Genomic DNA, 111,763 nt, shown 5'->3' with positions numbered 1-111,763 from the left:
GTGGCCATCCGCGCGGCAAGATAGGGTCCGGCAAGACCCTTCATCTGGGGCGCCGGCTGTTCCTGCGCGGGCCGCGGGTCCGGGCGATCCTCCTGCTGCGCCAGCGCCGGCATGGGGGCCAGCAGCGCCGCGACAAGCGCAAGGCGCGACAGCGTCCGGCAGGTCTGGTTCTGGGTCTGGGTCAAGGGCGGCCTGTCCGAAATCACGTTTGCGTTCCGGACAGCCTAACGGCGGGACCGGAGCGCCGCAACGCCCCCGGTCCCGGCCGGCGCATCACATGTTCGGGTAATTCGGCCCGTCGCCCCCCTGCGGCGTGGTCCAGACGATGTTCTGGCTGGGATCCTTGATGTCGCAGGTCTTGCAGTGGACGCAGTTCTGGAAGTTGATGACGAAGCGCGGACCACCCTCGTCCTCGACCACCTCGTAGACGCCGGCGGGACAATAGCGCTGCGCAGGCTCGGCATATTCCGGCAGGTTCACGCGGATCGGCACCGAGGGGTCGCGCAGCTTCAGGTGGCAGGGCTGGCTTTCTTCGTGATTGGTAAAGGAAAAGGCCACGTTGGTCAGCCGGTCGAAGGACAGCACGCCGTCGGGCCGGGGATAGTCGATCTTCTTGTGATCCTTGGCCTTGCCGGTCGCAGCCGCGTCGGATTTGCCGTGCTTCCACGTGCCCATCGGGTTCCAGCCGGTCAGGTTCGCCACCCACATGTCGGCCGCGCCCAGCATCATGCTGGCCGTCAGGCCCATGCGCGACCAGATCGGCTTGACGTTCCTGACACGCTTGAGATCCTGGCCGATCGCGCCGCCGCGCACGGCGTCGTCATAGGCGGTCAGCCGGTCGCCCTCGCGGCCCGCCATGATGGCGGCGGCGGCGGCATCGGCGGCCTCGATCCCCGAGATCATGGCGTTGTGGTTGCCCTTGATGCGCGGCACGTTGACCATGCCGGCCGAGCAGCCCAGCAGGACGCCCCCATCGAAGGACAGCTGCGGCAGCGACTGCCAGCCGCCCTCGCTGATGGCGCGGGCGCCATAGGCGACGCGCTTGCCGCCCTCCAGCAGCTCGGCGACCATCGGGTGGTGCTTGAAGCGCTGAAACTCCATATAGGGATACAGATATGGGTTCTCGTAGTTCAGGTGGACGACGAAGCCGACCAGAACCTGATTGTTCTCCAGGTGATAGATGAAGCTGCCGCCGCCAGCGTTCTTGCCCAGAGGCCAGCCCATCGTGTGCACGACGCGGCCCTGCTGGAACTTCTCGGGGGCGACCTCCCAGATCTCTTTCATGCCGAGGCCGAACTTCTGCGCATCGGTCGCGGAGGTCAGGTTCAGGCGCTCGTTGATCTGCTTGGCAAGGCTGCCGCGCACGCCCTCGGCGATGAACACGTACTTGCCGTGCAGCTCCATCCCCGGCTCATAGCCGTCGCCGATGCTGCCGTCGGGGTTCCGCCCGAATTCGCCGGCGACCACGCCCTTGACCCGGTCGCCGTCCCAGACGACCTGGCTGGCGGCCATGCCGGGGAAGATCTCGACTCCCAGCTCCTCGGCCTGCTCGGCCATCCAGCGGCAGACATTGCCCATGCTGACGATGTAATTGCCGTGGTTCGACATCAGCGGCGGCATCGGCCAGTTCGGCATGCGCATCTGGCCGTTTTCGCCCAGCACATAGAAGTTGTCGTCGGTCACGGGCGTGTTCAGCGGCGCGCCCTTGTCCTTCCAGTCCGGGATCAGGCGGGTCAGGCCGCAGGGGTCCAGCACCGCACCCGACAGGATGTGCGCGCCGACCTCGGACCCCTTCTCCAGCACCACCACCGAAAGCTCGGGATCGATCTGCTTCAGCCGGATCGCCGCCGACAGGCCCGCAGGCCCCGCCCCCACGATCACGACGTCGTATTCCATGGATTCGCGTTCGATCCCCGCCGCCTCTGTCATGTGCTGGCATCCTCCCTTGGCGTTCTGGCTGGACAGGATTTAGCGCGGTGCGCGCACAGGGGCAATGACAACGCGGCAATGCGCCACGCTTAAACTTGCCGCCCTCGGCAAGCGGTCTTGCAAACGGCGAGAAATTCGGGTCACGATGACCCGGACACACGTCAAACGCCCCTGCCATCCTTGCATGGCAGGGGCGTTGACTTAGCATCCGCAGGACAACCGCATCCCACGAAGGACAGGGCAGCGATGGAAAAGATACCGATGACCCCGACCGGCTTTCAGTCGCTCGAGCGCGAACTGGGCGAGCTGAAATCCAAGGAACGTCCCGCCATCATCCGCGCCATCGCCGAGGCGCGCGAGCATGGCGACCTGTCCGAGAACGCCGAATACCACGCCGCCCGCGAAAAGCAGGGCTTCATCGAGGGCCGCATCAAGGAGCTTGAGGGACTATTGTCGCGCGCCGAGGTGATCGACCCCGCCAGGCTGTCGGGCAGCATCAAGTTCGGCGCCACCGTCAAGCTGATCGACGAGGACACCGAGGAAGAGCGCACCTATCAGATCGTGGGCGAGGCCGAGGCCGACATCGAGCACGGGCTTCTGAACATCCGCTCGCCGCTGGCCCGTGCGCTGATCGGCAAGGACGAAGGCGACAGCGTCGACGTCACCACCCCCGGCGGTCTTCGCAGCTACGAGATCGTCGAGATCCGCTACGGTTGAGGATATGTCGTTGATCGCCCGCATCGCCAGCCTGTCGCATCGCGACCGTATCACGACGGTCGGCCTGACCATCACCGGCATCTGGCTGTTCCTTGTCGCGCTGTTCTGGCTGCTGTCTCCGGGTGATCCCGACAGCGGCGGCGGCGTCGGCTTCCTCGTGTCGGTGGCGGGCATCGTGCTGCCCATCGCGCTGGTCTGGCTGGGCGTCGCGCAGGCGCGCGAACTGGCCGTCCTGCGGGCCGAGACCGACGACCTGCGCCACCACCTGTCGCAGATGCGCACGCCCTGCCCGGACGAGGACATATCCGAGAGTGTGCGGATGGATATGCCCGAAGGGGTGCGCATGTCCGCCCCCGAACCGCAGCCCGCCCGCCCCGCGCCAGTCGCGCGGCCGCGGCCACCGGCCCCGACGCGGGCCGCTGCCCCGGCGCCGGCACAGCCAGACCCTGCCGAACAGGCCGAGGTCGATCCCGCGACCCTGATCCGCGCGCTGAACTTCCCCGACGGCCCCGACGACGCCGAGGCCATCGAGGCCCTGCGCCAGGCGCTGCGCGACAAGGCCAATTCCAAGGTGCTGCGGGCGGCGCAGGACGTGGTGACGCTGCTGGCCGGGCGCGACGTCTATATGGACGACCTGCCGCCCGAACCCACGCGGCCCGAGACCTGGCGCCGCTATGCCGAGGGCGGGCGCGGCAGCGCTGTCGCGGCGCTTGGCGGCATCCGCCAGCCCGATGCGCTGGAGATCGCCGCCGCGATGATGCGCGACGACGAGATCTTCCGCGATACCGCCCACCATTTCCTGCGCCATGTCGATGGCCTTCTGGCCCGTCTGGTGCCAAAGCTGGACGACCTGCAGATCGCGGTCTTGGCCGACAGCCGCACCGCCCGCGCCTTCATGCTGCTGGGCCGCGTGTCGGGCGTCTTCGGCTAGGCCGCCAGCCGCAGCACATGGACCTGCCCCCACCAGGGCAGGCCATAGCGGCCGCGGGCTTCCTCGGCGAAACCCAGCCTGTCATAGAAGGCCAGCGCCCCACGGTTGCGCGCCCGGACCTCGGCCCGCAGGCCGGGGTGACGCCGCAGGCGCGCCCGCCGCAGCGCCTCGGCCACCAGCGCCCGTCCCGTCCCCTGCCCCGGATCGGACACCGCAAGCCCGTCGATGACCAGATCGCCGGTCGGCGGCGCCGGGCGGAAGAGCCAGGGCGGCGCAGGCAATGCCGCTGCCGGCGCCCCGCCGGACGCGTCGCGCAACCCCATGACGCCCAGAACCTGCCCCGACGGCCCCACCGCCACGATCCCGTGCAACGGCCGCAGATGCCGGGGCCAGGCCATAAGCCCGAAATGCGCCCGCCACAGGGCGGTCGCCCGTGGCAGCGCCTCGTCCGGGATCGGGTGCAGGATCTGCATGGGACGGCCTTGTCATGGTTTGCGTGTCGTGCAAGCAAGGTGGCGCGAACCGCGAACGGACGAAAGCACCATGTCATCCCCGCCCCCGTCACAGGCCGCCGCCCGGCAGTCAGCCGCCGACGACGCCTCGACCCGCGCATTGGCGCGCAGCCCGCGCGCGGCCTTCCGTCACGGCGTGGTCCAGTCGCTGCCCTTCATGGTCGTGATCGTGCCATTCGCGCTGCTGTTCGGGGTCGTTGCGACCGAGGCCGGGTTGGACATTGCCCAGGTCATGGGATTTTCGGTGCTGGTCCTGGCCGGCGCGTCGCAGTTCACGGCTGTCCAGCTGCTCAGCGACAATGCGCCGGTGATCATCGTGATCCTGTCGGCGCTGGCGGTGAACCTGCGGATGGCGATGTATTCGGCCTCGTTGCTGCCATGGCTGCGGCATGCGACGCCGGGACAGAAGGCCTGGGTCGCCTATGCCCTGGTCGATCAGAGCTATGCGTTGTCCATCCAGCATTACGAACGCCACCCGAAGCTGTCGGTCACGCAGCGGCTGGCCTATTTCGCGGGAGCGGCGGCGGTGGTCTGCGTGCCCTGGATGATCTCCACCTGGGCGGGCGCAACGGTCGGACAGGCGATCCCGGACGACATAGCGCTGGATTTCGCAATGCCGATCACCTTCCTGGCGATGATCGCGCCCATGCTGCGGACGCCTGCGCATCTGGTCGCCTGCTTTGTGGCCATCGTGGCGGCGCTGCTTCTGGCGAGGTTGCCATCGGGGCTGGGACTGCTGATCGCGGCGCCCCTGGGCATGGGCGCGGGCGCCTTGGTCGAGGTCAGGGCCGAGCAGAGGGCAAGCTGAGCATGCAGATATCGGATGCGACGATCTGGGTCATCATCCTGGTGCTGGGCGCGGGAACGTATCTGATCCGCTGGTCGTTCCTTGGCGCGCTCGGCGACCGTCAGATGCCCGGCTGGTTCATGCGGATGCTGCGCTATACGCCGGTGGCCGTGCTGCCTGCGCTGGTCGCGCCGCTGGTCGTCTGGCCCGCCGCGACCGGGGGCGCGCCCGATCCGGCGCGCATGGCCGCCGCCGCCGTCACCGTGGCCATGGGCGTGCTGACCCGCAACGTGACGCTGGCCATCCTGGCCGGGGGCGTCACGCTGGCGGGCCTGCTTTACATGTTGTAGCCGACGATCTGCCCGTTCTTCTGGCGCAGAAGCACGTCGTGGTTGTTGGCCGGGTCGCCGTCCTGATGACGCTTCGAGATCACGTTCGGCTGCGCCAGGAACCAGCGGCGCAGGCGCAGCGGCGAAAAGCCGCGCGGCACGGTCTCGAACCCCGGAACCCCCGACAGGACCTTGCTGGATTCGACGGCGCAGAAGCTTTTTCCTCCGGGGCCGTTCTGTTCCGCCCGGCGGATCGCCAGGTCTGCGATCTCCAGCGGCACGGGGATCGTGTCCTCGGCCACCCAATAGGTCTTGCGGGCGTGGTAGTCGATGTAGAAGTTCTTGAAGTTGTCGGTGATCCCGTAAAGCACGTCGTTGCGTTCTGGGATGTTCGGGTGCTGCCAGCTGCCTGCCGGGTCATAGATGACCCGCTGGCTGCCGTTGATCATCAGCCCGGAATGTCCGCCCTCGCCGCGCGGGATGCCGATCACCGTGAACAGCGTGATCGATGGCGGCTCGTCAGACACGAAGCGGGCGGCGCGCAGCCGTTCGTCGCTGGCCCAGATCTTCTGGCCGCCGCAGGCCCCCAAGACAGCCGGCGCGGCCGCAGCAAGGAAAACGCGTCTCTTCATGACCGGCCGATCAGGCGTTCGTCAAGGCAAGGAAGATCAGCACGACCAGCGACAGGATGATCACCCACTGGGTCATGCGCAGGAAGCCCGCGAAGGTCTTGCGATGCTCGGTCAGGTCCATCGTCCCCGGAGTGGCTTCGGTTTTCTCGTGCTGGTTGGCCATGGCTGCCCTCTTGGAATGGTTTGCCTGTGCGATAGCCGAAAGCGCCGCGCCTGTCACGCCCCCCACAGCACCGCGCCATCCGTTTCGCCCACGGGCCGGATCACGCCAGCGCGATGCAGATGGTTCACATGGGCCACGGCCTCGACCATGGCCAGCCCGAATTCGCTGTCGCCGATGCGGCGCTTGAAGAGGACATCGAAGCAGCCGACCGCGGTGCGCGGTCCCGCCGTCAGCGCGTCCGTCAGGCGCGACAGCGCGGTCAGGTGGTTCTGGATCAGCTGAGACAGGCGGAAGGGCAGCCCGGTGAAGGGCAGCTTGTGCCCCGGCAGGACCAGTTGGTCGTCCCGCGCCTGCCCCAGAAGGCGGGTGCAGCTTTCCAGCCACTCGCCCACCGGATCGGCCAGGGGCTCGGTCGGATAGACGCCGAGATTCGGCGAGATCGAGGGCAGAAGCTGGTCGCCGCCGATCACCAGGTTGTCGTCCAGCGACCAGAAGGTCGCGTGGCAGGGCGCGTGCCCGTGACCCATCGCCACGCGCCAGCGGCGGCGACCGAAGGCCACGGTATCTCCCTCGCTCAGCCGGGTGAAGCCGGGCGGCAGCGGGTGGACGACGTCGTTGAAGTTGAACGGACGTTCGGCCTGGCGGCGGGCCAGCAGGTCGGCGGGCATCCCGGCACGGCGCCAGAAGTCCAGCGCCTGAGGGGTGGCGGCGTCCTGCACGTCCAGGACCAGCATCCGCGCCATCAGCCAGGCGGTGCGGCTGATCATCAGCTCGGCCCCGTCGCGGTCCATGAACCAGCCGGCCAGGCCGATATGGTCGGGGTGGTGATGCGTGCCGATCACGCGCCGGATGGGACGGCCCTGAAGCGGTCCGTCCCGCAGCCCGTCCCAGATCGCGCGCCCGCGCCGGCTGTCGAAACCGGTGTCGACGACGGTCCAGCCGTCGTCATCCTCCAGCGCATAGACGTTGACGTGGTCCAGCGCCATGGGCAGCGGCAGCCGCATCCACAGCACGCCTGGTGCGATGGTCATCGCCTCGCCCTCGGCGGGCGGCGCGGGATGCGGGGTGCGGATCATGCCGCCTGATCGCCCGCCAGCGCCGCATCGTCAAGCGCCAGAAGGTCGGCCACGCCGGCCTGAACCTCGGCCAGATCACCGGCATAGCGGGGCAGGACGCGGGCCATGAAGGTGCGCGCCAGCGCCTGATGCGCCTTGCCGCCCGCCAGCGCCGCCCGCAGGTGGTAGTGCCCGCCCAGCACCCGCGCAAAGGCGTTGAGGAAGGGCACCGCGCCGGCGAAGCGATCAGGCATGTCCCGGTCCAGCAGGGCCTGCGTCGCCTCGCGCAGCGTCTCGGCCGCCTGCCACAGCTGGTGCGCCAGGTCCGGATGCGCCGACTGCGCAGCCTTGGCCCCGTCGGTCACTTCGTCCACCAGGCGCATGGCGGCGTCGCCGCCGTCGGCCAGCTTGCGCCCGACCAGATCCATCGCCTGGATGCCGTTGGTGCCTTCATAGATCGAGGTGATGCGCACATCCCGCAGGTACTGCGCGGCGCCCGTCTCCTCGACATAGCCCATGCCGCCGTGCACCTGCACGCCCATGTCGGCCACGCGGATGCCGACATCGGTGCCATAGGCCTTGGCGATGGGCGTGAGGAACGCGGCGCGGGCGGCATGGTCGGACTCGCTGGTCGCGCGGGCCATGTCGATGGCTGTCGCGCATGCCAGCCCGATGGCACGGGCCGCAAAGACCTCGGCACGGCCGGTGGCCAGCATGCGGCGCACGTCGGGATGACCGATAATTGCGCCGCCCTGGTCGCGGTCGATGGCATAGGCCACGGCCTTCTGCAGCGCCGCCTCGGCCACGCCCACGCCCTGCATGCCGACGCCAAGGCGGGCGACGTTCATCATCGTGAACATCGCGGCCATGCCCTTGTGCTCTTCTCCGACCAGCCAGCCGGTGGCGCCTTCGTAAGACATCACGCAGGTCGGGCTGCCGTGGATGCCCAGCTTCTCCTCCAGGCTGACGACCTTGAGGCTGTTGAAGACGCCCGGTTCGCCCCGGTCGTCGGGGATCAGCTTTGGCACCATGAACAGGCTGATGCCGCGCGTGCCCTTCGCAGCCCCAGGCAGCCGCGCCAGCACCAGGTGGCAGGTATTGGCAGTCACGTCGCTGTCGCCCCAGGTGATATAGATCTTCTGCCCCGTGATCCGGTAGGTGCCGTCTCCTGCCGGTTCCGCCCGCGTCGTCAGCGCACCCACATCGCTGCCCGCACCCGGTTCGGTCAGGTTCATGGTCCCCGACCATTCGCCGCCGATCAGCTTGGGCAGATAGAGCGACTTCAGCTCGTCGCTGGCGTGATGCTCCAGCGCCTCGATCTGCCCCTGCGTCAGCAGCGGGTTCAGCTGCAACGACAGGCAGGCGCCCGACATCATCTCGGCCACGGCCATGTTCAGCGCCTGCGGCAGGCCCATGCCGCCGTATTCGGGATCGGCCGACACGCCGACCCAGCCGCCCTCGGCGATCGCCCTGAATCCATCGGCGAAGCCCGGAGAGGCCCGCACCACGCCGTTCTCCAGCCGCGCCGGATGTTCGTCGCCGGCCCGGTTTAGCGGCGCCAGCATGTTCTGGGCCAGCTTGCCGGCCTCAGACAGGATGGCGGTTGCCGTCTCTGCCGTGGCTTCGGCAAAGCGCTCCGTGCGGGCAAGCTCGCCAAAGGGCACGACGTGGGACAGGATGAAGTCGATCTGCTCGACCGGGGCCTTGTAGCTCATCGGGTTCTCCTCCTGGCGCCTTGGCATCGGGCGCCTGCGCAACTATGAACGACGGTCAGGCGGCATCTTGGGCCGCGACCCATTCAGGCTCAACCGGAACCCCGCGTCACGATGCAGACCCTGCGACTGTCAGCCGATGCCACTGGCCTGGCCCGCGCCGCTGACCTGCTGGCGCAGGGCCAATGCGTCGCAATTCCGACCGAGACGGTCTATGGCCTTGCCGCCGATGCCCGCAACGCAGAGGCGGTGGCCCGCATTTATCAGGCCAAGGGGCGGCCCAGCTTTAACCCGCTGATCGTGCATGTCGCCGACATTGCCGCGGCCGAGGCGCTGGCCGATCTTGATCCGCAGGCGCGGCTACTGGCCGAACGCTTCTGGCCGGGGGCGCTGACGCTGGTCCTGCCGCTGCGGGCGGACAGCCGCATTGCGTCGCTGGTGACGGCGGGGCTGCCCACCATCGGCCTGCGCGTTCCCGCCCATCCGGCGGCTCAGGCGCTGCTGCGGGCCAGCGGTGCGCCGCTTGCGGCGCCCTCGGCCAATGCGTCGGGTCGGATCAGCCCGACCAGCGCCGATCACGTCCTCGACCCGCAGGGCGGGCTCGACGGTCGCATCGCCGCGGTGCTGGACGCGGGTCCCTGCCCGGTCGGCGTCGAATCGACCATCATCGGCTGGCCAGACGGCCGCGCGACGCTGCTCCGCCCCGGAGGCATCGCCGCCGAAGAAATCGAGGCCGCCCTCGGCCAGCCCCTCGCCGCGCATCACGGCGATCCCTCGGCGCCAAGCGCGCCGGGGCAGCTGACCAGCCATTACGCGCCGAACGCACCGCTGCGGCTGAACGCGTCGCCCCGGCCGGGAGAGACGCATCTGGGTTTCGGCCAGCCCGGACCGTTCAGCCTGTCAGACAGCGGCGACCTGACGCAGGCGGCGGCGCGGCTTTTCGACCTTCTGCGCCGCGCCGATGAGTTCGGGCGCCCGATCTCGGTCGCGCCGATCCCCGACCACGGCCTCGGCGCGGCGATCAACGACCGCCTGCGCCGCGCCGCCGCGCCGCGGGACTGACGCCCCGCCGCGCGTCCCGCAGGTCCTTACAGCCCCAGCGAGTGATAGACGTTCGAGATCCGCCGGATCGCCACGACATAGGCGGCGGTGCGCATGTCCCCGACCTTCGGATTGCTCATCCACACCTCCTTCATCTTCTTGAAGGATTCGCGCATCGTGTCGTCCAGGCCCGACCGGACCAGGTCCAGCTCGTCGGCGCCGTGCAGGAACGCCTCCTTGAAGCCGTGGGCCAGTTCAAAGTTCGTGCCGGTATCGGCCGAAATCCTCTCCAGCTCCTCGACCAGCATCCGCGCGCGGGCCTCCTCGTGGCGACGCTCCAGCCGGCCCAGGCTGATCTGCGACAGGTTCTTGACCCATTCGAAGTAGGACACGGTCACGCCGCCGGCGTTGGCATACATGTCGGGGATGATGACGATGCCCTTGCGGCGCAGGATCTCGTCGGCGTCGGCGGTGACAGGACCGTTCGCAGCCTCGATGATCAGCTTGCAGTTGATCCGCTCGGCGTTGCCGGCATGGATCACGCTTTCAACCGCGGCGGGAACCAGGATGTCGCACTCATCCTCCAGCGCCGCCAGACCGTTTTCGCGATAGTCGCCGCCGACAAAGCCCTTGATGCCGCCCGTGGCGCGGATATGGCCGCGCAACGCGTCGATGTTGATGCCCTGCGGGTTCACGATGGCGCCGTCACGCTCGATCACGCAGGTGACCAGCGCCTTGTCCTCGACCGACAGGAACTGGGCGGCGTGGTAGCCCACGTTCCCCAGGCCCTGCACGATGACCCGCTTGCCGGCCAGCGTGCCGGCCAGGCCCGCCTTCTTCATCACGTCGTCGTGGCGGAAGAACTCCCGCAGGGCATATTGTACGCCCCGTCCGGTCGCCTCGACCCGTCCGTCGATGCCGCCGGCATGGCGGGGCTTGCCGGTCACGCAGGCCTTGGCGTTGATGTCGTCGGGATGCAGCCGCTTGTAGGCGTCGGCCATCCAAGCCATCTCGCGCTCGCCCGTACCCATGTCGGGGGCGGGCACGTTCTGGCTGGGCGAGATCAGGTTCCGGCGCGACAGCTCGTAGGTGAAACGGCGGGTGATCCGCTCCAGCTCGTCCTCGTTCCAGGCGCGGGGGTCGATCCGCAGCCCGCCCTTCGACCCGCCGAACGGCACCTCGACCAGCGCGCATTTATAGGTCATCAGCGCGGCCAGCGCCTCGACCTCGTCTTGGTTCACGTCCAGCGAATATCGGATGCCGCCCTTCACGGGCTCCATATGTTCGGAATGAACGGAACGATAGCCGGTGAAGGTGTGGATCTGCCCGCGCAGGCGGACGCCGAAGCGGACGGTATAGGTCGAGTTGCAGACCCGGATCTTCTCCTCCAGCCCCGGCGCAAGCTCCATCAGCCCGGCGGCGTGGGTGAACATGCGCTCGACTGATTCGCGGAACGAGGTGGTATTGACTGACATGGCTGCTACTCCTCCTGATGTCATCGCAGGCCGTTGCTAGGCCGAGGCTAGGGCAAAGCGGAACCCGCCGCCACCACCGATGACGCCGGGCAGGCACTGTGGCATTCCTGCGATGATCGAAACGTGATGCGGGCGGCGACTTCTCAAGGCGGGTGGCTGCTTCTATGGTGAGGCAAGAACAAGGTCCGGGACAGGACCGGCAGAGGTGACGGGCAATGGGCTGCAAGGCATTGATTTCACGCGCCGCCATGGTGGCGGTTATCGGCGCGGTCGCGGGCTGCGCCTCATCCGGCTATCGCATGCCTCCGCCGGGCGCGGCGCCCTATGCGGCACCTGCTGCCCCCTATGCTCCGGCCCCCTACCCCGCGCCGGCCTATGCCCCCGCTCCGGCGCTGCCCGCTGCAGTTGCGACCATTCCCGTCGCCGCCCCGGCGCCCGCCCCGGTTGACGGAATCAGCGGCCTGACCGAGCGTGAGCCCGACCTCTGCGGCGCGCGCACGCATTCGGCGGCGGTGGGCCAACCCTCCAGCGCCATCGCCGGACTGGGCCTGACCAAGACTTATCGCGTCGTCGAATACCGCGGCATCGAGCCGCAGGACTACGACCCTAACCGGATCGTCTTCCGCCTCGACGCGGCGGGCATCATCACCAAGGTGGATTGCGGATGAAACATATGCGCCAGACAGCCCTTCTTCTGACCCTTTCAGCCGGCCTCCTTGCCGCCTGCGAACCCGTTCCGGTCCAGCCCGAACCCCCGGTCGAGGCCCCCGACCAGTGCGGCGCCGAAGGCTATCAGGGGCTGATCGGCCAGCCCCGCGACGTGCTGGAGCGGATGAACTTCCCGCTGAACACCCGCGTCATCGGCCCCGAGGACATGGTCACTGCCGATTTCCGGCCCGAGCGGCTGAACATCGAATATGCGCCGAACGGCCGCATCTCGAAGGTCAGCTGCTACTGATCCGTTCGGCATTGATTTGCGGCGGGCGGGGTGTCACCATCCCATCATGATGAATGCAAGCCCGCCGCTCCAGGCCGATCCCGACCGCGTCGTCTTCGACCGAAAAGAGCTTGGGCTGATCCTGTCGACCTATGGCCGTTTCGTCGCCGCCGGCGAATGGCGCGATTATGGCATGTCGTTCCTGCGCGACGTGGCGATCTTCAGCGTCTTCCGCCGCGCCGCCGAACATCCGCTCTACCGGATCGAAAAGCGCCCGCGCCTACGTGCCGCCCAGGGCGCCTATGCCGTGATCGGCATGGACGGCCGCGTCCTCAAGCGCGGCCACGACCTTGCGCAGGTGCTGCGGGTGCTGGACAGGAAGCTGATCCGCGCCATCGACTAGGCGCTGTCAGAGCTGCCTTCGGTCGGCTCCGCTTCTTGCAGAGGTGCCACGCGACAGGTTCCTGCAGCCTGCAGAAGACGCCGGCGACAAGGCGGCGCGACTGACGGATGCCCGGATTGATGTTCAGCTTGGGGCGCCTGAACCGCTTCGAGACGAGGTTCCGGCCGATCCACCTCGGCCATGAGCGCACCGCGCTGAGGCCGATGCCGCCAGTCTGCATGGCCACATCGACGCCGCTCCTCCGGCATCAGGTGCGCCGCTGCCTGCGGATCGCAAGACCTCAGGTACCGCGCGGCTTGGCGCGCAGCGTCGGATCGGCGGCCGTGGGATCCTCGGGCCAGGGATGGCGGGGGTACCGCCCGCGCATGTCCTTCCTGACATCGGCATAAGAACTTGCCCAGAAGCCGGGAAGATCCATCGTCACCTGCACGGGGCGCTGCCCCGGCGACAGCAGCGTGATGCGCAGCGGCCTGCCACCCACGACCGGATGCCGCGTCACACCGAACAGTTCCTGCAGGCGCAGCTCGATCGACGGCTCGTCGCCGTCATAGTCGATGGCCACCCGCCGCCCCAGCGGGGTCTCGAAATGGGCCGGCACCTCCCGATCCAGCCGCTGCTGGCCGTCCCAGCCAAGCCGCGCCTTCAACGGCTCTGACAGGTCCAGCGCCCGCAGGTCCTGCAACGTCCTTGCGCGGACCAGCCATGGCAGCAGCCAATCGCCATCCGCCAGCAGGCTGGCATCGTCCACCGGCGCCACCTCAGCGCCCGTGGCGTGCAGCAACGCGATCCGCGCCCGCAGCCTTGCCGCAGCAGCGCTCCAACGCAGCCCGTCCTGCCGCAACCCCTGCAGCGCGGCCTCGGCAATCGCCGTCGGCGGAACGTCGGACCAGGGCCGCTCCGACAGGACCAGCGCCCCGAGCCTCTCCTGCACGCGCGCCAGCACGCGACCCTCTCGGCGGGACCACTCGCAAAGCTCGACTAACGCGATGCGGTCGCCATGCATCGCCCGCAAGTCCGCCTCGTCCAGGGGCGCGGCCAGCCTGATCCTGGCCTCACGCTGATCGCCGTCCAGGTCCAGCGCGACGATCAGCCGTTGGCCGGCCAGCGCATCGTCATTGTCGATGACGGCACCCTTGCCACCGGACAGGACGAACCGCGCATCACTGCCAGGGCGCCGCAGCCCGATGCGGTCCGGATAGGCCAGTGAGGCCATCGCTCCAGCCGACAGCCGCGCCTCGGCCGCGGGCTCGGGGCGCCGCAGGGGGGGTGCGGGGGGGACCTCGTCCCCCCCGCCGTCGCGGGACGCAATCACCCGGCCAAGGCGCTTGACCTCGCTGCGGATGCGCTCCACCGCCGCCCGGTTCGGCTCCTGGCCGATCCGGGCGAAGGCCCCGCGCGGATCGCGGATCGCCTCCAGCCTCGGGTGAAGATCCACGCCGATGCCGCGCAACGGGTCACGCTCCGACAGTAGCGCCGCCAGTTCGGCCGCCTGCGGCCCTGCACGAACAAGCATGTGCGCCAGCCGCGGATGCAGCGGCAGGCGCGCCATCGCCCGACCGTGGTCGGTGATCCGGCCGTCGCGGTCCAACGCCTCGAGCGATGCCAGCAAGGCCCGCGCCTCGGCCATCCCCGCTTCGGGCGGCGGCGTCAGGAAGGCCAGATCGTCCGGCGCCGCCCCCCAGGCCGCCAGCTCCAGTGCAAGGCCCGAGAGGTCGGCCACGGCGATTTCCGGCGGAGCGAAGTCCGGCAGCGCCCCCTCCTCGGCCCGCGCCCACATGCGATAGCAGATCCCCGGCGCGACCCGCCCGGCGCGGCCACGGCGCTGGTCAGCCTCGGCGCGGCTGACGCGCTCGGTCACCAGTCGCGACATGCCGCTGCCCGCATCGAAACGTGCCCGGCGCGCCCGGCCCGCATCGACCACGACCCGCACCTTGGGGATGGTCAGCGAGGTCTCGGCGATGGCCGTCGCCAGGACGATCCGCCGCACCTGTCCCGGCGGGGCCAGCGCCGCCCTCTGGGCCGCCGCCGGCAGCGCGCCGAACAGCGGCAGCGCCTCGCAGCCGGATGCGCCCAAGGCAGCCGCCATCCGGCGAATCTCTCCCTCGCCCGGCAGGAACGCCAGGATCGTGCCGCCCAGGCCGCGCGTTTCCCCCTCGGCCCGCAGGATCAGCCGCGTGGCCTCCTCGGCCAGCCGTAGACCCGGGGGCATCGGACGCTCCAGCCATCGCGTCTCGACCGGAAAAGCCCGCCCTTCCGACACTACTACGGGCGCATCGTCCAGAAGGGCTGCCACCGGCCCCGCATCCAGCGTCGCCGACATCACCACGACGGCCAGATCCTCGCGCAGCGCCCCACGCGCCTCCCAGACCAGCGCAAGGCCCAGGTCGGCGTTCAGGCTGCGCTCGTGGAACTCGTCGAAGATCACGCAGCCGACGCCCGCCAGCGCGGGATCGGACTGGATCATCCGCGTGAGGATGCCCTCGGTCACCACCTCGATTCGCGATCCGCGCACCGACTCGCCCCGCATCCGATAGCCGACGCGCCCGCCCACGGCTTCGCCCAGGCTCTCGGCCAACCGCTCGGCGGCGGCGCGCGCGGCCAGGCGCCGCGGCTCGAGCATAACGATCCGGCCGTCGATCTGCTCCATCAGCGCCAGCGGCACCCGCGTCGTCTTGCCCGCGCCCGGCGGCGCGACCAGCACCGCCCGCCCGTGACGGGCGACGGCGTCGCGAAGGGCAGGCAGGACATCGTCGATCGGCAGCGCATGTGACATGCGACCGCTGATACCGCCTGGCGGACTGACAGCACAATCGGCAATGGCGCCATTGCCACCCGGCCCCACCGGGATTAGCCAATCGGCAGGGGATATCGTCCGAACCATCCGCGCCACCGGGCGTTGGGTGGTGCGGCAGAAACGACAGGGGCGGCGATTGGGCATCCGAAGCGACGTGTTGGAGGGGCTTGGCCTCTCGGATTCGGTGGTCCGGATCGGCGTGACCGGCCTGTCGCGGGCGGGCAAGACGGTGTTCATCACCTCGCTGGTCGCCAACCTGCTGGAACGTGGGCGCATGCAGTCGCTGCGGGCGGCCGCCGACGGTCGGCTCAAGGCGGTCTGGCTTCAGCCGCAGCCCGACGACACGATCCCGCGCTTCGACTTCGAGCGTTACCTGGCCGCGCTGACCGGCCCCGCCCCGCACTGGCCGGACGGGACCCGCCATGTCAGCCAGCTGCGCCTGTCGCTGCGGTTGGAAAGCGGCGGCCTCTTCGGGGGCCTGCGCGGGACGCGGACGCTGCATCTCGACATCGTCGACTATCCCGGCGAATGGCTCTTGGACCTGCGCCTGATGGAGCGTGACTTCGCCCAGTGGTCGGCCGAGGTTCTGGACCGGATCGCCGGCCGACCCGGCGCGGACCGCTTCACCGCCGCGCTGGCGGCCCTGCCGCGAAGCGACGCCTTCACCGAACCCCAGGCGCAGGAACTGGCCGACATCTATACTGTCCATCTGAACGCCGCCCGAGAGGCCGGCTGGTCAGACTGCACCCCCGGCCGCTTCCTCATCCCCGGAGAGCTTGCCGGCTCTCCGGCGCTGACCTTTGCGCCGCTGCCGCCAGACCTGATGGACAGCAAGCTGGGCCGAGAGTTTCGCCGCCGCTTCGACGCCTACAAGTCCCGCGTGGTGCGGCCGTTCTTCCGCGACCATTTCGCCCGGATCGACCGGCAGGTGGTGCTGGTCGACGTGCTGGGCGCCATCCATCAGGGCCCCCAGGCGGTCGAGGACATGCGCCGCGCCATGGCCGACATCCTGTCGGCCTTTCGTCCGGGCCGGGCTGGCTGGCTGGGCCAGCTTCTGGGCAGCCGCAGGGTCGAACGCATCCTGTTCGCCGCGACCAAGGCCGACCACCTGCACCACGTCCAGCACAACCGGCTGACCGCAATCCTGTCATCCATGCTGAGAGAGGCGCGCGACCGCGCCGACTTCCAGGGCGCCCGGACCGAGGCGATGGCCATCGCCGCCCTGCGCGCCACGACCGAGGAGACGATTGCCCAGGGCGACGAGGAACTGCCCGCCGTACGCGGCCGGCTGCTCGATGGGCGGCAGGCGGCCTTCTTCGCGGGGGAACTGCCCGCAGATCCCTCGATGCTGCTGCATCCGGCGCGGCAGGGAGCCGTGGCCTGGCTGGACCAGGACTATGCCGTGATGAACTTCGCCCCCGCCCCCCTGACGACCCGTCCGGGCGACGGCCCGCCCCACATCCGGCTGGACCGCGCGGCCGAGTTCCTGATCGGAGACCGGCTATGAACCAGGATCCGAAGCGCCCCCGCCGTCCGGTGATCCTGGATCTGGACGCCGCCGCAAAGGCCCCGGCCCGCGGCCCCCAGCTTCGCACACCGACAGACGAGGCCCCCAGCCCCGCCGATGCGCCGCCCATCGACACCAGCGACGCCCCCCTGCCCCGCCCGCGCACCATGGAGATGGTGACCAGGCTGGTCGGGCGCGGCCCGTCCCGGCTGACGCGGTTCTTCATCAACAGCGGGATCGCGCTCTTCACCTTTCTGCTGGGGGTGGCGGCGCTCGATTTCATCAACCGGCTGCTGACCAGCTATCCCCTGCTGGGCTGGATCGCTGTGGCGCTGTTTGCCCTCTTCACGCTGTCCTGTCTTGGCCTGGCGCTGCGAGAGTGGTGGGCATGGCGGCGTCTGGGGCGGATCGACCACCTGCAGCGTCAGGCGGGCGCGGCCCTGGCCGATGGCAGCCTGGATCAGGCGCGGGCCGTCACCGACGGGCTGATGGTGCTGTTCGCGCGCCGGGCTGATCTGAAATGGCAGCGCGACCGACTGGCCGAGAGGCGCGCCGAGCCGCTGGACGCGCACTCCCTGCTGACGATGGCCGAATCCGAGTTGCTGTCCGGCCTGGACCAGCAGGCCCGGCGCGAGATCGAGGCCGCGGCCCGCACCGTCGCCGCGACAACAGCGCTGGTGCCGCTGGCCTTCGCCGACGTGGCGGCGGCGCTGGCAGCGAACCTGCGGATGATCCGCCGCATGGCCGAGATCTATGGCGGCCGCGCCGGGGCCGTGGGCGGCTGGCGGCTGGCCCGAACGGTGATGACCCACCTGATCGCCACCGGCGCGGTCGCGGCGGGCGACGACCTGGTCCACACGATGGCCGGCGGCGGCATCCTGTCCAAATTGTCGCGCCGCTTCGGCGAAGGCCTGGTCAACGGCGCCCTGACGGCCCGCGTCGGCATCGCCGCGATGGAGGTTTGCCGCCCGCTGCCCTTCCTGTCCCAGCCCCGCCCCAAGGTCGGCAACCTGATCGGCCGCGCGGTGACAGGTCTTTTCGACGACGACGAACGGCGGAGTTCCTGAATGGAGACCATCGGTTCAGCCGCGCTGGCGGTCGTGCTGGTGTCGATGCCCGTATAGCAGGTGCTTGTCATCCTGCTGTTCGATACGTTCGGGGCCCTGCCCAGCAATCCAGAACCCCAGAACTTGTCGCCATTGTTCCGGGGCCGCTGTGGACGGCTGTTGGCGTGGTCTGCCGAAAATATCGCGGTCATCTGATCGTGCTGTCCGTCCATGCTCTGGCGGCGGCGGACTGAAGCCGGTCCGGACACTGCCGCCGGACAGGCGTGAGACGTGGCGGCAATCCGTGCCATGCCCGCGCCGCCCGCCGTTCCGACTATCAAGGCGCGCCTACACCGAATGCGACGCAGGGTGATGGTCAAACCTGCAGAACCACGGAAACCGGCTGCCGGTGCTTGTTGTTGGATCTTAGTCCAAAGGCAGCTTGTACCCCAGGTGCGACGCCTTGAAGCCCAGGCTGTCGTAGAACCGGTGGGCGTCGGTGCGGGAGCGGTCGGTGGTCAGCTGGACTAGCGCGCAGCCCTCGGCCCGGCAGCGGTCGATGGCCCAGAGGATCATCTGCCGCCCCAGGCCCCCGCCGCGATGGTCGCGATGGACGCGGACGCCCTCGATCTGGCCACGACGTGCGCCGCGCCGCGACAGGCCCGCGATGAAGGTCAGCTGCATCGTGCCGATGACCCGACCCTCCTCCTCCAGAACGCAGAGAAACTGGTTGGGATCGGCGTCGATCGCGGCGAAGGCCTGGCGATAAGGCGCAATATCATTGGTTTCTCGCGCGGCTCCCAGGGCATCGTCCGCCAGCATGGCGACGATGCCGGGCAGGTCGTCGGCAGTGGCGCGGCGGAAGGTGGGCATCAGGGGGTCGCCCCGCTTTCGCCGGGCAGGTCAGGCGCCTCGGCGGGCTGCGCATCCGCGGGAGCCTCGTCAGCATCGACAAGGCGGTTGTCCTCCCACTCGCCAGAGGCGACCTGGCCGGTGGCATATTGCATGACGCCCTGTCCCTGGCGTTTGCCGGCGGTGAAGTTCCCCTCATAGCGGTCGCCGTTGGCATAGGTCGCGACGCCTGCGCCGTCGATCTCTCCGCCCTTCCAGCCGCCTTCATAGACGAAGCCGTCCGGCGTGGTCAGCCGCCCCTGGCCCTCGCGCAACCCGTTCACGAAGCTGCCGGTATAGACCGTGCCGTCGGGATAGGTCGCCTGCCCCTCGCCGTGGCGCTGTCCATCCTTCCAGGCGCCGGAATAGACATAGCCGTCGGGATAGGACATCCGCCCCTGGCCTTCGTTGCGCGCGTTCCGGAAGCTGCCTTCATAGACCATGCCATTGGCATAGGTGGCGCGGCCATCGCCCTCGATCACCCCCTCGGACCACTGGCCGTCATAGGTCGAGCCGTCGGCATAGGTGATCTTCCCGGTCCCGTGCGGGCGGTCGGCGCGCATCTGGCCCAGATAGACCGCCCCGTCGGGGTAGGTAATCTGGCCACGCCCCTGCATCCGCCCCTCGGCCCATTCGCCGACATAGACATAGCCGTCGGCACCGGTGAAGGTGCCCTGCCCGTGGCGGCGGTCGTCGGCGAATTCGCCGTCATACACATCGCCGTTGGCATAGGTGGCGACGCCCTTGCCCTGACGCCGGCCGCCTTCCATCTCGCCCTCGTAGCGGTCGCCGGTGGGCTGGACCAGAACACCGCTGCCCGACATCTGGCCGGCGGCCCAGATCCCGTCATAGGTCAGCCCGTCGGCCATCACCAGCTTGCCCTGCCCGGCCCGCTGGCCGGCCAGCATCCCGCCTTCGTAGGTCGCGCCGTCGGGATAGGTGATCCGGCCCTGCCCCTCCTTGACGCCGGCCTTCCAGTCGCCTTCGTAGCGATAGCCGTTCGACTGGGTCAGAACGCCCGTGCCGTCATGCAGGCCCTTGACGAACTGGCCTTCGTAAACGGACCCGTTGGCATAGCGCGCGATGCCCTGACCGGTGATCTCGCCCTCGACCCACTCGCCCTCGTAGGTGCCGCCATCGGCATAGGTGATCTTGCCAAGCCCGTCCGGCTTGCCGCGGACGAACTGGCCTTCGTAGACGGATCCGTTCGGGAACTCGGCCCGGCCCTGGCCCATGATCTGGCCCTCGACCCAGTCGCCCTCATAGCGATAGCCGCTTGGCAGTTCATAGCTGCCGCGCCCGTGCTGCACGCCGTTGCGGAACGTGCCCTCATAGACGCCGCCGTCATCGTACTGCTTCGTGACGACCTGGCCCGCCGCAGCGCCTGCCAGAACCGCCAGAACCATCGCCGTGCCGAGTGCCGCTTTCATCCGCCTGTGCCCTTGCCCGTGTTTGCGGCAGCTTTAGCCCAGCAGGCGCCCGCGCGCAAAGCCTGACTTTTCCTCTGGGTCACGATCCTCTATCCGGTCGGACGATCGAAAGGGGACCGACATGACAGACCGCTTCCGCCTGACCATCGGCCAGTTGAACGCGACCGTGGGCGACCTGGCGGGCAACGCCGCAAAAGCGCGGGACGCTTGGGAACAGGCGCGCGATGCGGGCGCCGACATGCTGGCTCTGCCAGAGATGTTCATCACCGGATACCAGACGCAGGACCTTGTGCTGAAGCCCGCCTTCACCGACCAGGCCATGGCGGCCCTCATGCAACTGGGCGCGACGCTGGCCGACGGCCCCGCCATCGGCATCGGCGGGCCGTGGCGTGACGAGGGCGGCAAGCTCTACAATGCGTGGTGGGTCTTCAGCCGCGGCACCCTGGTCGCGCGGGTGCTAAAGCACCACCTGCCCTACCAGCAGCTGTTCGATGAGCTGCGCCTGTTTCATTCGGGTCCGATCAGCGGCCCCTATCCCGTCGCCGGCGCCCGCATCGGCAGCCCGATCTGCGAGGACGGCTGGTATCCCGACGTGGCGGAGACGCTGGCTGAAACCGGCGCCGAGATCCTGATCGTTCCCAACGGCAGCCCCTATCACCGCGAAAAGCTGGACCTGCGCATGGGCCACATGGTCGGGCGTGTCGTCGAAACCGGCCTGCCGCTGGTCTATGTGAACCTGGTGGGCGGGCAGGACGACCAGATCTATGACGGGGCCAGCTTCGTCCTGAACCCCGGTGGCAGGAAGGTCGTGCAGCTTCCTGCCTTTCAGGAAGCCGTCGCACATGTCGACTTCACCCGCTCGGCGGACGGCTGGCTGGCCGAGCCAGGCCCGATGGCGCCCCAGCCCGATGCATGGGAACAGGATTACTTCGCCATGATGCTGGGCCTGCGCGACTATCTGCGCAAGTCGGGCTTCTCGAAGGTCGTCCTGGGCATGTCGGGCGGCATCGACAGCGCGCTGGTGGCGACCATCGCCGCAGACGCGGTCGGCCCGCAGAACGTCCGCTGCGTGATGCTGCCCTCCGAGTACACGTCGCAGGCCAGCCTCGATGACGCCGCCGACTGCGCCACCCGGCTGGGCGCGCGCCTCGACACCGTGCACATCGAAGGCGCCCGCGACGCGGTCGAGGACGCACTGGCGCATCTGATGGAGGGGACCAGCCCCGACATCACCGAGGAGAACATCCAGTCCCGTCTTCGCGGCGTGATGCTGATGGCGATCTCGAACAAGTTCAACGAGATGCTGCTGACCACCGGCAACAAGTCCGAGGTGGGCGTCGGCTACGCCACGATCTACGGTGACATGGCCGGCGGCTATAACCCGATCAAGGACCTCTACAAGACGCGGGTCTTCGAAACCTGCCGCTGGCGGAACGCGAACCACCGCGACTGGATGCTGGGGCGCGCCGGAGAGGTGATCCCGCCGCAGATCATCACCAAACCGCCCTCGGCCGAACTGCGCCCCGACCAGAAGGACGAGGATTCGCTGCCGCCCTACGAGGTGCTGGACGCGATTCTCGACGGCCTGGTCGAGAAGGATCTGTCGCTGGCCGAACTGGTGGCGCAGGGCTTCGACGCAGAGACGGTCCGGCAGGTCGAAAGGTTGCTCTACATCAGCGAATGGAAGCGGTATCAGGCCGCCCCCGGACCCCGGATATCGACGCGCGCATTCTGGCTGGACCGGCGCTACCCGCTGGTGAACCGCTGGCGAGACGAACCTTGAGCGGGCGGATGGGGGCTCTGCCCCCGTCCTGCGGACTCCCCCGGGATACTTGACGACCAAAGCAGGAAGAGAATACCCTGCCTGCCGGGGATCGCTCCAGCGTCAGACAGGGCGCCTGCTTCGGCCACGGTCATCGGCGTCCCCGCCTGTACCGTAGAATGCTTATACCCGAAGATGATTAATCGAAGGCTAAAGCTCCTGCTTTGGTCTTGAAGTATCCCCGGGGGTCCGGGGGCAGACAGCCCCCGGCGCCTCCGGACAAAAACTGCCGGTCCGGTCAGGGAATCTCGATCTTCCCGACCAGCGGCATGTCGTCCTGGGGGCCGACGTTGTGGCGCTCTATCATCCGGTGGACCAGCGGGTCGCCCTCGCCCTGGTGGAGATTGCGGAGAGCGACCGTCACCTCGGCGTCTGTTCGCGTCCGGCGCAGGTTGTGGCGGACATACTCGTCCCAAGTGGCGATATGATAACTCTCGCTCCACAGGTCCGGATGTTCCAAGTCGCGCAGAAGGGCCCAGTTGCGCGCGCCATCACGGCGTCGGATGATCCTGCGCCGGCGCATCAGGCGCAGGAATTCGGGGACGTCCTTCTGGTCGATGCGATAGTCGACCATCACCATGATCGGCCCCGACCGGCCCTTCAGGTCCAGACGCAGCGGAGGCTCGCGGAAGCGGTTCACCGGCTCCAGGTCAAGCGTGCCGAACTCGGGCGCGCGCAGCCAGAACCCAAGAACTGCACCCAAAATCAGCAGAAGACCCGCCGCAGTCAGCGCCATGTCAAGCCCCTGGGCCCCGGCGATGGCGCCCCAGGCCCAGGCGCCGGCGGCCATGCCGCCGAACGTCGCCGTCTGATAGAACGCCAGCGCCCGCGCCACGACCCAGCGGGGCGTGGACAGCTGCACCGTCACGTTGAACAGCGACAGCGCAAGCACCCAGGCCGCCCCGGCCGGCAGCATGGCCAGCGCGTGCAGCCAGACGGATTCGGTCTGTCCCAGCACCAGCGCCGCGACGGCGAAGCCGGCAAAGGCCATGCGGACAACATGTTCGTTGTCCATGCGCGCCCGGATGCGCGGATTCAGCAGCGCGCCCGCAATGGCGCCAATCCCATAGCAGCCCAGCAGGCCGCCGAACAGCAGGGACCCGCCCTCGGGGTGGCTCTTGGCGACCAGCGGCAGCAGCGCCAGCACCGAGATCGCCGCAAATCCGAACAGCGCCCCGCGCAGCATGACCCGCATCAGGTTCGGCGACAGCACCACATAGCGCAGTCCCGCGCCCATCGCGGCCAGGAACGGCTCGGGCGTGGTGACGCGGGGGGCCAGGTTCGGCTTCCACCGCAGCATGGCGCCGACCAGCGGCAGATAGGACACCGCGTTGACCGCGAATGCGGCCGCCGCCCCCAGGGTCGCCACGATCAGGCCGCCCGCGGCGGGACCGACACTGCGCATCAGGTTGAAGCCGACCGAGTTCAGGCTGACGGCCGCGGGAAGATCCTGTCGTGCGACCAGATCGCCCATGCTGGCCTGCCAGGGGGGGTTGTACACGGCCTGCCCCGCGCCCAGCAGGAAGGTAAAGGCCAGAAGCAGCCACGGTGTCAGCGCGCCCGACCAGGCGACCACAGCCAGAGCCACCGACACGACGCTCATGAAGATCAGTGCCGCGGTCAGCAGCGACTTGCGGTCGAAGATGTCCGCCAGCGCGCCCGAGGCGATCGCCAGCAGCATGACCGGCAGCGTGTTCGAGGCCTGCACCAGTGCGATCAGCGTCGCGCTGTCGGTCAGCTGCGTCATCAGCCAGGCCGCGCCCACCGCCTGCACAAGCCCGCCGAAGTTCGAGACCAGCGTCGCGCCCCACAGCAGGCGGAAGTCGCGATAGCGGAAGGGGGCAAGCGCGCCGCCGGTCCTGTCGGGGCTGGGCGTGCTGGGATCGGTCAAGCTCTTCACGTCGGGCCTTCTTGGGATCGCCGGGTGGTCCGGCATTGGACACAGGCTAGGCCGTGGACGTCCTGCGGGCAATCGCGCAGGGTTGCGCGGCTGCGCCGAATCGGCAACAGTTGCCGAAGATCGTGCCGGGGTGCACGACGCGGGGATGAAACCGGATCACACGCCAAGTTGTTCCCCTGATGCGCAAAGTTGAACAGGCTGACGCTGCAGCGCCACATGGGTCGTAAACAATTGCGCCAGGGATCACCCGAACCCTGGCGGCGGGGTTGACGCGGCTTGGCACTGGGCCTCATGGAACGATGTGCGAATCGCGACGCGGGTCCGGCCCGTCCGGCGATGGAATCAAACTGCTGCCTCGTGTCCGCCTCTGCCGGTGGATCCGACGATGAACAAGGAATGTGCAACGATGCGCCTCGCTTTTATCTTCGCGGCGCTGGCCCTTGGGCTGGCGGCCTGTGGTCCCAGCCAGGAAACCGCCGCCCCTGCACCGCAGGGGCCGGTGGAGGTTCCCGACATCTACAAGGCCCGCGTCGATAAGGGTCCGAATGGACAGCCGATCCCGATCCAGGCGGTGCGCCCGGCCTATCTGACCGATCGCAACACCCGCCAGCTGGTCCCCTACAACGGGTCCGAAGCGCCGGGCACGATCGTCGTCGATCCCTATGCGCGTGTTCTCTATCACGTCCAGCCGGGCGGGCAGGCAATGCGCTATGGCGTGGCGGTCGGGCGCGCCGGCAAGGGCTTCGAGGGGCGCGCGACCATCGCGCGCAAGGCCGCGTGGCCCAGCTGGCGCCCGACCGACAACATGCTGCAGACCGAGCCCGAGCTCTATGGCCAGTTTGCCGGTGGCCTCGAGGGTGGTCCGCAGAATCCGCTGGGGTCGCGGGCGCTCTATCTCTATCAGGGCGGCACGGACACCTATTACCGCATCCACGGCACGCTTGACCCCTCGTCGATCGGCAAGGCCACCTCGGCCGGTTGCATCCGCCTGTTCAACCAGGACATCATCGACCTGTTCGAGAACGTGCCGACCGGAACCGAGGTGCTGGTCCGGTCCGAGGCGCTGAGCCTGCAGATGGAAGGCCCGATGGTCGAAACGCCCGAGGGTTACGTCGTCCCGGCGTCGCAGGCCGCGCCGACCGCCGATGTCGTGGCTGTCAGCGGATCGCCCGTCGAATCCGCGGTTCCCGCCACTGCGCAGGTGCAGACGCAGCCGGTCATGGACCCCTATGCCGCGATGTCCGCCTCGCAGGTCGCCGCCCCGGTCGAGCCGGCGGTGGTGACCGATCCTTTCGCGACGGCCGACGCAGGCTGGGTCTCGCCTGTGGAAAGCGCGGTTCCCGCCCGCTGATTCCGGCGCCCCTGCGGAAAGAACACCCCGGCCCCGCGCATCGCGTCGGCGCCTTTCCAATTGCAATGCCGTGCCTTCGGCGGCAAAGTCGGCGCGCAACGCCATCTCTGCACCAAGGGACCCTTTCATGCCGAACTACGCCAAGCGCGAACAGGAACTGTTGAGCGACGATCAGAGCGAACTGATCGGGCGCAGCCGGCAACCGGCCCTTGCGCAGATGGCCGAGGCCGAGCTTCACGACCTTGCATCCCGCCTGCGCGGGTGGCGCGACGAGGCCGTCGCCGCCGACAAGGACGAGGAGGCAGGGATCATGCGCGCCGCCCTGCGCCGCCTGGATGCCGAACGTCACAAGCGCGGGCTTCCGGCGCAGCCCGCGGCAGCCGCGAAGGCTCCGGCCAAGCCGGCCTCGGCCAAGCGCAAGCCGGCGACGCAGACGCGCAAGCCCGCCGGACGCAAGCCCGCCGAAGCCCGCAAGACCGATCTGCGGACCGAACCCCATCGTGTCCCCAAGCGCCCCGCCCCGCCGGCCGAGGAGGCCACGGCCGAGGTCCTCGTGGCAGCGGCGCCCGCCCAGGTGCCCGCGAATGACAAGGCCGAAAAACAGGCGGCCCGCCGGGCCGAAAAGCAGGCCGCGAAAGCCGCCGAGAAGGAGGCCGCGAAGGCCGAACGCAAGGCCGCCCGCAAGGCCGAGAAGGACGCCCTGAAGGCTGCGGAGAAAGCGCGCAAGACCGCCGAGAAGGAGGCTGCCAAGGCCGAGCGCAAGGCCGCCCGCAAGGCCGAGAAGAACGCCCTGAAGCAGGCCGCCAAGTCCGCCGACGATGCAGCGCTCGAGGTGAAGTCCGCCAAGCCCAAGGCCGCGAAGTCCGGCAAGAAGTCCGGCAGTGGCAAGAAGAACAAGTAGGTTTACACTGGCACGGCAACGGACAGGACGGATGACCAGGGCATGGCGGGCCGCGACCCGCCTCGGCGCTGCTGTGGTGCTGTGCCTGGCCGGGCTGCAGCCGGCCTTGGCGCGTCCCGCCGTCGATGCCGTGCATGGCCGGCCCGCGCCTCGCGTCTCCGAGGATTACCGCTGCAGCGACGACGGCCGCGACTGCATCGCCAAGGCCACCTATGCCTCGGACGTCTGCAAGCTGATCGAGAGGAACGCCTCTGAACAAGGGCTCGACCCTGCGTTTCTTGCGCGGCTGCTGTGGAAGGAAAGCCGGTTCGAACCTTCGGCCATCAGCCCGGCTGGCGCCATCGGCATCGCCCAGTTCATGCCGGGCACGGCCGAGCTCTATTGGCTGGACGATCCGTTCAATCCGGCGCAGGCGATCCGCAAGGCGGCCTGGTATCTGGCGCAGTTGAGCGAGCGTTTCGGCAATATCGGCCTGGCCGCAGTTGCCTATAACGGTGGGGAAAACCGCGCGGCCCGCTTCGTCGCCCAGCAGACGACCCTGCCCTTCGAGACGGTCGATTACGTCGAGTCGATCACCGGCTTCAGCGCCCATCGCTGGCGCGACAACCCGCCGGCGCCCTCCGATCTGCGGCTGGCGCTGGCCGCCGACATGGCCTTCCGCCCTGCCTGCGAGAAGATGGCCGGCGACCGCAGCCTACGAGAGTTCCAGACCCAGCCGCCCGTCATGCCTTGGGGCGTGATCGTCGCCAGTCATCCCAGCCAGGCCGGTGCCGCCCAGCAGGTGGCGCGGCTGAACCGCACGCTCCGCCCGATCCTCGATGGCGGCGCGAGGGTCGGCTATGTCCGCAAGCGCATGAACGGCATGCCGAAGGCCGTCTATACGGCGCAGGTCGGGTACAGTTCGCGAAGCGAGGCGGCACGGTTCTGCACCCGGTTTAAGTCACTGGGCGGGCGCTGCATCGTGCTGAAGAACTGACGACCGCTTGCCTCGCGGTCAGAGGAAACTCTGCGGATCGATATCGACCGACAGGCGCATGTTCGTGGGCAACTTCACAGGTGCCAGCCAATCGGCGATGGCCGATTGCAGCGGCGCCTGACGGGGCGCGCGGATCAGCATCCGCATCCGGTGTCGCCCCCGGACCCGCGCGATGGGCGCGGGCGCTGGCCCCCACAGCTCGGCCCCGACCTCGGCCAGCGGCATTGCCTGCGCGGCCAGATGGCGTGCGAAATCGCTGACCGCGCCCAGATCCGGGTGCGACAGGATGATCCCGGCCAACCGGCCGAAGGGCGGCATCCCGGCGGCCTGCCGGCCTGCCGCCTCGGCGTCCCAGAACTGTTCGTCCTGACCTGACAGGATCGCCCGGATCACCGCATGGTCGGGCTGGTGCGTCTGCAACAGCGCCACCCCCGGCGCAGCGCCGGACTGCCGACCGGCACGCCCCGCCACCTGCCGCATCAGCTGAAAACTGCGTTCCGCCGCGCGCAGGTCGGCGCCCTGCAAGCCCAGGTCCGCGTCGACCACGCCTACCAATGTCAGGCGCGGGAAGTTGTGGCCCTTGGCGACGATCTGGGTGCCGATGATGATGTCGGTGTCGCCCTCGGCGATCTGGGCGATGGTCTCCTTCAGAGCGCGGGCCGAGTGGAATAGGTCCGATGACAGGACCGTCGCCTTGGCGTCTGGGAAGCGGGCCGCGACCTCCTCGGCGATGCGTTCCACGCCGGGGCCGATGGGGGCCAGCTTGCCTTCCACGCCGCAGGACGGGCAGGCCTGCGGGATGGGCCGCGTCTCGCCGCATTGGTGGCAGACCAGGCGGTTCTGGAAGCGGTGTTCGACCATCCGCGCGTCGCATTGGTGGCAGCCGATCTGTTCGCCGCAGGCGCGGCAGACCGTTACCGGCGCGAATCCGCGCCGGTTGAGGAAGATCAGCGACTGTTCCCCCTTCTGCAGCCGCGCCGTCACCGCCTGCGCCAGCGTGGGCGATATCCAGCGCCCTGCCTCCATCGCCTCGGCCCGCAGGTCGATGGCGGCCATCTGCGGCAGCTCCGCCTCTCCATAGCGCGACCGCAGGTCCAGCCGGGTGTATTTACCCGCCGCCGCGTTCACCCAGCTTTCCAAGGACGGCGTGGCCGAGGCCAGCACAACCTGTGCCTGGCCAATGGACGCGCGCAGCACCGCCATGTCGCGGGCACTGTAATAGACGACGTCTTCCTGCTTATAGCTGCTGTCATGCTCCTCATCGACGACGATCAGGCCAAGGTCGCGGAAGGGCAGGAACAGCGCCGACCGCGCGCCGACGACCAGGCCGACCTCTCCGCGGCCCGCCATGTGCCACAGGCGCCGACGCTCGGTGCGGGTGATGCCGCTGTGCCATTCACCGGGACGCGCGCCGAAGCGGGCCTCGACCCGGTCCAGGAACTCGGCCGACAGCGCGATCTCGGGCAGAAGGACCAGCGCCTGCCGCCCCTGCGCCAGGCATTCGGCCACGGCCTCCAGATAGACCTCGGTCTTGCCGGACCCGGTGACGCCGCGCAGCAGGGTCGTGCCATAGCTGCCGCCCCGGATCGCGCCGCGCAGCCTGTCGGCGGCCGCCTGCTGATCGGCGGCCAGCGGCTTGCCGGGCAGCGCCGGGTCAAGTCGCGGATAGGGCTGGTCGCGCGGCGCCTCGATCTCGGCCAGCGCACCCTGGGCCACGAGGCCCTTGACGACCGACGTCCCGACCCCCGCCAGCTGCGCCAGCTCGGACGCGGCGAAGCTGGCGCCGCCGTGTTCGGCCACGACCTGCAGGACGCGGGCGCGGGCCTCGGTCTGGCGGCTGACCTCGCCCGATCCGGGCACGACGATGCGGCGCGCGGCGGGCGGCTGGTCGATGTCGGGCGCCCGCGTCGCCATGCGCAGCATCAGGGGCAGCGGCGTCAGTGTGTAGTCGGCGGCGCGCGTGAGGAAATCCAGAAAGCCGGGGCTGAAGGGTTCGGCGTCCAGGATCCGCGCGACGGGGCGCAGCTTGGCCAGGTCGAAATCGCCGGTCCCTTCGCCCCAGACCAGCCCCAGCACCCGGCGCGGACCCAGTGGCACCAGCACCAGTTGGCCCTGCCTGACGCCGCCCTCGGGCGCCAGGTAATCCAGCACACCTACGGGTTCGCAGGTCAGCACCGCGATGCGGTCACGGGGGGCGAAAAAGGCGGGGACGCGGTTCATCGCCCACGATAAAGACGGCCCCGCCGCCGGTTGCAAGCCCCCTGCCCCTTCCCGCGCGAAGACGTCTGCAGTATGACGGGTCCGAACCGCACCAGAGGAGCCGGCCATGAAATTCTTCGTCGATACCGCCGATGTCGCCGCCATCAAGGAACTGAACGATCACGGGATGGTGGACGGCGTCACGACCAACCCGTCGCTGATCCTCAAGTCCGGCCGCGACATCGCCGAGGTCACGCGAGAGATCTGCGAACTGGTCGAAGGGCCCGTCTCGGCCGAGGTCGTGTCGCCAACCGCGGACGAGATGATCCGCGAGGGCCGCCACCTGGCCAAGATCGCCGACAACATCACCGTCAAGGTGCCGCTGACCTGGGACGGCCTCAAGGCCTGCCGGGTGCTGTCGGACGAAGGCCGCATGGTCAACGTGACGCTGTGCTTCAGCGCGGCGCAGGCGATCCTGGCCGCCAAGGCTGGCGCGACCTTCATCAGCCCCTTCATCGGCCGGCTGGACGACATCCACCTGGACGGCATGGACCTGATCGCCGACATCCGTGAGATTTATGACAACTACGGCTACAAGACCCAGATCCTGGCCGCATCGATCCGCAGCGTGAACCACATTGTCGAGGCCGCCAAGATCGGCGCCGACGTGATCACCTCGCCCCCCTCGGTCATCAAGTCGATGGTCAGCCACCCGCTGACCGACAAGGGCCTGGCCCAGTTCGACGCCGACTGGAAGGCGACCGGCCAGAAGATCGGCTGATGTCGGACACGGGTCTTGATCCGGTGATGCGGGAACGGCTGCTGGCCGATCCCGCCGCGATCCTTGGCGACCGCGACCTGATGCGCGCCCTGGTCAGCGCCCGAGAGGAGGAACTGGGCGCGAATGTCATCGACATCCGAGGCCGCGCGATGGAGGCGCTGGAACACCGCCTCGACCGGCTGGAGGCGACTCACGAAAGCGTCATCGCTGCCGCCTTCGACAACCAGTCGGGCGTGGCGATGGTGCATCGCGCGGTGCTGGGACTGCTGGAATCGGTCGACCTGGCCGAGTTCGTGGCCAGCCTGCAATCCGACATCGCACCCCTTCTGCGGATCGAGACGCTGCGTCTGATCGTCGAGGAGGCGCCGCCGCTGAGCCTGCCCGAAGACGTCATCGTCGCCCCCGAGGGTCTGATCGAACGCATCGTCGCCGCCGGGCGGCGGGCCCCGCGCGGCACAGACATCGTCCTGCGCCCCGCGATGGTCGTCACGCGCCCGCTGCATGGCCGGTCGGTCGGGTCGGAAGCGCTGCTGCCGCTGGACCTGGGCGGCGGGCGGCCCCGCGCCCTGCTGCTGATGGGCAGCGTCGAGGCGACGCGGTTCATGCCCGCCCACGGCACCGACCTGCTGCGGTTCTTCGCGCAGGTCTTCCGGCTTATCCTGCTAGAGCGGCTGCGGGGATGAGCCACCATCTGGCCCTCGCCCCGGCCACCAGCGATGCGCTGGCCCGCTGGCTGGAGACCGAGGCCGCCACCCGCGATCTGTCGGCGCATACCGTCACCGCCTATCGCGCGGACCTGATCGCCTTCCTGCACTTTCTGGGCGCCCATTGGGGTCAGCCCGTGGCGCCCAAGGCGCTGTCGGCGCTGACGCAGTCGGACATGCGCGCCTTTGCCGCCGTCGAACGCGGACGGGGTCTCGGCGCGCGCTCCCTGGCGCGGCGGCAGTCGGCAGTCAGGTCCTTTCTGCGCTGGATTTCGGATCGCGAGGAGTTCGACCTGTCGGCGGCGCTGTCGGCGCGCAGCCCGCGCTATGCCCGGTCGCTGCCCCGCCCGCTGACGCCCGCACAGGCGCAGGATGCGCTGGCGCAGGTGGCGCTGCACGACACGCCCTGGATAGCGGCGCGTGACATGGCGGTGCTGACGCTGCTTTGGGGGTGCGGGTTGCGCATCTCCGAGGCGCTTGGACTGGACGGCCGCGACTGGCCCTTCCCCGAGGCGCTGACCATCCGTGGCAAGGGCGGCCGCGAACGTCAGGTGCCGGTCCTGCCGGTAGCTCGCGCCGCGGTCGAGGATTACCTGCGCCAGTCGCCTTGGGGCATCGCCGCCGATGCGGCCCTGTTCCGCGGCGTCCGCGGCGGCCGGCTGGACCCTGGGGCAATTTCGGGTGCCATGCGCAAGGCGCGCGCCGCGCTTGGCCTGCCGGCCAGTGCCACGCCGCATGCCATGCGCCACAGCTTTGCCACGCATTTGCTGGCCGCGGGCGGCGATCTGCGCACCATCCAGGAGCTGCTGGGCCATGCCAGCCTGTCGACGACCCAGGTCTATACCGGGGTGGATGACGCGCGGCTGATGGCCGTCTATCGTGCCGCCCATCCGCGCGGGTGAACCACGCCCATTCCTGCCGCGTTCCAACGGCGACGCATTGAACGAGAGGGTCCGATGACCGATCACGCCATCTTCCACCGCCCCCTGGGTGCCAACCCGCCCGCCGGCTATGACCAGGCAATCTTCGGCATGGGCTGCTATTGGGGGGTCGAGCGGCTGTTCTGGCAGCAGAACGGCATCTGGCTCACCGAGGTCGGCTTTGCGGGGGGCGAGACGCAGAACCCCACCTATGATCAGGTCAAGCGCGGCGACACCGGCCATGCCGAGGTCGTGCGCGTCATCTATGACAGCTCGCTGATCAGCTATGACCACCTGCTGCAGCTGTTCTGGGAAAACCACGACCCGACGCAGGGCGACCGGCAGGGCAACGACGTGGGGTCGCAGTACCGCAGCCTGATCATGACCTTCACCGACATGCAGGAATCCGCGGCCGAGGCGTCGAAGATCGACTATGACAACCGTTTGGCCGTCCAGGGCTATGGTCACATCACAACGCAGATCCTGCCCGCCGGCCCCTTCTGGCCCGCGCACGAGGCGCACCAGCAGTACCTGGAAAAGAACCCCGACGGTTATTGCGGCCTCAAAGGCACCGGGGTAGAGGCCTCCATGCCCAATCCGGACCCGATCTGATGCCCACGTACACCGCCCTGACCCATGTCCAAGGCCGCGAGGCCGCCGAAGCCCTGTCAGAGGCCTGCGAGGATCTGACCCCCGAACCCGTCGGCACCGGCACCTTCGAGATCGAGGACGGGTCGGAACGGTGGGAGGTCGGCGTCTATTTCACCGAATCCCCCGACGAGATCGCGCTGGCGCTGCTGGCCGCCGCGCATGGGGCGCAGCCCTTCGTCGTCTCGGAACTGCCCGAGGTGGACTGGGTCGCGCATGTGCGGCGCGAACTGACGCCGGTCAGGGCCGGCCGCTTCTATGTCTATGGCAGCCATGACGCCGACACCGTCCCGGAGGGGGCCGAGGGGCTGTGCATCGACGCCGCGATGGCGTTCGGGACCGGCCATCACAACACGACCAAGGGCTGCCTCGAGGCGCTGGACCGGCTGGCGTCTGACGGCTTCCAGGCCGGCCGCATCGCCGATATCGGCTGCGGCACGGCCGTGCTTGCGATGGCGGCCGCGCGGCTGTGGCACGTCACGGTTCTGGCCAGCGACATCGACCGAATTGCGGTCGACACGGCCGCCGCGAATGTCATCGCCAACGGCCTGTCCGGCCGCGTCGAGTGCATCGAGGCGGCGGGCTTCGACCATCCCGTGCTGGAGGAAGCCGCGCCCTATGACCTCGTGGTGGCCAACATCCTCAAGCAACCGCTGATCGACCTGACGGGCGAGATGGTGCGCTATATGGCCAGCGGTGGCAAGATCATCCTGTCGGGCATCCTGACCACCCAGGCCGACGAGGTGGTCGGGGCCTATCGCGCGGCCGGCTTCGGGCTGGATCGCCGCGACGACCTGGGCGACTGGTCGACACTGGTGATGACGCGAGACTGACGCGCAGCCGGGCATGAAAAAACCCCCGCGAGCGCTTCGGCTTTCGGGGGTTCGTCCATAAGAGAGGCTGGCTTAGAGGCCGCGCGCAATCCGCTCGATGTCGCCGCGGCACAGACCGATATCGTCCAGCTCGCGGTCGGACAGGCGGCTCAGCTCGCGGCGCGTCACGCGGGTGTCTTTCCACGACGCAAACAGCGAGGAGAGGTGCGCGACGACGTGGCCCAGGCCTCCGTCAGCAATGCTGCGGTTCGTCTCGATCGTCGACATCATATCACCTGTTTTCAGATTGCCCCGTCCAGAGGCAGTTTTCGGATACCCAGCAGATAGTTTGCGCACCAGGCGAAGAGTAGCCGCGAAAGCGACAGACCCGCTATGCGCTTTGCGCAATGAAGAAAGGGCCTTAGCCGGTGCCGATGTCGTATTTGCGTCACACGATGCCGCATTGCAGCATCAAGCCGCTGCCTGATCTAGCGCCAGTCGCCCAAGGTGGCCTGCCACAGCGCCAGCGCCGCCACCGCCGCGGTATCGGCGCGCAGGATCCGCGGCCCCAGGCTGACGGGATGGACGAATCGCAGGCGCGACAGTTGCGCGCGTTCGGAGGGCGAGAAGCCACCCTCGGGGCCGATCAGGATCGCCCAGGGCCCCTGCGGCAGCCCCGACAGCGTCTCGGCCGGACCGACCCGCTCCTCGTCGGCCCAGAGGATGCGACGCGTGGGGTCCCAGCCATCCAGAAGCCGCGACAGGGGGAGGAGCTCGGCCACCGGAGGAACGAAGGTGCCGCCGCATTGCTCGGCCGCCTCGACGGCATGGGCCTGCAGGCGGTCCTGCCGGATGCGTTCGGAATTGGTGTGGTCGGTCTGGACCGGCTGGATGCGGGCGGCGCCCATCTCGGCCGCCTTCTCGACGATGAAGTCGGTGCGGGCCTTCTTGATCGGCGCGAAGATCAGCCACAGGTCCGGCGGGTCCTGCTGCGGTGCGGTCTGCCCGCCCACCATCAGGCTGCCGCCGCGCTTGCCGGCCTCGGCCAGGGTGGCCGCCCATTCGCCGTCGCGGCCGTTGAAGACGCGCAGGTCGTCGCCCGCCTTCAGGCGCATGACGCCCGACAGGTAATGCGCCTGCGGTCCGTCCAGGGGAACGGGTTGTCCCTCGGCCAGCGGGTGATCTATGAACAGTCTGATCCTGGACATGATGGACGCGACGCTATGCAAAGCCGGACCGAAAGGCCAGACACCGTTTTCGACGCGCCCAAGGGCAACTGGGTCGACCGCCTGGCGCCGCCCTCCACGCGGCCCTGGCTGCGTCTGTCCCGCGCTGACAGGCCGATCGGGACATGGCTCTTGCTTCTGCCGTGCTGGTGGGGGATCGGGCTGGCGATGATGGCCGACGGGCCGCGGGTGTTCGACTTGTGGATCGCGCTGGCCTGCACCATCGGCGCCTTCGTGATGCGCGGCGCGGGCTGCACCTGGAACGACATCACCGACCGCAAGATCGACGCGCAGGTCGCGCGGACCCGCTCGCGGCCCCTGCCCTCGGGTCAGGTCACGCTGCGGGGGGCCTATCTGTGGTTGGTGCTGCAGGGGCTGGCCGGGCTGGTGATCCTGCTGACGCTTGGCCGGGCAGCGATCTGGATGGGCGTCGCGTCGCTGGCGCTGGTGGCGATCTATCCCTTCGCCAAGCGCTTCACCTGGTGGCCGCAGATTTTCCTGGGGCTGGCCTTCAACTGGGGCGTCATGCTGGCCTATGCAGCGCATATGGGCCGCGTCGATCCCGCGCCCGTGATCGCCTGGCTGGGCGCGATCGCCTGGACGATCTTCTACGACACGATCTATGCCCACCAGGACGTCGAGGACGACGCGCTGATCGGCGTCAAGTCCACCGCCCGCCTGTTTGGCGCGCACAGCCCGCGCATCCTGGCAGGATTCGCGTTGGCGGCGGTGGCGGTGCTGGCGGTCGCGGTCGCCCTGCCCGGTCGCAACCTGTTGATCGCCTGGGCGGGCGTCTTGGCCTTTGGCGCCCACCTGGCCTGGCAGTTGCGGAATTTCCAGCCGGAACAGGGCGATGTCTGCCTGCGCCTGTTCCGGTCGAACCGCGACAGCGGCCTGATTCTTGCGCTTTTTCTTGCCGTAGCCGGGTTGGCATGATTGCGCAGGGGGGACCCCGCAGCTAGAGGTTGTGCGCTTTCATAGACCAGGGTCCGATTATGGCTTCGTCGCGTCGCATCACCACCTCTCTGGCCACCATCCTGGTGCTGGCAGGCGCCGGGGGGCTGGCCTGGGTCGGTGCCGAGGCGGCCGCCACCTTTGTCGAGGATCGCACCGCCGCCGCGGTCGGGCAAGCGCTGCAGACGGAAGGGCATGACTGGGTCCAGATCGAGACCGACGGGCTGCAGGTCCGCCTGACCGGCACCGCCCCGTCCGAGGTCGAGCGTTTCCGAGCCATGTCCCGCGCCGCCGCGGCCGCCGGCACGGCCCGGATCATCGACCAGATGACCGTCGCCTCGGTCGAGGAGATGGCGCCCCCCGATTTCCAGATCGAGTTCCTGCGCGGCGACATGGGCGTGTCGCTGATCGGCCTGATCCCGGCCGGGACCGACCGCGAGGCGATCCTGCAGCAGCTGCGGCCCACCGCCCCGGATCGCAAGCTGTCGGACCTGCTGGAGGCTGCCGACCATCCGGCGCCCGACGGCTGGGAGGATGCGTTGCGCTTCGGCCTGCAGGCCGTGGGGATGACGGGGCAATCCAAGATTTCGGTTGCGCCGGGCCATGTCCAGGTCGCGGCCCTGGCGCGCGATGCCGCCGACCAGGCGCGGCTCGAGACGGCGCTTCGTGCCGCCGCCCCGGCCGGCGTGACGCTTGACCTGCAGGTCACCGCGCCACGGCCGGTCATCTCTCCGTTTACGCTCAGCTTCGCGGTCAGCGGGACGGGGGCCGAGTTCGAAGCCTGCGTCGCCGATACCGAGGAGGCGCGCGACCAGATCCTCGCCGCCGCGGCCGAGGCGGGTCTCCGGGGAAGCCCCGACTGCCTGCTGGGCCTTGGCGCCCCTTCGGCCGACTGGGGCGATGCGGCGGCGGCGGCGATCCGCGCTGTGGGCACGATGGGCCGCGGCAGCGTCACGCTGTCGAACGCCCAGATCGCGCTAACTGCGCCGGAGGGTGTCGCGCGGGCGCGCTTCGAAAGCGCCGTGGCCGAGCTGCAGGCCGCCCTGCCCCAGGCCTACACCCTGGAAGCCCGGCTGCAGGAGCCCAAGCAGTCCCCGCGGCCGATCGAGTTCCACGCCAGCCTGTCGGACCGCGGCGCGCTGACGATGCAGGGCCGCATCGCCGATGCCGCCATGCGCGAGGCGGTCTCCAGTTTCGCTGCCGCCCGCTTCGACGTGGCGCAAAGCGGCCTGCGCGCAGACCCCCGCGTCCCCGAGGGCTGGACCGTGCGCGTGATCGCGGGCCTCGAGGCGATGGCTGCGCTGCAGTCCGGCACGGTGGATGTCACGCCCCAGCTGATCACGCTGCGCGGCATGTCAGGATCGCCCGCCGCCAGCGAACGCGCGGCCGCGCTGCTGACCGAGCGTCTGGGCGCGGGCGCGCGGTTCGAGCTGGCCATCGGCTATGACCGCCGCCTCGACCCGTCGCTGGACCTGCCCGACGGCGAGGAATGCGCCCGCCGCCTGAACGTCATCATGTCCGAAAGCGAGCTGGGCTTCGAACCCGGCGGCTCGTCCATCGCGGGCGATCCCAACCCCACGCTGGCGCTGCTGTCTGACACGATGGCGGAATGCAGCGAGTACCAGCTCGAGGCCGCCGGCCACACGGATTCCCAAGGGTCCGACCAGTTCAACGCCGAATTGTCGCGCAGCCGGGCGCAGGCGATCCTGATGGCGATGCAGTGGGCCGGGATCGAAGTGTCGAACATGACGGCGAGGGGCTATGGCGAAAGCCAGCCCATCGCGCCCAACAACACCGAGGCCGGGCGCGAGGCGAACCGGCGGATCGAGTTCCGCCTGCTGTCCCCCCACCCGGTCCGCGCGGAGGCGCCCCAGCCGCCCCAGCCTGTCACGGGCGTCACCGGCCAGCCGCTGCCTTCCCCCGAGTCCGAGCCAGAGCCGGCCTTGCCTGCACCGATGCCTGCCCAGATGCAGGGGCCGCGCCTGCCACCGGTCCAGGGACCCATGCAGGTGCCCGAGCCGCTGCCGCCGATCCAGGGACCGCAATTGCCGCCCGATCTTGCCTCAGCCGGGACGACGCCCCTGACCCTGGGGGTGCAGGAGGAAGCACCAAGCGCGGCCGAACGCGAGGAGAGCCTGCGCGTTCCGGTGCAGATCGCCGACGAGACCACCCCGCGCCCCGGACCCCGGCCGGGCGACCTGGCCGATCCTGATCCCGCACAAGACGGAAGCACTGACGAATGACCCGCACCGAATTCATCGCCGCGACCGCCCTGATTCTGTTCGGGGCCTTTGCTCTGGGGTGGCTGGCCAGCTGGCTGGTGCATCGCATCGCCCGCCCCCGCAAGTCGAACATGACGGATCTGGACCGCATGGCGCACCAGTTGCACGAGGCCGAGGATCAGCATACCCGCACCCTTGCGGCGCATGTCGAGCGTGAGGCGGCGCTGAGGAACGATCTGGCGCGGGTCGAGGCCGAGAACCGCGCCACGATGGAAGCGCTGCGGTCGTCGCGGAACGAGATCGAGGAGTTGCGGGACTATATCGAGCAGCGGCTCGCCCGTCGCTGACGAAGAAGGGGGCTTTCCGCCCCCCGTCCCCTGCGGGAACTCCCCCAAGGATATTTTCTGGCCGTCGCAGGGGCAGAGCCTTGCCCCCGCCTAGCAGCTGTATCTCTCAGGCTGTCGCGGCGGCCCATTTTCGACGGCTCTTGCACAGGGCGTTCGCGATGGTGACGCGCTTTCTGGCAACGGCGGTGATGATCACCTTGTGCGGGTTTCCGGCCTTGCGGAGGCGGTCTGCGAAGGAGTTCAGGCTTGGGCGGTGATGTGCCGCGACCAGTGCCGCCTGGAACATCACACGCCGCAGGGCCCGGCGACCTCCAGCGGTGGCCCGTTTTCGGCGGAGGGTTCCGCTGTCATGCGCGACCGGAGCCAATCCAGTGAGTGCCGCAGCCTCTTCGTCGATGATGGTGCCGATCTTGGGCATCTCGGCGATCAGCATCGCTGGCAACCGGACCGGTCCCATTTCGACCAGCTGCGCCCTTCTGGACATCAAGGCTCTGAGAAGGCGTATCTTCTTCGCAGGAAGACTGCGGCCTGCTTCGGGTCGGAACGCGAAGATGCGGGCGATGAGTTCCGCATCAATCCGGTCGGTCCTGGCGCGTGTGCCACGGCTTTGCGCAAACGCCTTCACCTGAGCAGGGGCACCTGGCGGGCCGCAACGCCTTCAATCTCCAGAAGCGTCCACAGCTGCCATTCCTGACCGCCAGCCGATTCACAACAGGCGACGGCAGCCCGGTCCTTGGCAAGACTTGCTACGGCAGCATGACCTGCCGGGGTGTCTGGCGCTCTGCAGCAGTGCCCAGCAGGGAGACAATGAACGTCATGCTTCCAAGACGATGAAGAGAGGCGGTGCCGATAGGCTGAGAGGCGTGGTCATGCCACAAGGGTCAGACGTCGCGCACCACCCCGCCATCGGCCCCGGCCGGGGCCGATGGCGGGACTAGTTTAGCAAAACTCGGATACAGAAGGGTCAAATGCCGGCGTCGATGATGGCGCGTGCCAGGACCGGGACGGTGTCGCGGTTGAGGCCGGCGATGTTCAGCCGCGAGTCGCCCACCATATAGATCGCGGCGTCGGTCTTCAGCTTCTGCACCTGTTCGGGCGTCGCCCCGAGGCGCGAGAACATGCCGCGGTGCCGGGCGATGAAATCGAAGCGGTCGCTGCCCGACAGGTCGCGCAGCTCGGACGCCAGTTGGTCGCGCAGGCCCAGCATGGTGTTGCGGACCTCCTCAAGCTCGGCCGCCCAATCGGCGCGCAGCGCGTCGTCGGTCAGGATGGTGCTGACGATCCGCGCGCCGTGGTCCGGCGGGAACGAGAAGTTCTGGCGGTTGAGATAGGCCATCGACCCCTGCGCCAAGTCGCGCGCGGAAGTATTTTCCGCCAGCGCCATCAGGATGCCGGTGCGCTCGCGGTAGATGCCGAAGTTCTTGGAGCATGAGGCCGCGATCAGCACCTCGGGGAGGCTGCGGGCGACCAGGCGAGTCGCCTCGGCATCGGCATCCAGACCGTCGCCGAAGCCCTGGTAGGCCAGGTCGATCAGCGGGATGGCGCCAGATTTCTCCAGGACGGCCACGACCTCGGACCACTGATCCAGGGTCAGGTTGGCCCCGGTCGGGTTGTGGCAGCAGCCGTGCAGCAGGACGATGTCGCCCTTGCCCGCCTTTGCGATGTCCGCCTTCATACCGTCAAAATCAACACCGCGGGTTTCGCTGTCAAAGTAACGGTACTCGGTGAACGGCAGGCCCATGAACTTCATGATCGACAGGTGGTTCGGCCAGGTCGGGTCGGAGACGAACACCCGGACCTCGGGGTTGGCCAGCCGCGCCAGTTCCAGCGCCTGCCGGATCGCGCCGGTGCCGCCGACCGATGCGACCGAGGCCAGACGGTCGGCCGGCACGTCCGCCAGCACCATCCGCGCCATCGCGTTGCGGTAATCCGCCTCGCCCGCAAGGCCGGTATAGGCCTTGGTCGTCTGCGTCTCCCAGATCCGCTGTTCGGCCGCCTTCACGGCGCGCATCACCGGCGTCACGCCCTGCGGGTCCTTGTAGACGCCCACGCCCAGGTCGATCTTGCCCTGGCGGGTGTCGGCCTTGAACTCCTCGATCAGCATCAGGATCTTGTCTGGGGCTTGCGGTTGCAGGTTGGACAGCATCAGGCGTCTCCGGTTGCGATATTCAGGTCGGGAAAGCTGCCCCATTCGGTCCAGCTTCCGTCATAGAGCGAATGGTTGCGGTGGCCGATCCGCTCCAGCGCGTGGAACAGGACAGCGGCTGTGACGCCGCTGCCGCAGGTGGTGATGGCGGGCTTCGACAGGTCCACCCCCGCATCCTCGAAGGCGACGCGGATCGCGTCCGGGTCGATCATTGTGCCGTCGTCGTTGAAGAGCCGCCCGAAGGGCAGATTCTTTGCGCCGGGGATGTGGCCGGCGCGCAGGCCGGGCCGGGGTTCGGGCGCATCGCCGCGGAAACGCTCGGGGGCGCGGGCATCGATGATCTCGTGATCGGCCAGCTTGCTGGCGGCGGCGACCTGGGTCACGTCGCGCACCAGCGCGGCCTGGCGCTGGACGGTGATGTGGCGGTCGCGCATGACGGGGGCCATGTCCTCGGTCTGGCGGCCCTCGGCCTGCCACTTGGGAAAACCGCCGTCTAGCACCGCCACGTCGGTCTTGCCCATCAGGCGGAACAGCCACCAGACGCGGAAGGCGCTGCGGACGTCCGAGTTGTCATAGATCACCACCTGGTGCCCGTCGCCCACGCCCATCGCGCGCATGCGGCTGATGAACATCTCGACCGGGGGGGCCATGTGCGGCAGCGCACTGCGCTTGTCGCTGATCGCGTCGATGTCGAAGAAGCGCGCGCCGAGGATATGGGCGGCATCGTATTCCGCGCGGGCGTCGCGGCCGGTGGCGGGCATGTGCCAGCTGGCATCCAGGATGCGCAGGTCGGGGTCGTCCAGATGCGCCGCCAGCCAGTCGGTCGAGACCAGAGTCCTTGGATCGTCCATAGCGTCCCCCTTGCCTGTGCCGCCCCGATCTACAGGGACGGACGCAAGGCTGCAATGGCGTGCGGGCGCTAACCCTGCTTCAACAGGCGCTGTTTCTGGCGGTTCCAGTCCCGCTTGGCGCTGGTTTCGCGCTTGTCGGCCAGCTTCTTGCCCTTGGCCACGCCGATCTTCAGCTTCACGATCCCGCGGTGGTTGAAATACATCACCAGGGGCACCAGCGTCATACCCTCGCGGGCGGTGGCCTGCCACAGGCGCGACAGCTCACGCTTGTTGACCAGCAGCTTGCGGCGGCGCCGTTCCTCGTGGCCAAAAACGCCGGCGCGGGCCAAGGCCGCGATATAGCCGTTGATCAGCCAAAGCTCTCCATCCTCGACCGAGGCATAGCTTTCGGCGATGTTGGACTGCCCGACGCGCAGCGACTTCACCTCGGACCCGGTCAGCATGATGCCGACCTCGAGATCGCTCTCGATGAAATAGTCGAACCTGGCACGCCGGTTCTCGGCGATCACCTTGTAGTTCTTGCTGTCGTCGTCCTTGGCCATGGCTGTGTCAGATAGGGTCGGGCGCCGTCCGTGTAAAGGTTCCGTCGCACCCTGCGCCGGGTCCTGCGGGCGGGATCGGACTGCACGGCCGTGGCAAATGCGATATTGAACTTTCCGCCGATGATGGCCTTCATGATCGGGGCGATGCGGCAGGTCCGCATGCGATGTTGAAAGCCATGAAAGGATGACAGATGCGGCACGGCGGGCAGATCCTGGTCGAGGCGCTGAGGGCGAACGGGGTCAAGCGGGTCTTCTCGATCCCCGGTGAAAGCTTTCTCGCGGCGCTGGACGGGCTTTACGACAGCGGCATCGCCAACATCGTCTGCCGCCACGAAGGCGGCGCCGCGATGATGGCCGAGGCCGAGGGCAAGCTGACCGGCCGTCCCGGCATCTGCTTCGCGACCCGCGGGCCGGGCGCCAGCAATGCCAGCGCGGGCGTGCATGTGGCGCTGCAGGATTCGACGCCGATGATCCTGTTCGTGGGCCAGATCGCCCGCGGCGACACCGACCGCGATGCCTTCCAGGAGGTCGACTATCGCGCGATGTTCGGCCCGCTGGCCAAGTGGGTGGCGCAGATCGACCAGACCGACCGCATTGCGGAATACGTCGCCCGCGCCTTCCATGTCGCCTGCTCGGGCCGCCCTGGTCCCGTCGTGCTGGCGCTGCCCGAGGACATGCTGTCGGGCCGCGCCGACATCCCCGACCAGCCCCCTGCCCGCAAGCCGCTGGCAGAGGTCGCGCCAGAGGCTGCTTCCGCCATCGCCCAGGCGCTGGCAGGCGCAAAGCGCCCCCTCGTGGTCGCTGGCGGCAGCCTCTGGTCCCAGCAGGCGGCGGACGACCTTGCGGCTTTCGCAAAGGGCTGGGATCTGCCCGTGGCAGTTCCCTTCCGGCGGCAGGACCGGATGGACAACACCCTGCCGCATTACGTGGGCGATCTGGGCATCGGCATGAACCCGGCCCTGGGCGAAGCCCTGCGCGAGGCCGACGTGATCCTGTCGCTGGGGTCCCGGCTGGGGGATACGCTGACCGGTGGCTATGCGCTGATGGATCCGGTGCGGCCGCATGCACGGGTGATCCAGGTCCATCCCGATCCTGACGAGCTGGGGCGCCTGTGGCGCGCCGATCCAGGATTGGCCGCAGATCCGCGCGCGGTGGTGGCCGCACTGGCACGCCTGCCGGCGCCACTGGCCGGGTGGTCGGACTGGCGCGCACGGCTGCGGGCGTCTTACGAGGCGTGGCAGACCCCGCGCGCCACGCCGGGCAACCTGCGGCTGGAGCAGGTGGTGACCTGGCTGACCAGCAACCTGCCGCCCGATGCCATCGTGACGAACGGGGCGGGCAACTATGCCTCGTTCCTGCACCGCTATTACCGCTGGCGGCAGTTCGGGACGCAGCTGGCGCCGACCTCGGGGTCGATGGGCTATGGCCTGCCGTCGGCCGTCGCGGCCAGCCTGGCGCATCCTGACAGGACCGTCGTCTGCCTGGCGGGCGACGGCTGCATCCAGATGACCCTGAACGAGCTGTCGACCGCCGCCCAATACGGTGCGTCGCCCATCGTCCTGGTCTGCAACAACGGCCGCTACGGCACCATCAGGATGCACCAGGAACGCCACTATCCGGGGCGGGTGTCGGGGACGGACCTCTATAACCCGGACTTCCCGGCCCTGGTCCGCGCCTATGGCGGCCATGGCGAACTGGTCGAGCGGGACGAGGATTTCGCCCCGGCCTTCGAACGCGCCCGTCTGTCGGGCCGGCTGTCGCTGATCGAGCTGCGCCTCGACCACGAGGCGCTGACCCCCGGCGCGACCCTGACCCAGACGCGGGAAGCTGCCGAGAAGGCGCTGGCATGAGGCAGGGCCCGCTGAACCTGATCACGGACGTGGCGGGGCTGCGGGTGGGCAATGCCGAGGACGCCGCGCTGCGGTCGGGGGTCACGGTGCTGACGGCGGACCGGCCCTTTGCGGCGGCCGTGCATGTCATGGGCGGCGCACCGGGAACCCGAGAGACGGACCTGCTGTCGCCTGACAAGCTGGTCACCGCCGTGGATGCGCTGGTGCTGTCGGGCGGGTCCGCCTTCGGGCTGGCCGCCTGCGACGGCGTCATGTCGGCACTGCGCGAACAGGGGCGCGGCTTTGCGGTCGGGCCGGCGCGGGTGCCGATCGTTCCCGGCGCCATCATCTTTGATCTTTTGAACGGCGGCGACAAGGACTGGCGGACGAACCCCTACCCGGCTCTCGGCCACGCGGCGGTATCTGCCGCGCAACAGTGCTTTGGCATCGGCAGCGCGGGGGCCGGAACAGGCGCGCTGACAGGGTCGCTGAAGGGTGGCCTGGGCTCGGCCTCGGCGGTGCTGGCGAACGGAACCACCGTCGGCGCGCTGGTGGTCGTCAATGCGCTCGGCAGGGCCACCGTCGGGGACGGCCAGCATTTCTGGGCCGCCCCGTGGGAGCTGGAGGCCGAGTTCGGCGGCCTTGGCCTGCCCGCATCATTCCCCGCATCGCAGGAGCCTTCCGCCTCGAAAAGGGTGGGAGAGGCCACGACAATCGCCATTGTCGCGACCGACGCGGCGCTGGACAAGCCGGCCCTGCAGCGCATGGCGACCGCGGCGCATGACGGGCTGGCGCGGTCCTTGGTGCCAAGCCACACGCCGCTGGACGGGGATCTGGTCTTCGCCGTCTCGACCGGCGCGCGCGCGTTGTCGGACCCTGTGGCCGACGCCTTCGGCCTTGGCCATGCCTCGGCCTGCGTCTTGGCACGGGCGGTGGCGCGGGGCGTTCATGCTGCCTCGCAGGCGCCGGGCGACCTGCAGCCCTGCTGGCGGGTGGCCTTCGGATAGAGAGAAGGGCGGTACGACAAGCGCACCGCCCCGAGAGATCGCCAAGAGGGACAGCCTAGCGATTGGACGGGAAACGCCCGGTCCGCCTCTCCGGTTGCATGACATCGAAAATAATCGCTTCACGATCCGGTTATCGGCGGATCCATTGCGTCGCAGGGGTGCTTTGACAAGCGCCGGGGCGCATGTTTGTCTGCCCTGACCCATGCCCGAGGACGCCATGACCAAGCATTCTACCGATCTCAGAACCCTGCTCCGCGACCCGTCGCTGATGGAAACCCGTGCCTTCGTCGCCGGCACTTGGGTTGACGCCGACGACGCCGCCACCTTCGAGGTCAGAAACCCGGCCCGCGGCGACGTGATCGCCCAGGTCGCGGATGTCGGCCGGCCCGAGGTCGCCCGCGCCATCGATGCCGCGCACGAGGCGATGAAGGATTGGGCCGCCCGCCCCGCCAAGGAACGCGCGCAGGTGATGCGCAGGTGGTACGACCTGATGATGCAGAACCAGGACGACTTGGCCACCATCATGACCGCTGAACAGGGCAAGCCTCTGCCCGAGGCCAAGGGAGAGATCGCCTATGGTGCCAGCTTCATCGAATGGTTCGGCGAAGAAGCCAAGCGCGTCTATGGCGAGACCATCCCCGGCCACGCCACCGACAAGCGCATCAGCGTGATCCGCCAGCCGATCGGCGTCGTGGGCTCCATCACGCCCTGGAACTTCCCGAACGCGATGATTGCCCGCAAGGCTGGCCCCGCGCTGGCGGTGGGCTGCGGCTTCGTCGCCCGCCCGGCGGCGGAAACGCCCTTGTCGGCGCTGGCGATGGCGGTCTTGGGCGAACGCGCGGGCCTGCCCAAGGGCATCCTGTCGGTGGTGCCGTCGTCGCGCTCCAGCGACATCGGAAAAGAGTTCTGCGAGAACCCCAAGGTCCGTAAGCTGACTTTCACCGGCTCGACCGAGGTGGGGCGCATCCTGCTGCGCCAGGCGGCCGACCAGGTGATGAAGTGCAGCATGGAGCTGGGCGGCAACGCGCCCTTCATCGTCTTCGACGACGCCGACCTTGATGCGGCGGTCGAGGGCGCGATGGCATCGAAGTTCCGCAACAACGGGCAGACCTGCGTCTGCGCCAACCGCATCTATGTGCAATCCGGCGTCTATGACGCCTTCGCCGAAAAGCTGGCCGCGGCGGTCGACAGGCTGAACGTGGGCGATGGGCTGCAGGACGGCACCACCACCGGACCGCTGATCAACGAAAGCGCCGTTGAGAAGGTCGAGGACCACATCCGCGACGTCCTCGACGGTGGCGGGCGGGTCGTCACCGGCGGCAAGCGGATGGACGGGCTGTTCTTCCAGCCGACCGTCGTGACCGGGGTCACCGACGCAATGAAGGTTTCGACCGAAGAAACGTTCGGCCCGCTGGCACCGCTGTTCCGCTTCGAAACCGAGGACGAGGTCGTCGCCAAGGCCAACGACACGATCTTCGGCCTCGCCTCGTATTTCTATGCCCGCGACATCGGCCGCATCACTCGCGTGCAAGAGGCGCTGGAATACGGCATCGTCGGGGTGAATACCGGGCTGATCTCGACCGAGGTGGCACCCTTTGGCGGCGTCAAGCAGTCGGGCTTGGGGCGCGAGGGCAGCCACCACGGCCTCGACGATTACCTGGAGATGAAATACATCTGCCTGTCCGTGTGACCTTTTTCCAACAACGGCAATACCCTAAGCGATGCGCGGGAACGCTTTGCCGGCAGCGCGCATTGTTCCCGCGAAAGATCGCCACAGGGGCGGTCGAGGTTTGAAAAGGACACGTCATGGAAGGTATCGGCTGGTTCCTTGCAATCATTCTCGGCGCTTTGGCCGGTTGGATTGCGGAAAAGATCATGAAGTCCGACATGGGCCTGCTGATGAACATCATCGTCGGCATCATCGGCGCGTTGATCGGTAACTTCCTGTTCGACCTGATCCTGGGCGGCAGCGCCGAGGGCAGCGTGATCGGTCAGCTGATCATCGCGGTGATCGGCGCCTGCATCCTGATCTGGCTGGTCCGGCTGGTGCGCGGCCGCACCTGACCGGGGTCACGACATCAAAAGGGCCGGTGCGGTTGATCCGCACCGGCCCTTTTTTCGTCTCCAGACGACCTCAGCGGCGGTCGTCCTCGTCATCGTCGTCGTCCCCGCCACCCGGTAGGTTGAAGAAGCTGTCGGCATCGCGCGACGGCTCTTCCTTCGGCTCCTCGCGGGTGAGGCTGAAGTTCTCTAGCCCTGCGATCGAGGTCGGCAGGCGCGGCTCCTCGGACATCGACAGCGACGTTTCAGTACTGACCAGCTTGCGACGTTCGTCGTCGGTCATCACCACGCCTTCCGCCGCGCGTTTCTTGGCAGCCTTCTGGACGGCGGCGTCCAGTTCCGTCTGCCGGCAAAGCCCCAGGGCGACCGGGTCGATCGGCTGGATGTTCTGGATGTTCCAGTGCGTCCGCTCCCGGATCGAGGCGATGGTCGGCTTGGTCGTGCCGACCAGCTTGGCGATCTGCGAGTCGGCCAGTTCAGGGTGGAACTTGACCAGCCACAGGATTGCGGCCGGGCGGTCCTGGCGCTTGGACAGGGGCGTATAGCGCGGGCCGCGGCGCTTTTCCTCGCCCTCGGACGCCGGGTTGTGCTTCAGGCGCAGCTTGTAGGCGGGGCTCGCCTCGGCGCGTTTGATTTCTTCGGCATCCAGCTGGTTCGAGGCGACGGGGTCGAACCCCTTGACGCCCGTCGCCACGTCGCCATCGGCGATGCCCTGGACCTCAAGCTCGTGCAGACCGCAGAAATCGCCGATCTGCTTGAAGCTGAGCGTGGTGTTGTCGACCAGCCAGACGGCGGTGGCCTTGGCCATCAGCGGCTTGCTCATGTCAGTCTCCTTCGCGTGTCTGTCCCGAACATAGGAAGCTTGGGCCGGAAAAACGGCTTTGGCGGGTGCCATTCCTCGTTTTCGGGGGGAATTGCCGGGTGATATAGCGTTTCGGACCGCCGGGGAAAAGAGGATTCGCACGATTGCCGGGTGCGAACGCCTGAAAACGGCGATAGGCTGGCGGCATGCGCATGCCGATCACCGCCCTCGCCCTGTTGCTGTCCCCCCTGCCCCTGGCGGCGCAGGACGTGGCCGGGCAGTTCGATTACTATGTCCTGTCCCTCAGTTGGCAGCCGGCTTGGTGCAGCCGCACCGGCGACGAACGCAACGCGCCCGAGTGCCGCGACGGCACGGGACGGGACTTCACGGTCCACGGGCTCTGGCCGCAATACGACCGCGGCTGGCCCCAGGATTGCGCCACGTCCGAAAGGGACCCGTCGCGCCGCGACAGCGTGGGAATGGCGGACATCATGGGGTCGGGCGGGCTGGCCTGGTACCAATGGCAGAAGCACGGCCGCTGCACGGGCCTGTCGGCCGAGGGCTATTTCGAGGCGACCCGCACTGCGCTTCGGACCGTGACGATCCCCGAGGTCTTCGACGACCTCGATCGCGACATCAGCCTGTCCCCAGGCATCGTCGAGGAAGCCTTCCTTGAGGCCAATCCCGGCCTCGGGCCGGACGGCGTCACGGTCACCTGCCGCGACGGCGCCCTGGCCGAGGTGCGGATCTGCCTGACCCGCGACCTGCAGCCGCGGGACTGTGCGCCTGACGCACTGCGCGATTGCAGCCAGCCGCGCATCCTGATGGAGGAGGTGCGCTGATCCGGACCCCCGGCCGGGACCAGCGCCTTCGTCAGCCGGCCACCTTCAGGACGATCTTGCCGATGTGGCCGCTGCTCTCCATCCGCCGATGGGCGTCGGCGGCCTCGGCCAGCACGAATTCGCTGTCGATGGTGACGCCGATCGAGCCTGCCGCGATCATCGGCCAAAGCTGCTTGCGGATCGCGTCGGCAATCTCGGCCTTGGCGACATCGGACTGCGGCCGCAGGGTCGATCCGGTGATCGTCAGCCGGTTCACCATCACCTGAGCGAAGTTCAGCTCGACCTTCGGGCCTTCCAGGAACGCGATCATCACCAGCCGCCCGTCAAGGGCCAGGGACTTGATGTTGCGCGGGATATAACTTCCGCCGACCATGTCCAGGATCAGGTTGGCGCCGCCCGCCTCGGTCAGGATCTTGACGAAGTCCTGGGTCTTGTAGTTGATCGCCGTCGCGCCAAACGCCTCGATGGCGGCGCATTTCTCGTCGCTGCCGGCCGTGGCGAAGACGCGGGCCCCCAGGGCGCGCGCGATCTGGACCGCCATCATGCCGATGCCGGACGTGCCGCCATGAACCAGGAACCGCTCGCCCCCCGTCAGACCGCCCCGCTGCACGACGTTCGACCAGACGGTGAAGGCCGTCTCTGGCAGGCAGGCGCCTTCGCGCAGCGTCATGCCCTTGGGGATGCGAAGGGCGTGGTCGGCATGGCAGACGGCATATTCCGCATAGCCGCCGCCGGGCAGCAGGGCGCAAACCTGTTCTCCCTTCCTCCACCGCGTGACGCCCGCGCCCATGCCGACGATCTCGCCCGAGGCCTCCAGCCCCGGCAGGTCCGAGGCGCCGGGCGGCGGGGCATAGCTGCCCGCGCGCTGCAGGACGTCGGGGCGGTTCACGCCGGCATAGGCGACCTTGATCAGGATCTGGTCGTGGCAGGGCACCGGTACGGGGCGGGTCGTCTGGCGCAGCTGGTCGGCCGCGCCGGGGGCGGCAATCTCGATCGCCGTCATCTGGTCGGGGAACATCGTCTCTCCTTAGCGGGTTTTGCCGGGAAGGGCACGCTCGCGCGGTGCGCGGATCCAGCCGAAGGCGGCACGGGCCAGCGCGTCGGCTCCGGGCAGCTTGCGCAGCCGCGACTTGGCGGATTCGAAGTTCATCACCCCGTCGATCCGGCGGTCGATGAAGGCGCGGGTGTCGGCCTTGCCTTCCGAATCGTCGCCCAGCCAGAACAGCACCGTGGCCGAGATCACCGCCGACAGGATCGCGCGCTTGGAATACCAGTTCACGTCCTGCGACCGGTCGCCAAGCGCGGTCCAGATGACATCGGCGCTCTCCCAGACCAGCCGGGACGCCAGTGCCGCGTTCTGCGGCAGCGCCAGCGTCGCGGCGCCCGCGCGGACCAGCTCGGGATCGACCAGTTCCAGCCGCCTCCAGACGGCCTCGGCCACGCGGTCGCGGAAGCGGCCCTGGGGCGGAGTTTCAGTCAGCCAGACGCGCAGCGCCTGGTCGGCATCGCGGTGATAGGCGGCGGCCAGGCTGGCGCCGCCCTGAGGGAAATGCACGCGCACCAGCGACGGCGACATGCCGATGTCGCGGGCGCCGGCGGCCAGGGCGTGGTCGTTCATCCCCTCGAACGGGACGTGGATCAGCGCGGCCTCCTGCAGCGCGTCGCGGTCGGTCTGGGTCATGGCACACCTCATCTGGACAAACGCGCCCGGCTTTGATAGGGGGACGCTTCCTGCAATCTTTGCAACTCTAACCTAGGAAGGTGGTGACAACCACATGCAGGTCAATGTTCGCGACAACAACGTCGAACAGGCGCTCCGCGCTCTGAAGAAGAAACTTCAGCGCGAAGGTGTCTTCCGCGAAATGAAGCTCAAGCAGCATTTCGAGAAGCCGTCGGTCAAGAAAGCCCGTGAAAAGGCCGAGGCCGTTCGCCGCGCCCGCAAGCTGGCCCGTAAAAAGGCACAGCGCGAAGGCGCGCTGTAAGACGACGCGATCTTGTGTCATCCGAAAACCCCCGCGGCCCCGTGTCGCGGGGGTTTTCAATTCTGGACCGGGATCGCCGTGGTCCGGAATACCGTCCGCAGGGCGAAGCTGGAATGCATCTGCGCGACGCCCGGCAGGCGTGACAGGTGCTGGCGGTGGATGCGGGCGAAGTCGTCGGTATCCTCGACCACGATCTTCAGCAGATAATCAGCCGTGCCCGCCATCAGGTGGCATTCGAGGACATCCGGGATGGTCCGCACACCGCGTTCGAAGGCGTCCAGCACCTCGTCCGCCTGGCCCGATAGCGTGATCTCCACGAAGACGGTGGTCTGGCGGCGCAACGCGCGCGCGTCCAGCAGCGCGACATAGCCCGAGATGACGCCCGCCTCTTCCAGCCGCTGCACACGCCTGTGGCAGGCCGAGGGCGACAGATGCACCCGCACCGCCAGCTCGGCATTGCTGATTCGCCCCTCGGTCTGTAGCAGGGCGAGGATCCGGCGATCTATTGCGTCAAGTTCGGCCATTCTCGCAGCTTCTTCGAAATCGCCGGGCTGCGCCAGAAGGAACTTCGCGGATCGGAGCGGATTTTGCCGCAGCTTCGCAACACCTTTCAACCCGCCGGTGGCAGGATGGTGCAAACGGCCAAAGGGAGAGAGCCATGAAGATCGGATGCCCCACTGAAGTCAAACCGCAGGAGTTCCGCGTGGGCCTGCCCCCCGCCGCCGCCGCCGAGGCCGTCGGTCGCGGACACGAGGTTCTGGTCCAGACGGGCGCGGGCGTCGGCGCGGGGTTCACTGACGATGACTATCAAGCCGCCGGCGCGAAAATCGCGCCCGACGCGGGGTCCGTCTTCGACGAAGCCGAACTGATCATCAAGGTCAAGGAACCGCAGGCGGCTGAACGCAAGATGCTGCGCAAGGGCCAGCTGCTGTTCACCTATCTGCATCTGGCGCCGGACCCCGACCAGACGCGCGACCTGATGGAGAGCGGCGTCACCGCCATCGCCTACGAGACCGTGACCGATGCGCGGGGCGGCCTGCCCCTGCTGGCGCCGATGTCAGAGGTCGCCGGCCGACTGGCGCCCCAGGTCGGGTCCTGGGCGCTGCAGAAGGCCAATGGCGGGCGCGGCGTCCTGATGGGCGGCGTTCCCGGCGTCAGGCCCGCGAACGTGGTCATCATCGGGGGCGGCGTCGTGGGCGCGGCAGCCGCGCGCGTCGCCGTGGGCATGGGAGCGAATGTCACAGTGATGGACCGCTCGGTCCCGCGGCTGTCCTATCTGGACGACATCTTCATGGGCAAGCTGACCACGCAATTTGCCAGCGCCGCCGCCACGGCCGAGCTGATCCAGGCCGCCGACATGGTGATCGGCGCAGTGCTGATCCCCGGCGCCGCCGCGCCCAAGCTGGTCAGCCGCGCGCAGCTGTCGACCATGCCGCAGGGGTCCGTGCTGGTGGACGTGGCCATCGACCAGGGTGGCTGCTTCGAGACGTCGAAGGCGACCACGCATCAGGACCCTATCTACGAAGTCGACGGTGTCGTGCATTACTGCGTGGCGAACATGCCGGGCGCGGTGGCCCGCACCTCGACCCAGGCCTTGGGCAACGCGACCATGCCGCACCTGATGGCGCTGGCCGACAAGGGCTGGCGGCAGGCGGTCACCGACGACCCGCACCTGCGCGCGGGACTTTCGGTACATGAAGGTCAGCTGACCTCGCCCCCGGTGGGCGAAGCACTTGGGATCGCGGCGGTCACGCCCGAAGCTCTGCTGTCGCGGTAGGCGTCAGACCGGGTTCGCCCGGTCGGCCAGCAGGTCGCGGATCTGCGCCAGCAGTTCCTCCTGACTGGGGCCGGTGGGGGCGACGGCCTCCTTGGCCTCTTCCTGCCGGATCGCGGCCCGCTGGATGCGGTTCACGACCTTGACCAGCAGGAAGACGGCCCAGGCCACGATCAGGAAGTTCAGGACCGCCATCAGGAACGACCCATAGGCGAAGATCGCCGCGCCCGAATCGCGCGCGGCGGCCAGGCTGGCCCCGTCGGGCACGTTGCCTGACAGTACGAAATACTTGTCGGTGAAGTCGATCCCGCCGGTCAGCAGCCCCAGCACCGGGTTGATCAGGTCCACCACCAGCGAATTGACGATAGCCGTGAAGGCCGCGCCGATGATGATGCCGACGGCAAGGTCGATCACATTGCCGCGGGCGATGAACGTCTTGAATTCCTGGATCATGGCATCCTGTCCCTGTTGCGCAATGTCCCGTCGCGCGCGGAGTCTGGGACCTGGATTAGAAAAAAGCAATCGCCTCGGGCGGGCGCCCGGCGGAGGCCGCCGGGCGCGACAGGTCATTCCGCCGGGACGGCGTCCGCCAGCTTGGTGTCGATGATGTCCTTCATGCTGTCCCAGGCCTGGTTCGGCACCTTCTCGTCGCCGATGATGAAGGTGGGCGTGGCCTCGACCTCGTCAGCGGTGGCGTTCTGCTGGAAGGTGGCGATCAGCTGTTCGACCTTGGCGGTGTCGTCCCAGCAGGCGGTCATCTGATCTTCGGTCATGCCGGCCTTGAGGCCGATCTTGCGCAGGTTCGCGGCAATCTCGTCGCCCGAGCCGCCGGCCAGCCATTCGCCCTGCTCCTCGAACAGCATGTCGCTCACGGCGTAATACTTGTCGTCGCCGCCGCAGCGCGCCAGGATCCCGGCCCAGAGGCCGACCTGGTCGAAATAGATGTCGCGCTGAATGAAGCGGACCTTGCCGGTGTCGATGTATTCGGCCTTCAGCTCGGGGAAGACGTCGTTGTGGAAGTTGGCGCAATGCCCGCAGGTGAAGCTGGCATATTCGATGATCGTCAGCGGCGCATCCTCGGCGCCCATGGCGATGTCGGGAAGCGGTTCGGGCGCAGCCTCCTGGGCCACGGCGGGAACGGCCAGGGTCATCGCAAGGGCAGTCGCGACAGAGCGGAGAAACATCGGTTGATCCTTTCAGCGGGTCTGGAACGGGTCAGCCTTGGCGGGGCCGGCGGCTGGCGACGTTCATCGCCAGCCGGGCCATCGCCTCGGCCAGGGTGGGGTCGGTGAATTGCCGCGCGACGCCGTCGGCCTGGGCGACCAGCGCCGGGTCGGGGGCCTTGGGCGCGCGAGGGGCGTGGCCGAAGCTGGCTTGCCCTTCGGCAAATCCGGTCGCGGCGGTCTGGGTCAGGGCGATCCGCTGCACGGCGTTGTAGCCATAGCAGGCGTTCACCCGTTCGCGCAGTCGCGGCAGCTGCATTTCGACCATCGGCGCCATCGGGCCGGTGGTCAGCAGCGTCAGCGTCGCACCAAAGCCGCCGCGGCTGTGACTGATCCTGACGGGCCGGGTGACGGCGGCAAGCTGCGGGCCCGCGATCTCGGGCCAGTTGGTCAGCAGGCGGGCGACGGCAAAGCCCCGACCCTCGGCCGCCTTCTGCACCCGGTCGGCCAGCAGTGACGCTGCCGCCTGAAAGCCGCGGCTGCGGCGGCGAGTCGCCTTTCGGCTGGCATCGGGTGTCTGGGCCATCTTCGCCTGTTCTGCTAATACGGGCCGACCTTAGCCAGCCATCCACCCGGATGAAAGCGCGCCAATCCGACAAAGGCCACATAATTGCGTGACAGCAAGGTGATCGCCCCCGACCTTCTGGCCTGGTATGACCGCCACGCCCGCAGCCTGCCCTGGCGCGTCCCGCCGGGCGGGCCGCCCGCCGATCCCTATCGCGTCTGGCTGTCAGAGGTGATGCTGCAGCAGACCACCGTCGCGGCGGTCAAGGCGTATTTCCTGCGCTTCACATCGCTCTGGCCGAAGGTTCAGGACTTGGCCGCGGCCGAGGATGCGCAGGTCATGGCCGAATGGGCGGGGCTGGGCTACTACGCCCGCGCCCGCAACCTCCTGGCCTGCGCGCGTGCCGTCACCGCCTTGGGTGGCTTTCCCGACACCCGGCAGGGGCTGGCGGCGCTGCCGGGCATCGGCCCCTACACCTCGGCCGCAATCGCGGCGATCGCCTTCAACCGGGCCGAGACAGTGGTTGACGGCAATGTCGAACGCGTGGTCTCGCGCCTGTTCGCGGTCGAAACGCCCCTGCCCCACAGCAAGCCGGAGCTGGTCGCCTTGGCCGACGGGCTCACGCCGACCGCGCGCCCCGGCGACTTCGCGCAGGCGATGATGGATCTGGGCGCGACCATCTGCACGCCGCGAAAGCCCGCCTGCGGCATCTGTCCGCTGATGGCCGTCTGCGACGCGCGGGCACAGGGGATCGCGGCCGACCTGCCGCGCAAGGCCCCCAAGCCTCCCAAGCCCGAACGTCAGGGCGTCGTCTGGCTGGGCCGCCAAGGGAACGCCCTGCTGCTGGAGCGTCGCCCCGACAAGGGCCTTCTGGGCGGCACGCGGGCCTTCCCCTCGGCCGGGTGGGACGGGCGGGATCTGCCGCCGCCAGGTCCCGCCGACTGGCGCCCGATCGGGCAGGTCCGCCACGTCTTTACTCATTTCGCGCTGGATCTGCAGGTGATGCTGGGCGATCTCACCGGCAACCCGACCCGGGGAGAGCTGGTTCCCCTGGACCGGATCGACCGCGACGGGCTGCCGGGGCTGATGCGCAAGGTCTGGGATATGGCGCAGGGCCCCTTGGCCGCGTAGCATCGCCGGCATGTCCGAGTCGTCCCCATCTGCCGTACCGGCCGCAGCGCCATTCTGGCTGTCGCTGGCGCTTCTGCCGCTGGTCGCGCTGGCTGCGTCGCGGGGCGGCGCGTGGTGGATGCTGATCCCTGCCTATGCGTGGTACCTGACCACCGCACTGGACAGTCTCTTGGGCGAAAATCCGGCCAATCCCGATCCCGGTACGGACCACAGCCTGTTCTGGCACCGCGCCATCACGATCATCTGGTTCCCGCTGCAGGCCGCGGCGATCTTCGGGACGATCTGGTATGTCCAGTCCACCGGCCACTTGACTGGGTGGGAGAAGCTGGGCCTCTTCTTCGGCATCGGGGTCCTCTCTGGCAGCATCGGCATGGTCTATGCGCACGAGCTGCTGCACCAGAAGCCGGCGCATGAACGCTGGCTGGGCGACCTGCTGCTGGCCAGCGTCCTCTATTCGCATTTCCGGACCGAACATCTGCTGGTTCACCATTCGTGGGTGTCGACACCGCGGGACGCGGTCTCGGCCCGCTATAACGAAGGGTTCTACCGCTTCTTCCTGCGCGTGCTGCGGGACGGGCCGCGCAGCGCGTGGCGGGCCGAGTCCTGGTTCCTGGCCCGTGCCGGGCGCCGCACCTGGGACCGCCGCAACCCCTTCTGGCGCTATGCGACGCTGCAAGGGGGAATGCTGGTCCTGGCCCTGGCTCTGGGCGGCTGGACGGGGCTGGGTCTGTTCCTCTTCCAGGCCTTCGTAGCGGTCTGGCAGCTTGAGCTGACGAACTATGTCGAACACTACGGCCTGTCGCGCAAGCATCTGGGCGGCGGCCGGTACGAGCCTGTCCGCCCCCGCCACAGCTGGAACGCCGCCCATACCGCGACCAACTGGCTGCTGATCAACCTGCAGCGCCATTCCGACCACCACTTCAAGCCCGACCGGCGGTTCCCCCTGCTGCAGACCTACACCCCGGAAGAGGCGCCGCAGCTTCCCTTCGGCTATCCGGCGATGACCTTCATGGCCATGATCCCGCCCTTGTGGCGGCGGCGCATGAACCCGCGCGTGCGCGCCTGGCGCCGCCAGTTCTATCCCGAGATCGCGGACTGGACGCCCTATAACAAGGGCACCCTGCCGATGCCCCGCAACGCGCCCTGACCGGGATCAGCGCGGGATCGTCTTGCCGGGGTTCAGGATCCCCTGCGGGTCCAGCGCGTCCTTGATTGCCCGCATCACCTCCAGCGCCACCGGGTCCTTGTGGCGCGACATCGAGCCAAGCTTCGACAGCCCCACCCCGTGTTCGGCCGAGAAGGTGCCGTTCATCGCCACCGCAAGCCTGTCGATCTCGGCCCGCAGCGCGTCCTTCAGCGCGGCATCGTCGCGCGACGGCCAGCAGGTGTAGTGGATATTCCCGTCGCCCAGATGCGCCACCGACAGGACCTGGCAGCCGGGGTCGATGGCCGTCAGCAGGGGTTCGACGTCGCGCAGGAAATCGGCCACGCAGTCGCGCGGCAGGGCGATGTCGGTGTCCAGCACCGGGCGGCGGGCAAAGGCGATCTCTGCCGCCGCCTCGCGCCGCGACCACATCTCTTGGCGCTGCGCCTCGCTGGCGGCGATGACGGCGTCGCTGACCGTGCCGTCCTCCAGCCGCGCGGCCAGGACCTCCTCCAGCACCTCTGCCAGGTTTCCCTGTCGCGCGGCGGCCAGTTCGACCAGCAGGTTCACAGGATGGGGCGCGTCGAATGGCTCTCGGGCGTCGGTGCGCAGGGCAAGGTGGCCGTCGATGAAGGCGCGCGGCATGAACTCGAACGCGACCACGGCGTTTCCGGACGCATCCTGCAGGGCGTTCAGCAGATCCGTGGCCCGGTCCAGCGCCGGCATCGCGACCATGGCGGTCACGCGCTGTGAAGGCCGGGGATGCAGTTTGACCACCGCCGCCGTGACGATGCCCAGCTGCCCCTCGGCTCCGATCACCAGGTCGCGCAGATCCAGGCCTGAATTGTTCTTGTGCAGCGCCTGCATCAGGTCCAGCACCCGCCCGTCGGCCAGCACAACCTCCAGCCCCAGGCACAAATCGCGCGTATTGCCATAGCGCAGCACATTCGCGCCGCCGGCATTCGTTGACAGCACGCCGCCGATCATGGCCTGCCCGCTGGCGCCGAAGGCCAGCGGAAAAGTCAGATCATGGGTCTCGGCAGCGGCGTCCAGCGCGGCGACGATCACGCCGGCCTCGACAACGGCAGTGCGGGCGCGGGGGTTGATCTCGCGGATGCGCCGCATGCGGTCCAGCGACAGCATGATCGCGCCCTGCCCCATCGCGCCGCCGTTCAACCCGCTATTTCCGGACACCGGCACGACCGGCAGACCCCGAGCGCCCGCCAGCCGCAGGATCGCCGCCACCTGGTCGCGATCGGCGGGGCGGGCGACGGCCAGGGGTTCGCCGTGATACTGACCCGTCCAGTCGCTGGCCCAAGGCGCGGCATCCGCGCCGGACGCCACGTTCGCCTGCCCCACGATCCCGGCCAGCGCCTGCACCAGATCATCCATCTTCGTCCCCGTTCCTTGGCTTCGTCACGGGCATACATGACCGCGCCGCCGACACCAATCGCCGGCACATATGAAAAAGCCTCGCCATGCTTGGGCACGGCGAGGCAAGGTGGTCCCGCCGCGCTGGCGCAGGCGGAACTTGGCGAACAGAATGACGATCAGTTGGGGCGGGTGACCTCGCCTTCCATCTCGGCGCGGATCTGCTGGCGCAGGATGTCCAGCGGGATCATCTTGCCTTCGCGCCGGAAATGCCAATAGGTCCAGCCGTTGCACGATGGCGCGCCTTCCAGCGCAGCGCCGACCTGATGGATGCTGCCTTTCACATCGTTGCCGATCAGGCTGCCATCGGCGCGGACCTTGGCCTTGTGGCGGTTGCCGATCGAGAACAGCTCCTCGCCCGGACGCAGCATGCCGCGCTCGATCACCTGGCCGAAGGGGATGCGCACCTCGGCCCGCTTGGCGCGGGTGGTGGCGATGGCTTCGGCGTCGAAGCGGCGCACACGGGCCAGGCGGCGGGCGGCGACCTCGCGGTACGCCTCCTCGCGCTCGATCCCGATATAGTCGCGACCCAGCATCTTGGCGACCGCGCCGGTGGTGCCGGTGCCGAAGAAAGGATCCAGCACCACGTCGCCCGGATTGGTGGTGCCGACGATCACCCGATGCAACAGGCTTTCGGGTTTCTGCGTCGGGTGCGCCTTCTCGCCCGCCGCGTCCTTCAGACGCTCTCCGCCGTTGCAGATGGGCAGGACCCAGTCGCTGCGCATCTGGATGCCTTCGTTCAGCGACTTCAGCGCCTCGTAGTTGAAGGTGTATTTCGAAGTCTCGGACTTGGCCGCCCAGATCAGCGTCTCGTGCGCGTTCGTCAGGCGCTTGCCGCGAAAGTTCGGCATCGGGTTCGACTTGCGCCAGATCACGTCGTTCATGATCCAGAAGCCCTGGTTCTGAAGCTCGGCCCCCACGCGGAAGATGTTGTGATAGCTGCCGATGACCCAGATCGCACCGTTGGGCTTCAGAAGCCGCCGCGCGGCCGCCAGCCAGTCGCGGGTGAAGGCGTCATAGATGGCAAAGCTGGAAAACTGGTCCCAATGGTCGTCCACCGCATCCACCCGGCTGTTGTCGGGGCGGTGCAGGTCGCCCTTCAGCTGCAGGTTATAGGGCGGGTCCGCAAAGATCAGGTCGACGCTGCCTTCCGGCAGGCCGTTCATGATCTCGATGCAGTCGCCGCCCAGGATCTGGCTCAGCGGTAACGGACGCATGGAATCCACGCGTTTGTCCTTGGTTTTCATCATGCTCTGCCTTTGGGGAATGCCGGCTTTTGCCGGTCTGATATGCCCCCAAAGATGATTCAGAGCCGATTCGGCGTCAATTTCTTTTTTGAATCAACCACTTGTCACTGGGGCTTTACACAAGATATTGTGGACCGGTGCGAAGGACCGCCTATGGTGTGGGGTCACACCCAAATCTAGCAGCGCAAGTTTATGCGCCGGCGTCGGGTATCCGGCATTCGCTTCCCAGCCATAGCCGGGGTGCTGTTGCGCCAAATCCACCATGATGCGGTCGCGCAACACCTTGGCGATGATCGACGCCGCCGCGATGGTCAGGCTGCGCGCATCGCCCTTGACGATCGCCTCGCCGGGGCTGGACAGGTCACGCGGCACGCGGTTGCCGTCGACCAGCACCAGGCACGGCCGCTGGCGCAGACCGGCGATGGCGCGGCACATGGCGGCGTGGCTGGCGTGATAGATGTTCAGGCGGTCGATCTCGTCCACGCCGACATGCGCTACCGACCAGTCGCAATGAGCCATCAGCCAATCAGCCAGCGCCTCGCGCCGCGGCGCGCTCAGCTGCTTGCTGTCGTTCAGGCCGTCGGGGATGTTCAACGGGTCGAGGATCACCGCCGCCGCCGTCACCGGTCCGGCCAGCGGTCCACGGCCGACTTCGTCCACGCCGGCGACCAGCCGCGCCCCCCGCGACAGCGCCTCGGCTTCGAAGGCATAGTCGGGCATCAGCCGGTGATCCTGACCGGATCGATGCGCACCTCCTCAAGGTTCACGCCCCCGCCCTCCCGGTCGACGACCAGGAAGTCGGCGGGACGGTCCAGCGGCGTCAGGACACCGTGCCAGATGCCGGCGTGCAGGTTCACGCCCGTCCCGCCGGGGACCAGGAAGGCCAGCGGCGTGCCGGGACGGCCGCCCTGATCCGGGGCCACGACCGACAGCCAGTCGTCAGGCCCCAATGGCATGAACGCCTGGCTGCCAAGGGGGTGGCGCTCCAGAAGATCGCAGTCATAGGGCAGGCTGACGGCTTCGCTACGGAAGATCGAGACGATGGCCTCGCCTCCGCCGCGCTGGACGGTGGCCAGGGCATGGTGGCGTTCGCAGCGCCCCGCATTGATCATGCGGTCGGGGGCTGGACGGGGCTGCAGCACGTTGCCGAAGGGGGCGAAGGCCGCGGCAGTCAGGGGCTGGATGCGGATCGTGGTCATGCCGGGGTTCTAGCGCGCCGCCCCCAGCCCGTCGAGGATCAGTCGCAGCAACCGCGCCCGCGCCTCGGGATCGCGCAGATGCGCGGCCTCGGCCCTGGCGGCGGCGGACATGGTCCTGCATTCGTCGGGATGCGCACGGGCCCAGGCCAGCTTGTCCTCGATGTCGGCGGCATGCCGGGCGACCGGGACATAGTGCTGCCACGGCCTGAAGCGGCCGGAATAAAAGACCTCCCAGCCGTCCTCCTCGGCCAGCAGGACAGAGTTGCTGTCGATCGCGGCGATGAAGTTCGACCCGTGGTCATAGCCGGTCAGGCAAAGTTGATAACGAAAGCGGCGGAACGTCCGGGGGCCAGACCTGGGCTTGCAATAGGGCGCCAGCAAGGGGTCATGGGCCATCTGCCGCCAGCCCCAGGCCATGACCACGCCCAGGTCGAAATCCGGGTGGTCGAAGAACCGCCGGACGAAGTCCAGCCGGTTGGTGCGGCAAAGCCCCCGCCAAGCCGCCTTGCGGTCGGCTGGGGTGGCGGCCTCGGCCAAGCGGGTCAGCCAGACATGGGCGGCGGGCCCGGGCTTGACCCCCGGCCGCATTTCCGAACCCGAGATCATCCCGCGCCAGATCAGCCGGTCCTCCTTCTCCTCGAAGGGGACGGGGTCGGGACCGGCATCGGGATCGAAGCCCGGCAGGCCTATGGCGTGCTGGTCCGGCAGCGGCCACAGGACCGCATTCACCGCGCCCGCCCTGCGGTTGTGGCACAGCACCGGCCGGTCGAGCGCCGCGCCCTGGGGGCTGCCGAACCAGCGCGAATCCTCCATGTCGATCCAGGCCGGGTCGCGCCGGCCAAGGCGCAGGATGTCGTTCACGACGCCCTCGGCCCGGATCAGCTTGAAGTGCCGCCCCTCGCGCGCCAATGCGACAGAGGCCAAGCCTGGCGGGGCGGTGACCGTGAACTGGCGGGGCTGGCCGTGGCGGTCGGTGACGCGGCTGCCGTCCCAGTGGCAGGCGAAAGGCGACATCCCCTCGGGGCCGCCCTTCGCCGCCGGATCGAGACCGCGCAGACAGAAGCGCGCCACATCCTCGGCCCAGCCTTCGGGGGCGGGCGGCGGGTCGGGGCAATCCAGAAGATCCATCACGCCGGGCGCCGCCGGGAAACCCGGCCAGCGTTCGAACGGCACCATCTCCATCGGCAGGATCGGGTCCAGCCGTGCCGCAAGGGCGGCCGGGTCGTCGTCAGGCCTGACGACGATCAGGCGCTCATCGTTGTTGAAGAGCGCCCGCGTAGTGTTCACATGTTCCGCCAGATGCAGCTGCCACAAGGCCGGCAGCGCCGCCGGGGGCAGGTCTTCGGCAAAGGCGTGGCAGCGCAGCGCCTCGGTGCCGCTGCGCCACAGCGACCACTTTTGGGGCGGTGGCAGCGACAGGATGAAATGCGCGCCCGGCACCCGGTCGCGCAGGAAGCCGACGCAGCGCCAGGCCTCGAGCGGGGGGCGCCAGTGTGGGCGAAACCGCCAGAGGCCGGCGAACAGCCGCACGTCCGGTCTGCCCCTCAGCGGAGGCTCCCCCCTGCCCATCGCATAGATGATGTCCTGCGCCAGACGCCCGTCCTCGTGGCAGGCGGTGGCGTGGCCGTTGGCGCGGAACAGCCGTTCCAGTGCGTGGTCCATCGGCCCGTCGGGGCCGATATGGAAGACGACGGGCGCCGCCACGGCGTTAGGCCGTCAGGCGGTCGCGGCGCGGCAGCAGGATCGTCAGCAACCCCAGCACCGGCAGCACCGAGCAGAGCCGGAACACTGTCTCGATCCCCTGTGCGTCGGCCAGCACCCCCAGTGCCGCCGCTGCGATTCCGCCCATGCCGAAGGAAAAGCCGAAGAACAGCCCGGCGATCATGCCCGTCCGGCCCGGCACCAGCTCCTGCGCAAAGACGACTATGGCCGGGAAGGCCGATGCCAGGATCAGCCCGATCACCATCGCCAGCACTCCCGTCGCCACCAGCCCCACATGCGGCAGGACCAGCGTGAAGGGCAGCACCCCGAGGATCGAGAACCAGATCACCGTCAGCGGACCGACGCGGTCGCCGATCACGCCGCCCATCATGACGCCGCCGGCCATGCCCAGCAGGAACAGGAACAGCATGATCTGTGCGCCCTGCGTGGACAGGCCGAAACGCTCGATGGTGAAGAAGGTGAAATAGCTGGTCATCGACGCGGTGTAGATGTTCTTGGTGAAGACCAGCACCGCCAGCACCGCGATCGCCCGCATCACGACGCCGCGGGGCAGCCGCAGGCGGCGGTCGTCAGACCCGGCGCTGGCGCGGCGCCGCACCTCGGCCCAGGCCCCCACGCGCCAGAGGATCGCCGAACCCAGGGCGGCGGCCACCGCGAACCAGGCCACGGCAGGGCGGCCAAGCGGCACCACGATGAAGGCCGCCAGCAGCGGCCCAAGCGCCTGACCGCCGTTGCCGCCCAGTTGGAACAGCGACTGCGCCGTCCCGAACCGCCCGCCCGACGCCAGCCGCGCCACGCGCGAACTTTCGGGATGGAACACGGCCGAGCCGATGCCGATCAGCATCGCCCCCAGCAGCAGCATCTCGTACCGGTGGGCGCCCGCCAGCAGCAGCACGCCTAAGAGGGTCGAGCACATGCCGAAGGGCAGCGAACGCGGCTGCGGGTGGCGGTCGGTGGCCATCCCGATCATCGGCTGCAGCAGCGAAGCGGTGACCTGGAAGGCGAAGGTCATCACCCCGATCTGGGCATAGCTGAGCGAGAATTCGGCCTGCAGCAGCGGATAGATCGCCGCCAGCATCGACTGCATCACATCGTTGATCATGTGGCACATGCTGATCGCCGCCAGCACACCCCAGGATGTCAGCTGCGCCGCCTGGGCCCGGCCCTGCACCGCCAGCGTCGTCTGATCCATGATCTGTCGCATGTCCCGCCCGTCCTGCACCCTGAAACTGCGCCGCCACCTGACCGCCAAACGCCCGTGATGGCAAGCCGTGGCCGGGGCGGTCATGTCGATTTGGACAACTGGCGGAATATCCGGGCATGCCCTTAAATTATGTCGTTCGGTAAAGAGTAGTTCAAATGGTAACCATGCCCGCAGGCCCTCCGCCTCTGGTCCGATTTCCGAGGCCTCATGTGCAGCGCAAGCGCTTGAATACGTGGCAGGCCATCCATGCCGAGGTGCTGCAGCGAATCCGCTCGGGCGAGTGGCCGCCGGGTGAACTGATTCCGACCGAACAGACGCTGGCTGTCGAACTGGGCTGCGCCCGCGCCACCGTGAACCGTGCGCTGCGCGAGCTGGCCGATAGCGGCATCATCGAGCGTCGCCGCAAGGTCGGTACGCGCGTGACCGCCAGCTCGGCCCGCCGCACCACGCTGCGCCTGCCGACGATCCGGGACGAGATCGAGGCCCTTGGCGCCACCCCCAGCTATGCGCTGACCAGCTGTGAACCCGCCATGCCGAGCCAGGCCGCGATGCGGGCGCTGCAGGTCACCGCGGACGAACCGCTGCTGCTTGTCCTGTCGCGCTTCTCGGCAGGCGACCGGCCGCATTGCTGCGAGGCGATCTGGCTGAACCCGCGCGTGGCCGACCTGCCAGCGGCCGATGTCTTCGCATCGGAGCCGCCGCAGGAATGGCTTTCGCGTAACCTTCCCGTCACGCAGAGCGACGTGTCGATCATCGCCGAGGCCGCCGACGATCACTCCGCCCGCAGCCTGGAGATCAATCCGGGCACCCCGGTCCTGACGATCGAGCGGGTGAACACGCTGCACGGCATCCCCGTGTCCTTCGCTCGGCACTTCTATCCGCCCAAACACCGCTTGATCTTCGACATCTAGCGAGCGGCCGTTACGAACGGGCCTTGTCCGCCAGAAGGGCGGCGAAATGGTCCAGCAGCAGGTGCTTGAGCACCTTTCCCGTCGCCGCCGCCGGCAGGGGTCCAGTCAGGAATATCTGCGTGGGCCGCTTGTAGGCCGACAGCCGTGCCGCAGCGTGTTCGGCCAGCGCCTCGGCCGTGACGCTGCCGGGGGCGACCAGCTGGCAGAAGGCCAGCACATCCTCGTCGCCGCCATCGCGCTTGCGTCCGATCACCGCCGCCTGCAGGACTGCCGGGTGGTCGTTCAGCGCGGCCTCGACCTCGGGCGGATAGACGTTGAAGCCGCCGCGGATGATCAACTCCTTGCTGCGCCCGACAATGTGCAAGCGGCCCAGATCGTCGATGCGGCCCAGATCGCCCGTATGCATCCAACCATCGGCATCAAGCACCTGAGCCGTCGCCTCGGGGTTGCGAAAATAGCCGCGCATGACATGCGGGCCGCGGGTCAGCACCTCTCCGGTGCCGGGTTCGCGGCCCACTGTTTCGTCCAGCGCGATCTGGACCCCCGGCAGCGGATGGCCGGCCGACGGGTCGGGATCGCCCTTGACATTGGTGGTGATCGTCACGCCAGCCGTAGTTTCCGTCATCCCGTAGCCGTTCTGCAGAGCGATGCCATAAAAGGCCTCTGCCCGGCGCTTCCAGTCGGGGTCCAGGGGCGCGGCTCCGCTGCTGACATAGCGCAGGCCGTCCAGCCGGTCCTGACCGCGGCTGCGGGCCTCGGCCATGATGGCGGCGTGCATCTGCGGCACCGCGGGCAGCACCGTCACCCCCGCCTGCAGCGCGTCCAGCGTGGCGGCGGCCGAAAAGCGCGGCACCAGCCGCACATGCGCCCCCGCCGACAGCCCGGCGCAGAGCATCGAGGTCAGGCCGAAGACATGCGTCAGCGGCAGCACACCGTAGATCACGTCGTCGGGCACGATGTCGCGCAGCCGGGCAGAGGAGCGCCCGCCGAAGATCAGGTTGCCATGCGTCAGCATCACCCCCTTGGGCATGCCCGTGGTGCCGGTCGTATAGAGGATCACCGCCGTCATGTCCGCATCCGGCTCGACACTTTCAGGAGCGCAGTCGAAGGGGCCCTCAACGTGCAGCGACGCGCCCGCCAAGGTCAGGGGGCGCGCCGCTGCGGCCTCGGCATGGGCGCGGGCGGCGGGGCTGACGTCCGACAGGTGAAGCACCAGGCGCGGATCGGTATGCGCCGTGATCCGCGCCAGTTCGTGACCGGTCATGCGGGCATTCACCGGAACCGCGACCGCATCCATGCGGCTGGCCGCCAACAGCAGGATGGCCACCGGCGCGGCGTTTTCCGACACCACCAGCAGCCGGTCGCCGGGGCGGAGGCCGCGGGCGCGAAGGTCGCCCACGGTCGCATTGACCAGCGCGTCCAGTGCAGCATAGGTCAGGGTGGCCCCCGTCCAGTCGGTCAGCGCGGGACGGTCCGGGTGGGCCGCGCAGGCCTGGTCGAACAGCTGGTGGATGCGGGTCACTTCAGTCATGTTGCCTCGCGCAGTCGTCTGAAATCGGGGGCGCGCTTGCCCAGGAAGGCGCTGATGCCCTCGGCCGCCTCGGGGGCGGCAAGCGCATCGGCCATGGCGTCGCGTTCGGCAGTCAGCTGCGTTTCCAGCAGCGTCGTCCGCGCGCTGGTCAGCAGGCGCTTGATCGCTGCCTGCGCTTCGGCCGGCCCTTGCGCCAGCCGGTCGGCCAGCGCCATCGCGGCCATGATCGCCTCGCCCGGTCCGGTCAGCTCAGTAATCAGGCCCAGGGCGTACAGCCGTTCGGCTGTGACGGACTGACCGGTCAGCGCCATCTGCGCGGCCATCTGCGGCGGCATGCCCGCTGCCAGCGCCGCCGTCAGCCCGCCATCAGGCACCAGGCCCGCATTGACATAGGCGGCCGTGAACTTTGACTCCTTGGCCGCGATCACCATGTCGCAGGCCAGCGCCAGCGACAGTCCCGCACCCGCCGCGCCGCCTTCGACCACGGCGATGACAGGGCGCGGGCAGCGGATGACGGCGCGGATCAGGTCGTTCAGCGCGTCGATCCGGTCGCGGCGGTCGTCAGCGCTCATCTGCTGGGCGGTGATCAGCATGTTCAGATCGCCACCGGCGCAGAAGAAATCTCCCTCGCCCATGACGATCACCGCACCGATGCGAGGCTCGTCCGCGGCCATGCGCAGCGCCTGGTGCAGGCCGTCATAGAATTCGGGCGTGAGGGCGTTGCGGCGGGCGGCGTTGCGGTTCTCGACCACAAGGCGGTCGCCGAGATCACTGATTTCGCAATGCGGATTGGTGAGGGCGGTCATGCGGGCTCCTGTCGGGACTTGCGGAAGACGCCGGTCGCGGTGGCGATCAGCGTGCCATCCTCATGGCGCAACTCGCCCTCGATGAACAGGGTCGCGCGGCCGCCGCCGGTGATGCGGCCCGTGGCCTCGACCGCGCCGGGGCGGCCGGACGCCAGATAGTTCACGGTCAGCGACAGCGTGGTGAAGGGGTGGCGGCCGCTTGCATCCACCGTCAGGCTGCCCGTCGCGCCCATTGCACTGTCCAGCAGCGTCGCGGCCAGACCGCCATGCAGAATGCCCTGGCGGTTCAGGTGCCGGTCGTCCAGCCGCAACCGGCAGCGCGCAATGCCGTCCCCCTGCCCCACGTCCAGATCATAGCCGATCAGCCGCTGCGTGCCGGTCTCATCCCGGATCACGCCCATGCGGGCTCACCCAGGGCAAACCGCTCCAGGTGCCAGTCGGCGTCGCCCATCGCGGCGTCGGCGGCCAGAAGCCGGCGCACCATCGCGGCCAGCGCGTATTCCTCGGTCATGCCGATGCCGCCGTGCAGCTGGATGGCTTCCTCGGCGACCAGGCGCGCGACACGGCCGACGGTGACTTTGCAAGCCTGCAGATGACGGTCGCGCAGGGGCGTGTCGTCAGTCAGGTGCCCCGCCAGGTTGACGACGGCGGATCGAGCCTGCTCGACCTCGACCGCCAGATCGGCGGCGCGGTGGGCCAGCGCCTGGAATGACATCAGCGGCTGGCCGAACTGCTTGCGCGTGCGCAAATAGTCCATCGTCAGGTCCACCGCCGCCGTGATCGTGCCAAGCGCCAGCGCCGCATGGGCCAACACGCCGCGCGACAGCACGACCCCGAAATCGGCCAGACCGCCAAGGCGCAGCGCGGGCGTCGCGTCAAGCTCCAGATCCGCGCCCCGCTGTCCGTCGATCAGCGGATAGCCCCGCATCGACAGGCCCTCGGCGCCCGGCTGGACCAGCCACAGGGCGTCGGCGGTGGTGACGACGATGGCGGTGGCATCCTCGGCCCCGGCGATCATGGTCTTGCGGCCGGTCAGCCTGTCGCCCTCGGCGCGGATCGCCACGCCGCGGTCATACCTGGTGCCCGGTTCGGCATCGGCGAAGGCGACGATGGCGCCGTCCTCGGCCGGCCGGCCCGCCTGCGCCATGGCGGCGGCGCCGATCATCGTTCCGGTCAGCGGCAGCGCCACACCGGCGCGGCCCATCTCCTCGAAGATCAGCGCGATCGCGGCCCCCGAGCCGTCGAAGCCGCCCTCGTCCTCGGTCAGCAGGGCAGCCGGGACGCCCGCCTCGACCAGCGCTGGCCAGAGGGCGTCGCCGGAATGGCGGGTCAGGATGCCGCGCAGGCTGTCCTGCAGCATGCGGTGGTCGTCGGAAAGCTGGAAATCCATCGGATCACCCTTTCGCCAAGGCGCCAGCGATGATGCTGCGCTGGATCTCGTTCGAGCCGCCATAGATCGACAGCTTGCGGTTGTTCAGCCAGGTGGCTGTGGCCGACAGAACCTCATCGGCCTCCTCGGGCTCGCCTTCGTTCCCGGACGCGGGCAGCGCCATCGCCCAGCCGCCATAGGCGCGGCGGGTCAGGGCATCCAGCCGCTGGCGGATCTGGGTGCCCTTGATCTTGAGCATGCTGCTCTCGATCCCGGGCGCCTGGCCCTGGGCGGCGGCGGACAGCATCCGCAGGTTGGTCGTCGACATGGCCATCAGGTCGATCTCGACCAAGGCAATCTCGGCCGCGAACAGCGGGTCCTGGGCCAGCGGTCGGCCCCGATGGACCTGTGCCTGCGCCACCCGCTTCAGGTTTTCCAGCGCGGCCGTCGCAAAGCCCACGCCCGCGATGTTGGTACGTTCATGCGTCAGCAGGTATTTCGCATAGGTCCAGCCCTGGTTTTCCTCGCCCACCAGGTTTTCCACCGGCACCTTCACGTCGTCGAAGAACACCTCGTTCACCTCGGCGGTGCCGTCCAGCAGGATGATGGGGCGGACGGTGACGCCGGGCGTCGTCATGTCGATCAGAAGGAAGCTGATCCCCTCCTGCTTCTTGCCCTCGGTCGAGGTGCGGACCAGGCAGAAGATCATGTTGGCGTGCTGGCCAAGGGTCGTCCAGGTTTTCTGACCGTTCACGACGTAATGGTCGCCTTGGCGTTCGGCCCGGCAGCGCAGGCCGGCAAGGTCCGACCCGGCCCCGGGTTCCGAATAGCCCTGGCACCACCAGTCGTCGCCATTGAGGATGCGCGGCAGCCAATGGTCCTGCTGTTCCTTTGACCCGAACTTCTGCAGGACCGGTCCCAGCATCGCGATGCCGAAGGGCACGACGCGGGGCGCATGGGCGCGGGCGGATTCCTCCTCGAAGATGTGGCGCTGGATGGCGGTCCAGCCGGCGCCGCCGAATTTGGTGGGCCAGTTGCCGGCCAGCCAGCCCTGCGCGTTCAGCTTGGCGTGCCAGCCCTCCATCTCGGCCTTGGTCAGGGGCTGGTGCAGGCGGACCTTGCGGGCCAGGTCGGGGTCCAGGTCGGCCTGCAGGAAGGCGCGGACCTTGTCGCGGAACGCCAGTTCGTCGGGGGTGAAACGCATGTCCATCAGAAGATCTCCAGAAGTCCGGCCGCGCCTTGGCCGCCGCCGACGCACATGGTGACGACACCCCATTTCGCACCGCGCCTGCGGCCTTCGCGCAGCAGGTGGCCGGCGGTGCGGGCGCCGGTCATGCCGAAGGGGTGGCCGATGGAGATCGCGCCGCCGTTGACGTTGTACTTCGCCGGATCGATGCCAAGCGTATCGCGGCAGTAAAGGCACTGGCTGGCGAAGGCTTCGTTCAGTTCCCACAGGTCGATGTCGTCGACACGAAGGCCGTGGCGCTCCAGCAGGCGCGGGACAGCCAGGACGGGGCCGATGCCCATCTCGTCTGGCGCGCAGCCCGCGACGGCAAAGCCGCGGAAGGCGCCAAGCGGCTCCAGCCCTTCGGCCGCGGCCAGGTCGGCATCCATGACCAGAAGCGCCGCCGCCCCGTCCGACAGTTGCGAGGCATTTCCGGCGGTGACGAAGTTGCCAGGGCCCCGCACCGGCTCCAGCCGCGACAGCGCATCCAGCGTGGTGCCGGGGCGGTTGCCCTCATCGGCGGCGATGGTCACCTCGCGTTCCGAGGTTTCGCCGGTGGCCTTGTCGGTGACAGACATGGTGACGGTCAGCGGAATGATCTCGTCGGCGAAGACGCCGGCCTCCTGCGCGGCGGCGGTGCGGGCCTGCGACTGGACGGCGTATTCGTCCTGCGCCTCGCGACTGATGCCGTAACGGGCCGCCACGTTGTCGGCGGTCTCGATCATGCTCATGTAGAGGTCCGGGCGGTTCGCCTCGATCCAGGCCTCGCGCGAATGGCGTACCGGCGGCTGGATCAGGGATATGCTCTCGACCCCGCCGGTCAGCACGGCGCGTGCGCCTTCATGCGCGACCATCTGCGCGGCCATCGCCAGAGCGTGCAGGCCCGATCCGCAGAAACGGTTGACCGTGGCGCCGGCGATGCTGTCGGGCAGGCCCGCGCGGATCACAGCCTGACGGCCGATATTCCCGCCGGTGACATATTCCGGATAGCCGCAGCCCCAGATGCTGTCCTCGATCAGCGCGGGGTCGATGCCGGCGCGGTCGACGACGGCGCGCGCGGTGGCGCCGGCCATGACCGCGCCGTGGGTCATGTTGAAGGCGCCGCGCTTGGCCTTGCCGATGCCGGTGCGGGCGGCCTGGACGATGACGGGTTGCTTCATGGCTTGGTTCCTTCGTTCAGATCGGCAAAGCTGCGACCGCCAGCGACAAGGTCGCAAAGCAGGTCGGCGGGCTGCCAGAAATGGTTGTCTTCGGCGGCAAAGCGGCGGATGTCGTCCAGGATCGCCCGCAGGCCCTGCCGGTCGGCCCAGTGCATCGGGCCGCCGCGCCAGCGCGGAAAGCCATAGCCGTTCAGCATCACCACATCGACGTCCAGCGGACGCAGCGCAGTGCCGTCGCCGACGACGCGCGCGGCCTCGTTCACCATGGCGGCCATGGTGCGGGCGACGATCTCCTTATCGGTGAAGCTGCGGGGGGTGATGCCCAGATCGGCGCGGACCCGGTCCAGCAGCGGGGCCAGTTCAGGGTCCTCCTGCGGGGCGGCGTCGCCATAGATGTAGTAGCCGCGCCCGGTCTTGCGCCCCAGGCGGCCCTGTTCATAAAGACGATCGGCAAACACCGGCACGCGGTCGCGCGGGTGGCGGTCGGCTGCCTTGCGCTGCCGGGTCATGTAGCCAATGTCCAGACCCGCTAGGTCGGACACCGCGTAGGGACCCATCGCGAACCCGAAATTCACCAGCGCCCGGTCGATCTGGTAGGGCGAGGCCCCGTCCAGCACCATCGCGTCCACCGCCGCGCGGTAATGCGACAGGATGCGGTTGCCGATGAAGCCGTCGCAGACCCCGGCGCGCACGGCAATCTTCTTCAGGCGCCTGGCCAGGGCGAAACCGGTCGCGACGACCTCGGGTGCGGTGCGGTCGGCGACCACCACCTCCAGCAGGCGCATGACATGGGCGGGCGAGAAGAAATGCAGGCCGATCACGTCCGCCGGACGGCCGGTCGCATCGGCGATCCGGTTCACGTCCAGATAAGAGGTGTTCGTCGCCAGCACCGCCCCCGGCTTCGCTACGCGGTCGAGCGCGCGGAACACCTGCTCCTTGACCTCCATCGCCTCGAAGACGGCCTCGACGATCAGGTCGGCCTGCGATAGGGCAGCATAGTCGGTATCGGTGCGGAAGCTGTCCGACAGGATCACGTCGCGGCGCGCGGCCTCCAGCTTGCCGCGCTTGACGGAACCGTCCAGCAGCTTGGCAACGGTCGCCTGCGCCTTGGCCGCAGCCTCGGCGTCGCGCTCGATCAGCGTCACGTCCAGCCCCGCCAGCAGGGCTGCGACGGCGATGCCCGCGCCCATCGTGCCGCCGCCGATGACGCCCATGCGGTCCAGCGGGCGCGGCTCGACGCCCTTGATCTGGGGCAGATGGCCGACGGCGCGTTCGGCGAAAAAGGCATGGATCAGGGCGGCGCGCTGCGGGCTGTCCATGAGGGCGCGGAAGGCCGCGCGTTCCATCGCCATCCCCTCGGCGAAGGGCAACGACAGCCCCTCGGTCACGGCATCGACGGCGGTGGCCTGAGCGATCTGCCCCCGCGCGGTTCGCGCAAGCTTCGCCTTCAGCGCTTCGGCCAGCGCCGGATCGGCGGCGGGTGCGGGCAGATCGCCCGTGCGGCGCGGCGCCTGCCCCGCCAGTTCCTCGGCCAGCGCGAGGGCGGCAGAGGTCAGATCGCCATCGGCGATGCGGTCGATCAGGCCAAGATCTGCCGCCTCGGGCGCGGGGATCTGGCGGGCCGAGGTAATCGTCTTCAGCGCAGGCTCCAGCCCCACCAGGCGCGGCAGGCGCTGCGTTCCACCAGCGCCAGGCAGCAGACCAAGCGTCACCTCGGGCAGGCCCATCCGTGCGTTCGAGACGGCGATACGGGCATGCGCGCCAAGCGCCAGTTCCAGGCCGCCGCCCAGGGCGGTGCCGTGCAGGGCCGCAACGACAGGCTTATCAAGTCCCTCGATGGCGGCAATCACGTCCGGCAGGAACGGCTCGGCCGGCGGCTTGCCGAATTCCGAAATGTCGGCCCCGGCGACCCAGGTCCGCCCGGCGCAGAGGATCACACCCGCCTGCGCCCGGTTGTCGGCGGCGAATTCCGCCGCCGCCTGCATCAGGCCGGCCCGCACCGCCTGCGACAGCGCGTTGACCGGGGGATTCTCGATGGTGATGACGCCGATGCGGCCGTCGCGGCGATAGGTGACGGACATGGGATCTCCTTCAGTCGTTCAGGGTGCTGGACCAGGCGTGGGTTCCGTGCTGCCCGATCAGGATCTGCAAACGGTGGACGGTGCGCTGCAGGGCGGGTCCAACCTCGGCATGGATGCGGGCATCGGGCAGCACGTCGTCCAGCGCGCCGCAGGAAAAGGCCACCGGCCCCGCCAGCCGCGAGGACCGGAACGGCACCGACACGGCGGAGATGTTGCGCGAATAGCGAAGCTCGTTCCTGACGACGGTGTAGCCGTGGCCGATCAGCTGAGCCCGGGCTTCCTGGCGCAGGTCTTCCAGCGTGCCGCCGTCCAGGGGCGCTTCCGGGTGATCGGCCAGAAGGCCTGCGAATTCGTCGCGGGTGGTCGACCCCAGCACCGCCATCCCTGAGGACGAGCCGCCGATGGGCAGGCGGTGCCCCACGTCCAGCCAGATCGAGGACGTGCGTTGCGGCCGCCAAGTCCGCATCAGCGCCACCTTGTCGCGGTCGCGCACGGCGAACAGGACCAGCGTCCCGGTCTGGTCGGCCAAGGCCTGCATCATGTCATGCGCCGGGTCGAGGAAGGACAGCGACGCTGCCGCGACATGTCCCATCGCCAGCAGCGTCGGGCCCGGGCGATAGCGGTCGTTGCGCTGCGGCTGCGTCAGATAACCAAGGCACCCCAACGTGAAGGTCAGCCGCGATACCGTGGATTTCGGCAGCCCCGTCCGCTCGGCGATCTGGGCGTTGGTCAGCCCGTCGTCGTCCGCCCGGAAGGCGCGCAGAACCGACAGCCCCCGCGCCAGGGTCGTGGCGAAGTTGCGGTCGTCCTCATAGTCTGGGCGCGCGTCCGACATCACATCGATCCGGGGATGATGATCGAGATCACCGGGAACAGGATCAGCAGCACCAGCACCAGCAGATCCACGAACAGGAACCGCGACACGCCGGCAAAGATCTTGTCGATGCCCACGCCCTTGGTCACGTTGCTGACGACAAAGACGTTCAGACCGACGGGCGGCGTGATCAGCCCGATCTCCAGCAGCTTGACCACGATGACGCCGAACCAGATCAGGTTCAGGCCATAGCCCTCGACCAGCGGCACCATGAAGGGCAGCGTCAGGACCATGATGCCGATGGGGTCCAAAAACATGCCCAGGACCAGATAGATCACCACGATCACCAGCATCAGGACCCCAAAGGACAACTGCGCATCCGCAACCCAGCCAACCACGCCCCCGGCGATGCCGGTCAGGGCGACGAAGCTGACGAAAATCTTGGCCGCGCCCGCGATCAGGAAGATCGACGCGGTCTGCACCAGGCTTTCTCGGACGGCGCGCCACAGCACCTCCAGCGACAGGCGGCGTTCGGCGAAGCCGATGGCGATGGTCAGGACCACGCAGACGGCCGCGGCCTCGGTCGCGGTGAAGAAGCCGCCATAGATGCCGCCGACGATCACCGCGAACAGCAGGACGGCCGGCCAGGCGGCCAGCGCCGCTTGCGAGCGGCTGGCGCCTTCGCCGCTGGCGCGCGGTGCGGCGGCGGGATCGCGCGCGACCCACCAGGCGATGACCAGGATCATGCCCGCCAGCGACAGCAGGCCCGGCAGGATGCCGGCCAGGAACAGCTGCGCGATCGAGGTCTCGGTAAAAATGCCATAGAGGATGAAGAGGACCGATGGCGGGATCAGCGATCCCAGTGTGCCGCCCACCGCCACCGAGGATGTCGCCAGCTTCGGGTCATAGCCCATGCGCAGCATCTCGGGGACGCAGATCCGCCCCATGGTCGAGGCGCAGGCGATGGACGACCCCGAAATTGCGGAAAACCCCCCGCAGCCCATGACAGAGGCCATCGCCACGCCGCCCGGCAACCCGCGCAGCCAGACGGCGGCGGCGTCATAGATGCGCGTCGTGATGCCCGCATAGAAGGCGATGTTGCCCAGTGCCACGAACAGCGGCACCATCGACAGGTCATAGGAATGCACCAGGTCGAAGAAGTTCGAGAACACGACCGAGGTGGTCGGGTTCAGCGCCCGTTCCGGCGTCCAGTCGCCCGTGCGGGTTGCATAGACCAGAAAGGTCCCGCCGCTGGCCACCGCCGCCAGCGCGAAGGCGATGGGCACGCGCAGCGCCAGCAGAAGCAGGACCAGCGCCATCGCCACCAGCCCGATCGTCATCGCGTCCATCAGCTTACCTCGTTTCCGTCGCCGTCAAGGATGGTGCCGGTGGCGCGCAGCTGGCGCAGGTCGCCCGCCAGCAGGGCCGCGATCCGCACCCACATCAGCACCAGACCCGCCAGGAACAGCGCCACCCCCGGCCAGCGCAGCAGGTTCAGGTCGCCATAGTAGAACTCGCCCGAGACATAGGTCTGCGCCGTGACCCGCCAGGCGGCGTAGATCAGCGGCAGCAACGCCAGCAGACCCACGACATGACCCAGCAGGATCAGCCGCCCGCGCACGGCCACGGGCATCCGGTCGCTGAGGAACGTGACGGCGACATGGCCCCGCGCCGCGGTGGCCGCGGCCATCGGCAGGATGATCGCCGCCACCATCAGTTCGCGAACGATGATGATGGCGTCGGGCACGCTGACGCCGATCGTGGCGCGCAGCGTGACGTTGGCGAAGATCACCACCCCCAGCGCCATCAGCGCCAGCACGGCGATGTCCAGCAACGTCCGCTCGATCAGGCGCATGGGATCACCCGCGTTCCCACGGATAGCCCTGCTCTTCCAGCTCGGTCGCGTATTGCTGGATCAGGCCGCGGTATTCATCCAGCAACGCTTGGCCGTCCAGACCCGCGCCGTCGGCGCGCGCGACCCATTCGTCCAGGTACTTCTGGCCAGCCTCGTCCAGCTTGGCGCGATCCTCGTCCGAAAAGCGCACGATCTCCTTGCCGGCGTCTTCCAAGACCTTGACCGATTCGGCATTCGCCTCGCCGATGATGCGGCCGAATTCGTCGGCCAGACCCTCGCCCGCGGTCATGATCGCCTCCTGATGTTCGGGCGACAGGCTGTCGAACATCGACTTGTTCATCAGGATGCCAAGCGCGCCGATCTGCCCCCAGTCGATGAAGGTGTAGCTGTCGAAGACCTCGTCGAACTTCAGCGCCTTGACCAGATAGGAATAGGTCTGCGTGCAGTCGATCAGCCCGCTTTCCAGACCCTGATAGGCCTCGTAGACGGTCATGTCGACCAGCGTCGCGCCCAAGTCGCGGAAGGTCTGGCCATAGGCGCCGACGCCGCGCACCTTCTTGCCCTGGATGTCGTCAATGGATGCGACCGCCGGCCCCTTGCAGCCCATCTGCACGGCCGAAGTCGTGTAGGTGCCGACATAGACCAGGTTCTGGGCGGCCAGATTTGCCTTGATCTGTTCGTTGTTCCGCATCAACGCGTCCGTGGCCTTCATGCCCACCCACGGGTCGGGGTTGTTGATCGGCAGGTCGGCGATGCCATAGGCGACCATTTCCTGCGGGAAATAGACGCCGATCACGCTGCCGAGGTCTGCGACCCCGTCGCGCAGGGACTGCACGGCCGCCTTTTCGGAAAACAATGCGCCGCCCCAGGTGATGTCCAGCTTGAGATCGCCGTCCGTCAGCTCGGACACTTCGTCGGCGAACCACTGGGTCGCCTCGGCGCGGGCGCCGCGGTTGGGGCCGGGCTCTCCATAAATCAGGGTCGTCTGCGAGAATCCGGGCAGCGCAAGCGCGGCCGTCAGCACAGCCGACGTTGCGGCCGTCTTCAGCGATAGGGTCATCGTGGAAACCTCCTCCGTTTCACCATGCAGGCTGTCATTCCGCAGGGCGGGACACAAGAGGGAATTGACCGAAACGTGACCGGTCGGATATCTGGCGGTTTTCCGCGCGATGCCGGAAGGTTGCCCGAAGCGATCGAGGTTCCTGATGCAATACCGGCTTATGCTGGCCTTCCTTTGCGGGCTTGTCCCGCCCCTGCCCGCCCTGGCGCAGGACGACCTGCCCTTCACCGCCGCCGACATCGAGGCCGCGCAATACGGCCTGGGCGATCTGCCCCCCGGCCGGTCCGCCCTGACGGCCAAGGTGCAGATCCTGCTGGACCGCTCGGGCACCTCGCCCGGCGTCATCGACGGCTACAAGGGGGGCATGAGCCAGAGCGCGATCATGGCGTTCGAGCGTCGCGCCGCGCTGCCGGTGGACGGCATCATGGACCCGCATGTCTGGAACCTGCTGCAGGCCTATGCCGTGCGCCCGGTCACGCAGGCCTATACGATCACTCAGGCCGATGCCGAGGGGCTGGTCGATCACATCCCTACGGACTACGCCGAGAAGGCGCAGATGGAGGCGATGGCCTATACCAGCGTCGCCGAGCGTCTGGGCGAGCGCTTCCACATGGACGAGAAGTTCATCCAGTTCCTGAACCCCGGCATCGACCTGGTGCCTGGCGCGACGATCCAGGTGATGGCCCCGAACCCACCGCTGAAAGGCCAGGTGGCGCGGATCATCATCGACAAGGAAAACCGGCGCGTCGCGGGCTACAACGCGCGGGGTGACATGGTCGTGGACTATCCCGCGACCATCGGATCGGCCGCGACCCCTTCACCCGAGGGGACCCACAACGTCCGCACGGTCGCGCTGAACCCGAACTATACCTACAACCCCGACGTCAACTTCCGCCAGGAGGGTAACGACACGAAGCTGGTCGTCCCGCCCGGCCCCAACGGCCCCGTCGGGACCGTCTGGATCGGGTTGACCAAGCCTACCTACGGCATCCACGGCACGCCCACGCCGTCGCAGCTGTTCCGCAACCAGTCGAACGGGTGCGTGCGCCTGACCAACTGGGACGCCGAGGAACTGGCCGGCATGGTGGCCATTGGCGGCACTACGGTCGAGTTCCTGCCCACCGGCATGACCATCGCCGAGGCGACGGGCGCGCCAAGCCCCACCGTGCCGACACCCCAGATCGCCCTGCCCGAGGGCACCCAGACCCCCGAGGTGCCGGTCACCGAAACGCCCTTGAGCCTGCCGGACGAAACCGCCGCGACGACCCTGCCCCAGACAGCGCCGCTGGAGGCGGAACCCGAGGCACCGCTTGACGCCGAACCCGAGGTGCCGCCGGCGGACCCGCTCAGCAACGCGCTGAGCGATGCCCTGCCCGAGGGGTTCGTCGTTCCACCGGTCGAGGATACGCAGCCATGACGATCCGGGCGCGATGGACCGCCGCCTGCGCCCTGCTTCTGGCGGTCCACGCGCCCGCATACGCCCAGGACCGCCCGCCCGAACCGCCGGAGTCCGCGACGGCGCCCGATCGCCCGGCCGCGCCGCCGGTTCGGGAAGACCGGCGCCCTCCCGAGAGACCATCGGACGAGCCCCCGGATGCGGTGCCGCCAGACGCGCCCGCGCCCCGGCCGGAGAGTTCCCGGCCCCCCGAACAGCCGGAGCCCGATGCGGCGCAAGGACCTGCGCCGGTGGATGCCAAGCCTGAAGAAGCCGCCTCCACCGATCAGCCAAAGCAGCCGTTCGGCCCGCCGCCGCCGCCTGTCTGGTTCACACTGGCCGAGGACGATGCAGGCTTCGCCGCCTGCCGCCTTGCCCTGTCGCTGCTGGGGACGCGCTATACCTTGGAAGCTTCGCTGACGGATGATGAAAACCGCGACTGCGGCATCGCCCGGCCGCTCCGCGTGACCGAGATCGTGCCGGGCGTCCGGCTGACCGGCGATCCGGTGATGCGCTGCGATACCGCGCGCGCCCTGGGGTTCTGGACCCGCGACTTCCTGAGGCCCGCGGCAGCCCTGCTGCCGGGCGCGCCGCGCCTCGAGGCGCTGCAGACCGGCCCGGCCTATACCTGCCGCGACCGCGTCGGGACAGGGGCCGCCGATCCCAAGCCCTCGGAACACGGCTATGGCAACGCCATCGACATCATGGGATTCCAGCTGGCCGGGGCCGATGCGCTGACCGTCACGCCGCGTGCCGGTGACGGCGACACCGCCGAGGCGTTCCTGCGCGCGGCCCGCGGCACGGCCTGCCTGCTCTTCACGACGGTCCTGGGGCCGGGATCGAACGCGGCCCATGACGACCACCTGCACCTGGACCTGGCGGCCCGGAACGGCGGCTGGCGGCTTTGCGAATGACTCAGCGGCTGAGACGCTCGATGTCCAGATAAGAGGGATCGAACCGCGCCAAAGTCGTTAGGCCCTTCCAGTCGATGATGGTGATGTCCGCACCGGACCACCTGATCAACCCGCGGTCGCGCAGATCTCGCACCGCCCGGTTCACGTGGATGGGCGAATAGCCAAGGATGTCCGCAAGCTCTCGCTGCAGAAGCGGCAGCGAGAACTGCAAGTCACCCGCCGCGCCGACCGCGTTCAACCGTGTGTAGATCTCGCACAGAAGATGCGCCAGATGCGCGCTGGACCGCAGCGACGCCGCCGCGACAAGCCATTGCCTGTGGACCGAGGCGTCGATCAGTGTCGCCATCCACAGAAGGCGGGTCAGGTGGGGAAAATTTTCGGTAATGTCGGTCAGTTCGGCATGTTCGATGAATTCGACCTCGGCCGTGCCGACCGCGACCACGGAATGCTCCAGCCCGGCCAGCACGAAGCCGTGCAGGTCGACGAAATCGCCGGGCACGTGCAGCGCCGTGATCACGCGTTCCTCGGGGCGTCCGACCAGTTGGTGCGACCGCGCCGCCATGCCGCGCAGCATCATCGCGCTGCGCCTCGCAAGACGGTCGGCCTGCACGATCACTTCTCCGGGCGCGAACGAGACATGCTGCGTCCTGATCGCGCGCAAGCGTGCTAGGTCCTTGTCGGACAGGCTGTCACGCCGTTGAAGAAAGCGAACAAAATAGTCGGTTATCGCCAATTCATGCCCTTCCTTCACCGGCTGCCGGACACTTGCAAATCAGCATTTGCCGCGCAATGGCCGCAGATGGACAAATAACATTGATTAATCAGGCAAACGCCTGTCCGGGGCGAAGGTTTCCTGGCTTCAGGCGCGACCCCTGACTGGCGACCTCAGCGCCGCTTCGAGCGCGGCGAAGCTGTCTGAGGTCGAGGCTGACCGCCGCGCCGCGAAATCATCCAGCTGTGGGAAAAGCCGCACCGCCTCGTCCAGCTTGGGGTCCGAGCCGGGCGCATAGAGTCCCGCCCGGATCATCAGCTCCGATTCGGCATAGGCACCCAAGGCGGCGCGGGCGCGGGCGATCAGCTGGTTCTCGGCCGCGGTTGCCGCATCGGGCAGGCTGCGCGACACCGACCTAACCACATCGACGGCCGGAAAGCGCCCCCGCTCGGCGATGGCGCGTTCCAGCACCGTATGGCCGTCCAGCGTGCCGCGCAGGATGTCGGCCACCGGCTCTTCCATATCGGACCCCGCGACAAGGACGCTGAAGATGCCGGTGATGTCGCCAGTTCCTTCAGGGCCCGGTCCTGCGCGTTCGGCCAAGGCCATGATCAGGTTCGACACCGAGGGTGGAAAGCCGCGATAGCTGGGAGGTTCGCCCGCGGCCAGGGCGATCTCGCGGTGCGCCTCGGCGAAGCGGGTGATCGAATCGGCCAGGAACAGGACATGCTTGCCTTGGTCGCGGAAATGCTCGGCCACGCTCATCGCCGCCCAGGCCGCGCGCCTGCGGATCAGGGGCGAGCGGTCCGACGTCGCCGCAACGATGACCGTGCGCGCCATGCCCTCGGGACCCATCGTCTTTTCCACAAACTCCCGCAGTTCCCGTCCCCGCTCTCCGATCATGGCGATGACGACGACATCAGCCTGAACCCCCTTGGCCATCTGCGACAGCAGGGTCGACTTGCCCACGCCCGAGCCGGCGAAAAGGCCGATCCTCTGGCCTGCGACCAGGGGCAAAATCGTGTCGAAGACCGCAAGCCCGGTCGCCAGCCGTTCCCCAAGCCGTTTGCGCGTCACCGCGGGCGGCGCCTCGGTGCGGAAGCTGCGGGCGACCAGACCCTGCGGCAGCGGGCGCCCGTCGAGCGGCTGTCCCAGCGGGTCGATGATCCGCCCCACCCACGCGTCACAAGGGGAAATGCGGGGGGCGAAGACCAGCTCCACCTCAGCCCCGACTGACAGGCCCTCGATCGTGCCCTCGGGCAGGACCTGTGCGTTGCGCTGGCTTAGGCCCACGATCTCTCCGCCCAGTTGCCCTTCGGGCAGCGCGATCTGGACCCTGTCGCCGACCGAGGCATGGGCTGTCAGCCCCTCGACCCCGATCAGCCCTGCGCGGATCGTCTGCACCCGGCCGAAATGCCTGACCAGCCGCAACTGGGCGATGCGCTGCGCAACCGATTCAAGTTTATCCATCGCCTGTCACCCCCGGCATCGAATCCTGCGTCACTCAACGGTTTCTAAACGAATCGGAGTTAAGACCGGGTTTATCGTGATTGAGGAGAAGCCTCATGTTTGAGAAGATCGAGATGATGCAGATGGCCCGCGCCATGGGCCAGCATGTCGCCGACCGGCAGGTGGCCGTGACGCGCAACATCGCCAACGCTGATACGCCCGGATACCGGGCCACCGACCTGCAGCCCTTCGCCGACAGCTATGAACGCGCCGGAACGGCAGGACCCCTGCGCACGACCGACCCGCGCCACATCGCGAACCCCGACTGGTCCCCGGCCGGGGCCCGCCTGATCCAGACGGCCGATCCCGTGTCGCCCAACGGCAACTCGGTTTCGCTGGAGGAGCAGATGGTGCGCGCCGCCGACGTCAAGCGCCAGCACGACCTGTCGCTTGGCATCTACCGTTCCGCGCTGGATCTCATGCAGGCCAGCCTGGGCCGCCGCTAAGGAAAACCCGATATGACCGACCCGATCTCGCCGCTGCGGCTTGCAGCGTCAGGAATGCGTGCCCAGACCGAACGTCTGCGCCACACGGCGGAAAACATCGCCAACGCCGATACGCCCGGCTATCGCCGCAAGCTGGTCAGCTTCGAGGAAGCGGTTCGCTTCGGCCGCCCGACCGGAGAGGTCGAGGCCGGACGCGTGCGCCTGGACCAGACGGAACTGCCACGCATCCACGATCCCGCGCATCCGATGGCCGACCAGGACGGCTATTACCAAGGTTCGAACGTGGACCTGGTGATCGAGCTGGCCGACAGCCGCGAGGCCGGCCGCAGCTACGAGGCCAACCTGCGCATGTTTGAACAGACCCGCCAGATGGGCGCGTCGCTTCTTGACCTTCTCCGCCGCTGAAAGGGACCCAGATGATCACCGGACTGAACGCCGCCAACGCTTATTCCGCCGCCCGCCATGCCGTCGCCCCCGATGCGCAGGCATCCTCGACCGTGACCCGAATTGGCCAGGCGGCCGAGGATTTTGCCGCCCAGATGGCCCAAGTGGACCAAGTGTCCACAGGCGCGATGACCGGTCAGGTCAGCACGCACCAGCTGGTCCAGACCATCGCCGAGGCCGAGATGACCATGAACACCGTCGTCGCCATCCGCGACAAGGTGGTCGAGGCCTATCAGGAAATCCTGCGGATGCCGGTCTGATGGGCGAGACGGTCCTTTTCGACATGCTGCGCCAGTCGCTCCTGATCGCGGTCCGCATGTCGGCCCCGCTGCTGGCGGTGGCGCTGATCACGGGCGTGGTCATCGGCCTTTTTCAGGCACTGACCTCGGTGCAGGAAATGACGCTGACCTTCGTGCCCAAGGTGGGTCTGATGCTGGTCGTTTTCTGGGTCTCGATGAGCTTCATGACAACGGCGCTGTCGGACTTCTACCTTGGCGAAATCATCCCTCTGATCGCGGGAAGCTGACATGGACAACGCGATCTATGCCAGCCTGACCCGCCAATCTGGCCTGATGGCCGAGATGCGGACCGTCGCCAACAACATCGCCAACGCCAACACCACCGGTTTCCGCCGCGAAGGCGTGATCTTCGCCGAGCATCTGAGCGCGTTGGACCGCAAAGGCGACGCGCTGTCCATGGCCCATGCCCGCGGCCGAATGCTGGACCTGAACCAGGGCGTGCTGACGCAGACGAACAACAACCTCGACCTGGCGATCGAGGGCGACGGCTTCTTCCTGGTCGAAGCGCCCGAGGGCCTGCGCCTGACCCGTGCCGGCGCCTTCATGCCCTCGGCCGAGGGTGAGTTGATGACCGCCGACGGTCACCGTCTGCTGGACGAGGGCCAGGCGCCGATCATCCTTCCCGCGGGCGCGTCTTCGGTCGCGGTCGGGGCCGACGGTACGCTGTCGTCGAACGGCCTGCCTTTCGGACGCATCGGCCTGTTCAACGCGCCCGAGGGCGTAAACCTGACCCACGAGGGCGGTACCGGCTTCAGCATCGAAGGCAACCCGGAACCGGTCGAGGAACCGCGCATCCGCCAAGGTTTTCTGGAGGAATCGAACGTCGATCCGATTTCCGAGATCACCCGCATGATCGAGGTCCAGCGCGCCTATGAGCTGGGCCAGTCCTTCCTGGATCGCGAGGATCAGAGGATCCGCGGCGCGATCACCGCCATGACCCGTTAAGGAGCCACCATGAGAGCCCTGCAGATCGCCGCCACCGGCATGAGCGCGCAGCAGACCCGCGTCGAGGTCATCTCGAACAACCTCGCCAACATGTCGACCACCGGCTACAACGCCCGGCGCGCGGAATTTGCCGACCTGCATTACCAGCAGGCCGCCCGCCCCGGCAGCGTGACCGCCGCCGACGGCACCGTCATCCCGGCGGGCGTCCAACTGGGCCTGGGCGTCCGCCCCACGGCCGTCAGCGTCAACCTGCAGCAGGGCGCGCTGACTGCGACCGGTGGCGATCTGGATCTGGCGATCGAAGGCGATGGCTATCTTGAGGTCACGCTGCCCTCGGGCCTTTCGGGCTATACCCGCGACGGCGGGCTGAAGCGGTCGCCGGACGGGCTGATCGTCACCTCCGACGGCTATCCGGTGGTCCCGAACGTCACCATTCCAGACGATGCGCGCGCCATCTCGATCAACGCCGGCGGCGAGGTCTATGCCTATTTCAACGACCGGGTCGAGCCCGAGCTGCTGGGCCAGCTGACCCTGGCCGGGTTCTCGAACGAGAAGGGGCTGGAGGCCATCGGCTCGAACCTGTTCATCGAGACTGCGGCCTCTGGCGGCCCCCAGGTGGTCAACCCGGGCCAGGACGGGCTGGGGACGCTGCGCCAGGGATATCTCGAGGAAAGCTCGGTTGATGCGGTGCGAGAGATCACCGAACTGATCAAGGCGCAGCGCGGCTATGAATTGAACGCGAAGGTCATCACCGCAGCCGACCAGATGCTGGCTGCCACGACGCAGGTGCGCTGATGAAGGCGCTGGTCCTGCTGATCGCCCTGATGCCCGGCGCTGCCTTGGCGGGCGGTCTGGGCGCGGCCCGCACCCTGCCCGCGGGCAGCGTGATCGGAGCGGGCGACCTGACGGTCATCGACACCGACCGCCCCGGCCTGACCGACCCTTCGGCCGCCATCGGGATGCAGACCCGCATCACGATCTATGAGGGCCGCCCCTTGCACGCCAACATGCTGCAGGCCCCCCGCGTGGTCGGGCGCAACGAGATCGTGCGCCTGTCCTTCCAGCGCGGCGGCCTGCGCATCGATACCGAAGGCCGCGCCATGTCCGACGGCGCCGCCGGGGACATGATCCGGGTCATGAACATGGGTTCGCGCAGCACGGTGACGGCGCAGGTGATGTCCGACGGCACCCTGGCCGTGATGAATTGAGAGGAACGACGATGAAACCCGCTTATCTGCTGTGTCTGGCGCTGGCCGCCTCTGGCTGTTCGCGTGTGGCCAACGTGGGCCAGCCGCCCGAGCTCACCTCGCCGCGCGAGACAGAAGAGTTCCTGGCGATGACCAACCCGCCGCTGGACCTGCCGCTGGATTCGGGCCGCCCGGAAGCTGCAGCTTCGCTCTGGGCCGGAACGCAATCCTCGCTCATCAGCGACCGCCGCGCGGCAGTCCGCGGCGACATCCTGACCGTCGTGATCGAGATCGACGACCGTGCCGAGATCAGCAACAGCAGCGGCCGAAACCGCAGTTCTGGCGAAAGCCTGGCCATCCCGCAGATGGTCGGCATCCCGCAGCGCCTGTCCGACAAGCTGCCGGAGGGGGCAAGCTTCGACAACCTGGCCGATGCCTCGTCCTCCTCGACCTACAAGGGGTCGGGGAACATCTCGCGGCGGGACAAGCTGACGCTTCGTGTCGCGGCCACGGTGGTCGATACGCTGCCCAATGGCACGCTGCAGATCCAGGGCACCCAGGAGGTGCGCGTGAACTTCGAGCTGCGCGAGCTGACCGTCAGCGGCTTCGTCCGTCCAGCCGACATAGATCGCAGCAACGAGATCGCCTATGATCGCATCGCGGGAGCCCGGATTTCGTATGGCGGGCGTGGGCAGATCACCGACGTCCAGCAGCCACGCTATGGTCAGCAGATCGCCGACATCGTCCTGCCCTACTGAGACCATACCATGAACAAGAAAATCATTCCACTGATGCTGCCTGTCGTTGCGATCGTCGGTGGCGCCTTTGCGGGCAACATGCTGCGCGCGCCCTCAGACGGGGCGGCCGAGGTAGCGCCCGCCCATGCCGCCGGCGATCACGCCGAACCGTCCGACGACGGTCACGCCGCGGACGGGCACGAGACCGAAAGCCATGCCGAACCTGCCGATGACGGACATGGAGACGTCGAGCATGCGGCGCCCGGCGAGGCAGCGTGGTTCACCTTTCCAACGCAATTCTTCGTTCCGCTGATGCGGCAAGGCGATCTGCAGGACATGATGATCCTGACCCTGACCCTGCAGACCGACGGGGCCAGCCTGGGCGCGCTTGGCAGGAAAGAGCATGTGCTGCGCGACAGCCTGCTGCGCCAGCTGATGATCCACGCCAATACCGGCGGCTTCGACGGCAACTTCACCGCCGATCGCAACCTCGCCGTCCTGCGCGAGGATCTTCTGAAGGCCGCGCAGGCGGTGACCGACCTGCCGATCGAGGCGGTCCTCATAGAGGATATCGCCCGCCAGCCGGGCTGAACCGCTTGCGCTGAGAAGCGCGACAGGGGAAACACGCAGCAAGGCCGGGGGCGACCCCGGCTTTCGTCGTTCAGCGCGAGGTTCAGATGTCGCCGCCTCATGTCGTGATTCTTCTGGCGACCTATCAAGGTGCGCCCCATCTGCCGGTTCAGCTCGAGAGCCTGGTCGGACAGACGCACAGGAACTGGTCGCTGATCGCCTCCGACGACGGCTCGACCGACGGGACCGTGCAGATCCTGGACGACTTCGGACAGCGGATGCCGACCGGCCGCGTTACCCGCCTTCGCGGCCCGTCCTTGGGGGCGACGCAAAATTTCCTGTCCTTGCTGAAGCACGTGCCAGACGGCGCAATGGCGGCATTCTGCGACCAGGACGACATGTGGTTCCCCGACAAGCTGTCCCGCGCCGTCGCGACCCTTTTGTCCTGCACCGGCCCCGCCCACTATGCCGCACGCACCATCATCGCCGACCAGGATCTGAAGCCGCTGGCGCCCTCGCGCCACTTCCCGCGCCCATTGGGCCTGCGCAACGCGATGGTCCAGGCCATCATGGCCGGCAACACGTCGGTCTTCAATCCTGCCGCCGTTACTCTCTTGAAGCAGGCGGTGCCTCATGCGCGGGATGCAGGCATCGTTTCACATGACTGGTGGTGCTATCAGGTCACCGCCGCCTTCGGTGCCCGTCTTGTCCACGATCCTCAGCCGGTGCTATTCTACCGCCAGCATTCGCGCAGCGAGGTTGGCCGCAACGACACCCTGCCCGCGCGGATGGCCCGGCTGAGAAAGCTTCTGGCCGGCGAGTTCGGCTGGTGGATGCGCGCCAACCTGCACAGCCTGGCGCCGCTGGTTCCGCTGATGCCGGCCGACAGCCGGCACGTGATCGAGCAGGCGGGGATCATGCTGGACGCGCCGGGGCCGCGCGCATTCCAGGCCATGCGACGCGGCGGCTTCTACAGGCAGACCAGGGCCGCAACGGCGGCCCTGGCGATATCTGCGCTCAGCGGTGCCCTGAGGCGCGATCCTTCGGCTACTCGATGATCAGGTCAGCATGCAGCGCCCCGGCCGAGTGGATCGACTTGAGGATGTCGATCATGTCCCGCGGCCTGACGCCGAGGGCGTTCAGCCCGTCAACCAGGTCGCTGAGGTTCGTGTCACCGGCGACCTCGACGAAGCCGATGCCAGGTTCCTGCCGCAGTTCGACAGCGGTGCGCGGAACAGTTACGGTCTCGCCTTGGGCGAACGGGTTGGGTTGAGAGACGACCGGCGCCTCGCTGACGCGTAGCGTCAGGTTGCCTTGAGACACCGCCACGCGAGAGATCCGGACGCGTTCGCCCACCACGATGGTGCCGGACTTGTGGTCGATGACGACCTTGGCCCGGTCCTCGGGCTCGATCATAAGGTTCTCGATCCTGCCAACAACGCGGGCCGGGTTCACATCGCCCAGGTTCCGGAAGTCGACAACGACGGTTCCGCTGTCCAGCGTCACCGCCAGCTGCCGGTCAAAATCGCGGTTGATGGCATCCTCCACCCGCGTGGCTGTCGTGAAGTCGGCATTCCGCAGCGCGATGCGGATGTTGTCGATCCCGGCGAAGTCGAACTCGACCTCCCTCTCGACCCTCGCGCCCACGGGAATGCTGCCGGTCGTCGGCACGCCCTCGACGACACGGGCGGCGTCGCCCTCGGCTGACGCACCGCCGGCGATGATCGACCCCTGCGCCACGGCATAAATGTTGCCATCGGCGGCCTTCATCGGTGTCATCACCAGTGTGCCACCCAGCAGGCTTTTGGCGTCGCCAATGGCGGACACGTTCACGTCGATCCGGCTTCCCGACCGTGCAAACGGCGGCAGCGTTGCCGTAACAATCACCGCTGCGACGTTCTTGGAACGCAGGGCATCATCAGTGACGTTGACGCCCAGCCGTTCCAGAAGGCCGGCCAGCATCTCCTCGGTGAAGGGGGCGTTGCGCATTCCGTCGCCAGAACCGTCAAGGCCCACGACCAGGCCATAGCCGACAAGATCGTTGCCGCGCACCCCGTCGAAGTCGGCAAGATCCTTGATGCGCACCGGGACCGCGACGGCAGCCGCGGCGCAGGCGATCCAGACGATCAGGGCTGATATGAAGTTCCTCACCGCAGATAATCCACCAGCTTGAGCTTCGAGAGACGTGCCGTGACCGTATAGAGGGATTCAAGCTGCGCCTCGACCTGCTTCAGCGCCGCGGCGGTCTCGAACGAGTCTGCGCTGCGGATCTCGTTTCGGGCGATGGTCAGCGTTGCCAGGCTGGAGGCGTTTGCGGTCTGCGCACGCTGTGTCGTCTGCTGGTTCATGCCGATCCGGCTCATCTCGATCAGCACGTTCGTGTCCGCGGCCATCATCTGCAGGCCAGCCAGCTTCAGCAGTTGCCCCTGCTCCTCAGGCTGGCCGCCCAGAACGCCGCGATCAAGAAGCGCAGCCGACGCCAGCCCCTTCAGCAGATCGCGGACCGCCGGCGTCGCCGCCGTCGTCTCGATCCTGATGGTGACATCCTCGCTAATCGCGACCTGTTGGACGGTTGCCACCGTGCCGTGATAAGCTGTGTCGAGAAACCCTCCGCCGCCCGCCGGCGCATCGAACCAGTCCGAGATGGCCTGCATCGCATCCTCGGCAGTTGCACTTCCCGCCGTGACAGCCTGGAGTGCATCAAGAATATCGGCTGCCGCCGACAGGGGTGCCGTCTGGCTAGCGTCGCCGGACAGCAGGAACCGGTTGCTGTCGGCCGTGTTCAGCCGCTGCACCATGGTTTCGAAGGCGCTGGCCGCCTCGGTGATGTGGACGGCCTTGGTCCGTGTAATGAACGGATCGCTCCCCAGCGAGACGCCAAGATCCTTTGTGGCGGTCCTGATGTCGTCGAACACCGTCTGCATCACCCCCAGCTGGTGCGCCGCCTCGGCGGCGTTGCGCTGGAACTGCTGCGTCGTGGCAAGTCGGCTCTCGATGGCCCCGAGCGTTCGCGTATTGCCCTGCAGGCGCTGGCCCACATCTGCAACCTCGCCCGAGGCGGCCTCTGCCGTGAGGGTGTTCAGCGTCGTCTTGATCCGGTTGGACGCGACCTGCAGCGCAAACGCTCTCGCCTGGTCGCTGATACTGTTCAATGTCACGGCTTACATCCCCAGGATCTGGTTCATCATTTCGTCGACGGCGCGCAGGACACGCGCGTTGGCGGCATAAGACTGCTCGTACTGCAACAGACGCTGCATCTCGGCATCGCTGTCGACGCCCTCGGCCATCAGGCTGGACGAGATGGTGGTCAGGCGCCCGCTGCGGATCGCAAGCTCGCCCTCGGACCCCACCCGCCGCGAGACCACGTGGGCTTCCACGGTGCTGAACCGGCCAAGAAGCGAGTCGCTGCCGGCGATGCCCGTTCCGGCCGCTGCCGGCGCGACCGCGTCGATCGCCCCGACCAGCGCATTGAGAACCGCGGTCTGCCCCACCGGTTCACCTGTCGCGGCCTGAAGACCCGCGCGCAGGCGCCAGACTTCTCCGCCCTGCCCCGGAACCACCAAGGCATTGACCGAGATACGGCCCGCCAGACCGATGATGCCCGCGGCGCTGGCCCGCGCGCCTCCGTCGGTGAACAGGCCTGGGTCGGCTGCACCAACGCTGGGATCGGCATCGGCAAGTCGTTGGTGAAGGTCGAAAGCCAGCCCGTCAAGTTCCTGCTGCACCTGCGGCGCCAGTTCGTCGCGGATGGCGAAGTTCGCCGCCAGCGAGCCGCCTCCGAACAGCCGCATCTGACCGGCGGTCAGCGCGGCACCGTTCAGCGTCAGAAGGTTCAGCGGCGCACCGACCGTCTGGTCCGCGGTGACCTGAGCCGCTCCCTCGAAGCCCAGCTTCGCCGGAACGCTACCGTCCAGAAGGACCGCACCCTCGGCCGTGAACAGCGCCACCTTGTTGCGGTCGCGCGCCACCTCCTGCACGGGCACGATGTCCGATATCCGGTTGATGACCTGCTGACGCTCGTCCAGCAGCGGTGAGGCGTCCTTGCCGTCAGCATCAAGGATCGAGATCTGTGCGTTCAGGTAGGCAACCCTCTCCAACGAGGCGTTCAGCTCGGCAACATCGGACGCGATCGCCTGCTGCGCCATTCCGCGCGCGGCCTGAACCGCATCGGCTGCACCGTTCAGGCGCGTCGCCAAGGCCGAGGCGGCGTTGACCACCTCGGACAAGCGAATGTCGTCATCGGGGCGCGCGGCCGCCGAACCCAAGGCCGTGCGGAATCCGGTCAGTGCCGTCGACAGCGCCCCATCCCCTCCGGGCAGCCCGATCACGTCCTCCATTCGGCCGAAGAACGCCGCACGGGTCGAGCTGTCGCCGACGGCCGAAGTGGCCAGACGCGATTCGGACAGCAGGCTGGCGTTGACGATGCGCGTGATGCCGTCGATCCGCACGCCGCCGCCGAAGCCTTGCGGGCCGACGGCCAGTTCGCGCCGGGCATAGCCGGGCGTCATGACGTTGGCCAGATTCGCCGCAATGGTCTCGGTCCCGCGGGCGGTTGCGACCAGGCCTGACATCGCGTTCGATATGGCGTTGGCAATGCTCATGTGGTGCCTCTTGTGGATGTGGCGGCGGGCTGGCCGATCAGCGCTTGATGTTGGTGGTTTCCTGCATCATCTCGTCGACGGTCTGGATGATCTTGGCGTTGGACGAATAAGCGCGCTGAGTGGTGATCAGGTGCGTCAGCTCCTGAGCGATATCGGTGGTCGAGGCTTCGCGCGCATAGCCGGCGATGTCGCCGGTCGGCCCCGTCCCGGCATCCCACAGGTAGAAGCTGCCCGATTCGCGCGACGGCTTGAAGGCCTGTCCCTCGGTCGCGACCAGCCCGTTGGGGTTCGAGACGTCGACGACCGGCACCCGGTAGAGCGTCTTGATGAAGCCGGTGTCGTAGGTGGCATTCACCATCCCTGCGCTGTCGACCTCGACGCTGACCAGCTGGCCTGCGGGCGAGCCGTTGCGCGAGATCCCCGATGGCGAGAAGGGGGCAGACAGCTGCTTCAGGCCCGAAAAGCCGCCGGGGCTGCCGATGAACAGATCCAGATCGCCACCGCCCACGGTCAGCGGAATCGTCCCCGTGGCCGCGTCATAGGTGGTTCCAGCACCCGGGGTGACCGTCAGGATGCTGCCACCGAGGGCTTGGGTGCTGTCGAAGACGACGTTGAAGGTGCCGACCACCGCGCCACCCGACGCCGTGTCGCGGATCTCGACCTGCCATTCGTTCGACATCCCCGCGCCGCCGACGACGGGCGTGAAGGTCACGTCGAGCCCTTCGGAGGTGCCGAGGTTGCCGAAATACTCGATCCGGACCGGGATCGGCGTGCCGTCTGCGGCGGCCGCCGTTTCGTCGGCTGGCAGGTTGGCCCCGATCTCGACCCGCGTGGTCGGATCACCGACAGGTCGGTTCGTCTCGATCTTGATCGGCTGCAGCGCGCCGGGGGTGTCACGCGGGACCAGCGGCATGCTGCCGTCGGACGCGGTGGGCCAGCCCATCAGGACCAGGCCGCTCTCGGTCCGCAGGATGCCGTTCGCGTCGGGCCGGAAGGCGCCGGTCCGGGTCATCAGAAGTTCAGAGGGCCCGCCCCCGCTGACGTTGGCCAGCGTCGTGACCGGCAGCATGCCGCGCCCGGTCATGGCCAGGTCCAGCGGGTGGGTGGTCGTGACGACGGCGCCGTCCTGGCTGATGATGCGCTGCGTCGAGGTGCGCACACCGCCAGCCGTGTAAAGCCCGCGCCCGGACCCGACGATCATCGAGTCGAATTCGGTCTCGACGCGCTTGTAGCCGAAGGTCGACGCGTTCGCGATGTTGTCCGAGATCGTGCCAAGCCGAGAAGAGTTCGCGGACAGGCCGGCGACGCCGGCATTCATCGCAGAGGAGATGGACATGGACAGACACCTTTCTGATTTCGGTCTTGTCCGTCACCCTGTCCGACAACATTTAAGATTCGGATAATCGCGGAGGCTAGCGAAGCAAAATAAGCTCGAGCCTATTGTTGCGCGGGTCCATCGGGTTCGCCTGCCGGTTCTTGCGGTCGGCATAGCCGCTGACGCGCTGGATGCGGCCTGCATCGAACGAGGCGCCTTCCAGCAGGCTGCGCAGGGTATGGGCGCGGGCATCCGACAGCGGCCAGACGGGCGACGACACCAGCGTTTCAGGATAGGCGCGCACATGCCCCGAGATGGCGACCTGATTGCGCGTGCGGCCGATGACGTTGGCGACGATCCGCGCCAGCTCGTTCAGCGCGGGCTGGGGCTGTGCGGTGTCCTCGACGAAAAGCGGCGCATCTGTCAGGTCGTTCAGTTCGATCACCAGACCCTCGTCGGTCATGCGGGTGACCACGTGCTTCAGCAGGTTGGTCAGCTGCATCGATTCGGCGCCGGTGCCGGTCAGGCTGTCCTGCACGGCCTTCGCCACCTGGTCGAAGTCGCCGGCCTTGTCAGTGTCGGGCAGCGGATCGTCGATCCCGTGGCGGACGCCATTCTCCTGACCGTCGCCTTCGGCCCCCGGCGTGCGGATCATGCTGGGCGTGAAGTAATCGGCCAGCCCCTGCCGCTGCTGCTCATCCGTGGCATTAAGAAGCCACATCAGCAGAAAGAAGGCCATCATCGCCGTCACGAAATCCGCATAGGCGACCTTCCAGGCGCCGCCATGGTGCCCCGCCTCGCCTGACGCCTCGACCCGCTTGATGATGATCGAGGACCCGTTCAGCCCCTTGCCCGCAGCCATGTTGACACCTTTCGTTCCAGCCAGGTGTCAACGTCGCGGAAACGAAGGTTTCGAACAAGTTAACGGATCAAATGCCCGATATTCGGCTCAGTCGTAGCTGCGGCGGTCCTCGATGACCTTTCCGTCGTTCGGCAGACTGCCCACCGGGACCAGTTGCACGTCGGCGCGCAGCTTCAGCGTGTCCATTACGGAATCGCCATATCCCTTGCCGTCGGCGCTGGTTTCCAGTTGCACGGTCATCACGTCCATCTCTCCCTGACGGTCGGCGATGACGCGTGCACGGGCGATCTCGGGGTGGCGGGCGACCAGGGCCGCGACCTGTTCGGGGCGCACGAACATGCCCTTGATCTTGGTCGTCTGGTCGGCGCGCCCCATCCAGCCCTTGATCCGCATGTTGGTCCGACCGCAGGGGCTGGCGCCGGGCAGCACTGCCGAAAGATCGCCCGTCGCGAAGCGCACCAGCGGATAGTCGGGGTTCAGCGTGGTCACCAGAACCTCGCCGACCTCGCCCTCGGGGACCGGATCGCCGGTGCCAGGGCGCACGATCTCGACGATGACGCCCTCATCGACGATCATCCCCTCCAGCGCGTCGCTCTCATAGGCGATGTTGCCCAGGTCGGCGGTGGCATAGCATTGCCGTGTGACGATCCCCCGGTCGGCATAAAGCTGGCGCAGCGACGGGAACAGCGCGCCGCCACCGACGACGGCCCGGGTGAAGGCCAGCCTCTCTCCCATCTCGTCGGCACGATCAAGGATCACCTTGAGGAAGTCCGGGGTGCCGGCATAGCAGGTCGTGCCGATGTCGACGGCCGCGCGGACCTGCAGTTCGGTCTGCCCGGTGCCGGCGGGAAGAACGGCGGCGTCCACGGCCCGCGCGCCCGATTCAAACATCATGCCCGCAGGCGTCAGATGATAGCCGAAGCAGTTCTGCACGATATCCCCCCGCCCCACGCCCGAGGCATGCAGGAACCGCCCCAGCCGCCACCAGTCGCCGTCACGGCGGCCGGGTTCGTAGATCGGGCCGGGGCTTTGGAAGATGTGGTCAAACTCGGCCGCCAGCCGGGTCGTATAGCCGCCGAACGGGGGCGAGCGTCGCTGCGCGTCGGACAGCTCGGCCTTGCGGATCACGGGCAGCCGCGACAAGGCGGCGCGATCGGTGATGCCTGCCGGATCGACGTCGCGCAGCAGTCGCGCCAGCGCCGGCGCGGTCCTGGCACGAGAGATGGCGGCGGGCAGCACGCGGGCCAGCGCCTCGGCCCGCACGTCGTCGTCGCGGGTTTCCAGATCGTCGTAATATGCAGCCATGATGCGTTCCTCAGGCCAGCCAGCGCTTGCGGCGGCGATAGCTGCGCACGTCGCGGAAGGACTTTCGGCCTTCGTCGGACATGCCCAGGTAGAATTCCTTGACGTCGGGGTTCTCTCGCAACTGCATGGCGGGGCCGTCCATCACAACGCGGCCGTTCTCGAGGATATAGCCCTGATGGGCATAGCGCAGCGCGACGTTGGTGTTCTGTTCGGCCAGAAGGAAGGTCACGCCCTCGCCCTCGTTAACGGCCTTCACGATCTCGAAGATCTGCTCGACCAGCTGCGGGGCCAGGCCCATCGAGGGTTCATCCAGAAGGATCATCTCGGGGCGCGACATCAGGGCACGGCCCATGGCGACCATCTGCTGTTCCCCGCCAGAGGTATAGCCCGCCTGGCTCTTGCGCCGCTCTCGCAAGCGAGGGAAATAGTCATAGACCATCTCGAGGTCGCGCCTGATCGCCGCCGACCCGTCGCGGCGGGTATAGGCGCCGGTCAGCAGGTTCTCCTCGACCGTCAGATGCTCGAAGCAGTGGCGGCCCTCCATGACCTGGATGATGCCCTTGCGGACCAGGCTGGCGGGGTTCTGGCCGGCGACCCTTTCGCCCCGATAGGTGATCGTGCCCTTGGTCACCTCGCCCCGTTCGCTGGCCAGCAGGTTCGAGATCGCCTTCAGCGTCGTCGTCTTGCCCGCCCCGTTACCGCCCAGAAGCGCGGTGATGCCGCCCTTGGGCACGGTCAGGCTGACGCCCTTCAGCACCAGGATGACGTGGTTGTAGATCACCTCGATATTGTTGACGTCCAGAAGCGTCTCGGTCCGGTCGGCGTCGAACATGGCGGTCCCCTTGATGGGGCCCCGGCGGTCGTGCCGCCGGGGCCGTGACGTCAGCAGTCGCGCGGCGTGATGCCGGCCTCGGTCGCATAGGCCTGACTGTCTTCCTCGATCAGCGGCTGCACGACCTCCTGGTCGGGCTCGGTAAACTCGGTGATCAGGTTCCACTGCCCCGCCTCGGCATCCCATTGCTGGATGCGGGCCATGCCGCTGCCGCCGTGGTTCGAACAGCTCAGCTGGATCGGGGGACCGAAATCGGGAAGGCCGATCTCGGCCAGACGCTCCTCGGTGATGTCGAGGTTCTCGAACCCCTCGCGCAGCTGCTCGGGCGTGATGTCCGAGGTGCCGGCAAGCTCTTGTGCCTTGCGGATTGCTTCAGCGATGACGACGGCGGCATACATGCCGCGCGAATAGACGGCCGAGCCGACATGCTCGCCCCCCTGGCTCGCCTTGCCGGGCTCGATCACGTATTGCTGCAGGTCGTCATAGAGCGGATAGTCCTGCCCCACGCCGTTGAAGGTCACGGCCTTATAGCCGTCAGCCGCCGCACCGGCCGGCTGCACGTCGATTTCGGACCCGGCCCACCAGATGCCGATCAGGTTCTCCATCGGGAAGCGGATGTTCGCGGCTTCCTGTATTGCCACCTGGTTCATCACGCCCCAGCCGTACATGATGACATAGTCGGGCCGTTCGCGGCGGATCTGCAGCCATTGGCTGCCCTGCTCCTGACCCGGCGCCTCGACGGGCACCTCGGTCAGGGTGAAGCCGTGCTTGTCGGCCAGTTCCTGAAGGGTGCGGATCGGTTCCTTGCCGTAGGCGCTGTTGTGATAGACCAGCGCGATCTTCTTGCCCTCCAGGCTGCCGCCGTTTTCGTCAAGAAGGTGCTTGATCGCCACCGACGCGCCATCCCAATAGTTCGCGGGCGCGTTGAAGATCCATTCGAAGACCTTGCCGTTCTTGGCCGAGGTGCGGCCGTAGCCGGGGGTATAGAGAACCTTCTTGTCCTCTGCGACCTTCGGGATCAGCTGGTACGTGATCCCCGTGGACAGCGGGTTATAGACCAGCGCGCCGGTGTCCTTGGTCGCCTCGTAGCACTCGACGCCCTTCTCGGTGTTGTAGGCGGTCTCGCATTCGGGGACCTGGATCTTCTCGCCGCCGATGCCGCCATCGCGTTCGTTCAGCAGCGTGAAGTAATCGTTGAACCCGTCGGCATATTGCGTTCCGTTCGCGCCATAGGGGCCGGTGCGATAGCTGAGGTTCGGGACCACCAGGTCCGCCATCGCGGGCGCGCCCGCCATGATCCCAGCCACCACCAGCGCGGTCAGTTTCGTCTTCATCCGTATCTCCTCCCAAAGATGGAATGCGCCGGTTGCCCGGGTTGTTCGGTCAGTGCGGAAACGGCCAGAGCCGCAGTTTTTCCTTCGTCAGGCGCCACAGGCGCGCCAGCCCGTGCGGCTCGACGATCAGGAATGTCACGATGAGGGCGCCTACGATCATCAGCTCGATATGCGCCGCAAGGTCGGTGGGCCAGTTGAGGGTGCCGACCAGCACGTTCTTCAGAAGCACTGGCATCAGGACCATGAAGGCCGCGCCCGCGAAGCTTCCGAAGATGCTGCCCAGACCTCCGATGATGATCATGAAGAGGACGAGGAAGCTCTTGTTGATGCCGAAGGCCTCACCCACCTCGGCCGCGCCCAGATAGACCGCGAAAAGTAGCGCGCCCGCGATGCCGATGAAGAAGCTGCTGACCGCGAAGGCCGACAGCTTCGCGCGCAGAGGATCGACGCCGATAATCTCGGCAGCGATGTCCATGTCGCGGATGGCCATCCACTTGCGGCCCAGCATGCCCCGCGTCAGGTTCCGCGCGAGCCACGCAAGCAGGAACGCCATCACCAGGCACACGAGGTATTTCGCAGGCGCGCTGGTCGCGGGTCCCGTCACGGCATGGCCCAGCACCGTGCGTTCGGGCGCGGTGATCTGACCCGAGGCCGAGTAGTTGTAGAACCACGGCACCTTGTTGAAGAGCCAGACCAGGAAGAACTGCGCCGCAAGCGTCGCCACTGCCAGGTAGAACCCCTTGATGCGCAGGCTGGGCAGGCCGAAGAGGACACCCACCGCCGCCGTGATGCCCCCGGCCAGCAGGATGTGGATCAGGATGCTGACGTCGGGAAAGGCCGTCATCAGCTTATAGACCGCATAGGCGCCGACGGCCATGAAGCCGCCCGTCCCCAGGCTGACCTGGCCCGCATATCCCGTCAGGATGTTCAGCCCCAGCGCCGCGATCGCGTAGATCAGGAAGGGCACCAGCACCGCGTTTGCCCAGTAGTCGTTGATGACGAAGGGGATGATGCCGAAGGCCACCGCGAGGATCGCGTAGTATCCCCAGCGATCCAGGCGGATCGGGAAGGTCTGGCTGTCGTCACGGTAGCTGGTCTTGAAGTCACCGGCCTCGCGATAGATCATCAGGTCGTCTCCTGTCGGGGCCGGTCGGCGGGGGCCAGCCCCCGCACCCCCGGGATATTTTCACAAAGAAGAAGCCGCATGGTCAGACCCTCTCGATGATGCGTTCGCCGAAGAGGCCTTGCGGACGGAAGACCAGGAAGACCAGCGCCAGCACATAGGCGAACCAGGTCTCGGTCGCGCCGCCGACCATGGGGCCGATCAGGAACTCGAACATCTTCTCGCCCACGCCGATGATCAGGCCGCCCACGATCGCGCCGGGGATCGAGGTGAAGCCACCCAGCATCAGCACCGGCAGCGCCTTGAGCGCGATCAGCGACAGGCTGAACTGGACGCCCGATTTCGTGCCCCACATGATGCCCGCCACCAGCGCAACGAAGCCTGCGATGGACCAGACCATGACCCAGATGAAGCGCAGGCTGATGCCCACCGACAGCGCCGCCTGGTGGTCGTCGGCCACGGCCCGCATGGCGCGGCCCTGCTTGGTATACTGCGAGAACGCCACCAGCGCCGCGACCAGAAGCGCCGCAATGACGGTCGCCCAGATGTCCAGCCGGTCGATGAAGAAGCCATAGCCGAACCACCCTGCCGTCAGCGTCTCGATCCCGTCAGAGATGCCCTGCGGCAGGCCCACGTCCAGTGTCTTGATGTCCGCACCCCACATGACGTCGCCCAGACCCTCGAGGAAGTAGGCCAGCCCGATCGTCGCCATGAAGAGGATGATGGGTTCCTGCCCCACGAGATGCTGCAGGACCAGCTTCTCGATCAGGAAGGCCAGGAGGACCATCACCAGGACCGTCAGCGCGATTGCCAGGATCGACGGGACGGTCCAGCCGAAGTGGTGCAGGCTGGTGCCGAAGGCCGCGTTGATCAGATGCGCGAAGGGCACCTGGCCGTCCTGGATGCCCACAAGCGTCAGCGCCGCGAACAGCGCCAGCACCCCCTGCGCATAGTTGAAGACGCCGGAGGCCTTGAAGATCAGCACGAACCCCAGCGCCACCAGCGAATACATGACGCCGGTCATCAGCCCGTTCAGGAACACCTCGGCCCCGAAGATCACTTGGTCCATCACTCGGTCCCCTTCGTTGCTGCGTCAGTCATGGGCCACCCCCAGATAGGCGTCGATGACGTCCTGGTTGCTACGCACCTGGTCGGGCGTGCCGTCGCCGATCTTGCGGCCGTAATCCATCACCACCACACGGTCGGACAGGTCCATGACCACGCCCATGTCATGTTCGATCAGACAGATCGTGGTGCCGAATTCGTCGTTCACATCCAGGATGAAGCGGGACATGTCCTCCTTTTCCTCGACGTTCATGCCGGCCATCGGCTCGTCCAGCAGCAGCAGCTGCGGCTCGGCCGCCAGGGCGCGCGCCAGTTCGACGCGCTTCTTCAGGCCATATGGCAGACGGCCCACCGGCGTCTTGCGAATGTTCTGGATCTCGAGGAAGTCGATGATCTTCTCGACCGCCTCGCGGTTCTCGTTCTCCTCGCGCTCGGCCGCGCCCCACCACATGGCCTGCGACAGGAAGCCCGCCTTCATCTTGTTCAGCCGACCGGTCATGATGTTGTCCAGGACCGACATGCCGTCGAACAGCGCGATGTTCTGGAACGTCCGGGCGATCCCCAGCCGCGCCACCTGATAGGGCTTCATCGGCCCGCGACGATAGCCCTTGAACCAGACCTCGCCTTCCTGCGGGTTGTAGAAGCCCGAGATGACGTTCAGCATCGACGACTTGCCGGCGCCGTTCGGGCCGATGATGGCGCGGATCTCGCCTTGCCTGATGTCGAAGCTGATGTCCTTGATGGCGACCACGCCGCCGAAGCGCAGGGTGATGTTCTTCAGCTCCATCACCGTGCCGCCGATCTGGCGGCCGTCGTCGGTCACGTATCCCTCGTGCGCCTGCATCATTGGGCGGCCACCTTCTGCTGGGACGCCTGACCGAAGACCTGCACGTCCTCGATCTTCAGCGTCGCGCTGATCTGGCCCTTGCGGCCGTCCTCATAGGTCACCTCGGTCCGGGTGTGGATGCTGGAAGAACCGTCGTAGAGCGCAGCGACCAGATCTGAAAATTTATCGTTGATGACGGCCCGGCGGACCTTGCGGGTGCGCGTCATCTCACCGTCGTCGGGGTCCAGTTCCTTGTGCAGGACCAGGAAGCGGTGGACCTGGCAGCCCGACAGCATCGGGTCTTCGGCCACGGACCGGTTCACGGCCTCGACATGCTCCTTGATGGTCGCATAGACCTGCGGATGCCCCGCCAGCTCCTGGTAGCTGCCGTACGAGATGTTGTTGCGCTCCGCCCAGTTGCCGACCGCCGACAGGTCGATGTTGATCATTGCGGTGCAGTATTCCCGCCCGTTGCCGATCACGACGGCTTCCAGAATGTTTGGATAGAACTTCAGCTTGTTCTCGACATATTTCGGCGCGAACATCGAACCGTCGGCCATGCGGCCCACGTCCTTGGCGCGGTCGATGATGCGCAGGTGGCCGGTCGCCTCTTCGAAGAAGCCTGCATCGCCGGTGGCCACCCAGCCCTCGGGGTCCTTGGTGGACGCTGTGCTTTCAGCATTCTTGTAGTATTCGACGAAGGTGCCGGGGCTGCGGTAGTAGACCTCTCCGTTCTCGCCGATCTTCACCTCGACGCCGGGGCTGGGCACGCCTACGGTGTCGGACCGCACCTGCCCGTCGGGCTGCTGCGTGATGAAGACCGACGCCTCGGTCTGGCCATAAAGCTGCTTCAGGTTGATGCCCAGGCTGCGGTAGAAGTCGAAGATCTCGGGGCCGATCGCCTCGCCGGCGGTATAGCCCACGCGCACCCGCGACAGCCCCAGCGTGTTCTTCAGCGGCCCGAAGACGAAGATCTTCCCCAGCCCATAGGCGATGCGGTCGCCGACGGACACCGGCTTCCCATCCAGCAGCGCAGGCCCGGTGCGGCGCGCGATCTCCATGCCCTTCCTGAACAGCCAGCGCTTCACGTGGCCCGCATCCTCCATGCGAATCATCACCGAGGTCAGCTGGCCTTCGAAGACGCGCGGCGGGGCGAAGAAATAGGTCGGGCCGATCTCTCGCATGTCGGTCATCATCGTGTGTGCGCCCTCGGGGCAGTTCACGGTGAAGCCCGACCACATCGCCTGTCCGACCGAGAAGATGAAATCGCCGACCCAGGCCATCGGCAGGTAGGCCACGATCTCTTCCCGCTGGTCCAGACGGTCGAATTCGGCGGTATTCTTCGCGGTCTCGATGATGTTGCGGTTCGACAGGACCACGCCCTTGGGCTTGCCCGTCGTCCCCGAGGTATACAGCATCACGCAGGTGCTGTCGTAGTCCAGACCGGCGATCAGGCCGTCCAGCTGCGCCCCCAGGCGCTGCGCCGCGGCCCGCCCTTCCGCCTGCACGTCGGCCAGCGCGTTCATCCGGGAATGGTCGTATTTCCGCATGCCACGCTTGTCGGTATAGATGATCTGGGCCAGCGCGCCGGTCGCCCGTTCGACCTCCAGCACCTTGTCGACCTGCTCCTGGTCGCCACAGAGGACGAAGCGCGCGCCGCAATGTTCCAGCACATAGGCCATCTCCTCGGCCACCGCGTCCTGATAGAGGGGCACCGGAACCGCACCGCACATCTGCGCGGCGATCATGCCCCAGTAATGCGCCGGCCGGTTGCGCCCGATGATCGCGAGGTGGTCGCCAGGCTTCACGCCAAGCGCCAGGAACCCCAGGGCCAGCGCCCGGATCTCATCCGCCGCCTGCGCCCAGGTCCAGCTTTGCCAGATGCCGTATTCCTTTTCGCGATGGGCCGGCCGGCCCCCGAAACGGGCCACGTTCCGCGCCAGAAGCGCGGGCACAGATCGCAAATCGCCCGAAGGCGGCTGCCGGTCCGTCATGTTTCCTCCCCAGGTACATGGCGTTTTCTACCTTGGCCGCCGGGACCTCCTCCGCCCCGGTGACCGCTTCACCATTGGTTCCAATCCTTGCGCCAGTTTTGCCCGATTCCAACGAAATGTTACAGCGCTTCCGCAGATTGCCTGCGGGTGCTAACCCTTGCCGCGGAGGAGACGAAGATGCAGCCCGCAGCCCGCGACAGAAGTCCGCTGACGCGCGCCGAGATGCGCGCCGACCTGACCCGTTCGGGGCTGAACCTGATCGGGCAGGCGCTGTCGATCTTCGACGCCGACCTGCGGCTGGCGGTCGCCAACACGCAGTACCAGGCGATGTTCGACCTGCCCGACAGCCTGACCGATGTCGGCGCCAGCTTCGAGGACACCATCCGCTATCTGGTCCTTCGCGGCGAATACGGCCCGCAGGAAGATCCCGACGCGGCCGTGGCGCTGCGCGTGAACCAGGCGCGCACCTTCCAGCCGCATTACTTCGAACGAGAGCGCACCAACGGCCAGTGGATCGCGGTAGAGGGCGCCCCGCTGAGCCAGGGAGGCTGGGTCACGGTCTATACCGACATCACCCGCATCAAGCAGCAGGAGGCGCTGTTGCGGGCTCGGTCGGATGCGCTGTCGGAACAGGTGCTGCTGAACGCCGAGAGCCTGGCTGCCGCCAACCGAGAGCTGGCCGCCACCAATGCCGCCCTGCAGGAGGCGCAGCGCGTGCTGACGCAGACCGAGGCGCGCACACGGCAGGTGACCGAGATGGTGCCCGCGCATATCGCCCACATGGACGCGCAGTTCAGGTACACCTTCTCGAACCGGCGCCTGCCGGTCATCTTTCCGGGGGCCGCCGGCGACATCGTCGGCCTGACTGTCGAGGAGGCCCTGGGCGCCCCGACCTTCGCCACGCTGTTGCCCTGGATGAGCCGCGCCCTGGCAGGCGATCCGCAGGTGTTCGAGATCACGCACCCCACCTCGGGGCGGCGCATCCGTATCGCACTGACGCCCGACCGGAACGGCAACGGCGTCTATATCCTCTCCACCGACGTCTCGGCCGAGGTGCAGGCCCGAGAGGCGCTGGCCCACGCCGCCAAGCGCAACCTGGCGGCACAGCTGACCTCGGGGATGGCGCATGATTTCGGAAACCTCCTGACGATCATCCTGGGCCTTCAGGCCCGGCTCGCGTCGCGCGACCTGGACGGCGCCGCAGCCGAGGACGTGCAGGCGACGCTGGCGGCTGCCCGCCGCGGTGCCGCGCTTCTGGACCGGCTGGCCCGGATCAGCGGCGGGCGAGAGGCGGCGCTGGAGCCGACGGACCTGCCTGCGCTGCTGGCCGACCTTGCGGTCCTGGCCCGCCCCTCGCTGACTGAAGGCAATGCCCTGACCCTGGACGTAGACCTGCCTGCGGGGGCTGTGCTGCTTGATCCGGGCGCGTTGCAGGATTCGCTGCTGAACCTGATCCTGAACGCCGATGCGGCCACGCCGCCGCCGGGGCGCATCAGACTGACGGCCCAGCAGGGCGGCGACTGGCTGGAGCTGGCCGTCAGCGACACGGGGCCGGGCTTTTCGCCCGAAGCCCTGTCCCGCGCGACGGAGCCGTTCTTTACGACCAAGAAAGGTCAGGGGTCGGGCCTGGGCCTGTCGATGGTCTATGACCAGACCAAGATGGTCGGCGGCACGCTGCGGCTGTCGAACGGGGCCGAGGGGGCACGGGTCGTGCTGCGCCTGCCGTGGCGGCCCGTCGCACGGCGGATGGTGCTGCTGGTCGAGGACGAAGACCTGATCCGCGCGCAGGTTCGCGACCAGCTGACTGGCCTTGGACATGCCGTAATCGAGGCCGCCAGTCTGGCCGAGGCCCGTGCCTTGGCCGACCTGCCGGGGCTGGGGCTGATCCTGTCGGACATCCAGCTGGGCGACGGGTTGGGGCTGGACCTCAGCACGCCGCTGCCGGTCCTGCTGATGACATCGCTGCCGCCGGGGGCGCCGCTGCGGGACCGGGCGACCGCGCCTGTCCTGACGAAGCCGTTCACCGCTGCCCGGCTTGCGGCGGCAGTGGCCGAGGCCACGAAGGAGCGCCGATGACGGATGCGCCGCTGATCGCCATTCTGGACGACGAGCCCGAGATCAGGCGCCTGCTTTCGGGAGCGCTCGAGCAGGCCGGATTCCGCACGCAGGCCTTCGCCAGAGCCACCGAGTTCGAGGCCGCGCTTCGCCGCATCACGCCTGACGCATGCCTGATCGACCTTGGCCTGCCGGACCGCGACGGCCTGGCGCTGGTGCACCGGCTGGCCACCGAATCGGGGGCTGCAATCATCATCATCTCGGGCCGGGCGCAGGTGCAGGACCGTGTCACGGGTCTCGAGCTGGGCGCCGACGACTACATCATCAAGCCCTTTGAACCCGCCGAGGTGGTGGCCCGGATTCGCGCCCGCCTGCGCCGCCCTGCCGCAGGAACCGCCGCGCGCCCCCAGACTGTCAGCTTCGCCGGCTGGGTCGCCGATTTCAACAGATACCTGCTGACCGGACCGGACGGAGCCGAGACGCCACTGAGCCACGCAGAAGCCGAGGTCCTGCGAATGTTCACGGACAACCCCCGCCGCCTGATCACGCGCGCCCAAATGCTGGAAGCAGTGGGAGGCGCGGCTGGCGAAAGCTTCGACCGCGCCATGGATGTCAGGATCTCTCGACTGCGCACGAAGCTGGGCGAGGATCCGAAAAACCCCCGCCTGATAAAGACGATCTACGGCGCGGGTTATATCTTCCTGCCCGAGATCACCTGACCCCGGCAGACGGGTCGAGCCGTCGCGTCACCTTGCCCTACCGGCGACGGCCGCGAAAGCCGGTCCCCATCGAGGGGACCGGCTTTCGCGCGTGGCGGGCGCCACGCCTGGGCTCCGCGTCGTCGCCGGACGTTTCAGGCGTCGCATCGCGCTGGCCTTGCTTCGGTCGCCAATTATCCCACAGGGGGCCAGCGGGGACGTGAAGTCCCCCTGCGTTCGACTGCCCAAACCGGGCAGCCGGTCACGCATCGCAGTTCCATCCGCTAATGGCCTTGCTGTCCATAAACTCCTCCAGACCCATGACGCCACCCTCGCGCGCACGTCCCGACATGCCGACACCGCCAAAGGCCGAACCCGCCCCGCGCGAGACGCCGTTCATCTCGACCATCCCCGACCTCAGCTGCCGCGCCACGCGGTTGCGTCGGGCGCCGTCCTGCGATTGGACATAGTTGGTCAAGCCATAGGGCGTGTCGTTCGCGATGCGGACAGCCTCGTCCTCCTCGTCGAAGGGAATGATCGAGAGGACAGGGCCGAAGATCTCTTGCTGGGCAATGGTCATGTCGTTGGTGACATCCGCAAAGACCGTCGGGCGCACGAAATATCCGCGGTTCACGCCCTCGGGCAGGCCGGGACCCCCGGCGACGAGGCGTGCACCCTCGTCGATGCCGGCCTGGATCAGGTCCTGGATCTTGTCCCATTGCTGCTTGCTGACAACGGGACCGATATGCCCGCCCGGCTGGTGGGCGCTGGCGACGGCTGTTTCCTTGGCGACCCGGGCGGCGGCCTCGACGGCGGCGTCATAGGCGGACCGCTCGACCAGCATACGGGTCGGGGCGTTGCAGGACTGACCGCTGTTGTAGAAGCAGTGCCGCGCCCCCCGCGCGACCGCCTTTTCGTCCGCGTCGGCAAAGACCAGGTTCGCGCCCTTGCCGCCCAGTTCCAGCGCGACCTTCTTCAGGCTGTCGGCGGCCGCCTTGCTGATCGCGATGCCGGCGCGGGTCGAGCCTGTGAAGCTGATCATCTGCACATCGGGATGGACCGACAGCTGCGTGCCCACGCCCTGCCCGTCGCCGTTGACCAGGTTGAAGACGCCGGCGTGCACGCCTGCCTCGTGCAGGATCTCGGCGAACAGCATCGACGACAGCGGCGCGATCTCGGACGGCTTCAGCACGCAGGTGTTGCCCGCCAGGATCGCGGGGATCACCTTCAGCGTCACCTGGTTCATCGGCCAGTTCCAGGGCGTGATCAGCCCCACGACTCCGATCGGTTCCCACGCGACCATGCTGGTCGGTGCGTGATCGCCAAGCGGGCGGATGAACTTGAAGTTCCTGAACGCCGTGATGAAGTTGCGGATATGATAGCTGCCGCTGCCGGCCTGATCCTCGACCGCCATGTCCTGGGGGGCGCCCATCTCGTGGCTGATCGCCCAGCCCATGTCAGCGGCGCGGGCCTCATAGACCTTCAGGATCCGCTCGACCACCGCCAGCCGTTCGGCCGGGGGCGTCGCAGCCCAGGCCGGGAAGGCCCGCTTGGCCGCCGCGACCGCGCGGTCGGTGTCGGACTGCTGCCCCAGCGAGATCACCGCCACCGGCTCCTCGGTCGAGGGGTCGATCACCTCGAGATCGCGGGCCGCGGAGGGCGCCACCCAAGCCCCGTCGATGTAGAATTCGCGCTTGTCCAGCAAATCGGCCATCCTGTCCTCCTGTGCATCTGCCGGGCAAAGCCTGTCACTGCCGCAGGCCCACCGCAAGCCCGCAGCAGCATGCGCGTTCTGACTGCTGGCAATCCGCGCCGCCCGACCTATGTTGAGCCCGACTGAATCAAACGGAAAGGTCAGCCCATGTCCCTGCGCATCAATGACATCGCCCCGGACTTCACCGCCAATTCGACCGAGGGCGAGATCCGGTTCCACGACTGGCTTGGCGACAGCTATGCCATCGTCTTCAGCCATCCGCGCGATTTCACCCCGGTCTGCACGACCGAGTTCGGCGCCGTTGCCCAGCTTGCCCCGGAGTTCGAGAAGCGGAACACCAAGATCCTGGGGGTCTCGGTGGACAGCGTGGACGATCACCGGAAATGGAAGAACGACATCGCGCAGGTCGCGGGGGCCCCGGCCAATTTCGCCATCATCGACGACAGCGACCTGACGGTGGCGAAGGCCTATGACATGCTGCCGGCCGACTACTACCTGCCGTCCGAGGGCCGCACCCCAGCCCATTCGGCAACGGTCCGCACCGTCTTCATCATCGGGCCGGACAAGAAGGTCCGCCTGACGATGACCTACCCCATGTCCGTCGGCCGCAACTTCGCCGAGATCCTGCGGGCGCTGGATGCGGTGCGCAAGACCGATGGCGTGCCGCTGGCGACGCCGGCCAACTGGGTGCCGGGACAGGACGTCATCGTGGCGCTGTCGCTGGACAATCAGGCGGCAGAGGCGAAATACGGCCCCCTGGACATCAAGCTGCCCTACCTGCGCTACGCCAAGGACCCCGCTTAGGCACGGCCCTCGCCGGGCCAGCCATAGCGGTCCAGCAGCGCGGCAACGGCCCGGTCGTTGCCGTTCCCCTGCCGGTTTCCTGCGCGCAGGTTCACCGCCTGGCTGCCCTCCCATTCCAGGATGCGGGCGCGGCCGCCAATCTTGCGAGGCTGCGACCCCGCCAGGCGGTGCATCCAGTAGAGCCAGATGTCATCGGCCCCCGGCGCAAGTGTCTCGAAAAGGTCGGGCCGGGTGACGTCGGGGTGGAACACGTCCGGTGCGTAGATCACGCCCGAGACGCCTGTCGGAAAGACCAGCGGCCCCTGCTCGGGCGCGCGGAGGTTGTGGCGCCATGCCTCATAAGGTGCGGGACCGCCAGACGCGGCCAGTTCCACCCGATGCGCGCGCAGCGCTGCGACCCTGGCGCCCTGATGCACGGCCGAGACAAGCTGCTCCAGCCAGTCGGCAGTGTAATGAACGTCGTCATCCGCCGTCACCAGATGGGCGTGGGGGTGGTTCAGCAGCGACGGCACGATTTTTGTGTATGACCGCCAGTTTTGGCAGGTCTCGACCTGCAAACCCGGCAGGCTACACACCTCTGGCGGCAGGTCGGCCTCGTCGCCCTCGGTCAGCCACAGGATCACCCGGTCGGGCTGGACGGTCTGACGCATCAGCGACCGCAAGGACGGCGCCAGCGTCGCGAAGCGTGGCGGATAGCTGGTCAACGAGACGATCAGTTCGGACGGCAGGCCGTGCGGCTGGCCGGGTCCCTCGGGACGGCGGGCGATCTCGGCCAGCGCCCGCGCAGTCCGGCGCCGCTGCTTGAATCGCCGAAGTGCCGCACCGATCACAGGCGTTCCCACGCCTGGCGCAGCCAGCCGATGTCACCGATGCGGCGATACCACTTGTGCCCGCGCCCGGCGAACACGTCCTCCATCTTGGGCGCCCCGGCAAAGAGCACGATTTTCGCCCCCTCCGGCAAGGACGGGTCACGCAGGTAGGATCGCAGGTGCCGTGGCACGCAGTCGTTCTTGAAACTGACGCACCACCCACGCGGCCAATAGTTCAGGTGCCCGTGGGCTGCCAGTTGCGCCGACTGGAACTGCTGGCTGATCTCATAGCTCGCGGTCGCGGCGGCGGGATCGGCCAGATAGGCGTCCAGGACATAGCCATGCGCGCCGACGCGATACCGGAACACACTGGAATTGCCGACGCTGTGCAGAAAGCGGTCACGCGCCGGGTTCACGCGGCGCAGGGGCTTGGCACGGAACAGGTCGTCGTCGCGGATGATGAAGAATTCGCCCGGCAGATCGAAGAACGGCGACAGGTCGTCCACCACCACCAGATCCAGGTCCAGAAACAGCGCGGTCCCCGACAGCGGCGCCTGGGGGGCGCCCAGGTCGCGCCGGAACAACGCCAGCTTGCGCCAGCGTGTGTCGCCATGCCCCGGCGGAAGCCCCAGTTCAGGCAGCGGCAGCGCCTCGACCCCCGTGTCCAGCCCGTCCGCGTCGTCGGTGAAGCAGATGAACCGATGCGGCCGCGCCAGATTCCGCCGCACCTGCGCCGCCAGCCGGTTGACATCGGCGCTGCTGTAGAGCGTGCCCCATTTCATCGTCAGGATCAGGACCGGATCGCCGCCGTTCTGCATGAACTCTCCTCGGGTCGCGTCGGACGGGACTAGCGCAGTTGCCCCGCACCCTCAAGCGCGGCCTGAACGGCCGGCCCCAGGGTGACCGTCAGGCCGCGGTCGCGGGCCTGCGTCAGCAACCGGCCCAGCAATCGTGCCTCGGCAACGGGGTCGTGATGGGCGGCAGCAGCGATACGCCGCTGCGCGGCGGCGTCATCAGTCACCGCCGGATCATAGCCCCGGCAGTAGGCGGTCTGAAAGAAGGTGAAGCCGGCCACCGCGACCTCGGCCACCGGCGCATCAAGAAAGAAGCTGACGGCCAGCAGCCCGGTTGTCGGGCTGAACCCGTCAAGCTGGTTTGCCAGCGACTGATGCCGTGCCATCGGCAGGCAGCGCACGCGCGCGATGCCGGCCAGACGTCGGCTGGCCAGGACGGTCTGAAGGAACGCCCCCCGGACGGGCGTGCGATGCACCAGAATATCGATCCCTGCGCGCGTCAGCTTGTCTGGCGTGACCGGCCGGGCCTCGGTGGTCAGCGAATGGAACAGCAGATCGCAGCGCAGCGGGTCGGGCCCCAGGGCGGCGATCGGCGTGTCCAGCCCGTTGTTCATCCGCACGATCAGGTCAAACCGCTCGGGACGCAACGCGGCAAGGTCTTCATCGACCGTGCGCGCCGGGCCCAGGATCAGGACGCGCCGCCCTGCGAACTCCTGCGGATCCAGCGTCAACTGCGCCCCAAGGCGTCGGCGCAGCATCCCCGTCACGACCCGGCGCAGCGGGACCGGCAGGACCTCCGCGGCACCAAGGAAGTCCACATGCTCCATCTTCGGCATGACCTTTCGCCCCACCCTGATCTGCGCCATTGTCGCCGCAACCCGGCGGGGCGGTCAATCGCACACCCCGCCTATCGCAACCCAACGGCCGGACACCCACACCCGGCCCCCCTCCACCGAGGATCAGATGTCGCCCCACCCCGTCAAGATCGCCTATGTCACCGACCGCGGTTTCCTGCGCCCGACGCTCGTCTCGCTGTGGAGCCTGCTGACCCATCTGGGCGCCCCGGCCGAATTGCATGTCTGGGGCGACGGGCTCGGGTCGCAGGATTGGGACGCGGTGGACCGCGTGGTCGCCGGGCACCCAGACCTGACCCTGCACACGCGCGCCCTGAACGCGGCCCATCTGAGGCAGACCCGCAGCGCGGCGACGCATATCTCGGCCGCGACCATGGGCCGGCTGCTCCTGCCCCGCAACGTGTCGGGGCGGGTGCTCTACATTGACGGGGATACGCTGGTCACAGGCGACGTGGCGCCGGTCTTCAACGTCGACCTGCAGGACGCAGCGGCGGGCATCGTGCGGGATTTCGGCGTCTGCCACTGGCTGGCCGATCCCGGCGCCGCCCCCGCCGACCGCGGCACGCGCCTCCCCCAGATCCAGCACCTGCTGGGCGAACAGCCTCAATCCGACTATTTCAACGCTGGAGTAATGCTGCTCGATTGTGATGCCATCCGCCGCGACCCCGCCCTGCTTGCGCGCATCGAGGACGTCGCGGCCGCCTCGGCCCATGTCCAAGGCGATCAGGATCACCTGAACCAGGTGCTGGCGGGCAGGGTGACGCAGTTGGACATCGGCTGGAACCTGTCTTGGGGGCGGCTGTCGCGCCATCGCGCCTATTTGCGCAAGCTGGGCCTGCCCATGACCGGGGCGGCGCCCGGCCCGGCCCGCATTCTGCATTATCACGGCCCGCGCAAACCCTGGCGCGATCCCCGTCGCGACATCTGGTCGAGCAAGGGTCGGGCAACCTGGCGCTATCGCCGCCAATTGTGCCGCTTTGCTGCGCTTTATCCGGACCTTGTGCCGGAATAGAAAAGGGGCACCTCGCGGCGCCCCCGATCCGTCGGACCACGGTCTGCCGATCACTCGGCCGACTGTTCCTGCTTCTCCTCGACCTCGGCGCCGGTTTCCTGGTCGACCATCTTCATCCCAAGGCGCACCTTGCCGCGGTCGTCGAAGCCCAGAAGCTTGACCTTGACCTCCTGGCCCTCCTTCAGGATCTCGTTCGGGTGACCCAGGCGGCGGTTGGCGATCTGGGACACATGCACCAGGCCGTCACGCTTGCCGAAGAAGTTCACGAAGGCGCCGAAATCGACCAGCTTCACCACCTTGCCGGTGTAGATCTGGCCTTCTTCCGGCTCAGCCACGATCGAATAGATCATGTCATAGGCCTTCTTGATCGACTCGCCGTTGGCGGACGCGATCTTGATGACGCCGTCGTCATTGATGTCGACCTTGGCGCCCGAAACCTCGACGATCTCGCGGATGACCTTGCCGCCCGAGCCGATCACTTCGCGGATCTTGTCGGTCGGGATCTGCATCGTCTCGATGCGCGGGGCATGGGCGCTGAACTCGCGGCGACCCTCGGTCAGCGCGTTCGCCATCTCGGACAGGATGTGCATCCGGCCGTCCTTGGCCTGCGCCAGGGCCTGCTCCATGATCGCGGGCGTGATGCCCTGGACCTTGATGTCCATCTGCAGCGACGTGATCCCGTTCTCGGTCCCCGCCACCTTGAAGTCCATGTCGCCCAAGTGATCCTCGTCACCCAGGATGTCGGTCAGCACGGCGAAGCGGCCATCGTCTTCCAGGATCAGACCCATCGCCACGCCGGCGACCGGCGCCTTCAGCGGAACGCCGGCATCCATCATCGACAGCGAACCGCCGCAGACCGAGGCCATCGAGGACGAGCCGTTCGATTCGGTGATCTCGGACACGACGCGGATGGTGTAGGGGAAGTCAGTCGCCGCCGGCAGCACCGCCTGCAGCGCGCGCCATGCCAGCTTGCCATGGCCGATCTCGCGGCGGCCGGGCGAACCCACGCGGCCAACCTCGCCGACCGAATAGGGCGGGAAGTTGTAGTGCAGCAGGAAGTTCGAACGGCTGTTGCCGTGCAGCGCGTCGATGATCTGTTCGTCGTCGCCGGTGCCAAGCGTGGTGACGACCAGCGCCTGGGTTTCGCCGCGCGTGAACAGGGCAGAGCCGTGGGTGCGGGGCAGGATGCCGACCTCCGACACGATCGGGCGGACAGTCTTGGTGTCGCGGCCGTCGATGCGGGCGCCGCCACCGATGATGTCACCGCGCAGGATGCCCGATTCCAGCTTCTTCAGCGCCGAGCCCAGGTTCGGATCGGCCAGTTCGTCCTCGGACAGGCCTTCCTTGACCTTGGCCTTGGCCGCCTGGATGGCGTCCTGGCGGTCGGACTTGTCACGGATCGCATAGGCGGCGCGCATGTCGGCCTCGCCCAGGTCCTTCACGCGGGCATAGAGCGCGCTGTAGTCCGGCGACTGGAAATCGAAGGGCTCTTTAGCGGCGGATTCGGCCAGGTCGATGATCAGGTCGATCACCGGCTTGATCGCGTCATGACCGAACTTCACGGCGCCCAGCATTTCCTCTTCGGTCAGCTCGTAGGCTTCCGATTCGACCATCATCACGGCGTCGGCGGTGCCGGCCACGACCAGGTCAAGGCGCTGATCGGGGTTCGAACGCAGCTGGTCCATGTCCTGAACCTCGGGGTTCAGCACGTATTCGCCGTTCGAGAAGCCGACGCGCGCACCGGCGATCGGGCCCATGAAGGGCACGCCCGAGATGGTCAGCGCCGCGCTGGCGGCGATCATGGCGACGATGTCCGGGTCGTTGACCAGGTCGTGCGACAGCACCGTGCACATGACCAGCACTTCATGCTTGAAGCCGGGCGCGAACAGCGGGCGGATCGGACGGTCGATCAGGCGGGCGGTCAGCGTTTCTTTCTCGGAAGGACGCGCCTCGCGCTTGAAGAAGCCGCCCGGCACCTTGCCGGCGGCATAGTATTTCTCCTGGTAGTGCACCGTCAGCGGGAAGAAGTCCTGACCGGGCTTCGGTTCCTTGGCGAAGGTGACGTTGGCCATGACGCTGGTCTCGCCCAGGGTGGCGATGACGCTTCCGTCGGCCTGGCGGGCAACCTTGCCCGTCTCCAGCGTGAGCGTTTCCTGGCCCCACTGGATCGATTTCTTCACTACATCAAACATCTGGTTTCCTCAAAGGGTGAACCGGCCCTCCGGCTCTCCCATGTCATATGGCGGCCCCATTGCCGCCGCCCCTATCCTTTGCATGTGCCCCGGGGCCGGACCTCACGTCGCAGATGGACGGGGCTTACAGGAAATCAAGGGTTTTGGGAAGTGGCGCTGCGTCACCCCCCAAATCGGAAAACGCCCGCGGCGGGGCCGCGGGCGTTTCCTGTCCTGTCGCGAAAGGCCAAGGCCTCAGCGGCGGATGCCCAGCCTGCCGATCAGCGAAGTGTAACGAGCCTGATCCTTGGCTTTCAGATAGTCCAGCAGCTTGCGGCGCTGCGCGACCATCATCAGCAGACCACGACGCGAGTGGTTGTCCTTCTTGTGCGACTTGAAGTGCTCGGTCAGGGTGGTGATACGCGAGGTCAGGATCGCAACCTGCACCTCGGGCGAACCGGTATCGCCTTCCTTGGTGCCGAATTCCTTGATGACGCGGGCTTTTTCTTCAACAGTGATCGACATCGTGATCTCCTTTCGGATTGAGGTGATGGCGCAGGCCGGGATGTCGTCCAGCACAGGCCCGGAAATGCCGCAGAACCCGGTGGCCCGACGGATGGGCGCCCATAGCGGAATCGCCGGCGAATGAAAAGCCCCTTCAGGCGTTCACGGCCACCAGAAGCACATCGTCGACCCGCAGGCCCCCCGGCGTCAGCAGGCGGCCGACCGGGCTGCCGTTCAGCTCCAGCAGGAACGTGCCGTCAGCGTCCTCGCGCAGTGCCAGCCGGGCGTCCTGAGCGATGCCGGCATCGACATGCAGCACCAGCTGGTCCTGCGTCGCGTCGAAATCGGCGATGACGGGAAAACCCTCGGTCGATGGGCGCAGCTC

The 111,763-nt window shown here is 67.9% G+C and carries 112 protein-coding genes (2 of these 112 only partly in view); 48 read left to right on the top strand and 64 right to left on the bottom strand.

Going from position 1 to position 111,763, the window contains the following annotated elements:
- Positions 1-185: the 5' end (the start) of a tetratricopeptide repeat protein gene (locus OC184_RS00850; RefSeq protein ID WP_265505258.1), read on the bottom strand. 1,624 nt of this gene lie to the left of the window's left edge; the window shows 185 of its 1,809 coding nt (coding positions 1-185); it begins with the start codon at positions 183-185; its stop codon lies off the left edge, out of view.
- 88 nt (positions 186-273) lie between these two features.
- Positions 274-1,929 (bottom strand): electron transfer flavoprotein-ubiquinone oxidoreductase, encoded by a 1,656-nt coding sequence (locus OC184_RS00845; RefSeq protein WP_265505257.1) that lies wholly within the window; start codon positions 1,927-1,929, stop codon positions 274-276.
- A gap of 246 nt (positions 1,930-2,175) precedes the next feature.
- On the opposite strand from OC184_RS00845, the gene greA reads away from it, so the two are divergent.
- Together greA and OC184_RS00835 are read left to right on the top strand one after the other, a co-directional pair.
- Positions 2,176-2,646 (top strand): transcription elongation factor GreA, encoded by a 471-nt coding sequence (gene greA, locus OC184_RS00840; RefSeq protein WP_265505255.1) that lies wholly within the window; start codon positions 2,176-2,178, stop codon positions 2,644-2,646.
- A 10-nt stretch (positions 2,647-2,656) separates the two neighbouring features.
- A complete protein-coding gene (locus OC184_RS00835; RefSeq protein ID WP_265505254.1) occupies positions 2,657-3,577 on the top strand; it encodes a hypothetical protein in 921 nt (306 codons plus the stop codon).
- On the opposite strand, the gene OC184_RS00830 is transcribed toward OC184_RS00835, so the two are convergent.
- A complete protein-coding gene (locus tag OC184_RS00830; RefSeq protein ID WP_265505253.1) occupies positions 3,574-4,050 on the bottom strand; it encodes a GNAT family N-acetyltransferase in 477 nt (158 codons plus the stop codon). The two genes, OC184_RS00835 and OC184_RS00830, sit on opposite strands and share 4 nt — an antisense overlap.
- Positions 4,051-4,120: 70 nt before the next feature.
- Between OC184_RS00830 and OC184_RS00825 the strand changes: the two genes are divergently transcribed.
- Both OC184_RS00825 and OC184_RS00820 read left to right on the top strand, forming a co-directional pair.
- On the top strand, positions 4,121-4,897 hold the full coding sequence (locus OC184_RS00825; RefSeq protein ID WP_265505252.1) for an AzlC family ABC transporter permease: 777 nt from the start codon (positions 4,121-4,123) through the stop codon (positions 4,895-4,897).
- A gap of 2 nt (positions 4,898-4,899) precedes the next feature.
- Positions 4,900-5,226, top strand: coding sequence for an AzlD domain-containing protein (locus tag OC184_RS00820; protein ID WP_265505251.1), 327 nt, complete (start codon positions 4,900-4,902; stop codon positions 5,224-5,226).
- On the opposite strand, the gene OC184_RS00815 is transcribed toward OC184_RS00820, so the two are convergent.
- Genes OC184_RS00815 through OC184_RS00800 form a run of 4 tightly spaced genes read right to left on the bottom strand, consistent with a single transcriptional unit; the run spans position 5,214 to position 8,770 of the window.
- Complete coding sequence (locus OC184_RS00815; RefSeq protein WP_265505250.1) at positions 5,214-5,837, bottom strand: hypothetical protein; 624 nt, start codon at positions 5,835-5,837, stop codon at positions 5,214-5,216. The genes OC184_RS00820 and OC184_RS00815 overlap by 13 nt on opposite strands.
- A gap of 10 nt (positions 5,838-5,847) precedes the next feature.
- Entirely contained in the window at positions 5,848-6,000 is a 153-nt protein-coding gene (locus OC184_RS00810) for an aa3-type cytochrome c oxidase subunit IV (RefSeq protein WP_265505249.1), read from the bottom strand.
- A 53-nt stretch (positions 6,001-6,053) separates the two neighbouring features.
- Positions 6,054-7,076, bottom strand: coding sequence for an MBL fold metallo-hydrolase (locus OC184_RS00805; RefSeq protein WP_265505247.1), 1,023 nt, complete (start codon positions 7,074-7,076; stop codon positions 6,054-6,056).
- Positions 7,073-8,770 (bottom strand): acyl-CoA dehydrogenase, encoded by a 1,698-nt coding sequence (locus OC184_RS00800; protein ID WP_265505246.1) that lies wholly within the window; start codon positions 8,768-8,770, stop codon positions 7,073-7,075. Before OC184_RS00800 ends, OC184_RS00805 begins: the two co-directional genes overlap by 4 nt.
- A gap of 111 nt (positions 8,771-8,881) precedes the next feature.
- Between OC184_RS00800 and OC184_RS00795 the strand changes: the two genes are divergently transcribed.
- Positions 8,882-9,829, top strand: coding sequence for an L-threonylcarbamoyladenylate synthase (locus OC184_RS00795; protein ID WP_265505245.1), 948 nt, complete (start codon positions 8,882-8,884; stop codon positions 9,827-9,829).
- Between the two features lie 26 nt (positions 9,830-9,855).
- On the opposite strand, the gene OC184_RS00790 is transcribed toward OC184_RS00795, so the two are convergent.
- Entirely contained in the window at positions 9,856-11,283 is a 1,428-nt protein-coding gene (locus OC184_RS00790) for a Glu/Leu/Phe/Val family dehydrogenase (protein WP_265505244.1), read from the bottom strand.
- A 215-nt stretch (positions 11,284-11,498) separates the two neighbouring features.
- Here OC184_RS00790 and OC184_RS00785 point away from each other — a divergent pair, with 215 nt between their 5' ends.
- Genes OC184_RS00785 through OC184_RS00775 form a run of 3 tightly spaced genes read left to right on the top strand, consistent with a single transcriptional unit; the run spans position 11,499 to position 12,623 of the window.
- The gene (locus tag OC184_RS00785) at positions 11,499-11,951 is read left to right on the top strand and encodes a hypothetical protein (RefSeq protein WP_265505243.1); all 453 of its coding nucleotides are present in this window, start codon (positions 11,499-11,501) and stop codon (positions 11,949-11,951) included.
- A complete protein-coding gene (locus tag OC184_RS00780) occupies positions 11,948-12,241 on the top strand; it encodes an I78 family peptidase inhibitor (protein WP_265505241.1) in 294 nt (97 codons plus the stop codon). The genes OC184_RS00785 and OC184_RS00780 overlap by 4 nt, the downstream gene beginning before the upstream one ends.
- Positions 12,242-12,290: 49 nt before the next feature.
- Entirely contained in the window at positions 12,291-12,623 is a 333-nt protein-coding gene (locus tag OC184_RS00775; protein ID WP_378926364.1) for a DUF2794 domain-containing protein, read from the top strand.
- Positions 12,624-12,903: 280 nt separating this feature from the next.
- On the opposite strand, the gene hrpB is transcribed toward OC184_RS00775, so the two are convergent.
- Entirely contained in the window at positions 12,904-15,396 is a 2,493-nt protein-coding gene (hrpB, locus tag OC184_RS00770; RefSeq protein ID WP_265505239.1) for an ATP-dependent helicase HrpB, read from the bottom strand.
- 157 nt (positions 15,397-15,553) lie between these two features.
- On the opposite strand from hrpB, the gene OC184_RS00765 reads away from it, so the two are divergent.
- Positions 15,554-16,924: a YcjX family GTP-binding protein gene (locus OC184_RS00765; protein ID WP_265505238.1), complete on the top strand. Its 1,371-nt coding sequence runs from the start codon at positions 15,554-15,556 to the stop codon at positions 16,922-16,924.
- Positions 16,921-17,991 (top strand): YcjF family protein, encoded by a 1,071-nt coding sequence (locus tag OC184_RS00760; RefSeq protein ID WP_265505237.1) that lies wholly within the window; start codon positions 16,921-16,923, stop codon positions 17,989-17,991. The genes OC184_RS00765 and OC184_RS00760 overlap by 4 nt, the downstream gene beginning before the upstream one ends.
- A 405-nt stretch (positions 17,992-18,396) precedes the next feature.
- Here the strand turns inward: OC184_RS00760 and OC184_RS00755 are convergent, their stop codons facing one another.
- Both OC184_RS00755 and OC184_RS00750 read right to left on the bottom strand, forming a co-directional pair.
- A complete protein-coding gene (locus tag OC184_RS00755; protein ID WP_265505235.1) occupies positions 18,397-18,843 on the bottom strand; it encodes a GNAT family N-acetyltransferase in 447 nt (148 codons plus the stop codon).
- Positions 18,843-20,291, bottom strand: coding sequence for an MORN repeat-containing protein (locus tag OC184_RS00750; protein WP_265505233.1), 1,449 nt, complete (start codon positions 20,289-20,291; stop codon positions 18,843-18,845). Before OC184_RS00750 ends, OC184_RS00755 begins: the two co-directional genes overlap by 1 nt.
- 121 nt (positions 20,292-20,412) lie before the next feature.
- Here OC184_RS00750 and OC184_RS00745 point away from each other — a divergent pair, with 121 nt between their 5' ends.
- Positions 20,413-22,074 (top strand): NAD+ synthase, encoded by a 1,662-nt coding sequence (locus tag OC184_RS00745; RefSeq protein ID WP_265505232.1) that lies wholly within the window; start codon positions 20,413-20,415, stop codon positions 22,072-22,074.
- Between the two features lie 277 nt (positions 22,075-22,351).
- Here OC184_RS00745 and OC184_RS00740 read toward each other — a convergent pair whose 3' ends face one another.
- On the bottom strand, positions 22,352-24,049 hold the full coding sequence (locus OC184_RS00740) for an MFS transporter (protein WP_378926317.1): 1,698 nt from the start codon (positions 24,047-24,049) through the stop codon (positions 22,352-22,354).
- Positions 24,050-24,419: 370 nt separating this feature from the next.
- Here OC184_RS00740 and OC184_RS00735 point away from each other — a divergent pair, with 370 nt between their 5' ends.
- The 3 genes from OC184_RS00735 to OC184_RS00725 all read left to right on the top strand — a co-directional run bounded on the left by OC184_RS00735 (position 24,420) and on the right by OC184_RS00725 (position 27,241).
- Entirely contained in the window at positions 24,420-25,364 is a 945-nt protein-coding gene (locus OC184_RS00735) for a L,D-transpeptidase (RefSeq protein WP_265505230.1), read from the top strand.
- A 127-nt stretch (positions 25,365-25,491) separates the two neighbouring features.
- Entirely contained in the window at positions 25,492-26,265 is a 774-nt protein-coding gene (locus tag OC184_RS00730; RefSeq protein WP_265505227.1) for a hypothetical protein, read from the top strand.
- Positions 26,266-26,296: 31 nt separating this feature from the next.
- Positions 26,297-27,241 carry a lytic transglycosylase domain-containing protein gene (locus tag OC184_RS00725; RefSeq protein ID WP_265505226.1) on the top strand — a complete coding sequence of 315 codons (945 nt, stop codon included), beginning with the start codon at positions 26,297-26,299 and terminating at the stop codon, positions 27,239-27,241.
- Positions 27,242-27,259: 18 nt separating this feature from the next.
- On the opposite strand, the gene OC184_RS00720 is transcribed toward OC184_RS00725, so the two are convergent.
- Positions 27,260-29,461 carry a primosomal protein N' gene (locus OC184_RS00720; RefSeq protein ID WP_265505224.1) on the bottom strand — a complete coding sequence of 734 codons (2,202 nt, stop codon included), beginning with the start codon at positions 29,459-29,461 and terminating at the stop codon, positions 27,260-27,262.
- Between the two features lie 106 nt (positions 29,462-29,567).
- On the opposite strand from OC184_RS00720, the gene fsa reads away from it, so the two are divergent.
- The 5 genes from fsa to OC184_RS00695 are packed head-to-tail and all read left to right on the top strand — an operon-like array spanning position 29,568 to position 33,326.
- A complete protein-coding gene (gene fsa / locus OC184_RS00715; protein WP_265505222.1) occupies positions 29,568-30,221 on the top strand; it encodes a fructose-6-phosphate aldolase in 654 nt (217 codons plus the stop codon).
- Positions 30,221-30,904, top strand: coding sequence for a DUF484 family protein (locus OC184_RS00710; RefSeq protein ID WP_265505221.1), 684 nt, complete (start codon positions 30,221-30,223; stop codon positions 30,902-30,904). Before fsa ends, OC184_RS00710 begins: the two co-directional genes overlap by 1 nt.
- Positions 30,901-31,827 carry a tyrosine recombinase XerC gene (locus tag OC184_RS00705; protein WP_265505220.1) on the top strand — a complete coding sequence of 309 codons (927 nt, stop codon included), beginning with the start codon at positions 30,901-30,903 and terminating at the stop codon, positions 31,825-31,827. The genes OC184_RS00710 and OC184_RS00705 overlap by 4 nt, the downstream gene beginning before the upstream one ends.
- A 54-nt stretch (positions 31,828-31,881) precedes the next feature.
- Entirely contained in the window at positions 31,882-32,457 is a 576-nt protein-coding gene (msrA, locus tag OC184_RS00700; RefSeq protein ID WP_265505219.1) for a peptide-methionine (S)-S-oxide reductase MsrA, read from the top strand.
- Positions 32,457-33,326, top strand: coding sequence for a 50S ribosomal protein L11 methyltransferase (locus OC184_RS00695; protein ID WP_265505217.1), 870 nt, complete (start codon positions 32,457-32,459; stop codon positions 33,324-33,326). The genes msrA and OC184_RS00695 overlap by 1 nt, the downstream gene beginning before the upstream one ends.
- A gap of 72 nt (positions 33,327-33,398) precedes the next feature.
- Here OC184_RS00695 and OC184_RS00690 read toward each other — a convergent pair whose 3' ends face one another.
- Both OC184_RS00690 and OC184_RS00685 read right to left on the bottom strand, forming a co-directional pair.
- Complete coding sequence (locus OC184_RS00690; protein ID WP_265505216.1) at positions 33,399-33,593, bottom strand: DUF1127 domain-containing protein; 195 nt, start codon at positions 33,591-33,593, stop codon at positions 33,399-33,401.
- 200 nt (positions 33,594-33,793) lie between these two features.
- Positions 33,794-34,513 carry a 16S rRNA (uracil(1498)-N(3))-methyltransferase gene (locus OC184_RS00685; protein ID WP_265505215.1) on the bottom strand — a complete coding sequence of 240 codons (720 nt, stop codon included), beginning with the start codon at positions 34,511-34,513 and terminating at the stop codon, positions 33,794-33,796.
- A 15-nt stretch (positions 34,514-34,528) separates the two neighbouring features.
- On the opposite strand from OC184_RS00685, the gene ubiA reads away from it, so the two are divergent.
- From ubiA to OC184_RS00670, 3 genes are read left to right on the top strand one after another with little or no spacing between them, the layout of a single operon-like run.
- Positions 34,529-35,467: a 4-hydroxybenzoate octaprenyltransferase gene (ubiA, locus tag OC184_RS00680; protein WP_265505214.1), complete on the top strand. Its 939-nt coding sequence runs from the start codon at positions 34,529-34,531 to the stop codon at positions 35,465-35,467.
- 59 nt (positions 35,468-35,526) lie between these two features.
- Complete coding sequence (locus OC184_RS00675) at positions 35,527-37,728, top strand: OmpA family protein (protein ID WP_265505213.1); 2,202 nt, start codon at positions 35,527-35,529, stop codon at positions 37,726-37,728.
- Positions 37,725-38,054 carry a hypothetical protein gene (locus tag OC184_RS00670; protein ID WP_265505211.1) on the top strand — a complete coding sequence of 110 codons (330 nt, stop codon included), beginning with the start codon at positions 37,725-37,727 and terminating at the stop codon, positions 38,052-38,054. The genes OC184_RS00675 and OC184_RS00670 overlap by 4 nt, the downstream gene beginning before the upstream one ends.
- A gap of 106 nt (positions 38,055-38,160) precedes the next feature.
- Here OC184_RS00670 and OC184_RS00665 read toward each other — a convergent pair whose 3' ends face one another.
- The 4 genes from OC184_RS00665 to smpB form a co-directional block, all read right to left on the bottom strand.
- The gene (locus OC184_RS00665) at positions 38,161-38,679 is read right to left on the bottom strand and encodes a transposase (RefSeq protein WP_265505210.1); all 519 of its coding nucleotides are present in this window, start codon (positions 38,677-38,679) and stop codon (positions 38,161-38,163) included.
- Between the two features lie 339 nt (positions 38,680-39,018).
- Complete coding sequence (locus OC184_RS00660) at positions 39,019-40,200, bottom strand: amino acid aminotransferase (RefSeq protein ID WP_265505209.1); 1,182 nt, start codon at positions 40,198-40,200, stop codon at positions 39,019-39,021.
- Positions 40,200-41,051, bottom strand: a complete 852-nt coding sequence (sseA, locus tag OC184_RS00655; RefSeq protein ID WP_265505208.1) for a 3-mercaptopyruvate sulfurtransferase — start codon at positions 41,049-41,051, stop codon at positions 40,200-40,202. The genes OC184_RS00660 and sseA overlap by 1 nt, the downstream gene beginning before the upstream one ends.
- A 68-nt stretch (positions 41,052-41,119) precedes the next feature.
- A complete protein-coding gene (gene smpB / locus OC184_RS00650; protein ID WP_265505207.1) occupies positions 41,120-41,593 on the bottom strand; it encodes an SsrA-binding protein SmpB in 474 nt (157 codons plus the stop codon).
- 191 nt (positions 41,594-41,784) lie between these two features.
- On the opposite strand from smpB, the gene OC184_RS00645 reads away from it, so the two are divergent.
- The 4 genes from OC184_RS00645 (at position 41,785) to OC184_RS00630 (ending at position 46,493) form a co-directional block, all read left to right on the top strand.
- Positions 41,785-43,443 carry a thiamine pyrophosphate-binding protein gene (locus tag OC184_RS00645; protein ID WP_265505206.1) on the top strand — a complete coding sequence of 553 codons (1,659 nt, stop codon included), beginning with the start codon at positions 41,785-41,787 and terminating at the stop codon, positions 43,441-43,443.
- On the top strand, positions 43,440-44,429 hold the full coding sequence (locus tag OC184_RS00640; protein WP_265505205.1) for a P1 family peptidase: 990 nt from the start codon (positions 43,440-43,442) through the stop codon (positions 44,427-44,429). Before OC184_RS00645 ends, OC184_RS00640 begins: the two co-directional genes overlap by 4 nt.
- A 217-nt stretch (positions 44,430-44,646) precedes the next feature.
- Positions 44,647-46,119: an NAD-dependent succinate-semialdehyde dehydrogenase gene (locus OC184_RS00635; RefSeq protein WP_265505204.1), complete on the top strand. Its 1,473-nt coding sequence runs from the start codon at positions 44,647-44,649 to the stop codon at positions 46,117-46,119.
- A 116-nt stretch (positions 46,120-46,235) separates the two neighbouring features.
- On the top strand, positions 46,236-46,493 hold the full coding sequence (locus tag OC184_RS00630; RefSeq protein ID WP_265505203.1) for a GlsB/YeaQ/YmgE family stress response membrane protein: 258 nt from the start codon (positions 46,236-46,238) through the stop codon (positions 46,491-46,493).
- 70 nt (positions 46,494-46,563) lie between these two features.
- Here the strand turns inward: OC184_RS00630 and OC184_RS00625 are convergent, their stop codons facing one another.
- Positions 46,564-47,313 (bottom strand): DUF1013 domain-containing protein, encoded by a 750-nt coding sequence (locus OC184_RS00625; protein ID WP_265505202.1) that lies wholly within the window; start codon positions 47,311-47,313, stop codon positions 46,564-46,566.
- Positions 47,314-47,498: 185 nt separating this feature from the next.
- On the opposite strand from OC184_RS00625, the gene OC184_RS00620 reads away from it, so the two are divergent.
- Entirely contained in the window at positions 47,499-48,134 is a 636-nt protein-coding gene (locus OC184_RS00620; RefSeq protein WP_265505201.1) for a ribonuclease T2, read from the top strand.
- A 31-nt stretch (positions 48,135-48,165) separates the two neighbouring features.
- Here OC184_RS00620 and OC184_RS00615 read toward each other — a convergent pair whose 3' ends face one another.
- Positions 48,166-49,152, bottom strand: coding sequence for an NAD(P)H-quinone oxidoreductase (locus tag OC184_RS00615; RefSeq protein WP_265505199.1), 987 nt, complete (start codon positions 49,150-49,152; stop codon positions 48,166-48,168).
- Positions 49,153-49,161: 9 nt separating this feature from the next.
- Positions 49,162-49,815, bottom strand: coding sequence for a COQ9 family protein (locus OC184_RS00610; RefSeq protein WP_265505198.1), 654 nt, complete (start codon positions 49,813-49,815; stop codon positions 49,162-49,164).
- 94 nt (positions 49,816-49,909) lie between these two features.
- Here OC184_RS00610 and rpsU point away from each other — a divergent pair, with 94 nt between their 5' ends.
- Positions 49,910-50,116: a 30S ribosomal protein S21 gene (gene rpsU / locus OC184_RS00605; RefSeq protein ID WP_081994671.1), complete on the top strand. Its 207-nt coding sequence runs from the start codon at positions 49,910-49,912 to the stop codon at positions 50,114-50,116.
- 56 nt (positions 50,117-50,172) lie between these two features.
- Here the strand turns inward: rpsU and OC184_RS00600 are convergent, their stop codons facing one another.
- Positions 50,173-50,640: an Lrp/AsnC family transcriptional regulator gene (locus OC184_RS00600; RefSeq protein ID WP_265505197.1), complete on the bottom strand. Its 468-nt coding sequence runs from the start codon at positions 50,638-50,640 to the stop codon at positions 50,173-50,175.
- 134 nt (positions 50,641-50,774) lie between these two features.
- On the opposite strand from OC184_RS00600, the gene ald reads away from it, so the two are divergent.
- Positions 50,775-51,893: an alanine dehydrogenase gene (gene ald / locus OC184_RS00595; protein ID WP_265505196.1), complete on the top strand. Its 1,119-nt coding sequence runs from the start codon at positions 50,775-50,777 to the stop codon at positions 51,891-51,893.
- A gap of 3 nt (positions 51,894-51,896) precedes the next feature.
- On the opposite strand, the gene mscL is transcribed toward ald, so the two are convergent.
- The 3 genes from mscL to OC184_RS00580 form a co-directional block, all read right to left on the bottom strand.
- Positions 51,897-52,343, bottom strand: a complete 447-nt coding sequence (gene mscL, locus OC184_RS00590; RefSeq protein WP_265505194.1) for a large conductance mechanosensitive channel protein MscL — start codon at positions 52,341-52,343, stop codon at positions 51,897-51,899.
- 113 nt (positions 52,344-52,456) lie between these two features.
- Positions 52,457-53,074 carry a DsbA family protein gene (locus OC184_RS00585; protein WP_265505193.1) on the bottom strand — a complete coding sequence of 206 codons (618 nt, stop codon included), beginning with the start codon at positions 53,072-53,074 and terminating at the stop codon, positions 52,457-52,459.
- Between the two features lie 31 nt (positions 53,075-53,105).
- Positions 53,106-53,639 carry a DUF721 domain-containing protein gene (locus tag OC184_RS00580; protein ID WP_265505192.1) on the bottom strand — a complete coding sequence of 178 codons (534 nt, stop codon included), beginning with the start codon at positions 53,637-53,639 and terminating at the stop codon, positions 53,106-53,108.
- An 84-nt stretch (positions 53,640-53,723) separates the two neighbouring features.
- Between OC184_RS00580 and OC184_RS00575 the strand changes: the two genes are divergently transcribed.
- Positions 53,724-54,749, top strand: a complete 1,026-nt coding sequence (locus OC184_RS00575) for an A/G-specific adenine glycosylase (protein WP_265505191.1) — start codon at positions 53,724-53,726, stop codon at positions 54,747-54,749.
- A gap of 10 nt (positions 54,750-54,759) precedes the next feature.
- Positions 54,760-55,896, top strand: a complete 1,137-nt coding sequence (locus OC184_RS00570; RefSeq protein WP_265505190.1) for an alkane 1-monooxygenase — start codon at positions 54,760-54,762, stop codon at positions 55,894-55,896.
- Positions 55,897-55,902: 6 nt separating this feature from the next.
- Here the strand turns inward: OC184_RS00570 and OC184_RS00565 are convergent, their stop codons facing one another.
- From OC184_RS00565 to OC184_RS00540, 6 genes are all read right to left on the bottom strand, one after another.
- Entirely contained in the window at positions 55,903-57,285 is a 1,383-nt protein-coding gene (locus tag OC184_RS00565) for an FAD-binding oxidoreductase (RefSeq protein ID WP_265505189.1), read from the bottom strand.
- Positions 57,286-57,443: 158 nt separating this feature from the next.
- Positions 57,444-58,571 (bottom strand): site-specific DNA-methyltransferase, encoded by a 1,128-nt coding sequence (locus tag OC184_RS00560; protein ID WP_378926325.1) that lies wholly within the window; start codon positions 58,569-58,571, stop codon positions 57,444-57,446.
- A gap of 93 nt (positions 58,572-58,664) precedes the next feature.
- Positions 58,665-59,291, bottom strand: coding sequence for a ribonuclease HII (locus OC184_RS00555; protein ID WP_265505188.1), 627 nt, complete (start codon positions 59,289-59,291; stop codon positions 58,665-58,667).
- Positions 59,291-59,770, bottom strand: a complete 480-nt coding sequence (locus OC184_RS00550) for an ureidoglycolate lyase (RefSeq protein WP_265505187.1) — start codon at positions 59,768-59,770, stop codon at positions 59,291-59,293. Before OC184_RS00550 ends, OC184_RS00555 begins: the two co-directional genes overlap by 1 nt.
- 9 nt (positions 59,771-59,779) lie before the next feature.
- Entirely contained in the window at positions 59,780-61,474 is a 1,695-nt protein-coding gene (locus tag OC184_RS00545) for a glycosyl transferase family 90 (RefSeq protein WP_265505186.1), read from the bottom strand.
- 4 nt (positions 61,475-61,478) lie between these two features.
- Positions 61,479-62,696, bottom strand: coding sequence for an MFS transporter (locus OC184_RS00540; protein WP_378926330.1), 1,218 nt, complete (start codon positions 62,694-62,696; stop codon positions 61,479-61,481).
- Positions 62,697-62,920: 224 nt separating this feature from the next.
- On the opposite strand from OC184_RS00540, the gene OC184_RS00535 reads away from it, so the two are divergent.
- Positions 62,921-63,607 carry a GntR family transcriptional regulator gene (locus tag OC184_RS00535; protein ID WP_265505185.1) on the top strand — a complete coding sequence of 229 codons (687 nt, stop codon included), beginning with the start codon at positions 62,921-62,923 and terminating at the stop codon, positions 63,605-63,607.
- A gap of 10 nt (positions 63,608-63,617) precedes the next feature.
- On the opposite strand, the gene OC184_RS00530 is transcribed toward OC184_RS00535, so the two are convergent.
- The 11 genes from OC184_RS00530 to OC184_RS00480 are packed head-to-tail and all read right to left on the bottom strand — an operon-like array spanning position 63,618 to position 75,508.
- Complete coding sequence (locus OC184_RS00530; protein WP_265505184.1) at positions 63,618-65,138, bottom strand: class I adenylate-forming enzyme family protein; 1,521 nt, start codon at positions 65,136-65,138, stop codon at positions 63,618-63,620.
- Positions 65,135-65,944, bottom strand: coding sequence for an oxepin-CoA hydrolase, alternative type (locus OC184_RS00525; protein ID WP_265505183.1), 810 nt, complete (start codon positions 65,942-65,944; stop codon positions 65,135-65,137). The genes OC184_RS00530 and OC184_RS00525 overlap by 4 nt, the downstream gene beginning before the upstream one ends.
- Entirely contained in the window at positions 65,941-66,345 is a 405-nt protein-coding gene (locus OC184_RS00520) for a PaaI family thioesterase (protein WP_265505182.1), read from the bottom strand. Before OC184_RS00520 ends, OC184_RS00525 begins: the two co-directional genes overlap by 4 nt.
- On the bottom strand, positions 66,336-67,334 hold the full coding sequence (locus OC184_RS00515; RefSeq protein WP_265505181.1) for an acyl-CoA dehydrogenase family protein: 999 nt from the start codon (positions 67,332-67,334) through the stop codon (positions 66,336-66,338). The genes OC184_RS00520 and OC184_RS00515 overlap by 10 nt, the downstream gene beginning before the upstream one ends.
- Positions 67,335-67,338: 4 nt before the next feature.
- A complete protein-coding gene (locus OC184_RS00510) occupies positions 67,339-68,523 on the bottom strand; it encodes an acyl-CoA dehydrogenase family protein (RefSeq protein WP_265505180.1) in 1,185 nt (394 codons plus the stop codon).
- On the bottom strand, positions 68,523-69,698 hold the full coding sequence (locus OC184_RS00505; protein ID WP_265505179.1) for an acetyl-CoA C-acyltransferase: 1,176 nt from the start codon (positions 69,696-69,698) through the stop codon (positions 68,523-68,525). The genes OC184_RS00510 and OC184_RS00505 overlap by 1 nt, the downstream gene beginning before the upstream one ends.
- On the bottom strand, positions 69,695-71,779 hold the full coding sequence (locus OC184_RS00500; protein WP_265505178.1) for a 3-hydroxyacyl-CoA dehydrogenase NAD-binding domain-containing protein: 2,085 nt from the start codon (positions 71,777-71,779) through the stop codon (positions 69,695-69,697). Before OC184_RS00500 ends, OC184_RS00505 begins: the two co-directional genes overlap by 4 nt.
- A 10-nt stretch (positions 71,780-71,789) precedes the next feature.
- On the bottom strand, positions 71,790-72,614 hold the full coding sequence (locus tag OC184_RS00495) for an IclR family transcriptional regulator (RefSeq protein ID WP_265505177.1): 825 nt from the start codon (positions 72,612-72,614) through the stop codon (positions 71,790-71,792).
- Entirely contained in the window at positions 72,614-73,942 is a 1,329-nt protein-coding gene (locus tag OC184_RS00490) for a TRAP transporter large permease (RefSeq protein WP_265505176.1), read from the bottom strand. The genes OC184_RS00495 and OC184_RS00490 overlap by 1 nt, the downstream gene beginning before the upstream one ends.
- Positions 73,942-74,448 (bottom strand): TRAP transporter small permease, encoded by a 507-nt coding sequence (locus OC184_RS00485; protein WP_265505175.1) that lies wholly within the window; start codon positions 74,446-74,448, stop codon positions 73,942-73,944. Before OC184_RS00485 ends, OC184_RS00490 begins: the two co-directional genes overlap by 1 nt.
- Positions 74,449-74,452: 4 nt before the next feature.
- Entirely contained in the window at positions 74,453-75,508 is a 1,056-nt protein-coding gene (locus OC184_RS00480) for a C4-dicarboxylate TRAP transporter substrate-binding protein (RefSeq protein WP_265505174.1), read from the bottom strand.
- 145 nt (positions 75,509-75,653) lie between these two features.
- Here OC184_RS00480 and OC184_RS00475 point away from each other — a divergent pair, with 145 nt between their 5' ends.
- Positions 75,654-76,925 carry a L,D-transpeptidase family protein gene (locus OC184_RS00475; RefSeq protein ID WP_265505173.1) on the top strand — a complete coding sequence of 424 codons (1,272 nt, stop codon included), beginning with the start codon at positions 75,654-75,656 and terminating at the stop codon, positions 76,923-76,925.
- Positions 76,922-77,857, top strand: a complete 936-nt coding sequence (locus OC184_RS00470) for an extensin-like domain-containing protein (protein ID WP_265505172.1) — start codon at positions 76,922-76,924, stop codon at positions 77,855-77,857. Before OC184_RS00475 ends, OC184_RS00470 begins: the two co-directional genes overlap by 4 nt.
- Position 77,858: 1 nt before the next feature.
- Here the strand turns inward: OC184_RS00470 and OC184_RS00465 are convergent, their stop codons facing one another.
- The gene (locus OC184_RS00465) at positions 77,859-78,518 is read right to left on the bottom strand and encodes a Crp/Fnr family transcriptional regulator (protein ID WP_265505170.1); all 660 of its coding nucleotides are present in this window, start codon (positions 78,516-78,518) and stop codon (positions 77,859-77,861) included.
- A 198-nt stretch (positions 78,519-78,716) separates the two neighbouring features.
- Complete coding sequence (locus OC184_RS00460; protein ID WP_265505169.1) at positions 78,717-80,039, bottom strand: FliI/YscN family ATPase; 1,323 nt, start codon at positions 80,037-80,039, stop codon at positions 78,717-78,719.
- Positions 80,040-80,134: 95 nt separating this feature from the next.
- Here OC184_RS00460 and OC184_RS00455 point away from each other — a divergent pair, with 95 nt between their 5' ends.
- The 10 genes from OC184_RS00455 to OC184_RS00410 all read left to right on the top strand — a co-directional run bounded on the left by OC184_RS00455 (position 80,135) and on the right by OC184_RS00410 (position 85,764).
- Complete coding sequence (locus OC184_RS00455; protein ID WP_265505168.1) at positions 80,135-80,524, top strand: FlgB family protein; 390 nt, start codon at positions 80,135-80,137, stop codon at positions 80,522-80,524.
- 12 nt (positions 80,525-80,536) lie between these two features.
- The gene (gene flgC, locus OC184_RS00450) at positions 80,537-80,929 is read left to right on the top strand and encodes a flagellar basal body rod protein FlgC (protein ID WP_265505167.1); all 393 of its coding nucleotides are present in this window, start codon (positions 80,537-80,539) and stop codon (positions 80,927-80,929) included.
- Positions 80,930-80,940: 11 nt separating this feature from the next.
- Positions 80,941-81,228: a flagellar hook-basal body complex protein FliE gene (fliE, locus tag OC184_RS00445; RefSeq protein WP_265505166.1), complete on the top strand. Its 288-nt coding sequence runs from the start codon at positions 80,941-80,943 to the stop codon at positions 81,226-81,228.
- Complete coding sequence (locus tag OC184_RS00440; protein WP_265505165.1) at positions 81,228-81,494, top strand: flagellar biosynthetic protein FliQ; 267 nt, start codon at positions 81,228-81,230, stop codon at positions 81,492-81,494. The genes fliE and OC184_RS00440 overlap by 1 nt, the downstream gene beginning before the upstream one ends.
- A 1-nt stretch (position 81,495) precedes the next feature.
- A complete protein-coding gene (locus OC184_RS00435) occupies positions 81,496-82,212 on the top strand; it encodes a flagellar hook-basal body complex protein (RefSeq protein WP_265505164.1) in 717 nt (238 codons plus the stop codon).
- Between the two features lie 9 nt (positions 82,213-82,221).
- On the top strand, positions 82,222-83,007 hold the full coding sequence (gene flgG / locus OC184_RS00430) for a flagellar basal-body rod protein FlgG (RefSeq protein WP_265505163.1): 786 nt from the start codon (positions 82,222-82,224) through the stop codon (positions 83,005-83,007).
- Complete coding sequence (flgA, locus tag OC184_RS00425) at positions 83,007-83,420, top strand: flagellar basal body P-ring formation chaperone FlgA (RefSeq protein WP_265505162.1); 414 nt, start codon at positions 83,007-83,009, stop codon at positions 83,418-83,420. Before flgG ends, flgA begins: the two co-directional genes overlap by 1 nt.
- A gap of 11 nt (positions 83,421-83,431) precedes the next feature.
- Positions 83,432-84,157 carry a flagellar basal body L-ring protein FlgH gene (flgH, locus tag OC184_RS00420; RefSeq protein WP_265505161.1) on the top strand — a complete coding sequence of 242 codons (726 nt, stop codon included), beginning with the start codon at positions 83,432-83,434 and terminating at the stop codon, positions 84,155-84,157.
- A gap of 9 nt (positions 84,158-84,166) precedes the next feature.
- The gene (locus OC184_RS00415) at positions 84,167-84,727 is read left to right on the top strand and encodes a hypothetical protein (RefSeq protein WP_265505160.1); all 561 of its coding nucleotides are present in this window, start codon (positions 84,167-84,169) and stop codon (positions 84,725-84,727) included.
- An 86-nt stretch (positions 84,728-84,813) separates the two neighbouring features.
- Positions 84,814-85,764 carry a glycosyltransferase family 2 protein gene (locus OC184_RS00410; protein WP_265505159.1) on the top strand — a complete coding sequence of 317 codons (951 nt, stop codon included), beginning with the start codon at positions 84,814-84,816 and terminating at the stop codon, positions 85,762-85,764.
- On the opposite strand, the gene OC184_RS00405 is transcribed toward OC184_RS00410, so the two are convergent.
- The 12 genes from OC184_RS00405 to OC184_RS00350 form a co-directional block, all read right to left on the bottom strand.
- Entirely contained in the window at positions 85,754-86,845 is a 1,092-nt protein-coding gene (locus tag OC184_RS00405) for a flagellar basal body P-ring protein FlgI (RefSeq protein ID WP_265505334.1), read from the bottom strand. The genes OC184_RS00410 and OC184_RS00405 overlap by 11 nt on opposite strands.
- Positions 86,846-86,853: 8 nt before the next feature.
- Complete coding sequence (locus tag OC184_RS00400; protein ID WP_265505158.1) at positions 86,854-87,864, bottom strand: hypothetical protein; 1,011 nt, start codon at positions 87,862-87,864, stop codon at positions 86,854-86,856.
- Between the two features lie 3 nt (positions 87,865-87,867).
- A complete protein-coding gene (gene flgK / locus OC184_RS00395; protein WP_265505157.1) occupies positions 87,868-89,307 on the bottom strand; it encodes a flagellar hook-associated protein FlgK in 1,440 nt (479 codons plus the stop codon).
- Positions 89,308-89,344: 37 nt separating this feature from the next.
- Positions 89,345-90,643, bottom strand: a complete 1,299-nt coding sequence (locus OC184_RS00390) for a flagellar hook protein FlgE (protein ID WP_265505156.1) — start codon at positions 90,641-90,643, stop codon at positions 89,345-89,347.
- A 76-nt stretch (positions 90,644-90,719) separates the two neighbouring features.
- Entirely contained in the window at positions 90,720-91,484 is a 765-nt protein-coding gene (locus OC184_RS00385) for a flagellar motor protein MotB (RefSeq protein ID WP_265505155.1), read from the bottom strand.
- Positions 91,485-91,571: 87 nt separating this feature from the next.
- Entirely contained in the window at positions 91,572-92,789 is a 1,218-nt protein-coding gene (locus OC184_RS00380; protein WP_265505154.1) for a phenylacetate--CoA ligase family protein, read from the bottom strand.
- Positions 92,790-92,799: 10 nt separating this feature from the next.
- The gene (locus tag OC184_RS00375; RefSeq protein ID WP_265505153.1) at positions 92,800-93,621 is read right to left on the bottom strand and encodes an ABC transporter ATP-binding protein; all 822 of its coding nucleotides are present in this window, start codon (positions 93,619-93,621) and stop codon (positions 92,800-92,802) included.
- A 50-nt stretch (positions 93,622-93,671) separates the two neighbouring features.
- On the bottom strand, positions 93,672-94,955 hold the full coding sequence (locus OC184_RS00370; RefSeq protein WP_265505152.1) for an ABC transporter substrate-binding protein: 1,284 nt from the start codon (positions 94,953-94,955) through the stop codon (positions 93,672-93,674).
- Between the two features lie 49 nt (positions 94,956-95,004).
- Positions 95,005-96,081, bottom strand: coding sequence for a branched-chain amino acid ABC transporter permease (locus OC184_RS00365; RefSeq protein ID WP_265505151.1), 1,077 nt, complete (start codon positions 96,079-96,081; stop codon positions 95,005-95,007).
- Between the two features lie 82 nt (positions 96,082-96,163).
- Positions 96,164-97,147 carry a branched-chain amino acid ABC transporter permease gene (locus OC184_RS00360; RefSeq protein ID WP_378926340.1) on the bottom strand — a complete coding sequence of 328 codons (984 nt, stop codon included), beginning with the start codon at positions 97,145-97,147 and terminating at the stop codon, positions 96,164-96,166.
- Positions 97,148-97,171: 24 nt separating this feature from the next.
- Positions 97,172-97,990 carry an ABC transporter ATP-binding protein gene (locus OC184_RS00355; protein ID WP_265505149.1) on the bottom strand — a complete coding sequence of 273 codons (819 nt, stop codon included), beginning with the start codon at positions 97,988-97,990 and terminating at the stop codon, positions 97,172-97,174.
- Positions 97,987-99,963 (bottom strand): AMP-binding protein, encoded by a 1,977-nt coding sequence (locus OC184_RS00350; protein ID WP_265505147.1) that lies wholly within the window; start codon positions 99,961-99,963, stop codon positions 97,987-97,989. The genes OC184_RS00355 and OC184_RS00350 overlap by 4 nt, the downstream gene beginning before the upstream one ends.
- A gap of 177 nt (positions 99,964-100,140) precedes the next feature.
- Between OC184_RS00350 and OC184_RS00345 the strand changes: the two genes are divergently transcribed.
- Positions 100,141-102,039 (top strand): PAS-domain containing protein, encoded by a 1,899-nt coding sequence (locus tag OC184_RS00345; RefSeq protein WP_265505146.1) that lies wholly within the window; start codon positions 100,141-100,143, stop codon positions 102,037-102,039.
- Positions 102,036-102,737 carry a response regulator transcription factor gene (locus tag OC184_RS00340; RefSeq protein ID WP_265505145.1) on the top strand — a complete coding sequence of 234 codons (702 nt, stop codon included), beginning with the start codon at positions 102,036-102,038 and terminating at the stop codon, positions 102,735-102,737. Before OC184_RS00345 ends, OC184_RS00340 begins: the two co-directional genes overlap by 4 nt.
- A 241-nt stretch (positions 102,738-102,978) precedes the next feature.
- Here the strand turns inward: OC184_RS00340 and OC184_RS00335 are convergent, their stop codons facing one another.
- Entirely contained in the window at positions 102,979-104,430 is a 1,452-nt protein-coding gene (locus OC184_RS00335; RefSeq protein WP_378926343.1) for an aldehyde dehydrogenase family protein, read from the bottom strand.
- A gap of 147 nt (positions 104,431-104,577) precedes the next feature.
- On the opposite strand from OC184_RS00335, the gene OC184_RS00330 reads away from it, so the two are divergent.
- A complete protein-coding gene (locus OC184_RS00330; RefSeq protein ID WP_265505144.1) occupies positions 104,578-105,234 on the top strand; it encodes a peroxiredoxin in 657 nt (218 codons plus the stop codon).
- On the opposite strand, the gene OC184_RS00325 is transcribed toward OC184_RS00330, so the two are convergent.
- The 3 genes from OC184_RS00325 to OC184_RS00315 are packed head-to-tail and all read right to left on the bottom strand — an operon-like array spanning position 105,231 to position 107,673.
- Positions 105,231-106,076, bottom strand: a complete 846-nt coding sequence (locus OC184_RS00325) for a glycosyltransferase family 2 protein (protein WP_265505143.1) — start codon at positions 106,074-106,076, stop codon at positions 105,231-105,233. The two genes, OC184_RS00330 and OC184_RS00325, sit on opposite strands and share 4 nt — an antisense overlap.
- Entirely contained in the window at positions 106,061-106,861 is an 801-nt protein-coding gene (locus OC184_RS00320; RefSeq protein ID WP_265505142.1) for a hypothetical protein, read from the bottom strand. Before OC184_RS00320 ends, OC184_RS00325 begins: the two co-directional genes overlap by 16 nt.
- Before the next feature lie 29 nt (positions 106,862-106,890).
- On the bottom strand, positions 106,891-107,673 hold the full coding sequence (locus tag OC184_RS00315) for a hypothetical protein (protein ID WP_265505140.1): 783 nt from the start codon (positions 107,671-107,673) through the stop codon (positions 106,891-106,893).
- 127 nt (positions 107,674-107,800) lie between these two features.
- Between OC184_RS00315 and OC184_RS00310 the strand changes: the two genes are divergently transcribed.
- Positions 107,801-108,703 (top strand): glycosyltransferase family 8 protein, encoded by a 903-nt coding sequence (locus OC184_RS00310; protein WP_265505139.1) that lies wholly within the window; start codon positions 107,801-107,803, stop codon positions 108,701-108,703.
- A gap of 50 nt (positions 108,704-108,753) precedes the next feature.
- On the opposite strand, the gene pnp is transcribed toward OC184_RS00310, so the two are convergent.
- The 3 genes from pnp to OC184_RS00295 all read right to left on the bottom strand — a co-directional run.
- Positions 108,754-110,895, bottom strand: coding sequence for a polyribonucleotide nucleotidyltransferase (gene pnp, locus OC184_RS00305; protein ID WP_265505138.1), 2,142 nt, complete (start codon positions 110,893-110,895; stop codon positions 108,754-108,756).
- Positions 110,896-111,129: 234 nt separating this feature from the next.
- Positions 111,130-111,399: a 30S ribosomal protein S15 gene (gene rpsO / locus OC184_RS00300; protein WP_265505332.1), complete on the bottom strand. Its 270-nt coding sequence runs from the start codon at positions 111,397-111,399 to the stop codon at positions 111,130-111,132.
- A 133-nt stretch (positions 111,400-111,532) separates the two neighbouring features.
- A protein-coding gene (locus tag OC184_RS00295) for a calcium-binding protein (protein ID WP_265505136.1) crosses the window boundary here: on the bottom strand, positions 111,533-111,763 show its final stretch. Its footprint extends 807 nt past the window's final position; 231 of the gene's 1,038 nt are visible here — the last part of the coding sequence; its start codon lies beyond the right edge, outside the window; its stop codon occupies positions 111,533-111,535.

The sequence above is a fragment of the Paracoccus rhizosphaerae genome, from assembly GCF_026162645.1.
Classification (GTDB): domain Bacteria; phylum Pseudomonadota; class Alphaproteobacteria; order Rhodobacterales; family Rhodobacteraceae; genus Paracoccus; species Paracoccus rhizosphaerae.
The sequence above is the reverse complement of the archived record's forward strand: the minus strand, read 5'-3'. Positions and strand labels throughout refer to the sequence as shown.

Coding starts and splice junctions, on each gene's coding strand:
- OC184_RS00580 (WP_265505192.1), bottom strand. CDS start 53,639: ATGGCCCAGACACCCGATGCCAGCCGAAAGGCGACTCGCCGCCGCAGC.
- OC184_RS00635 (WP_265505204.1), top strand. CDS start 44,647: ATGACCAAGCATTCTACCGATCTCAGAACCCTGCTCCGCGACCCGTCG.
- OC184_RS00745 (WP_265505232.1), top strand. CDS start 20,413: ATGACAGACCGCTTCCGCCTGACCATCGGCCAGTTGAACGCGACCGTG.
- OC184_RS00330 (WP_265505144.1), top strand. CDS start 104,578: ATGTCCCTGCGCATCAATGACATCGCCCCGGACTTCACCGCCAATTCG.
- OC184_RS00780 (WP_265505241.1), top strand. CDS start 11,948: ATGAAACATATGCGCCAGACAGCCCTTCTTCTGACCCTTTCAGCCGGC.
- flgG (WP_265505163.1), top strand. CDS start 82,222: ATGAGAGCCCTGCAGATCGCCGCCACCGGCATGAGCGCGCAGCAGACC.
- ubiA (WP_265505214.1), top strand. CDS start 34,529: ATGCAAAGCCGGACCGAAAGGCCAGACACCGTTTTCGACGCGCCCAAG.
- rpsU (WP_081994671.1), top strand. CDS start 49,910: ATGCAGGTCAATGTTCGCGACAACAACGTCGAACAGGCGCTCCGCGCT.
- OC184_RS00785 (WP_265505243.1), top strand. CDS start 11,499: ATGGGCTGCAAGGCATTGATTTCACGCGCCGCCATGGTGGCGGTTATC.
- OC184_RS00795 (WP_265505245.1), top strand. CDS start 8,882: ATGCAGACCCTGCGACTGTCAGCCGATGCCACTGGCCTGGCCCGCGCC.
- OC184_RS00730 (WP_265505227.1), top strand. CDS start 25,492: ATGCCGAACTACGCCAAGCGCGAACAGGAACTGTTGAGCGACGATCAG.
- OC184_RS00415 (WP_265505160.1), top strand. CDS start 84,167: ATGAACAAGAAAATCATTCCACTGATGCTGCCTGTCGTTGCGATCGTC.
- OC184_RS00615 (WP_265505199.1), bottom strand. CDS start 49,152: ATGTTCCCCGACCAGATGACGGCGATCGAGATTGCCGCCCCCGGCGCG.
- OC184_RS00670 (WP_265505211.1), top strand. CDS start 37,725: ATGACCCGCACCGAATTCATCGCCGCGACCGCCCTGATTCTGTTCGGG.
- OC184_RS00740 (WP_378926317.1), bottom strand. CDS start 24,049: ATGCCGGACCACCCGGCGATCCCAAGAAGGCCCGACGTGAAGAGCTTG.
- OC184_RS00645 (WP_265505206.1), top strand. CDS start 41,785: ATGCGGCACGGCGGGCAGATCCTGGTCGAGGCGCTGAGGGCGAACGGG.
- OC184_RS00540 (WP_378926330.1), bottom strand. CDS start 62,696: ATGCGACAGATCATGGATCAGACGACGCTGGCGGTGCAGGGCCGGGCC.
- msrA (WP_265505219.1), top strand. CDS start 31,882: ATGACCGATCACGCCATCTTCCACCGCCCCCTGGGTGCCAACCCGCCC.
- fsa (WP_265505222.1), top strand. CDS start 29,568: ATGAAATTCTTCGTCGATACCGCCGATGTCGCCGCCATCAAGGAACTG.
- OC184_RS00630 (WP_265505203.1), top strand. CDS start 46,236: ATGGAAGGTATCGGCTGGTTCCTTGCAATCATTCTCGGCGCTTTGGCC.
- OC184_RS00435 (WP_265505164.1), top strand. CDS start 81,496: ATGGACAACGCGATCTATGCCAGCCTGACCCGCCAATCTGGCCTGATG.
- OC184_RS00355 (WP_265505149.1), bottom strand. CDS start 97,990: ATGATGCAGGCGCACGAGGGATACGTGACCGACGACGGCCGCCAGATC.
- OC184_RS00685 (WP_265505215.1), bottom strand. CDS start 34,513: ATGTCCAGGATCAGACTGTTCATAGATCACCCGCTGGCCGAGGGACAA.
- flgH (WP_265505161.1), top strand. CDS start 83,432: ATGAAACCCGCTTATCTGCTGTGTCTGGCGCTGGCCGCCTCTGGCTGT.
- OC184_RS00820 (WP_265505251.1), top strand. CDS start 4,900: ATGCAGATATCGGATGCGACGATCTGGGTCATCATCCTGGTGCTGGGC.
- OC184_RS00470 (WP_265505172.1), top strand. CDS start 76,922: ATGACGATCCGGGCGCGATGGACCGCCGCCTGCGCCCTGCTTCTGGCG.
- OC184_RS00760 (WP_265505237.1), top strand. CDS start 16,921: ATGAACCAGGATCCGAAGCGCCCCCGCCGTCCGGTGATCCTGGATCTG.
- OC184_RS00585 (WP_265505193.1), bottom strand. CDS start 53,074: ATGTTTCTCCGCTCTGTCGCGACTGCCCTTGCGATGACCCTGGCCGTT.
- OC184_RS00475 (WP_265505173.1), top strand. CDS start 75,654: ATGCAATACCGGCTTATGCTGGCCTTCCTTTGCGGGCTTGTCCCGCCC.
- OC184_RS00350 (WP_265505147.1), bottom strand. CDS start 99,963: ATGACGGACCGGCAGCCGCCTTCGGGCGATTTGCGATCTGTGCCCGCG.
- OC184_RS00755 (WP_265505235.1), bottom strand. CDS start 18,843: ATGCCCACCTTCCGCCGCGCCACTGCCGACGACCTGCCCGGCATCGTC.
- OC184_RS00335 (WP_378926343.1), bottom strand. CDS start 104,430: ATGGCCGATTTGCTGGACAAGCGCGAATTCTACATCGACGGGGCTTGG.
- OC184_RS00705 (WP_265505220.1), top strand. CDS start 30,901: ATGAGCCACCATCTGGCCCTCGCCCCGGCCACCAGCGATGCGCTGGCC.
- OC184_RS00750 (WP_265505233.1), bottom strand. CDS start 20,291: ATGAAAGCGGCACTCGGCACGGCGATGGTTCTGGCGGTTCTGGCAGGC.
- smpB (WP_265505207.1), bottom strand. CDS start 41,593: ATGGCCAAGGACGACGACAGCAAGAACTACAAGGTGATCGCCGAGAAC.
- OC184_RS00410 (WP_265505159.1), top strand. CDS start 84,814: ATGTCGCCGCCTCATGTCGTGATTCTTCTGGCGACCTATCAAGGTGCG.
- OC184_RS00805 (WP_265505247.1), bottom strand. CDS start 7,076: ATGATCCGCACCCCGCATCCCGCGCCGCCCGCCGAGGGCGAGGCGATG.
- OC184_RS00710 (WP_265505221.1), top strand. CDS start 30,221: ATGTCGGACACGGGTCTTGATCCGGTGATGCGGGAACGGCTGCTGGCC.
- OC184_RS00725 (WP_265505226.1), top strand. CDS start 26,297: ATGACCAGGGCATGGCGGGCCGCGACCCGCCTCGGCGCTGCTGTGGTG.
- OC184_RS00775 (WP_378926364.1), top strand. CDS start 12,291: ATGAATGCAAGCCCGCCGCTCCAGGCCGATCCCGACCGCGTCGTCTTC.
- OC184_RS00600 (WP_265505197.1), bottom strand. CDS start 50,640: ATGGCCGAACTTGACGCAATAGATCGCCGGATCCTCGCCCTGCTACAG.
- OC184_RS00375 (WP_265505153.1), bottom strand. CDS start 93,621: ATGTTCGACGCCGACCGGACCGAGACGCTTCTGGACGTCAACAATATC.
- OC184_RS00505 (WP_265505179.1), bottom strand. CDS start 69,698: ATGAAGCAACCCGTCATCGTCCAGGCCGCCCGCACCGGCATCGGCAAG.
- OC184_RS00555 (WP_265505188.1), bottom strand. CDS start 59,291: ATGCCCGACTATGCCTTCGAAGCCGAGGCGCTGTCGCGGGGGGCGCGG.
- OC184_RS00345 (WP_265505146.1), top strand. CDS start 100,141: ATGCAGCCCGCAGCCCGCGACAGAAGTCCGCTGACGCGCGCCGAGATG.
- OC184_RS00390 (WP_265505156.1), bottom strand. CDS start 90,643: ATGTCCATCTCCTCTGCGATGAATGCCGGCGTCGCCGGCCTGTCCGCG.
- OC184_RS00510 (WP_265505180.1), bottom strand. CDS start 68,523: ATGGACATGCGTTTCACCCCCGACGAACTGGCGTTCCGCGACAAGGTC.
- OC184_RS00500 (WP_265505178.1), bottom strand. CDS start 71,779: ATGTCCGTCACCTATCGCCGCGACGGCCGCATCGGCGTCATCACCATC.
- hrpB (WP_265505239.1), bottom strand. CDS start 15,396: ATGTCACATGCGCTGCCGATCGACGATGTCCTGCCTGCCCTTCGCGAC.
- OC184_RS00515 (WP_265505181.1), bottom strand. CDS start 67,334: ATGGATTTCCAGCTTTCCGACGACCACCGCATGCTGCAGGACAGCCTG.
- pnp (WP_265505138.1), bottom strand. CDS start 110,895: ATGTTTGATGTAGTGAAGAAATCGATCCAGTGGGGCCAGGAAACGCTC.
- OC184_RS00550 (WP_265505187.1), bottom strand. CDS start 59,770: ATGACCACGATCCGCATCCAGCCCCTGACTGCCGCGGCCTTCGCCCCC.
- OC184_RS00460 (WP_265505169.1), bottom strand. CDS start 80,039: ATGGATAAACTTGAATCGGTTGCGCAGCGCATCGCCCAGTTGCGGCTG.
- ald (WP_265505196.1), top strand. CDS start 50,775: ATGAAGATCGGATGCCCCACTGAAGTCAAACCGCAGGAGTTCCGCGTG.
- OC184_RS00360 (WP_378926340.1), bottom strand. CDS start 97,147: ATGGACCAAGTGATCTTCGGGGCCGAGGTGTTCCTGAACGGGCTGATG.
- OC184_RS00525 (WP_265505183.1), bottom strand. CDS start 65,944: ATGACCGCCCTCACCAATCCGCATTGCGAAATCAGTGATCTCGGCGAC.
- OC184_RS00790 (WP_265505244.1), bottom strand. CDS start 11,283: ATGTCAGTCAATACCACCTCGTTCCGCGAATCAGTCGAGCGCATGTTC.
- OC184_RS00520 (WP_265505182.1), bottom strand. CDS start 66,345: ATGGGCGTGATCCGGGATGAGACCGGCACGCAGCGGCTGATCGGCTAT.
- sseA (WP_265505208.1), bottom strand. CDS start 41,051: ATGGACGATCCAAGGACTCTGGTCTCGACCGACTGGCTGGCGGCGCAT.
- OC184_RS00690 (WP_265505216.1), bottom strand. CDS start 33,593: ATGTCGACGATCGAGACGAACCGCAGCATTGCTGACGGAGGCCTGGGC.
- OC184_RS00845 (WP_265505257.1), bottom strand. CDS start 1,929: ATGACAGAGGCGGCGGGGATCGAACGCGAATCCATGGAATACGACGTC.
- OC184_RS00565 (WP_265505189.1), bottom strand. CDS start 57,285: ATGGATGATCTGGTGCAGGCGCTGGCCGGGATCGTGGGGCAGGCGAAC.
- OC184_RS00490 (WP_265505176.1), bottom strand. CDS start 73,942: ATGGACGCGATGACGATCGGGCTGGTGGCGATGGCGCTGGTCCTGCTT.
- OC184_RS00570 (WP_265505190.1), top strand. CDS start 54,760: ATGTCCGAGTCGTCCCCATCTGCCGTACCGGCCGCAGCGCCATTCTGG.
- OC184_RS00560 (WP_378926325.1), bottom strand. CDS start 58,571: ATGAAAACCAAGGACAAACGCGTGGATTCCATGCGTCCGTTACCGCTG.
- fliE (WP_265505166.1), top strand. CDS start 80,941: ATGATCACCGGACTGAACGCCGCCAACGCTTATTCCGCCGCCCGCCAT.
- flgA (WP_265505162.1), top strand. CDS start 83,007: ATGAAGGCGCTGGTCCTGCTGATCGCCCTGATGCCCGGCGCTGCCTTG.
- OC184_RS00810 (WP_265505249.1), bottom strand. CDS start 6,000: ATGGCCAACCAGCACGAGAAAACCGAAGCCACTCCGGGGACGATGGAC.
- flgK (WP_265505157.1), bottom strand. CDS start 89,307: ATGAGCATTGCCAACGCCATATCGAACGCGATGTCAGGCCTGGTCGCA.
- OC184_RS00620 (WP_265505201.1), top strand. CDS start 47,499: ATGCGCATGCCGATCACCGCCCTCGCCCTGTTGCTGTCCCCCCTGCCC.
- OC184_RS00625 (WP_265505202.1), bottom strand. CDS start 47,313: ATGAGCAAGCCGCTGATGGCCAAGGCCACCGCCGTCTGGCTGGTCGAC.
- OC184_RS00320 (WP_265505142.1), bottom strand. CDS start 106,861: ATGCAGAACGGCGGCGATCCGGTCCTGATCCTGACGATGAAATGGGGC.
- OC184_RS00825 (WP_265505252.1), top strand. CDS start 4,121: ATGTCATCCCCGCCCCCGTCACAGGCCGCCGCCCGGCAGTCAGCCGCC.
- OC184_RS00370 (WP_265505152.1), bottom strand. CDS start 94,955: ATGAAGACGAAACTGACCGCGCTGGTGGTGGCTGGGATCATGGCGGGC.
- OC184_RS00495 (WP_265505177.1), bottom strand. CDS start 72,614: ATGTCGGACGCGCGCCCAGACTATGAGGACGACCGCAACTTCGCCACG.
- OC184_RS00315 (WP_265505140.1), bottom strand. CDS start 107,673: ATGCCGAAGATGGAGCATGTGGACTTCCTTGGTGCCGCGGAGGTCCTG.
- OC184_RS00610 (WP_265505198.1), bottom strand. CDS start 49,815: ATGACCCAGACCGACCGCGACGCGCTGCAGGAGGCCGCGCTGATCCAC.
- OC184_RS00830 (WP_265505253.1), bottom strand. CDS start 4,050: ATGCAGATCCTGCACCCGATCCCGGACGAGGCGCTGCCACGGGCGACC.
- OC184_RS00385 (WP_265505155.1), bottom strand. CDS start 91,484: ATGGCTGCGGGCAAGGGGCTGAACGGGTCCTCGATCATCATCAAGCGG.
- OC184_RS00675 (WP_265505213.1), top strand. CDS start 35,527: ATGGCTTCGTCGCGTCGCATCACCACCTCTCTGGCCACCATCCTGGTG.
- OC184_RS00815 (WP_265505250.1), bottom strand. CDS start 5,837: ATGAAGAGACGCGTTTTCCTTGCTGCGGCCGCGCCGGCTGTCTTGGGG.
- OC184_RS00720 (WP_265505224.1), bottom strand. CDS start 29,461: ATGAACCGCGTCCCCGCCTTTTTCGCCCCCCGTGACCGCATCGCGGTG.
- OC184_RS00365 (WP_265505151.1), bottom strand. CDS start 96,081: ATGATCTATCGCGAGGCCGGTGACTTCAAGACCAGCTACCGTGACGAC.
- mscL (WP_265505194.1), bottom strand. CDS start 52,343: ATGATCCAGGAATTCAAGACGTTCATCGCCCGCGGCAATGTGATCGAC.
- greA (WP_265505255.1), top strand. CDS start 2,176: ATGGAAAAGATACCGATGACCCCGACCGGCTTTCAGTCGCTCGAGCGC.
- OC184_RS00660 (WP_265505209.1), bottom strand. CDS start 40,200: ATGCTGTCCAACCTGCAACCGCAAGCCCCAGACAAGATCCTGATGCTG.
- OC184_RS00310 (WP_265505139.1), top strand. CDS start 107,801: ATGTCGCCCCACCCCGTCAAGATCGCCTATGTCACCGACCGCGGTTTC.
- OC184_RS00530 (WP_265505184.1), bottom strand. CDS start 65,138: ATGACTGAAGTGACCCGCATCCACCAGCTGTTCGACCAGGCCTGCGCG.
- rpsO (WP_265505332.1), bottom strand. CDS start 111,399: ATGTCGATCACTGTTGAAGAAAAAGCCCGCGTCATCAAGGAATTCGGC.
- OC184_RS00480 (WP_265505174.1), bottom strand. CDS start 75,508: ATGACCCTATCGCTGAAGACGGCCGCAACGTCGGCTGTGCTGACGGCC.
- OC184_RS00440 (WP_265505165.1), top strand. CDS start 81,228: ATGGGCGAGACGGTCCTTTTCGACATGCTGCGCCAGTCGCTCCTGATC.
- OC184_RS00340 (WP_265505145.1), top strand. CDS start 102,036: ATGACGGATGCGCCGCTGATCGCCATTCTGGACGACGAGCCCGAGATC.
- OC184_RS00735 (WP_265505230.1), top strand. CDS start 24,420: ATGCGCCTCGCTTTTATCTTCGCGGCGCTGGCCCTTGGGCTGGCGGCC.
- OC184_RS00485 (WP_265505175.1), bottom strand. CDS start 74,448: ATGCGCCTGATCGAGCGGACGTTGCTGGACATCGCCGTGCTGGCGCTG.
- OC184_RS00455 (WP_265505168.1), top strand. CDS start 80,135: ATGTTTGAGAAGATCGAGATGATGCAGATGGCCCGCGCCATGGGCCAG.
- OC184_RS00800 (WP_265505246.1), bottom strand. CDS start 8,770: ATGAGCTACAAGGCCCCGGTCGAGCAGATCGACTTCATCCTGTCCCAC.
- OC184_RS00640 (WP_265505205.1), top strand. CDS start 43,440: ATGAGGCAGGGCCCGCTGAACCTGATCACGGACGTGGCGGGGCTGCGG.
- flgC (WP_265505167.1), top strand. CDS start 80,537: ATGACCGACCCGATCTCGCCGCTGCGGCTTGCAGCGTCAGGAATGCGT.
- OC184_RS00695 (WP_265505217.1), top strand. CDS start 32,457: ATGCCCACGTACACCGCCCTGACCCATGTCCAAGGCCGCGAGGCCGCC.
- OC184_RS00380 (WP_265505154.1), bottom strand. CDS start 92,789: ATGGCTGCATATTACGACGATCTGGAAACCCGCGACGACGACGTGCGG.